This window comes from Aequorivita marina, from assembly GCF_031631895.2.
Classification (GTDB): Bacteria; Bacteroidota; Bacteroidia; order Flavobacteriales; family Flavobacteriaceae; genus Aequorivita; species Aequorivita marina.
Map to the genome: position 1 here is coordinate 1 of NZ_JAVMBW020000008.1, position 88560 is coordinate 88560.

Sequence of the window (88560 nt, forward strand, 5' to 3'; positions counted from 1 at the left end):
GTAGCTGTACCCATTTCTACTCCAATCCAATACGCAGTATCATTACTGGCATCACCTGCAAAGGTAAATGGAGTCAAATCAAGACTAGTATCAAATCTAAATGCGATAGGGTTAACCCATTCGCCTGAACTTAAGATTGTTGGAACTACTGTTTCATTTCCTATTTCTGCACCTGGCAATCCAGCAGCATCTTCATAATAGAAAACATTTGCAGTAATCGGAGCATCTTCTGGAGCAAAGGTCAAGAAAGAAACTTCAATAGTATCTAAGGTAAAGTCCTCACCCGCAGCAACTACAAAGTCTGCAGCACTCGTGAAGTCAGAATCAACTGAAGATCCAGAACCACCATCACCATCTCCGGCAATTTCGTGCTCATAGTCACAATCTGATCCAGTACCACCACCGCCATCAGCGGTAACCTCTATGGTATAATCTTCAGCTTGTCCCCAGCTAGTACCTGTACAAGAATCAACTATATAAGTAGAACCGAATTTTTTCACAACACGCATTCTCGTTGGCCCTTCCATTACTCCAGAAGGAACCGTGATATCTGCAGTGGCCTGCTGCCCATCTATACCGGTAGAGTTTTCGATAGTACCAATGTCATAACGCTCATCTGCGNATCAATAAATACGGTAAAGCTATTGGTAAAACCTCCACCTGTATTACCTTCTAAGGCAATTGAATACGTTTCACCTTCTTCCATGTTACCTACAATAGCGGTAAAATCTTCATGCGCAGGGCTTCCGTCAATAACTTCGCTACTTCTATTGTCAATATCGGCAACCTCTACCAAAGTAATAGGCTCTACCGTAGAAAAATCAATAGCGCAGTAAGGATCTGGGAAGGGGCCTCCGCCGCCACTAATCTCACCATATACTACAAATGGCAAACCTTGTGGGCCAACATCTTCAAGAGCAACCCAATCACTAATACTAGCTTGATATTGAATTGCGTTTCCGGTTGTAGTCTCTCCTAAAATTGCAATAGGTGGCGCCCACGGGCCAGATGTACCAGTACCTTCAAATGTATATTCTATCCAATACGTACCTGCGGTAAGGCTAAGACCAGCAGTATTTGCAGTTACTCTATTTATTTGTCTATCGGTGGAAGTTTGGGCATCTTCAAGGACTCTATTGGCATCGGCATAAACCACATCGTCAAAAATATTATCAGTAAGATTACCCCAAACAACGGTAGCTGTACCGCTACTAGGGTCACCGTCCCAAACCTGTAAATAAACACCAGTAATTGTTGGTGCTGTTTCAAATGATTGATAAGCGAATACGTCTATAGAAGTAATATCAACATCATCAGTAAGCACTAAATCATCTGCAATACTGTTTCCATTAATAAACTGAGCTCCTGAACCATAAGTACCCATACCCAACGTTACAGACTCCAAAACACTTAAATCTGGCGTACCAGCCACATTAAAATAGGGACCATTGTCATAAATCATGGCATCTGGTCTATTATTGTAATACGTTCCTGTAAAAGGTACGCTTACATTGGTGTTTCTTTCACCAATGCTAGCCTCGCCCACATGCTCTCCAACTGTTGTAGCGGGGTTGTTATAATAGGCTGCCGGCAGCTGAACCGTCTCAGCCCTTTGATTTAAAACACCAGATGGTGCTTTAATGTCTTTGTTTTGGTCTATACTTTTATTTTGGCTAAATCCAATAGCACAAAAAGAAAGAAAAACCAACATGGTAATTTTTTTCATAATTTTGATTTGTTTAAAAATTAATAAATTATTTGTTTAAGGTTTTAAAGATATTCAATAAAAGAAACTAAAGCAAATAAGAAATCCTAAAATTAAATTATAATCTAAAACACAATACATTTAGCTCATTGATGATTTAACAAAAAAACAAAAGGTTAATTGATGTTTTGACTATAAAAAACGAGCGGAAATTTAACATTGTGTATTCAGAATAAACATATTGCGAAACCATGATTTATCTATTTCTCAAAATAGCATAATAAAGATTATAAGTAGCCGAGCAACGTTAAAACCAATACTCATTTAATTTGGTGACTTCCTAAAGAAAGCAAAGTGGTTGTTTTTTCCCATGGCACTGTCATTGATTTGCATCTGCCGAGAGGGATGAAAATGATAAGTAATCTGCCGGATCAGAACGGGCAGGGAAAACAAAGAGGAAATTAGACATAAGACATATAGCGTTATCTCGTGGTTTACTTAATAGGCAAATACAAACTACAACGGCTTAATCAATCTCTTTAATAAGTGCAATTTTTACTACGACTTTTAACTCTTTAAGGATGCTGTAAAAAAGAAGCCGCCCCAAGTTTTGGGACGGCTTCGTAAAACAAGATTAAAGAAACTTTAATGCTTCAATATCTTATAAGTACCCATCTGGCCTTCTACAGAAACATGCATAATATATGTTCCAGCATTTAAGCCTGAAAGGTCAACTTCTGAAGTGGTTGCGTCAACATTAACATCTAGTACTTTCTGACCCAATAGGTTGTAGAAAGATACCGCGTCAATAGTATTGGCAGCACTTAAAGTAAGCGAACCTGATGTTGGGTTCGGGTAATAATTAAACCCAGCCAACGTGTTATCAGCTACACTCAATGGAGAACATTCTCCTGAGAAGATATAACCTACCTCTCTAGTTGGTTCTGGTACACTCCAGAAACCATCAACAGCGTTATACTGTGCCATTGGCTCGCCTTCTAGACCTTGACCATCTGTGTACAACCAGAAAACGGTTGCTTGATTGGTAGCTGTACCCATTTCTATTCCAATCCAATACGCAGTATCATTACTAGCATCACCTGAAAAGGTAAATGGAGTCATATCAAGCTGGGTATCAAATCTAAACGCGATAGGGTTAACCCATTCGCCTGAACTTAAGATTGTTGGAACAACGGTTTCATTACCTATTTCTGCACCTGGCAATCCAGCAGCATCTTCATAATAGAAAACATTTGCTGTTGTTGGAGCATCTTCTGGAGCAAATGTCAAGAATGAAACTTCAATAGTATCTAAGGTAAAGTCCTCACCAGCAGCTACAACAATGTCTGCAGCACTCGTGAAGTCAGAATCAACTGAAGATCCAGAACCTCCATCGCCATCGCCAGCGATTTCGTGCTCTTGATCACACTCATCACCACCTGTACCACCGCCATCGTCTAGACAGTACTCAACTCCACCATTCCAAACTCGTGGAGCAAATATAGGATCTGTAAAAGGCGTATTACTTGCCGATCCTAAATCTAGGGTTATATCACCATCGGAATAGTTTTGGTTTGATCCATCACCATTGGTATAATAATGTGAATGATCTGCATCAAAAACCAATGCAACTGCATATGTGGTATTTGCCGACATATCAATTGAACTATCCAATGTTGCTGTTGAAGGAACTCCTTCTCCAGCTCCAGTACCTGATCCTGTAGCAACGGCAGTTCCCCAAGCTGAAGGATCTCCTTCATTACCTACATAGGTACCTTCAAATACATACACATCCACTGTGAAAGCACCAGGGTCAGCTGTATTCAAATCAAAGCTTAACACCTCAATATCAGAACCTTCTACACTAAGGTCAAAATATACAGCTCCTCCTGGGCTACCGTTATTTCCACCATCATAAAGCGTTGATAAGCTAACTGGTGTACAGTCGCCGCCGCCGCCGCCCATTGGCTCACACTCTCCAGAAAAGACATAACCTACCTCTCTGGTTGGCTCCGGCACAGTCCAAACACCATCGGCAGCATTGTATTGCGCCATTGGCTCGCCTTCTACACCTTCACCATCTGTGTACAACCAGAAAACAGTTTCTTGGTTAGTTGCTGTACCCATTTCTATTCCAATCCAATACGAAGTATCACTACTAGCATCACCCGCAAAGGTAAATGGAGTCATATCAAGACTGGTATCAAATCTAAATGCGATAGGGTTAACCCATTCGCCTGAACTTAAGATTGTTGGAACTACTGTTTCATTTCCTATCTCTGCACCTGGTAATCCAGCGTCATCTTCATAATAGTAAACGTTAGCAGTTGTTGGAGCATCTTCTGGAGCAAATGTCAAGAAAGAAACTTCAATAGTATCTAAGGTAAAGTCTTCACCAGCAGCTACAACAATGTCTGCAGCACTCGTAAAGTCAGAATCAGCTGAAGATCCAGAACCGCCATTACCATCTCCGGCAATTTCAAACTCTTGATCACAGTCTGATCCACCGCCACTAATTGCTTCGCACTCTCCAGAAAAGACATAACCTACCTCTCTGGTTGGCTCCGGTACAGTCCAAACACCATCGGCAGCATTGTATTGCGCCATTGGCTCGCCTTCTAGACCTTCACCATCTGTGTACAACCAGAAAACTGTTTCTTGGTTAGTAGCTGTACCCATTTCTATTCCAATCCAATACGAAGTATCACTACTAGCATCACCATTAAAAGTAAATGGAGTCATATCAAGGCTAGTATCAAATCTAAATGCGATAGGGTTAACCCATTCGCCTGAACTTAAGATTGTTGGAACTACTGTTTCATTGCCTATTTCTGCACCTGGCAAGCCAGCCGCATCTTCATAATAGATAACATTAGCAGTTGTTGGCGCATCTTCTGGAGCAAATGTCAAGAAAGAAACTTCAATAGTATCTAAAGTAAAGTCTTCACCAGCAGCTACAACAATGTCTGCAGCACTCGTAAAGTCAGAATCAGCTGAAGATCCAGAACCACCAGTACCATCGCCTGCAATAGCATGCTCATACTCACAGTCTGATCCAGTACCACCGCCTCCGCCAGCGGTAACTTCAACAGTATAATCCTCAGCTTGTCCCCAGCTAGTACCTGTACAAGAATCAACTATATAAGTAGAACCGAATTTTTTCACCACACGCATTCTCGTTGGCCCTTCCATTACTCCAGAAGGAACCGTGATATCTGCAGTAGCCTGCTGCCCATCTATACCGGTAGAGTTTTCGATAGTACCAATGTCATAACGCTCATCTGCGCCATCTAGGCTACCATCTTGATCCCAATCAATAAATACGGTAAAGCTATTGGTAAAACCTCCACCTGTATTACCTTCTAAGGCAATTGAATACGTTTCACCTTCTTCCATGTTACCTACAATAGCGGTAAAATCTTCATGCGCAGGGCTTCCGTCAATAACTTCGCTACTTCTATTGTCAATATCGGCAACCTCTACTAAGGTAATAGGCTCTACCGTAGAAAAATCAATAGCGCAGTAAGGATCTGGGAAGGGGCCTCCGCCGCCACCGCCGACTTCAGTTATTTCAACATCCCACCCTAAGCGATTAACAACTCCAGATGCATGAAAGTAAAAGAAGAAATTTCCAGAAGCCGCAGTAAAGGTTGCAGAACCATTAGAGGCAATCATATCTGCCAATTGTATGTCTCCTTCATTTGGCCCACCGTCGCCATTGTCATAAAGCAAAGTTCCAGAAGCATCTGTCCCATCATAAATCTGCAGGTAGTCAAAAGTTGCAAAAACGATAAATTCCTGAAATTCTATTTCAGAAACTCCTTCTAAAGTTGTTTGCGTATCACAATCACAGTTAGGATAGTTACCTGGGTCACCGTCGTTATTCGTTCCTCCTGGCCCTCCTGGATCAAAAAAGTGATCTCCTAAATCTGGTGTAAAAGTTTCTGTAGCACCTGCTGTTGGTACAATTTCGGCATCCGGATTTCTATTTACCGTAGCTGAAAACGTATTTAAACTGGAAGAACGATTAGCACGATCCATTTGATCTGCCAATATCTCAGCTTCTGGATCGGCATTTGCCGCTCGCTGCTGAGGAGAACTTTGCGAATCAAGACGCTGTAAGTCCTTTGCTTCATCTACTTTTTGTTGGGTGTTGTAGTCACCATTGTTTTGGTTTAAGGTTGTTTGTTGTGCAAAACCAACTGCGCCGAACAACATTAAAGCAAGAAAAGTAATTTTTTTCATAATATATTTTTTTAGTTAATAATACCTCAATATATAAAAAATAATGTTAATTATTGAAAACAATCAACTGTTTAACATAAGTAACCCCCATACAACCTTAAAACAGTGCGCTTCAAAATTGACACGATCTCATGTACATAAATTAAGTCAGTAAAATACGCCCAAACTTTGAAGACTTTATAAAAAAAAAATCCCGACTGTTTTTTAGTCGGGATTCAATAACTATATAATATACGGAGTATTACTTCTCTCCTGATACAAAGGCTTCCATGACGGCATCACTAACCCCCATATTAGAGAAACCTCCATCATTGTATAAATTTTGGAGCGTAACACGTTTTGTAAGGTCACTAAACATGGCAACGGTGTAGTTGGCACAATCTAAAGCTGTGGCATTCCCCAGCGGCGACATTTTATCGGCATAGCTAATAAAGCCATCAAAACCTTTTACGCCCTGGCCTGCCGTGGTAGGTGTTGGAGATTGCGAAATGGTATTCACGCGAACCTTTTTATCCCGTCCGAAAAAATAGCCAAAACTACGCGCAATACTCTCTAAGTATGCTTTGTTATCTGCCATATCGTTATAATCTGGAAATACGCGTTGCGAAGCCATATAGGTAAGGGCAATGATACTCCCCCACTCGCTCATAGCATCTTTTTCGTAAAGTACTTGCATGGTTTTATGAAAAGATCCAGCCGAAATATCCCATCCTTTATGGGTAAATCCGTAATTCTGCTTGGTATAATGATTTCCTTTTCGCACGTTTACAGACATCCCGATTGAGTGTAGCACAAAATCTATCTTTCCTCCTAAAATTTCAGTAGCCTTTGCTACTAAATTCTCCAGATCGTCCATGTTTGTAGCATCTGCCGGAATAACCTCAGAACCAGTTTTCTTGGCAAGCTCGTCTATTTGCCCCATTCGTAAAGCAATAGGCGCATTGGTAAGCACAAATTTTCCACCTTCCTCATGAACCCGCTCGGCGGTTTTCCACGCTATAGAGTTTGCATCAAGCGCTCCAAAAATGATTCCTCGTTTTCCTTTGAGTAAATTATAAGACATATCTTTAGTGTTAATGATTATTTGTTAATGGTTATTTGTTAATGGTTGTGATGTAGGCATCCCTTTGGGCCAGGTTCAAGCATCAAGTTTATCACCCCGTGACTACCGACTACCGACTACTAACCACAAATATACTGTTTAATTCAGTAATTCTTTGGCATTTGCCAAGGCAGCTTCGGAAACATTTTTTCCACCCAGCATTTTAGCAATCTCAACAATACGATCTTCTTTATCCAGTACTGCCAAATGGGTGCCCGTAACATTGTCTTTATCTTCCTTGTAAACTTTTATATGATGATCGCCCTTGGCGGCAATTTGCGGTAAATGGGTTATGCTTAACAATTGCATTTTCTTGCTCATAACATGCATAATCCCGGCCATTTTATTGGCAACTTCGCCAGAAACGCCGGTGTCTATTTCATCAAAAACAATTGTGGGTAGTTTTTTATAATCCGCTAAAACCGATTTAATAGCAAGCATAATTCGGCTCATTTCTCCTCCGGAAGCCACTTTTTTAAGCGCACCAAATGCCAATCCTTTATTGGCGGTAAACAACAATTCTAGGGTGTCAGTTCCGTTAACTTTAAAGTCTTCTGAAGCATGTAGCTCAAACTTAAATTGTGCATTTGGCAAGCCTAATGGTAGCAATCGCTCCTCAAGCTTTTTCTTTAACACAGGTATTGATTTCGCTCTTTTAGCATGCAATTCAGAACCAATTTGTAAAGCCGTCTGGCGCAACTTACGCTGTTGCTTTTCCAAAGCTTCAATGGCATCATCCATTCCCAAAGTGGTGTTGACCTTTTCTTCTAGATTGCTTTCTATTTCCAGTAATTCTGAAACAGTTGAAACCGCGTGTTTTTGTTGAAGTTTATAAAGCGTTTGTAGTTTTTCGTTTACCTCAAAAAGCATTTCGGGATCGGCTTCAATTTTTTCCGAAGAATTTACCACTTCATGCGAAATATCCTCCAATTCAAGGACAATACTGTTTAAACGCTGCCAGAAATCTTCAAATACACTTGAAAACTCCTTTACCCTACCCAAAACCAATCGTGCTTCCTTAGCCGTTTGTAAAGTGCCAATTTGCTCTTCGTCCATTAATCGGGTTACACGCACCAAGGCTTCTTGGATGGCTTCGGAATTGTTTAGCGTTTCGTATTGTTCTTCGAGGTCTTGTTGGTCTAAATTGCTCAGGTTTGCCTCCTGAAGTTCCTTAAAAAGAAAGCTTTGATAGTCAAGCTCTTTTGAAGCATCTTCCTTCTGCTGCTTTAATTCATTAAGCTCTTCAGAAACACTTTTATAGTTTGCCAATTCTTTTTTATAACGCTTTAAAAGCGAATCGTTTTCAGCCAAGGCATCTACAACTTCCATCTGAAAACTTTCAGTAGCCACCGCTAAGGTTTCATGCTGACTGTGCACATCTATCAAATAAGGCGACAATGCCTGAAGCGGCGCCAAAGCAACAGGCGTATCGTTTACAAAGGCACGTGACTTCCCGCTGGGCAGTATTTCACGACGGATAATGGTATCCGGCTCATAATCCAAATTATTTTCAATAAACAGCGCTTCTAAATCATAAGGGCCAAGAGCGAAATGACCTTCCACAATACACTTTTTTTCAGCATCCTTGACACTGCTTAAGTCTGCCCGCTTCCCCAGCAAAAGCGCTAAGGCTCCAAGAAGAATAGATTTTCCCGCACCGGTTTCACCAGTAATAATGGTTAATCCCTCATTAAAGTCCACACGAATATCTTCAATAAGCGCATAGTTTTTTATGAGAAGGCTTGTTAGCATTTTTTAAAAGTGAGATTTGAGATTTGAAACATGAAGCGTCTTATTTGAGAATAAATATATCCAAAAATACGAAGGTTATGTAATATTGAAGCCAATTAGCACGAGGAAGTTTACCTGAAACGATTGGGGCTTCAAACTGACATTTTTAGCCTGCTACCTAACGAAACACCAAAAGATTAAATCTAAAACTTTATATCTGCCCAGTTGCTGCGTTTTGTAGGTGCAACCCGGTTTAGATTTTCAATTAATTGCGTAATATCAACCTGAGGCCCTCCACTAAAAATTGCGGTAATTTCATCGCTTTTGGCGTCAAAAAAGGTACGTACTAAATAGGAGTTTGGGCGGCGGTCGTTAACGCCTTTAAGTACTTCAATCGCTTTAGAGATTTTCTGTTTTGCCTCTTTCGGATTTGTAGACATTATATCTAAACCTTCGCGATGATACATATACATTGCATCATGGAACTCTCTGTAAACCGAAGAAAGCAAAGCATCGTTATAGCGGTAACGGGTTTGATTTCCGTCTGTGGCTTTCCAACCCGAATAATTACTAGAAGCTGCTGTATTTGTTATTTGCTTTGCTATTTGATAATAAGGCTCGCCACCGTTTAGGGTAAAAGTGTCTGCGTCTAACCCTAAGATGGTATAAATATGAAAAGCAACAACCGAGACAAGGTTAGAGTCAAAGCTGTTTATATTGAAAGTTAGCGGCTCAAATTCCTTATAATTAAACTTAACCTGTTTGTCAAAATAATTATAGACCGGGCTGTCATACGTTGAATCAAAAACAGGTCTAGACGACTGTATTTGAAGGGTTGCAGTAAAATTATCGCCATCGTATTCACTAACCACCAAGGTCATGTTACAATCTATACGCTCTTGATTCTTATACACTTTATCAGTCCAATTGGTATTGATTACAAATTCTCGCAATTGGGTTTCCAGGGTACGGAAAATCTGTAAGTTTTGTTGTCCGGTTTGATCGGCATCAATTGAAACGGTACAATTTAACTCCTGGGATGTTACCGAGGACACGGCTACGGCACACAATAAGAAAAATATAAATTTACGCATGGATTTTTTCTATAATATATTCTAAAATATCTTTAGCTACTTCTTTTTTAGGTTTAACAGGGAAAGGAACAACCTTATTGTCCTTAGCTATTAAAGTTACTTTATTGGTGTCAGTTTTAAAACCAGCACCTTTGTCACGAAGCGAATTTAACACAATTAAATCTAAATTCTTTTTTTTGAGTTTCAATTTTGCGTTTTCTTCCTCATTTTGTGTCTCTAAAGCAAAGCCCACTAAAAATTGATTGTCTTTTATCTTGCCCAAGGAAGCCAGAATATCTTTTGTTTTTGTGAGCTGTAAGTTTAAATCGTCTTCCCCATCTTTCTTTTTAATCTTTTCTGAAACCACTTCGGCAGGACGATAATCTGCCACAGCGGCACTTAGAATACCCACATCGCAACTATCAAAATGCGAATGGGCAGCTTGGTACATTTCTTCTGCCGAAGTAACCGATATAACTTCAACTAAAGGATTCTTTAGCTTTAAGTTTACCGGTCCCGAAACAAGAGCGACCTCAGCGCCAAGCGCAGCAGCCACTTCGGCAATTGCATAGCCCATTTTTCCACTGGAATGGTTCCCTATAAAGCGAACAGGGTCAATAGCTTCGTAAGTAGGACCAGCAGTTACCAAGAATTTCTTTCCGCGTAAGGGTAGTTTTTTACGTAGATCCTGCTCCAAAAAATCGACAATATCTTCGGGTTCTGCCATTCTGCCCTGGCCTACCAAGCCACTGGCCAATTCGCCGAAACCTGCAGGAATTTGAATATTTCCGAAGGAGTCCAATTTTTTAAAAACCTGTGCCGTGGTTGGATGTTTATACATATCTAAATCCATGGCGGGTGCATAATAAACAGGACATTTGGCCGATAGATAGCAAGCCAGCAACAAATTATTGCAGCCGCCGCTTGCCATTTTCGACAAGGTGTTTGCAGTGGCCGGAGCTATCAAAAACAAATCAGCCCAAAGGGCCAACTCAACGTGGTTGTTCCATTTGGGCTCTTTAAAGCTTGTAGGGTCATCTTCTTCAGTAAAAGAAGAAAACACTTCGTTTTTTGAAAGCGTTGCAAGAGTCAGGGGCGTAACAAAATCTTTGGCAGCCTCCGTCATTACAACGCTCACTTCGGCTCCTTGTTTTACCAAAAGCCGAACTAAAAAGGCTGTTTTGTATGCGGCAATCCCACCAGTAACACCAAGCAAGATATTTTTACCGTTTAAAACAGACATGTTAATAATTTAAAGTTACAGGTTAATGGGCAAGTAAAGCAATAGGTACCAAAACTTTTTTACGACTAACTTCTACTCGTCTATCGCTTCGTCTTTTGTGTTTCGGTAGTAGATTTTGTCTTCCAACCACTCTTGAACTGCCAAAGCGTGTGGTTTTGGAAGTCTTTCGTAAAACTTTGAAACCTCTATCTGTTCCTTGTTCTCGAAAATCTCTTCTAGGCTATCGTTGTACGTAGCAAACTCATCCAATTTTTCAAGAAGTTCTTTTTTAATATCACCATTAATTTGTGTAGCTCTTTTTGCAATAACAGAAATAGCTTCATAAATATTTTCGGTTGGTGCATCAATCAAATCTTTGTTGTACGTAACCGTATTGATAGGTGCTTCTGAATTTTTAATATCCATAATAAAAATTGATTAAATAGTGGGTTCTTTTTCTACAGGTTCAAGACGGCGCTCTAAATCCTCATTAATATCCTTGGCTTCTGGAGCTAAATCTGAGTCCTGGTAGTATTTTATAAAGTTTCTATAATATCCTTGTGCTGTAACCAAACGCTCTTGTACTAGTCTTGGAATACTGTTTATAGCCAGTTTGTAGGCTGCTTCAAACCTTCCGAAGAAAGCGTCTTTTCTGTAAACTGAGCCGGGATTATCGGTTATAAAATTATCAAAAGCTTCTATAGCCGCTTTATAGTCTTCAACGTGCAAGTATTGTTTCGCCGTATTAAACTCTTTCTTTTCCAGCTTTCCGCGCAATTCCGCTACTAGATCATTGGCTTCCATCCGCTTACTGGAGTTTGGATAGGTGTTGATGTAGCTTTGAAGCTTCTCGAGTGCCTTTTTGGTGTCTTTTTGGTCTAAAGAAAATCGAGGCGATAAGTGATAAAAACTCTTTGCCGATTTAAACGCCGCAACCTCAATACTATCACTTTGTGCATAGGCTTGGGTAAATCGTTCAAATTGATACCCTGCCAAATAATAATCTTCTAAGTTATAATAGGTGTTGGCATAAATATACATCAACTTTTCACCTTGAGGCTTCCCGCGGTATGAAGGAACAATTTGCTCCATAAGCTTTAGGCCTTTTTTGTATTTTCCTGCGGAATAAAGGGAATCGGCAAAGGCGTATTTTTTTCCCATATCGTCCTTGCGTAGCACCTTCTGGTACTCGCTACAGGATGACAAAAGAACAGTAAGACAAAGGCTTATAAAAAGTGGTAATCGCATGGGCTTAAAAAACATCGTGCAAAAATAGGGAATTAAACATGATTGAACAAACTTATTATACTACGAAAATATTGCTCTAAAGACTATTAAACGCGAGCCTTTTGAAAACATTAACGCATTTTAAATTAAAGTATTGCTTTAGAAATCCTGCATAAAAGAGTCAATTTCGTCCTTCAGTGCTGAGCTAACCCCCACCAACGGCAACCGAACTGTATCATCACAAAGACCCAAGTTCTTGAGAACCGATTTAATTCCAGCGGGATTTCCTTCGGCAAAAATATAATCGATAGCCGGAGCAAGTTTATAATGAATTTCATACGCTTCTTCAACCTTCTTAGCTAGCCCAAGGTTTACCATTTTTGAAAACGCTGCTGGAAAACCCTCTCCAATAACCGAGATAACTCCAGCACCACCGGCAAGCACCATAGGCAACGTAATCATGTCGTCTCCAGAAATTACCAGAAAATCTTTAGGACAGCCCGAAATTAGTTTCATAGCTTGTACAATATCGCCTGCGGCTTCTTTTATACCAATGATATTTTCAAAATCATGCGCTAAACGGATCACGGTTTCCGGCAACATATTGGAGGCCGTCCTTCCCGGAACATTATACATTATTACTGGCAAAGGAGTGGCTGCTGCAATTGCTGCAAAATGCTGATAAATGCCTTCTTGCGTTGGCTTGTTATAGTATGGCGAAACCGATAAAACCGCAGTGAAAGCCGATAGATCACTCGTATTTAATTCCTCTATTACCGCCTTGGTATTATTGTTACCAACGCCCAACACTAAAGGCAAACGACCGTTGTTTTCAGAAATTATCGTGTTAACAACAAGCTCTTTCTCTTCTTTTGAAAGGGTTGCATTTTCAGCAGTTGTTCCTAAAACCACCAAATAGTCAATTCCATTGGTAATATTAAAATCAACCACTTTTTTAAGCCCTTCTACATCTACCGAGGCATCACTTTTAAAAGGGGTAATCAAAGCTACTCCAGTTCCTATTAACTCTTTCATTTTTATCTCTTTTTTGTTTTATCGCTTTAATTTAAGTTATAAGTTTTGATCCTCAACTCTCTTCATTAGGAGATCGGACAAAAGCCTTAAATCTTCTTAAAAATCTGCAAATATTTTTTTATTTCTTTTTTAAAACGCTCTGAATTTTTTGGGTCAACGGCAACCAATAGATCGTAAAGCCGTTCATCTGCTCCGTTAAAACCAATTCTAAATTTGGCTTCACTATGGGCTACCATGGCACTTAAATATTCGTGTTTCCCACTGTACAAGCCAATCAATACATCAAAAGGAAAGTCTAGAAATTCCTTAGCATTCTGATTTTTAATTTCTCCACGCCAAGAAAACTCTTTGTTTGTTATTTGGTTTTGCCGAAGGGATGGAATTTTCCTACGGGTTTCCACAAATGTAAAAACCTTGACGTCCTTTTCTTTTAACCCCAGCTCCTTTCCTAGCCCATAAAGCATCTCAAAATCGTTAAAGAAAGCTTCGTCCACCAAGAAGCCCAGAGACTCTAATGGCGCATTTCGCTGCGAAACATCACGCTCCAAAATATTTTTTTCAGTCTGTTTCTTTATTAAGCTATGCTTTACTTTTTTTAGCATAAATGGCATTTCTAAACGTACAAAATTAGGCTTTTTTATTGTTTTTCTCCCCAGCATCGAACTAGCATGACTATACATTTAAAATTGTGCTGATAGTTGCCAAAATCTTAGATGCAGTTCGGTGATTTAAGAGAGAAGCTGTAAAAATTCATCTTCCGAAATAATAGGTATATCTAGATTCTCTGCCTTTGTTTTCTTACTTGGCCCCATGTTATCTCCAGCCACTACATAAGACGTTTTAGACGATATAGAACTCGATACTTTTCCGCCGTTGTCCGCTATCATTTTTTTCAATTCGTTACGGGTAAGTTTTGTAAAGACACCAGAAACCACAAAAGTACTCCCTTTTAAAACATCTGTCTGGTTTGCAAGTTTTTCTGCTGAAATTTCAAGCTGAACCCCATAGTTTTTTAAACGCTCGATACTGGTAATATTTTCTTCGGAAGCGAAAAAAGAAACAACACTTTCGGCAATTCGCGTACCTATTTCATCAACCTTAATTAAATCTTCAGCTGAAGCATTTTTCAAGGCATCAATATTTTTATAGTGGCTTGCCAGCTTCTTGGCCACGGTTTCCCCTACATAGCGAATCCCCAAACCAAAGAGCACCCGTTCAAAAGGAATTTGCTTTGAAGCCTCAATTCCGCTTATCATATTCTCGGCACTTTTCTGCGCCATTCTCTCTAAAGGAACTATTTGCTCCGCTTGCAACAAATACAAATCGGCATAGTTGTTTATCAAGCCATTATTGACCAAAAGTGAAACCGTTTCACTACCCAAACCTTCAATATCCATCGCCTTTCGTGAGATAAAATGCTGGATTCTACCAATAATTTGTGGCGGACAACCTTCGGTATTGGGGCAATAATGTTGAGCCTCGCCTTGGTTTCGTATCAATTCAGTTCCACATTCAGGGCATGCCGTTATATATTCTGTAGGCTGAGAATCTGGATCGCGCTTTGTAAAATCAACCCCGATAATCTTGGGAATAATCTCGCCTCCTTTTTCAACAAAAACCGTATCGCCTTCGCGAATGTCTAGTTTTTCAATTTGATCTGCATTGTGCAAGGACGCACGCTTAACAATGGTCCCTGCCAACTCCACAGCCGCTAAGTTTGCCACAGGGGTTATTGCACCCGTTCTGCCCACCTGATAGGTTATCTGATTTAAAACGGTGGAAACCTGCTCTGCCTTAAACTTATAAGCCATTGCCCATCGGGGTGATTTAGCCGTGTAGCCGAGTTCTTCTTGCTGCTGCAGGTTATTTACTTTTACTACTACCCCATCGGTTTCATACGGAAGGTCATGCCGGTGCACATTCCAATAATTTACAAACTCCAAGACCTCATCTAAGCTTTTAGCTAATTTTGCAGCCTCGGGAACTTTAAAGCTCCAGCTTCTGGCTTTCTCCAGACTTTCAAACTGGGTTTTTATAGGCAATCTTTCGCCAGTTAAACCATACAGCAAACAATCTAACGGACGTTTCGCCACTTCGGCACTATCTTGCAGTTTTAGGCTACCAGAGGCAGTATTTCTTGGGTTTCGATAAGGCTCTTCTCCTAGCTCTACTCTTTCGGCATTCATTTTTGCAAAACCTTCAAACGGCAAGACAATTTCACCTCTAATTTCAAAAAACGGCGGATAATCCCCCTTCAGCTTTAAGGGTACGGAGCGAATGGTTTTTACATTGGCCGTAACATCATCGCCTTGAAAACCATCACCCCTAGTAACGGCTTTTTGCAAGGTTCCATTTTCATAGGTTAAGCTAATTGACGCGCCGTCGTATTTTAATTCACAGGTAAATTCAACATTACCATCCACCATTTTTTCAATGCGCTTTTCCCAATCTTCCAGATCTTCTTTGGAATATGAATTTTCTAGGGAATACATCCTAAAAGTATGCTGGATGGTTTCAAAATTCTTTGTTACCGCTCCCCCAACCCGTTGTGTTGGCGAATTGGCATCATAAAACTCTGGATGCTTTTCTTCCAATTCTTGTAGTTCCTTCAATTTTTGATCAAATTCAAAGTCAGAAATTGTGGGATTATCAAGAACGTAATAGTTGTAGTTATGCTCGCGAAGTTGGTTGCGAAGTGTTGAAATTTGTTGTTCAGTATTCATAGAACAAATATAAAATAAAGAACAACGAAAAAAACTGCTCAAATGAGATTTATGTGCCTTGGAATAAATTCCAAGGCCACAAAATCGATCGTGCCGCTGGCACTCTGGCCGGCCATTTCTTGAGTGCCAGCGGCACGCATCTCTTATAAGCTCGGGATTTCGTCCCGAGGCACTTCCAAGGCCACAAGATTGGGCGTGCCGCTGGCACTCTAGTCGGGCAACAACTTAGTGCCAGAGGCACGTATCTTCTATAACCTCGGGATTCATTCCGAGGCACCGCGTGATACTGGACCAACAAAATGCCGTAGGCATGATCAATATATAAAATTAAATAGGCTCATGAAAAATATAAACCTCCTCATACTCTACTTCAAAACGCTTTAAGAGTTCGCGATATTCGTCCAAAAAGCTTTGTTTCTTATGATGAGTTTCTTGATTTTGGATATACTTAATTACATTGTGAATATGTGATTTGCTATAAGAAAACGCTCCAAAACCCCGCTGCCATTCAAATCTATGGGAAAGTCCTCTACTGTCATTTATCCATTTGGAAGATTTAGCTTTTGCGCTTTGCATAACATCTGAAACACTCAAAGCAGGTTTAAGCGAAAAGAAGCAATGAATATGATCTTCAACTCCATTTACAATTAAGGTTTTACATCCCGTTTCGTTAATCAAGTTTCCTATTACGCCGCATAACATAGCCCTCCAATCTCTGTGAATCATGGCCTTTCTGTACTTCACGGCAAATACAGTCTGTATGTATATTTGATGGTAAGTATTTGACATAAGCTTTAGATTATCAGATGCTCAATACATTATTTCACACTTATATCAAATATAATGCTTTAAAAATGAGTCACTTATAACTATAGTGAGGTTTTTATATAATTTTAGTCAAAAATCAAATTTCATTCATCAATAAATATCTTGCGAACCATCGCGGCAAACAAACCACCAGCAATAGGCGCTACAATAAAGAGCCACAACTGCTGCAATGCCATGCCTCCAGAAAAGAGTGCTGGGCCCAAACTACGCGCCGGATTTACCGATGTACCCGTAATTGGAAATGTTAATAAACTCAAGTTCTATCGGCATTTAACCATTTTGGAACATCGGGGCGCTTAAAATCTTCCATTTTTTGAAGCAAATTGATAGGATTGGTATCCACCTTTAAAAGTTCATAGTTATCCATAGACAGAAACCCCTTGCGCACCATGGTTTCAAGCATTTTTATAAGGTCGTTATAAAATCCGTTAATGTTTAGAAGCCCAATTGGCTTTTGATGAAGCCCGAGCTGCAGCCAAGTTATAATTTCAAAAAGCTCTTCTAGGGTTCCCATACCACCGGGCAGAGCGATAAAACCATCGCTTTCTTCTTGCATTTTCATTTTACGCTCGTGCATATTTTTAGTGGTAATCAATTTGGTAAGTCCTAGATGAACTACCTCTTTCTTTTTAAGAAAACTGGGAATAATGCCCACTACTTTCCCTTTATTAGCCAAAACACTCTTGGCAATGGTTCCCATCACTCCAATTTTTGCTGCCCCGTAAACCAAGGTGATATTTTTGTCAACAAAAATCTCTCCCAGTTTTTTTGCGGCGTCGGTTATTGCCAAATCATTGCCCTCGCTACTTCCGCAGAAAACGCATATTTTTTCGAGTTTGTTCATCGTGTTATTTCTTTGTGCAGCTTTGTTTACTTACTTTTTCGAACCCAATTACAAAAACAGAAACAACCTATTTAAAAGTAGATTTCAATATCCTGAATTTTCCAAAAATGTCCTTTCGTAGTTCTATATCCTGAAACCCCTCTTTTTTCAAAAGTGAAACTGTCTCCTCTGCAAGATACTCATTAATCTCGAAAAATAGTTTCCCGCCAGGCTTTAAATGTGCTTTTGCCAACCGAGAAATAGTGCGATAAAACAGTAACGGATCCGAATCTTGAACGAACAATGCCGCTTCTGGCTCATATTTTAAAACGTTTTGCTGCATCAGTTTTTTCTCCAACTCCCGTACATAAGGCGGATTGGAAACTATTACATCATACATTTTATCAAGCGACTTCGTTATTAAAATATCGGCTTGCACAAAATGAACCCTTACGTCATTCACAAGGGCGTTTTCTTGGGCAAGGCCTAAGGTTTTTTCTGAAATATCTATAGCAGAAACAGTGGCTTCTGGCAGATTTTTTGCCAGCGATATAGCAATACAACCGGAACCGGTACCAATATCCAAAATAGTCTTAGACGCTGCGTTTTGAGAAAAAGCTTCCACCTCAGATAATATAACCTCCACCAACTCCTCGGTTTCAGGGCGCGGAATTAACGTATGTGGATTCACTTTAAACCGAAGGCCATAAAACTCGGTTTCCCCTATTATATATTGAATGGGCTCGTGGTTTTTTAGGCGAATTAAAGCCGAACTGAATTTTTCAGCATCTTTTTCTGAAATTTCTAGGTCCGGATTTAGCGCAGCTTCAACTCGTGAAAGCTTCAGGTATTTTTCAGAAAGAATAGAGAAAAATGATTGTATTTCTTCCGTAGGGTATAACAGAAGAAGGGATTTTTGAAAATTTGCTTTTAGCTCGTTTAGTTTCATAGCAGCGTTTAATAAACACAATTTGATATTTACAACTTTTTAAGCATGTGAACCGGGCAAGAATAATGACCAGTATTTCCTAAAGGAGCTTCAATATGCTTAAAACCCGATTGTTTGTAAAGTTTTTGGGCGTGCGTCATATATTCCATGGTTTCCAAATACATTTTATCAAAACCAAACTCCCGAGCTTTTGCAATACAAAACTCCATCATCTGCGCGCCAACCCCCATACCACGGACTTCAGGAAGAAAATACATTTTTTGAAGCTCACAGACATTTCCATCAAAGTTGGCTAGTTTTGCAACTCCAGCACCACCGAGTATTTTATTATTTAGTACAACTACAAAATAGGCCGAATTGGGTTTTTGATAATTTTCAAACATAGCGTCTGTAGCTTCATCTTCATAAGCCGTACCCACTTTAGGCGCACCTAAAGACTCCAAAACCCCGCGAATTACCTCCGCAACCTGTGGATTGTCTTTCTTTTCAATAAGTCTAATTATCAATGTGTCCATCTAATTAAATCCTTGTATTTTTACGCGATTAATTAACAAATTCAAACACAGAATTGTTTAGCTGCAAAAGTAGCGTTTAAATTTAAAAGAGATGAACGCCCAAGTTGCCCACTTTTACAATTAATTAAATAGTTTTGCCGAAAACCAAAAAGTCCGAACGCGTGAACATACGTGAAAAATACATGTCGCGATGCATCCAACTAGCCAAAAACGGACTGGGCACTACCTATCCAAACCCGTTAGTTGGCAGCGTAGTAGTTCATAGCAAAAGGATGATTGGCGAAGGCTGGCATTACAAAGCCGGCACTCCACATGCCGAGGTTAACGCCATCAACAGTGTAACAGAAACAGACTTACTAAACAAAGCGACAATCTATGTGAGTCTGGAGCCATGCAGCCATCACGGTAAAACTCCACCCTGTGCCGATTTAATCATAAAAAGCGGCATTAAAAAAGTGGTAATTGGCAGTTTAGACCCCAACCCACAAGTTGCGGGTAACGGAGTAAAAAAACTAATGCAAGCCGGCTGCGATGTTGAAGTAGGAGTTTTAGAAGAAGAATGTGCTTACCTCAACAAACGGTTTTTTACATTCCATCAAAAAAAGAGACCTTTTATTATTTTAAAATGGGCACAGACCGCAGACGGATTTATCGCTCCAAAAAATGAAACCAGAAAGGAAGCCAAGCCCGTTTGGATCACGAATGAATATTCGCGTCAATTAGTCCATAAAATGCGAGCTCAGGAAGCAGCAATTCTCGTTGGCACCAATACTGCCCTTCAGGACAATCCGTCGCTTACGGTACGCGGCTGGAGCGGAAACAACCCGGTAAGGCTGGTTATTGACAAAGATTTAAAGATTCCTACCGATTATTCGCTGTACAACGAAGATGCAGAAACCCTAGTTTTCAATAAGAGCGAAACTGCTAAAAAAGGAAAGACAAACATGCTGAAAATTGATTTTTCGGAAGCGCTTATCCCTCAAATTATCAATACAGCGTATAAAAAGGGCTTGCAGTCTATCATCATTGAAGGTGGAGCAAAAACACTACAATCTTTTATCAACTTAAACCTTTGGGATGAAGCTAATGTATTTTCGGGCCCCATTAGGTTTCAGGAAGGGACAAAAGCACCAGATTTTCAAGGAGAACTAACTTCCGAAACAAAAATTAAAGAAGATAGGTTACACATCTTTAAAAACCCACAAGCTTGATTTTTCTCGCACTAAGCATCCTTTCTTCCACGGCAATATTTGTAGTATTTAGGCTCTTTTCAAGGTTTAAGGTCAATACGCTACACGCCATTGTAATGAATTATGTAACCGCGACAACCTGCGGAATTGTATTTCAGAAAAACACCATAAACTTCGCGCAGGTTCCTGAATATTCATGGTTTCCATTCGCACTTATCTTAGGTGGTTTATTTATAGCAGTCTTTAACTTAATGGCCCTCACCACCCAGCGCAGCGGCCTTTCGGTAGTTTCGGTAGCTACAAAAATGAGTGTGGTAATCCCAATTGTTTTTGGGCTAGCCTATTACCAAGAAAGCCTAGGTACATTTAAAATTCTTGGTATTATACTGGCATTGATTGCGCTTTATTTAGCTTCAATAAAAAAGAAAGACGGCATCAAGATAAAGCCGTCTAACCTTATATTCCCCATTTTGGTGTTTTTGGGAAGCGGCACAATAGACACCACCATTAAATATTTGGAAGGTGAGTTTATTGCTGAAAACGATATCCCTATTTTCTCCGCCGTGATTTACACTATGGCGGGGATTATTGGATTTACAATAATAGGGTTTCAAGCGATTAAAGGAAGGTTTAAGTTTCAATTTAAAAATATAATCGGCGGAATTGCTCTCGGAATTCCTAACTATTTTTCCATATACTTTTTGGTTCGTGCTTTCAGAAGTGGTATTTTGGACAGTTCTGGAATTTTTGCCATTAACAATGTTGCTATCGTTATGGCTTCTACCATTCTGGGGATTATTCTGTTTAAGGAAAAACTACTACCTAAAAACTGGATTGGAATCGCACTAGCCGTTTTAAGCATCATTTTAATAGCTCTAGAACGGTTTTAGACCAAAAGAGGCAAACGCACACAAAAAACACACAAATGGAGAAGGACACCTATAAAACGCTTACAAAGCCATCTGAGGAAACACTTTATAAAGAAAAAGGAAGTAAATTTTATGGCTATGCTTTTCCGGTTACTTGTGAAGATGAGATAAAGGAACATATTGAGAGCCTTAAAAAACAACATCATAGCGCCCGGCATTGGTGCTACGCCTGGCAGCTGGGTAAGACTTATGAACATTATCGCGCGAATGACGATGGCGAACCATCAAACAGCGCTGGCATGCCTATTTACGGGCAGCTACAATCTTTTGATGTAACCAACACCCTTGTGGTCGTGGTACGATACTTTGGTGGAACCAAGCTGGGGGTTGGCGGTTTGATACAAGCTTACAAAACCTCGGCACAAATGGCGCTGGAGGCTTCAAAAATAGTTGAAAGAACCATTAACGATACTTTTATCTTGAAGTTTGATTACCCCGAAATGAACATTGTAATGCGAATTATCAATGACGAAGAAATCAAGGTGGTAAACCGTAAAATGGAACTGGCCTGCGAGTTTGAAATTTCTGTTCGTAAAAAAGAAGCCGAACGAATTTTTCAGCTATTCGAAAACACCTATAAAGTGCTTATAAAAAGAAAAGAAGACTAATTATTCTTCATTTAACTTTTCAATCAAATAATCTGGCGCCTTCATTAACTTTTTTGTAGTGGTGTCTATAAAAACCAAAATAGTAGTCGCCGTTGCCAAAAGTTGTTTGGATTCATTATAAATTTCATAGTAAAATTCAATTTTAACAGATGGCATTTTTTTCAATGTTGTCTTAATAGTCAGCAGGTCGTCATAGCTTGCTGGTAGCTTATAATCTATGCTAAAATGGACTACCGGAAGCTGCACATTGTTGGCTTCCATCCACTTATAGCTAAAACCCAGTTCACGAAGCCACTCAGTTCGGCCTTGTTCCAAGTACTGCGCGTAGTTACCGTAATAAACAACACCCATTTGGTCTGTTTCGCCGTAACGCACTCTTAATTGTGTAATTGTATTCTTCAAAATTTTATGGGGTTTAAAGGAAGATTTTTTGTAGTTTTATCGAAAGTGAAGTATGGCGAAAAAAAACTACTTTTTCAACCCCAAAGTGGTTTTTTTTATAACTATTTTGTTCACATATTTGCATTGTTAAGAAATAGCTTCGGAAACACTACATCCATTATTTTTTACGGCAACCTATTAACTAAAATTTAAATAGAATTTTTAACTATGAGCAAAACTGCAGAAACAGTTTGGAACAATTGTTTGGCCTTCATCGAAGACAATATCACTTCGCAAGCGTACAAAACTTGGTTCGAGCCTATTAAGGCAGTAAAGTTGACCGATAATGCTCTTAGTATTCAAGTACCGAGTAAATTTTTTTACGAATGGCTTGAAGAACACTACGTTAAAATTCTAAAAGTTGCCCTCACCAAGGAGCTTGGTACGACCGCAAAATTGGTTTACATCATCAAGATGGAAAACACCTATGGCAACAAGCAACCTTTTACCGAAAAAATTCCGAGTTCCAATCGAAGCAATTTGCGATCGCAAGACGTTGACGTTCCCTTAAAAAACAAAAGTCCGGAGTTAAAAAACCCTTTTGTTATTCCGGGAATTCGCAATGTAAAGATTGAATCGCAGTTAAACCCCAATTACAGTTTTGAGAATTTTCTTGAAGGCGAGTCCAATAGGCTAGCGCGCTCGGCAGGTTTAGCGGTAGCAAATAAGCCTGGGGGAACATCTTTTAACCCACTCCTTGTTTTTGGTGGTGTAGGCTTAGGAAAAACGCATTTGGCGCACGCAATTGGTGTTGATATAAAAGACAAGTATCCCGAAAAAACAGTTCTTTACATTTCTGCGGAAAAATTTACACAACAATACATTGAGTCCGTAAAAAAGAACAATCGAAACGACTTTATACACTTCTATCAAATTATAGACGTACTTATTGTTGACGACATTCAACTGCTATCTGGAAAAGCAGGCACACAAGATGTTTTCTTCCACATATTCAACCACTTGCACCAAAACGGAAAACAGGTTATTTTAACAAGTGACAAAGCTCCGGTTGATATGGTTGATATTGAGCAACGCTTATTATCCCGTTTTAAATGGGGACTTTCTGCCGAATTAAATCACCCAGATTACGATACACGTGTTGCTATAATTAAAAACAAACTCTATCGTGATGGCGTTGAAATGCCAGACGATATTATTGAGTTTTTAGCGAACAACATCAAGACCAATATCCGGGAATTAGAAGGCGCCATAATTTCGTTAATCGCCCATTCCTCTTTCAATAAAAAAGAAATTACCATAGACCTTGCCCGCAACATTGTTGATAACTACGTAAAACACACCAAACGCGAGGTTTCAATAGAGTATATTCAGAAAGTGGTTAGTGATTACTTTCAAATGGATGTGGACACTTTACAGTCTAAAACACGTAAAAGACACATTGTTCAAGCGCGTCAATTGGCAATGTTTTTTGCAAAAAAACTCACAAAAGCCTCGCTTGCATCAATCGGCTCTCAAATTGGGCAGCGTGACCATGCAACAGTACTTCACGCATGTAAAACGGTTGACAACCTCTCTAGTACCGACAAACAATTCCGCAAGTACGTAGAAGATCTTAAAAAGAAATTGACCCTATAAAAGTTTAGGTTTAAAGTTAAAATGCAAGGTTGCAGGTTCTTAATAACCTCATACCTTTGTAATAAATTTATGTATTCATAATTAATCCCGAACGCTTTGCAACAATATAAAATTCTTATGGTCTGCCTTGGCAATATATGCCGCTCCCCTTTGGCAGAAGGCATTTTAAAATCTAAAGTGGATACTTCAAAAATAATGGTTGATTCTGCTGGAACCGGCGATTGGCACGTAGGCGATGAACCCGATTCAAGAAGTATAGCAGTAGGAAAAAAGTACGATATTGACATTACAACCCAACGCGGAAGACAGTTTACGGCGAAAGACTTTAAAAATTTCGATTTGATTTACGTAATGGATAACTCCAACAAAGAAAACGTATTGGCTCTGGCAGAAACAGATGCCGACAAAAAAAAAGTCCGACTAATTTTAGATGAAATATTCCCTGGAGAAAACGTAGATGTACCCGACCCGTATTTTGGGGGAGATTTAGGTTTTGAAAATGTTTACAAAATGCTTGATGAAGCCTGCGACCAAATTGCCAGCAAAATTTAACGCTTTTACTCGGTTCATTTTCTTACTTTTAGTGAAACCCTAAAAGAAACTGCTATGAGAAAATCAATCCTGCTTATCTTGCTCCTGATTATTCCCTGGATTACTTCTGCCCAGGAAGTTGACTTAGAATTGTTTAAAGATGGATTTTCACAACCGCTTAGCTTACAGCACGCCAACGACGATCGGTTATTTATTGTGGAGCAAGGCGGAAAAATAAAAATAATACAAGCCGATGGTTCGGTGAATCCTGTGCCGTTTCTCGATGTTTCAGATCAAATATCTACTGGTGGCGAACGCGGACTTCTCGGGCTAGCTTTCCATCCAGATTATGAAAACAACGGATATTTTTTCGTGAATTACACCAGGCCAAATGGAGACACCCAAATTTCCAGATTTTCCGTTGACCCAGACACCCCAGATGTAGCCCATATAAGTTCAGAGCTGCCAATTCTTGGTTACGAGCAGCCTTTTTCAAACCACAATGGTGGCAACTTGGCTTTTGGACCAGAAGGATTTCTTTATATTTCGTCGGGCGATGGAGGCGGAAATCCGGGCAATCGCGCTCAAGACCTCAACTTACTTCTGGGAAAGATTCTGCGCATAGATGTTGACAACCCCACAGGCGGGAATAACTATGGCATTCCTGCAACAAACCCATTTGTTGACGACCCTAACGCTCGCGATGAAATTTGGGCGTATGGCCTAAGAAACCCATGGCGGTTTTCATTTGATTTTGAGGAAAACAATACTTGGATCGCTGACGTGGGGCAATCTGAAATAGAGGAAATCAACCGCGCTCCTATAAGCGAAGGAGGTTTAAATTACGGCTGGCCTTGCTATGAAGGTTCCCAGCCTTTTAATACACAAAACTGCCCGCCGCAATCTGAACTGACGTTTCCCTATGCTGAATATTCACATACTAACGGAAAATGCTCTATAACCGGCGGTTATGTTTACAGAGGCGATGTGGAACTTGACTTAGAAGGACACTACATTTTTGCTGACTTTTGCTCCGGTGAAATAGGAATCATAGAAGAAGATGGCGCTATTACATTTAACAATAACTTCTCTGGAAGTTGGGTTTCTTTTGGAGAAGACACAAACAAGGAGTTATATATAATTGATTTGGACGGAGCCATTTATAAAATACTAGCATTCGTAATAGGTACCGAAGATTTTTCAATTGAAAACAGCCTTTATATGACGCCCAATCCTACCAGCGGAAATGTACTATTTAGTTTAAAAGATGATAAACTTCAAACAATTTCACTTTTTGACATTAGTGGCAGTTTCATTTCTTCCGAAGAAAATATTTTTAAAAATAATTATAAGGTTTCAACGGAGTCTTTAAGCCCGGGAATTTATTTCGCAAAAATAATCTCAGAAAAAGGAGCTTCCACAGTAAAAAAATTAATAGTTCAATAGTTAATAAATGACAGTTAAAAAAGGCAGTTTATACCTAATCCCTTGCCCTCTAGGCGAGACACAACCCTTAGAAGTTCTTCCGCTTTCGGCAAAAAACGCTATTGAGAAAATAGACCACTATATTGTTGAACATCAGAAAGATGCGCGAAGATTCATAAAGAGTATTGTTCCAGAGAAGGAGCAGTCTTCTTTAAAAATAAGTGAAATAAATAAATTTACGCAGCCCGAAGAAATTCCAGCCATGCTAACCCCTTGTCTTGAAGGTTTTGATGTAGGGGTTATTAGCGATGCCGGATGCCCTGGAATAGCTGACCCTGGAGCTAATGCCGTTCATCACGCCCATGAAAAAGGTATAAAAGTAGTGCCTTTAGTTGGCCCATCTTCTATCTTACTTGCAATGATGGCCAGCGGTTTTAACGGTCAGAATTTCGCATTTAACGGCTATTTACCAATAGATAAGGGGGAACGCAAGCGAGAATTAAAACGTCTGGAAAAACTTTCTAAGGAGCACGATCAATCGCAGTTATTTATTGAAACGCCCTACCGGAACAATCAAATGCTAAAGAGTTTGACTGAAACCCTTGGCGCACATACCAGAATCTGTGTGGCATGCGATATAACATTGCCTTCCGAATACATTAAAACTGCGCCTGTAGCTTTATGGAAAAAAATAAAGGTGGACCTTCATAAAAGACCCACCTTGTTTATTATTCACGGATAATTTTTATATTATCTGTGGTTTTCTATTCGGAATTACATGAGAGGTATCGTAGCCAGAAAACTTTCTGAGGTAATACCGTATTGATGCTCCATTGGCATCTGCGAACCCGCGTGCACCAGCGCTTCTTAGAAATTTCTTTACATTGCCAGCTCCTGCTAAATGCGCAGCGGCCAAAATTCCTGATTCAGTAACATGAACACCACCAATAGTTTTGCCCGAATAGCGTTTAATGTCCTTTCGGAGCACCCACTTATTTCGAGAAACAAAAGCGCGAAATGCAACTTCTTGTTGTTCGGTATCGTATAGAAAGTTATCGGTATTTCTAAACCCCATCATTCTGAGAGTTGCTTTAGAAAACTGATATTTCCCCATATAGCCATAATCGTTTACGATATGGTAATCTCCTCTCGATTCTTTAAAACCGAGTGCTTCTTTAAACCCTAAATAGGTTTTTCCCAAAAACAAATAGTATTTTGGGGTCACAGGCTGTATTAACGTATTAACTTCAGCTTCTGTGGGAACGTTAAAGTTTAACTCCAATCCTTCTGTGCTAAACGCAGAATAATCGGCGCTATCTTTTGAATTAAAACCTGTCCCTACCAGTAAAGTAACAACAAGTAAAACTGCAATTAGATATATACTTTTTCTCATTACGTTTAAAATTCAGGAATATTACTACCCCTTCGTTTCAGCGCGCAAAGATACAGGTTTTTTTAAAAATCTGATTCATAGGTTGTTAAATTTTATTAAAATAAAAAACAAGGCTTGTGAACCTAATTTTTTCAATAATTACAATGCCCCTCTAGCGTTGTTGTCAGCGTGTATTCCTGAAACATCGAAGACTAAAAATCTCGTTAAATAAATAGCATCACACTGAACGTAATTAACAATTCAGAGGTCAATTAACAACTAAAATAATTAGCGTTTTAATCCTTGACTATTAACCCACCGCACGTATTCGGCTTTATTTGCATTGTGTTGCCTTAGGGTTTTGGAGAATTTGTGATACCCAAAATTGGTGACGTCTGCCACAAAATAGTAGTAATCGTGCTTTTCGGGATTTAAAACCGCATCTATTGAAGAAATATCGGGCATGGCAATAGGCCCAGGCGGAACTCCCGCATATTTATAGGTGTTATAAGGCGAATCTAGCTCTAAATCTTTATAAAGTACGCGTTTTATAATTTGGTTGTAATCGCCACTTTCGTGCTTTAAGGCATAAATAACCGTTGGATCTGCCTGAAGCAACATCCCAACTTTTAACCTGTTATGATAAACTCCAGCAACTCTTGGTCGCTCTTCCACTTTGGCGGTTTCCTTTTGAACAATAGCCGCAAGAGACATTACTTCGTCCTTAGTTAGGTTTAATATTTTAGCTTTTTGGGTACGCGACTCATTCCAGAAACGTTCGTATTCCGTTTTCATTCTACTTCGGAAGGTTTCAGCTGAACTATTCCAATAAAACTCATAGGTGTTTGGAATATACATTGCAAGCGCAGTCTTTTCGGTAAACCCAGCTTCTTTGAGGAATTCCGAATCTTGCATTGCTTCTATTAAGGAAAGGCTGTCCGCTTCTATTTGCGAAGAAATATGACCTGCAAGATCTTCTAGACGTTCCTGATTATTGAATTTTATATTTATAGGAACATTTCTACTACGCAAGGTATTTATAATATCATTGTTGGTCATTCCCTTGGTAATTATAAAGTGACCGGGCTTAATATTTCCAGTATATTTTTTTTGGCTGGCAACCCTGTAGAAGGTTTCTGTATCTTTTAGTAGCGGCTCCAACTCTTTACCCACCTCGTTGATTGAGGCACCAGTGGGAATATAAACATGGGCTTTTTTATTGTTAAAGGCAGTGTTCTCTATAAAGGCCGAGCTGTAAACATACCAGGCAAATGCACCCATGGCCACAGCCCCGAGCAAAACAATAATTAGCAATATTTTTTTTATATACATGGTTTTAAGTATGAATTAAAAGTGCAGAATGGTGAATTATGAATTAAGAATGGTATAAATTAAGAGTCTTGAAGAAATTTGTTTCGCATCCTGAATTATCGAATGAGCTGATATAAGTATTCGCTTTTATAGGCTCCATTGGTGAAGACCCAGTCCTTTTTAACGCCGCTTTTTTCGAAGCCCGCATTTTCAAATAGCGAAATGCTACCCTGATTTCCTTCCGTAATGGAAGCAAATATTTGATGTACGTTCAAGTTTTTAAACGCATACTTACAAACAAGAGCCAAAGCCTCGGTGGCAAAGCCTTTGCGTTTGTCGGTTTCAGAAAAAATTACGATTCCTACCCCTACTCTATGATGTTTGGGTTCAAAGTCGAATAAATCAATAAATCCCACTTGGGTTTCATTTTCCGCTTTACAAATTACCAAACGCAGTTGTTTAACTTCGTAAATATCGCGATAGCTATTCTCTAAATATTGCTTTAAAATAAACCTTGAATACGGATGCGTAGTATTGCTAACCTCCCACAGGGTTTCATCGTTTTCCACATTGTAAAGAAAATCGAGGTCTTCCGCTTCTAAAGCACGCAAAAATATTTTGTCTCCTTTAAGTGTCATAATTTCCATTTTCCGTTAAAAACCTGTACTGCTGGACCTTCCAAATATACGGTATTATAACCAGCTTCTTCTTTATTAAAACGCACTTTTAAGTTGCCGCCCGGGGTTTTTAAGTCAATTAAATTTGCTGTGGTTTTACCCATTTCAAACATGGCGATTGCAACGGCAGTAACGCCCGTGCCACAGGAAAGGGTTTCATCTTCCACGCCTCGTTCATAGGTTCGCACCCTAAAAACAGCATCTTCAAGCTGTTCCACAAAATTAATATTGGCGCCTTCTTTTCCGTAGCTATTGTTTCGAATATCCTTGCCGTTTTGAAAAACATCAAACTCCTTCAATCCAGAAACCATTTCAACGTGATGCGGCGATCCGGTGTTTAAAAAAACATGGTTTTCAAAAATATCGACGTTTTTAACCTCATTCATCTTTAAGGAAACCCAATCTGCTTTAACCTTGGCTTTATGCATGCCATCAACGGCTTCAAAGGTAGCGGTTTCAGAAATTACACCAAGGAACTCAGCAAAATGCGAAATACACCTTCCGCCATTGCCACACATGGTACTTATATTTCCATCGGCATTGTAGTAGACCATTGTAAAGTCTGCCGATTTATGATTCTCCAGTAAAATCAAGCCATCTGCCCCAATGCCAAAACGACGGTCGCACATTTTGGCGACCAATTCGGTATTCTGTTTTGGAAAAAACTGGTCTCGGTTGTCAATGATAACAAAATCATTACCGGTACCTTGATATTTGTAAAACTTAAATTCCATAATCGCGCAAAGATATAAAAAAGGCTCCACTAGATGTATGAATATAGCCACGTTAAATACAAGTTAAATGCAAGTTTATGGCATACTTTTTTCGGCTTATGATAGTTAAATTTGTATAGCTGTTTTAAAAATTGATATTCAAACGAAAGATTTATTTTTTCAGAACAAATATCCTTTTTTCAGCTAAAATTTTAAATAACTCGAAATAATATTAATAAAATTCAACTTAAAATGAAACAGACATTCCGTTTATTTATGGTAGCCCTGTTTGCTGGAGCAATTACGCTAGGCGGCTATAAATACTTTGAAGAGAAAGAGCTTGTTACTTTTGAACCGGAGCAAACCTCAAAGTTTGTTCCCGCGAGTTTTTCAGCCAATGCAGCTGAGATGAGCACCGATTTTACCGAAGCAGCCGAAAAAACTGTGCACGCCGTAGTACACGTAAAAAACATAACCGTAAGCCGACAACCCACTAATATATTTGAGTATTTTCAGGGCGGCGGACAACCAAAAGCTCGCGTTGGTAGCGGAAGCGGGGTAATTGTCTCTCCAGACGGCTACATTGTTACCAATAATCACGTTATTGCAAACGCCTCTAATCTAGAGGTAACCCTTAACGACAATAAAACCTATACTGCCGAATTAATCGGTACGGACCCTACAACAGATATTGCATTGATAAAAATTGACGGCGACGACGACTTCCCTTACATTCCTTTTGGCGACTCAAACAATGTGAAAATTGGAGAATGGGTACTTGCCGTAGGAAATCCTTTTAACCTTACCTCAACGGTTACTGCCGGGATTATTAGTGCAAAAGCGAGAGATTTAAACCAATTTGATGGAAATCCGCAGTCTTTTATACAAACAGATGCAGCCGTAAACCGGGGTAACAGTGGAGGCGCCTTGGTAAATACGCGTGGAGAACTTATTGGAATAAACACTGCAATTACGTCGGAAACCGGTAGTTTTATCGGGTATTCTTTTGCGGTACCTTCAAACAATGCGCGAAAGGTAATTGAGGATATTTTAGAGTATGGCAATGTGCAACGTGGTATTTTAGGGATTCAAGTTGGGAATATCAGCCCTCAACTTGCCGAGCAATACGGCATTGATGAAACCCAAGGTGTTTTTGTTGGCGGTTTAGAGAGAGGAAGCGGTGCGGATAAGGCAGGAATTAAGAAAGGAGACATTATTAAAAAGCTAGACGGAATCCGCGTGCGAAAATTCGCAGATCTTTCTGGATATCTCGGTTCTAAAAGACCAAACGATGTGGTCCAGGTAACGGTATTGCGAAATGGCGAAGAAAAATCTATTCCCGTTACCCTAGAAAAACTCGAGACCTTTTCAATAGACAACCTAGGCTTAGAGGTTAAAAACACAACTTCAGCAGAGCTAAAGGAACGGGGTTTAAAAAATGGTGTGGTTGTTACCCGAGCACTAACACCAGAAGTTGCTCGGTATAAATTGGAAGGCATTATTATCACCCATTTAAACGATGAACCGGTAAATGATATAAGTGATGTACGACGAATAATGACACAGCACGATACGCGAACCCCAATAAAAATGACCTTTATGGATGGGGCAGGAAACATTAACTCCTTTATTTTTAGATAAAAACTGAACAAAATTAATGTAGCACCGCTGGGAGTCTAAACTTTCAGCGGTGTTTTTAATTTCATTAATAATTTCCCCAAGCCGATGAAAATAAGTAATTTTGCACAAAATTTAAACCCTTAAAAATCCATCCTTATGAGTTTTGATGACGTTTATGAAAAAGAACTGTCTTTTCAAACTGACCGCAGGAAAGCCTCAGTAGAATTTATTAAAATCATTAGTGACCTTTGGTATGATAAGTCCATTGAATTGGTACTTTTCCGCAACCAACTTATCGATCGCAATGTAAGTGAGATATTAAACCTTCACGAATACGCCGGCGAATTCGTACAAAAGCCCATTTCAATCTTCGACTCTGTTGAAATTGCCCAGGCCATCAAAACTTTAGATCTTCCACCAGCAAAGTTGGATATTGGTAAACTCACCTACGAATTCCATTTAGAAGATGACAAACATTCAAATGCACTTGCTTTTGTTTCGGCTAAATTAAAAGATGCCAAAGCGGCAAAAACTGTTGTTCCAAAAGATGTAGTTCTTTATGGTTTTGGTCGAATTGGTCGTTTATTGGCGCGTGAACTAATGACAAAAACAGGCCAAGGCAACCAACTTCGCCTTCGTGCTATTGTGGTTCGCGGTAATATAGACCAAACGGTTTTAGACAAAAGAGCTTCTTTGCTTGTTAATGATTCTGTGCATGGCGATTTTTTAGGAACGGTATCTACAGACCTTGAAAATAGCGCTTTAATTATAAACGGAACTTCTGTTCATGTAATTTCAGCAAACAATCCGGAAGATATAGATTACTCCCAATACGGGATTGAAAATGCCTTGATTATTGATAACACAGGTGCTTTCCGCGATAAGGAAGCTTTGGGCCGCCATCTAAAAGCAAAAGGTGCCGCAAAGGTGTTGCTTACCGCTCCCGGAAAAGGCGTTCCAAATATTGTTCACGGTGTAAACCAAAACGAACACGATCCAGATAAGGTTGATATTTTTTCGGCTGCTTCTTGTACCACAAATGCCATTACTCCTATCTTAAAGGCGGTAGAAGATTCTTTTGGCGTAGTTCGCGGACATTTGGAAACCATTCACGCATACACCAACGACCAGAATTTGGTTGATAATATGCATAAAAAATATCGCCGTGGCCGTGCAGCAGCGCTAAACATGGTAATTACCGAAACCGGAGCTGGAAAAGCAGTTGCAAAAGCTTTACCTGTTTTAGATGGCAAACTTACCAGTAATGCAATCCGTGTTCCTGTTCCTAATGGCTCTTTGGTAGTTTTAAACCTTGAGGTTGCGAAGCCTACTTCAGTTGAGGAGATCAACGCTACTATGAAAAAGTATGCTTTAGAAGGCGGTTTGGTAGAGCAAATAAAATACTCTATGAGCAATGAACTTGTTTCAAGTGATATTGTTGGTGCTTCAGCTCCAGCTATTTTTGACAGCAAGGCAACCATTGCCACCGAAGACGGTAAAAATGTGGTACTATATATATGGTATGACAACGAATACGGCTATAGCCACCAAGTAATCCGCTTGGCAAAATACATTGCCCAGGTAAGAAGGTTTACTTATTATTAGGAAGAAGATTATTGATAAAAAATCCTATCACGAAAGTGATGGGATTTTTTGTTTATATTTGAAAGTCTATTATTTTAACATTTCTTTAATAATGCGTGTCTTACTTAATAACAGCTTTTCCTTTTTACTTATCTTGTCCATTATGGTCTTCTTTTCTTGTTCCAAAGACAGCGATGAACCAGAGCAAACTGAAAAGAATGTAACTACTCAAGATTTATCAATCACCATGGATGAAAATCCAACTAATGGTCAAGTGATTGGAACTCTTTCAGGAACTACCAACAAAGGCACTGTTTCATTTTCAATTATAGAGCAATCACCTCAAAATTCATTTTCTATTGATGCTGTAAATGGAGAATTGAAAGTTGCTGATGCATCCGTTTTTAATTTTGAGATAAATCCCACAATAACTGGTATGATTAAAGTGGCTAATGGGAACTTATTTGAAATTGCCGCTGTAACTATAAATTTGAATGATCTAGAAGAAGACAGAGTTTACGAGGGAGACGTGATTTTGACAACCCAAATTGAGGTCAATGACTTTGGTGAAATGGGGTTTACCCACATAACTGGAGGGCTATTAATTGGATCATACTTATATGATGATATTGTAGATTTATCCCCGCTATTGAATATTGAGAGAATTGGTCAGACTTTACAAATCTCCGATTGTTCAAGTCTCACTACTACAAAAGGGCTAAAAAATATATCCTATATTGGCGGAAACATTATGATTAACGATAATCCTATGTTAGAAGCAATTCCCGATTTGAGAAAGCTCACCATTTTACAAGCTGGTATTTCTATTGGAGGAAGCATGAATTTGATGGATATCAGTGGGTTGAGTCAAGTAACTAAAATTAAAGGCGACTTTCAATTATATGATACCAGTCTTACTAATTTAAATGCCTTTAAAAATTTAAAAACAATAGAAGGAAGGTTCCTTATCATGGGTAATTTATATTTAGTCAATTTAGACTCTCTTTTAAATCTTAATGATATTGGAAGCAAGATTACCATCTCTTTTAATGAAGCCTTGACCAATTTAGATGGTCTTACAAGTGTGACTGCTACTATTCCCGAAGTGATAATATATCAAAATACAAGATTAGAAAACATAAACGGTTTACAAAATATTAAATTTACAGAGCAAATTGAAATTACTAACAACTTCTCCTTAATAAACTTAAACGGCCTCTCCAGAGCCACCAGCCCTTCAAGAATAGATATAATTAACAACAGGTCACTGATTAGTTTATCTGGTCTTAATAACATAACGGCTATTGGCGAAGGAGGGTTCTATATTGAAAAAAACTATCTACTGAAAAACCTTAACAATCTGGACAGAATTAGCATTATTGAAGGACCATTGTCAATCGAAAGAAATATTCTTTTGAAAGATTTTTGCGCGTTAAATGATCTTATTACCGAAGGGAGTTTTGGAACTTATTTAGTTTTGAGAAACCTATACAACCCAACGATACAAGATATTATTGACGGGAACTGTAATATATAACACCAAAAAACTAGAATATGAAACAGCCAATCATTAAATTACTATGGGTTATTTTTCTTTTGTCTGTCATTAGCTTTCATTCCTGTACAAAGGATGATGAAACACCAATTTACATAAAAACAACAATTACCACTTATGATTTTTCTAAGACTATAGACGAGAATCCACCCGCGGGCTATGAAATTGGAACCCTATTAGCAAGTACTAATCAAGGACAATTAGAGTATTTCATTTCTGAACAAGACCCAGTAGGAGCTTTGTCTATAGACTCAAGTTCTGGGGAAATTAAAGTTGCAAACTCAAATCTATTCAACTATCAAACCAATCCTATTGTAACAGGTACGGTAATGGTCACTAATGAGGACGTAAGTGAAAGTGCAACAATTACAATCTCTCTGAATGAAAAAACCGAGAAAAAGATTTATGACGGACTCATCAATCTAAAAAGTCAAGCAGAGGTTGATGCTTTTGGCGCTAACAATTATACCCATATAAGCGAGACTTTAAATATTGGAAGGTACCTGGAAAATGAAACATCAGATATTCACGATCTTTCACCGCTGTCATCACTAACCTTTATTGGAAAAAATTTAATTGTAGGACTTAATCCAGATTTGCAAAATCTTCAGGGTCTAGATAATGTATCTCAAATTAATGGTCAGGTTGTTATCGCTGAAAACGAAGGGCTTACCTCTATTCAAAGTCTCGGTAATGCTCAAGGAAGCATAAATTTTTCACTATCTATTCTTGAGAACATTAATTTACAAAATTTAGATGGTCTGGAAAACTTCGGAGAATCAATTAATTTGAATATTACTGACAATCCTTCACTACAAAGTATCCAAGCTCTGTCGAGTATGACTAAGGCATATAATGTTTCTATATTAAATAACAATCAATTAACAAGCCTAACTGGACTTCAAAATATTAAAGAGGTTTTAGATATTAGTATTGGAAATAATTCATCTTTAGATAATCTGGATGCGCTTGCTAATCTCACTCATATTAAAAATCGTATAAGCATATTCGAAAACGAATCATTAATAAGTATTAATAGCTTCGATAACTTAATTTTGTTCCCAATAACCATCTACATTATTAATAACAATTCCTTGCAAAGTATTTCGGGATTAAACAGTATTGAAAATGCAGGAGTTATAGATATTACAGAAAACCCAAACTTAAATAGCCTAGAAGGCCTAAATAACTTAAAAAGTGCACATTCAGTGACAATTTCTAATAACGAAAGTATTCAAAATTTAGACCAGTTAAGCAACCTTGAATCAGTTGTCGAGTTAAAAATGGCAGCAAATCCTAATCTGGTCAACATAGAGGGCTTAAATAGTCTAAAATATGTGATTGAAAACCTTAAGATAGCGGGTAATAATGCGATTTCAAGTTTGGACGGCTTGCAAAGTCTTCTTTTCATTGGGAGAGATTTAATAATTCAAAATAATTCCTCCCTGACAGATTTCTGTAGTTTGCAACCAACACTTTTAGAAAATGGTTTGGATGGGGATTACCGGGTGAGAAACAATGCCTACAACCCTTCAATACAAGACATCATAAACGGCAATTGTAGCTTGTAATCTATTTCTTACAATCATTACGCTACTTACTTTGCGGTAATTTTATCTGCAAAATCACACAGGACGCAGTTTTTTTATACTGATACTTAAACCGATTTCAATTACTTTTGCAACTTAGCCTTAATTAAAAAAAAACATTTTACAGGACGATTTATATAATTGCGAATTGAAATGATATTGGAATACTCCGAAGACACCTAGAAAAAAGAAGTGATATAATGCGAATTGATATAATAACCGCCGTTCCCGAATTGCTTCAGAGTCCGTTTGAAGCATCAATCTTAAAGCGCGCCATTGAAAAAGGCCTCGTAGAAGTACATACGCACAACCTTCGCGATTGGTCCAGCAACAACTATAAGCAAATAGACGATTACCAGTTTGGCGGTGGTGCCGGCATGGTAATGATGATTGAGCCTATTGATAAATGTATTTCAGATTTAAAAGCACAGCGCGATTATGACGAAATAATCTATATGACGCCAGATGGCAAAACGTTTAACCAACAAGCGGCAAACACGCTTTCGCTTAAAGAAAATATTATTATTCTCTGCGGTCATTACAAAGGCGTAGATCAGCGGGTTCGCGACCATTTTATAACCATGGAGATATCAGTTGGCGACTTTGTACTGAGCGGAGGCGAATTAGGAGCCGCATTGGTTTGCGATGCAGTCATTCGGTTAATCCCAGGGGTCTTGGGGAATGAAACAAGCGCGCTTACCGATTCGTTTCAAGATAATCTGTTGGCTCCGCCTATCTATACACGACCAGCAGAATATAAAGGTTGGACGGTTCCAGAGATATTAACCAGCGGCAACACTCCAAAAATTGAAGAATGGCGCGAAGACCAAGCCTATAAACGCACCCAAGAAAGACGACCAGATTTATTGGAGTAGCAACTTGTACTACAATCTTTTAGCTTATTGTGTCCTTAAAAACCTAGTTCAAAATAAAAACTAAGGCTTTTCCTTGCTACATTACACAAATTAGTTATTTTTGCACCCACTTAATCCAACCTCTGGCGAAAACCGCGAATGTTGTTTTAATTAAAACTTTATCAAATTAACAAAATGGAAGAGTTAATTAAATTTGTAGAAGACGAATTTGTTACTAAAAATGAATTCCCAGATTTCGGTGCTGGTGATACGATCACTGTGTATTATGAAATTCGTGAAGGTGAAAAAACAAGAACACAGTTTTTTAGAGGTGTTGTAATTCAAGTTAAAGGTACTGGTACTACCAAGACATTTACAATCCGTAAAATGAGTGGTACAGTTGGTGTGGAGCGTATTTTCCCATTAAACATGCCAGCACTACAAAAAATTGAGATCAATAAAAAAGGTAGCGTGCGTAGAGCTCGTATATACTACTTTAGAGGACTTACCGGTAAAAAAGCCCGTATCAAAGAAAAACGTTCATAAGTTATTCTTTGTTGAAAACGCTAAAAAGCCCTGTAAACACAGGGCTTTTTTTATAAACAATTGTTAATAACCAATGTTGGTAACTTGTGGATTACTAATAGGTTACACTTGCTTGGAAATTCGAAAATCAGTGTTATATTAGCAGTACCAAGATGGAGTAAAACCCATAATGATAAGTTAAAGTAAGTTCTTTTACATCATTTTTGCTAAGTTGTTTACGAGAGTAACACGTAAAAACGTTATTCTCTAGATTTAGCCAAAAGTAAAAACCTACTTTAAACACTTTTTTTAATTGTTTGAAATACTCAAGGTCTTTAGATTATTAGTATTGAAATTGAAAAAAGTATTTGAGTCAATTTTTTGCAAGACGGAATGCTTTATTGCAATCTGAAACTAGGAAAATTTTGAACTCATGTAAGTAAATCACATTTACAAGTCTATAATAAACTTGTATTTAGCCCGCTTAGGTAGGCCAATGGTAACGATTTACATACAAGGAGCCATATCAACGTATTCGTACTGTGATATGGCTTTTCTTGTTTTTAAGCCCTTCACCTCACTACAGAGTCATTTTGTTTAAGCGAACCAACCTTCTAAAACAACAAAGGGAACAAGGTTGTAAAAACCTATGTTCCCTTTGCGAATCATATTTCTTCTGCTGGCATTATTCGTTTCGAAGTTGTGTGGGTATATTCTCAGCTGTTTTTAAAATTTAAGCACCCCGATATGATAATCACATAAATACAATATATTTAAAGCGATTAGCGGCATTATTACGAAAAACTTAACAAACAAAGCCTATAACCGCTTTCTTCCAACCAAGTAGTCTGTAGCCCAAAATGCAAGGAGCAGCAATATAAACATGCCGCAAATGTATTTCGCTGGCTCCAGTCCGCCATCACCAATCCCTATAAAACCAATGACGCCAAATACAATGGCCATAATAATATAAGTTGCCTTCCAGTGAAGCATAGGGAGTTTAGGTTAGGGTTGCTTAATTAAAAATGTTAAATATAAGCTTAAATTACCAAAACTTTAACTTTATTTAAAGTTTTTTAATGTTTTTTTAGCTACTCAACTATATAAATATATTTTTTAAGCGAGATATACTTCCCTTCTTCAGTATAGCCTTGTAGGTGTATTCTATATGTTCCAGGTACATCTGAGGTGTAAAAAGAAGTTGAATACATCCCATTAGAAAGATTAAGCTTAGGTTCCCATAACAGTTGTGCCCGATAATCTGGAATGCGTGAAAGTGTATTTCCTGTCTTATACTGTGGACTGTAACTATACTTCTCCCCTACTGCTGGCGGCAACTTAATTGTTTCGACATATTTTTTTGATAAATTCGGTACAAAATCTCCAGACTTGGTTTCAATGGCAATAACACCACTGTATATTTTTGGTCCGTAGCGATAAGGCTGCGTGATTACACGAATGCTATGTACCGCTCTGGAATTAAAATTTACAACCTCATTATTGTCTTGGACCAGCATCCCGTCCATTAGCACCAAGGGCGGTAAGTCATTAAATTTCGCAAGCCGGTTTGGATCGTAAGCATTATTTACCGAAAACCTATAGTTATCTTCAGAACCCCGGATTGCAGCCAGGCTAACTACCTCAATAAATGTTTCTCTAATACTTGGAAAACGGGTGTAATCATCCAGTAAAAACAAGGTACCCAAATGATCATAAAATGGCGGCGTATTATCAAGGTCCAAAACACTATCTTTTTTAACATCAAAATAGGCGTTTTCTATTTGCATTTGAACACTTCGTGTTTCCAACCAATTTTTTAAACTTGGATCCAGCCTTAAGAAAGTCCTGTCGTTCTTTTCCAGATTAAGACGCTTTTTATCTAAATATATCGCATAATCAGTATCGCTGCCCTGAGTTTCATATAATTGGATAATACTCTCATCGGCATGGTAACCCTCCGTAATTGAAAAGAAAAACCTTCCTTGGGCATTGGTCTTTGCCAGTTTAAACACATAGTCCTCACCGGGAATCGTCAGAGACACAGTTTTATTCGCCGCAGGGTTTTTATCGGTTTTAGAGAGTACGCGGCCCGAAATCAACTCGCCCCGAAGTTCAGGAATATAAAATTTATCTGATGAATCAATTCGCTTAGACTTACTGATTTTACCCGAAACATTAATGGGAGTAATTTTTCGCACCGAAAGTGTAAAGTTTCCGTTCAACTGGTTGCTAGGCTCAATATTCAAATTCACTTTTTCACGGAGGCCGTATTCCTTCTTATCTGTATTTATTCTAATTGTTTCAGAATTATCGGTAAGCCCTGAAATTTCGTTCGGATTAACTGAAAGCAAATTAAGCTTTAATGTATCTGTAACTTGGCTTGCTACTTCAGTTTTAACAAAAGTGTTTATTACCTGTATTTTCTTCTCATCAAAGGCATTTTCAGCATTGTTAAGCGAAAAATTTGTGTAGGCTATAAGCGAATAAACCCCTGTATTTAAGCTTGAGGGAATAAAGAAATCGCCGTTAGCATTGCCATTTTCAACCCGTAACTTATGGGTAAAGACAATAGAATCGGCTTCATTTCGCATCGATACATAAACCAGCTTGCTAAGATTGCTCGGTTTGTTTGAATGATCTAACACATAACTTTTATATTGAAGCAGTTCCCCAGCGAGCAGAACATTATCATTAATTGAAAGCGCTACTTTTTCCTGCGGAAATACACTAACATCAACACCAACTTCTGTCGTTGGAATTTGTGCATTGGCGACAACTCCGAAAAATAAAACGAGTATAAAAAGTATTCTATCTGTCATAATTAATCTTCCCAAAAATCGGGTCTTATATTAGATGAAAAGTAAGTGCAAACGCTGCATTCTGGCTGAACGATTCTATAGATTAAGCGCGAATTACCAGAGAGTACCTGATAGGAAGAATATTTTAAATAAGAATACAGTGCTTCTCGTTCATTCTGGTCATTATCTAGAACGGTATTGTCATAATAATCTAGTAGGAGCACTTCGCAGTCCACAAAATATGGAGGTTTAGAAAGCCCGAAATCTTCATAATTAAAATAAATTCTTTTCGAGCTTACTGAAGAAGCTTCAAAAAACCCCAAAACCCTTTCTTCTGGGTCAGCTTCAGCAGATAAATTTCCAACAACATAGCCCGGTTGCCCTTGTGAAAGTAGGCTTTGAATACTTCCTAGGTCTTTAATAATTTTATAAAACGTAAACGCCTCAACACTTTGCACGTATTGTTTTACTAAAAGACTGTAGCGCGTTCTAATTTTAGGGTCATTTTTTGACAAATACCGAACTGGAAAACGAAACACTCTATTTTCATTAAATTCGGTGGTTGAAGCTTGGGTGATTCCTGTAGAAAACTCAGTAGAATAACAAATTTCTTCCGGTTCACGAGGTGTAAGAATTACCTGATACGTTCCTTCCATAGGGTCGTAATTAACAATTTCGCTATAATACTGGGTAGGATTGGGCGCTATTATTTTATAGGTTTCTTCATATTCATATCTAAAATATTTCGAATTTCCCGTAGGATCAGTGGTATTGACCAATACCTGAACTCCGTCCTTCTTTTGGTTGGGGTCTGAGACGCGTTCGGCGTATATTTCGCCCATTTCCACAACGGGAGGGAGATTAACTGCAGAAGAAGTATAATTCTTGCCATCTGCTGTGTTTATCTTTAAGGTGTAAAAAATGCCTGGTTCAGCACTGAATGCTTGGCTCGAAATATAATAACCCAATTCACTGTCAAAATAGAAGTGATAGTTTTGTCCATCACTAGTCATCACATTGACATTTGCATCGCTTTCTATTAACACTTCAGAGTTTTCTAGGGTTGAGGTTCTACTCAGCCTCACCACTTGTTTTTTCATTTCATTGGTAATAGTACTTTCTACAACCAAGACACTTTCATAATCCACCGTTTCAATTTCATAAGGTTCTGTACAGTTCCAAAGAAAAAGAAGGAATAACAATAAAAACGGATATCCTATTTTTGTCTTCATGCTCCTAAAATTTAAAGTTATAGGTTATTGTGGGTACGGGCACAGAAAAAATTGAAGTTTTATAAGCCTTAATTTCTCCGGCGTCATTCACAAAAAATACGGAATACGGGTTATTTCTTCCCAGTACATTGTAAACTGAAATATTGATAAAGCTATGTGCAAACTTTTTCAACTTATGGTTTCCTTCAATATTCACCCCCAGATCTAACCTAAAGTAATCGGGAACGCGAAACTGATTTCGGTCGCTGTACAGCACTTGTTCTTCGCCAGCAAAAACATAGCGGCCAATTGGGTAGGTAATTGGGCGTCCTGTTTGGTACGTAAAGTTACCTGAAAAACTAAACCGCTTGGTGAGTTTATAATTTGCCACTACCGAAAAATCATGCGGCTTGTCGTAATTAGCAGGAAAAAAGGCACCATTATTTACCTGTTCCTGAAGCAATTCACTGGCAAGCTTTACCTTTGAGCGGGAGTAGCTGTAGCCTATATACCCATTAAATCGTCCTGAGTTTTTCTTCACCAGAAATTCTACGCCATAGGCTTTTCCTTCGCCTTGTAGCAGTTCGGTTTCAAGATTATCGTTTAAAATGAGCTCGGCACCTACTTTATAGTCTAGTAGGTCGGTCATGGTTTTATAATAGCCTTCCACGCTTAATTCTATATCTTTTCCGGGGAGGTTTTTAAAGAATCCCAAGCTATATTGGTTGGCACGTTGGGGCGCAATGTTTAAATCGGACAGTTTCCAGATATCTGTTGGCGATTGTGTGGTATTGGTTGAAAGCAGGTGTAAATACTGAATAGTTCTGTTAAAACCGGCTTTTACCGAAAAGTCACTTCCCAATAAATAACGGGCAGAAACACGATATTCTGGGCCGCCGTAGGTTTTTATAAACTCATTGTTGCTGTATTCCTTTACATCTATTAAAGACGACTCAGACTTAGGAACGCCTTCTGCATATACATTTTGGGTTGCGGGGCCCATTGCGGCATAAAAGGAATACCGCAAACCTACATCCAAAAGAAGCTTGTCGTTAATTTCGAACAAGTCGGCCAAATATACGGCAGATTCAAGTCCTTTTTCACGATCAACGGTTTTGGCCAAAACATCAGAGTTTTCTCCAATAGGGGCTATATTTCCAGGATCTATGGCATATAACTTACTGCTAAGGCCATAACTAAGCTTGTGTTTTTTACCGAGTTTATAATGAAAATTTAGTTTTGCCTGATATTCGTTGAGTTCATAACCAAAGTCGAAATCCTGATTGGCATCGGCTTCATAATTTACTCCGTATTTATATTGTGAATTGACCAAAACAAGCTCTGCCCTACTCTTTTCACTAAACGTATGCGCGTAGTTTAAGGAAATCAATCGGTTTTGGTAATCGAAAATAGAATCTGAGGTTATACTAAACCGATCTTTACTGAAATAAACGGTTCCCTGAATAGCATTGTTATTGTCAATATTGTGTTTGTATTTTACAATTCCGTCATAAAACGAAGCTTCGCTATTTTTCAGTTCCTCTTCGTCCAGACTTCTTAAAATCCAATCGGAATAGGTAGCGCGAAAACCAGCAATCAACGAAGCCTTTTCCTTTACCACCGGCACTTCAACGGCAAGGTTTGCTGTAATAGGGCCAATAGAGCCTTCTCCCTTAAACTTTTCCATATCGCCAGATTTGGTTTCAATATCAAAAACCGAGGAAAGCCTTCCGCCATATTCTGCGGGAATACTGGCTTTATAAATCTCTAAACTTCCTGTAGTAAAAGGATTGACCGCTGAAAAGAACCCTAAAAAATGCGACGGATTATAAAGTACTGCATCGTCTAATAAAATAAGGTTTTGATCTGCTCTACCACCACGAACGTTAAACCCACTGGAACCTTCTCCGGCTGTTTTTATACCCGGCATTGTAGTGGCAACTTTTAAAATATCACGTTCACCAAGCACCAGCGGAATTGTTTTCACCCCTTGAATATCTATATTGGTAACCCCTACAACCGCATCGCGAACGTTAGCGTCTTTTTTAGATTTTACCACTACTTCCTCAAGCGATTGGGTGTTTTCGTGCAGCTCCACATTCAATGTGCCATCACCGTACATAATAACGTCTTGCCTAATTTTTTCAAACCCCAATAAATTGGTCTCTAGTTTATTCAATCCATAAGGAAGACGAATACTGTAGCGCCCATCTGAATCGGTTACTGCATATTTATTTCTATCTACAGTAGAAATTGAAAGATTGGGCAGAGGCTCACCCGTTTTTGTGTTTTTAAATACGCCTGAAAGTACATAGGTTTTATTTGCAGAATTTGGGCGCTGCTTGCCTATAGTCTTTAGCTTTCTATGCTGAACGCTGGTTTGGGCAACATATTCCTCTTGAAAAATGGGCGCATTGTTAATTTCTTCGCCTAATTTGTCATCGTGTTTTTCTTGATTAAAATACCCTAGAGGCAAATTGCTATAGACGTAGGTATTATTCAGAAGAATTACTTGTCCATCTTTAAAGACGAAATTAATATTCGTGTTTTGAAACATTGTTTTTAATACTTCGTATAAGGACACGCTTTGAAAAGCCTCCGTAACAAAATATCCTTTTAACCAGTTTTCATCAAAATAAAACTTTTTTTCAGAAAGGACTTCCACTTGTAAAACCGCCTCTTTTAATGGCGTATGTTCAAAACTGACCGAAATATTGTCGTTATTTTGTGCAAAAACTCCAAGACTGAAAAATAAAAATGCAATTATTAAAATGCTGTTTCTCATAAAAGGAATTGACTTCTAGGTTAGTTGTGTTTTAAGATTGTTTGGGGGCATCCAAGTATTTAATAAGGTTGATCATAAATAGTTCTCGGTTGGTTTTATATAAGGCCCGGTAGGTTTTATAAAATTCACGTATCTGCCCTTCTTTTTCAGGAATCAATTTACGCAGGTCTCTTTTTGAGTTTACAAGCGTATATTTTCCCCCTATTTTCACGATGTATGAATTGTTGTTCTTAAACCGATACTCTACGCCCCCTTCTTTTGCCCTATCCTTCATTTTCTTAGCGTGTTTTATATAGAGTTTCAGGTTCGTACCGAGATAAGCTTCCTCAAAAAAACCATTGCCCGAAAGCCCCAGATTGGTATTGGTAAGTAGAATGAAATCGCGGTTATGAATTGAAAACGATGCAACGAAATTTGGAATAAGTTTTATATTGAAAATGCTTAGGTTATCTTCAGAACGGGCGATAAGCGCATCTTCCAACAGGTCATATTTTAACGAGACGTTTACGTAGTACTGTCCGTTATAGGTAACGGTCCCTTTTGAATAGTCAAACCCCTGTAAATACCTATAGGTTCCATCGGTATTTAGATATAGGTCTGTGAATTCCGTTCCATTGAAAAGACCGGTATTGTCGGTGCCAACCAAGGCATCATAGGTTTTGAATATTTGGTTGTTTAAGTTGGGTTGCGCATGTAGGAAGCTTACCGTAGCAAGCAGAAGAATAAAAGCAAAGTTTAGGTTTTTCAATGTAATTCCGATATCAAAATTTCGATTAAAATTAATCAAAATACAGACAAATTCTTTACCTAGAGATATTTTTTTTCAGTTAAAGGCATTCCATTGTTCTTCTAAGCAACACACAGCATTGATTTTCAGCGTTTAAAAAGGAAACTACCATCTATCGGTGTATCTAACCGTATTCATGTTTTGGCTATTCCCCTTACTAGACGCCTTGTTTATGAATGTAATAAGGTTTTCGCCAGCGTACGTTTCTTTAGTTACTAAGGTAATAAGATTTATCTTTTTATGTTTTTAATCACTGAAGTAAATAGGTTTTAACCGCACCACCCTTAGCCGTATTAGCTTAGTAAAAACAATATAATTATAACCCTATCAACCTTATTACCTCAGTAAAATCAGTACAACCGCGCGCATGTGAACCTTATTAGCTTATTTCACCACTTTTATGAGCAAGGGATAAAAAATCACTTCTTTTTTGTAACCTGCCAAGGTCATTGGCATCAAACCTATATAAAACAATAGGTTAAACCATAAAAACAAAATATTATGAAAACTAGTAAATTTTTCAAAAACCTCACTGTACAAGTTATTGCTTTATTTATAGGTGCAATTGGGTTCGCACAAGAAACCCCATCATTAAACGATGCCGAAATTGCCAGTGTGGCCGTTGTTGCCAATCAAATAGACATAGATTACGCCAATCTTGCAATAAAAAGCTCTAAGAATCCAGCGGTGCGTGAATTTGCGAACACCATGATTGCCGATCATAGTGCAATTATAGACCAAGCCGTAGCACTGGTTACCAAACTTGGGGTTACCCCCGAAGATAATGCCGTAAGTCAATCTTTAAACCAACAAGCCGAGGCAACTACCAAAAAGCTAAAAGCAGCCGAAGGAAAAGCTTTTGATGAGACATATATAAACAATGAAGTGGCATACCATAAGGCAGTAATTGGCGCAGTAAAATCTGTGTTGATTCCCCAAGCGCAAAATGCCGAGTTAAAAGCATTGCTGGAAACGGCACTCCCTATTTTGGAAACGCATTTAGGACATGCAGAGATGGCCCAAAGTAAAATTTTAAAATAATGAAAACGGCCCAAAAATCGGCTCTAATCTTAGCGATTATAAGCATGGGATTGGCCTCTATATTTTTTCTTTCAGCTGGATTTAAAAATACAGATACCAATTCGCAAAAACCCACTACCCATATTGTTACCATCCATCAAATGAAGTTTGATCCAGAAACAATTTCGGTAAAAAAAGGAGATATCGTAAAGTGGGTAAACAAAGATTTTGTACCGCACGATGTTACTGAAAAAGATAAAAAATGGACCTCAGGGCCACTCAAACAAGGTGACACTTTTTCAAAGGTAATTAAGCAGAATTTCGACTATTTCTGTAGTATTCACGTAGTAATGAAAGGTTCGGTTGTCGTTTCCAATAAGTAAAACTCCACTTTTTTTATTTAGTATGGAAAATTCCACTGTTGTTTTGGTTTGGTTGACCTTTATGACAGTGGGTTTTCTGTATAAAATAGAAAAGCATCGTAGTTCACATAAGTTTTTAATTTGAAAAAAGCACTGTACCTTTACTGCAAATTGAAGTATGAAAGCAGCCAGTTTAAAGGAAATTAAAACAGAGTTGAACCACCGATCTACACAGGAATTGTTAGAGATATGTCTTCGGTTATCAAAATTTAAAAAGGAAAACAAAGAACTGCTGACTTATTTATTATTTGAATCTGCCAATGAAGCAGCTTTTATAGCGAGCATCAAAGATAAAATTGATGCAGACTTTGAAACCATCAATACCAAAACCTTTTACTTTATTAAAAAAAGCGTTCGGAAAATTCTGAGAGAAGTAAAGAAGTTTATCCGTTATTCCCAAAATAAAGAAACAGAGGTAGAACTCCTACTCTATTTTTGCCATAAACTTTATGATTTTGAGCCAGATATAGCAAATAATACTGCGCTCACAAACCTATATAACCGGCAAATTGGGTATATACAGAAAAAAGTAGCAAGTTTGCACGAAGACCTACAATACGATTACAATATGGAACTCGAGGAACTGCCAGAAATATAACAGCTGACAGTTTGATGAGCGATTGAAATTAATAGACAAACTAAATTCACGTATTACAAATAATAAATCAAAGCATACAAATGACAACTTTATACCACAACCCACGTTGCAGTAAATCGCGCCAAGCACTTAAACTCTTAGAAGACGAAGGGGAAACTGTTGAAATAGTAAAATACCTTGAGAATCCACCTACCGAGCAAGAGCTAAAACAAGTACTCGAGTTACTACAAATGAAACCCATTGAATTGGTACGCACGCAGGAAAAAGTTTGGAAAGAACAATACAAAGGCAAAGACCTTTCAGACGCAGCCATTATAACCGCTATGCTCGAAAACCCCAAATTAATAGAGCGTCCCATCGCTATAAAAGGAACCCACGCAGTTGTAGGACGGCCACCAGAGAATGTGCTTGAGCTCTAAAAACTATTTTGCCTTAAAGATTAACAAATGACTTTAGGTCGAGCCCTTTAATTTAACAGGAAATTAGCAGTTCTCAATTAAACCAAGACTACATTCGCTGGTCAAATTGACTAAAAGTTAAATGAAGTTTACATTCTCCCTCCTATTGTTATTTGCAACGGCAAGCTTGTTTGCACAAAGTTCTGAACAAAAACAAGTTACCATAAAAGGAACTATCCTTGAAGAAGGCACGGACTATCCGCTAGAGTATGCCACGGTATCTTTTATAGACCAGCAAGGAAAAACCGTCACAGGTGGAATATCCGACCTAGAAGGAAAGTATAAAATTAATGTACCCGCAGGGCTTTACACGGTTAAATATGAGTTTATTTCGTATAAATCTAAAGAAGTTCCCAATCAGAACCTCAGAAAAAACACGACGCTACCTACCATAAAATTAGCTTTAGATGCAGCAGGTTTAGACGAAGTAGTGGTGCGTGCCGAAACTACCGAGGTACAAGTGCGGCTAGATAAAAAAATATACAACATAGGGAAAGACCTTACCGCTGGTGGCGCAACCGTAAGCGATGCCTTGAGTAATGTACCTTCGGTAACAGTAGATGTTGATGGGGCCATTGCCCTACGCGGAAATGACAACGTAAAAATATTAATTAATGGGAAACCTTCAGCAATTGCCGGTTTTGGTTCTACTGAAGCGCTAAGACAAATCCCTGCAGAAGCTATTGAGCGTGTAGAGGTTATTACTTCGCCTTCCGCCCGTTATGATGCCGAAGGAACCGCAGGAATCCTGAACATCATTCTTAAAAAAGAAAAAACACTAGGCCTAAATGGCTCCATAAGCACCAACTTGGGAATACCAACAAGCAGTAGTGTTTCAGGAAATATAAACCTTCGTACCGACAAATTCAATATATTTAATACTACGGGAATAAGCTACCGCAAAGTGCCGGGGAATGCTTTTTTTAACAATAACTATTTTGAACGTAATTATATAGATGAAGATGGCAACCCTGCTACCTACACACCCGAATTTGATCGTGTAACCGAAGATAGAAGCTATGACAGGCTTAGAAAAAACTTCAACACCAACTTGGGCATTGAATATTACCTTACTGAAAGTTCATCAATTACCGCAAGTGGTTTTTTAAGATTGGGCGATGATGAAGACGTTACTACTAACATAACAGACAATTTTAAGGACAACAATTTAATTGAAAACACAAAACGGGTAGAAACGGAGTTTGAAGAAGACACCAATTATCAATTCGCCTTAAACTACGAAAACAAGTTTAACGATAGCGGCCATAAATTAACTGCAGACCTGCAATACGACCGAAGCAAGGAAACGGAACATGGTATAATTGAAGACAGAAAGACCTTCCCAGAGTTAGAGGTTTTACCGTCTGAAGATATTGTTACCATAGAAAACGAAAAAGAATACCTGATCCAGGCTGATTATGTTTTACCCATCGGAGAAAATGCCCAGTTTGAAGCGGGATATAGAGGAAATTTTGACGAGAACATAACCGATTACACCCTGAAAAATGAAATGGGGACCTCTGGAAACTTTGAGCACAATGATAGCCTTTCAAACATTTTTACCTACAACAAAAATGTTAACGCCATCTATACCCAGTACGGAAATAAGCTTGGAAAATTCTCGTTTCTGCTAGGTTTACGCTTAGAGCATACCCAACTTAAAGGAAAATTGGATGCAGAAAATGTTTCTGAAAATATTCCATTCAACTTAAATTTCAATAAAAATTACACAGGTCTTTTTCCTACTGTCAATCTTACGTATGAATTGGGAGATCGTGAAAATATAACTTTAGGCTACAACCGCCGTATCAATAGACCAAGAAGTTGGTACGTAAATCCATTTCCTTCGCGTTCTAGTGAAGCAAATGTATTTCAGGGAAATCCCGATTTAAATCCGGCGTATGCCAATGCATTTGATCTAGGATATTTAAAACGTTGGAAAAAACTTACCTTAACCACTTCCATCTACTACCAGCACGAAACCGATGCTTTTGAACGCGTACGGGAAGAAACCGGAGAGCAGACCAGAAACGGAATTCCTGTTATTAGGTCTATACCCATCAACCTTTCAACCAATGATCGTTATGGGTTTGAGCTAGGCTTACTTTACAATCCTTACAAATGGCTTATGCTAAATGGAAGTTTTAACTATTTCCAATTTAAGACAGAAGGCTTTTACAACAATGTAGATTATGGCACAAAAAGCACGAGTTATTTCGCAAGGTTTAGCGGAAAGGTAAAGCTCCCTGCCAAGATTCAATGGCAAACCAATGGATTTTATTATGGGCCACGCAGTACTTCTCAATCTGAAACAGACCCAATGTTTTCAGTTAGTATGGCGCTGAGCAAGGATATAATAAACGATAACGGTACGCTGGGGCTTAATGTTAGCGACCTGTTTAATACGCGTAAAAGAAACAGCATTACCCAAACCGATACTTTTAGTACCGAAAGTGAATTTCAATGGCGAGGTCGTCAAGTAAGTGTATCATTCACCTACAGATTTAACCAGAAAAAACAACAGCGTCAACGTTCAGGAAATAATGGCGGCGGTGAAGAACAAGGCTTTGAGGGATAGAAAAACCTAAGTCTATAAAATTAAAAAGGGAGCTAAATTAGCTCCCTTTTTTAATATGATATAATTAAGATTGAAGTTAGGACTTCAACTCTTTCTTTTTCTTTTCTTCACGTTTTAGTTTGTAGTTTTCATAAAGCGATCCACCGATCCAATAAGGAAGGATACCCATTAAAAATATCATTAACCAAAAGCCAATGGTTACAACTCCCATTACTGCGATAAACCCTAAATATTGCTCAAAACTAAACATGTGTGTATTTATTAATGTTAAAAGGTCAAAGATAAGTGTTATTTTTCAAAAACCGCAAGAAATTGATTCTATTTATTCACAAGAAATAAACAAGGCCGCGGGTTGACCAACTTTCGTGATTTCGCTATCTTTGCATGGTGCACCAAAACTTCGGTAAAGGTGTATCATTTTTAACTCCGCATTATTCGTGTAGTTACACAGAAAGACATTTAATTAACTCATTATAAATCCTTTTCACAATGCAGTATAGAATAGAGAAAGACACCATGGGCGAGGTAAAAGTACCAGCCGATAAACTTTGGGGCGCACAAACAGAGCGTTCTTTTGAGAATTTTAAAATAGGCCCCAAGGCTTCTATGCCTTTGGAAATAATCTATGGTTTTGCTTATTTAAAAAAGGCAGCTGCCTATACCAATTGTGAATTAGGGGTTCTTCCAGAAGAAAAAAGAGATTTGATTGCGAAAGTATGCGACGAGATTTTAGAAGGAAAACACGACGATCAGTTTCCGCTGGTAATCTGGCAAACAGGAAGCGGTACTCAAAGCAATATGAATGTAAATGAAGTGGTCGCCAATCGTGCACACCAATTAGCAGGAAAAACCATAGGCGAAGGCGAAAAAACACTCCAGCCCAATGACGATGTAAATAAATCGCAGTCGTCAAACGATACGTTTCCAACGGGAATGCACATTGCTGCCTACAAAAAGATTATTGAAACTACTATTCCCGGTGTTGAGCAACTTCAAAAAACTCTCGCTAAAAAAGCAAATGATTTTAAAGACGTTGTAAAAATTGGCCGTACACACTTTATGGACGCCACGCCCCTAACCCTTGGTCAGGAATTTGGTGGTTACGCCGCACAACTAGAACACGGCCTTAAAGCCTTAAAAAATACGCTTCCACATTTAGCAGAACTCGCTTTAGGCGGTACAGCAGTAGGTACTGGACTAAACACCCCAAAAGGTTACGACGTAAAAGTTGCAGGGTACATTGCAGAATTTACCGGTTTGCCTTTTATAACCGCAAAAAATAAGTTTGAGGCCCTTGCCGCTCACGATGCTATTGTAGAGAGTCACGGAGCTTTAAAGCAAATAGCCGTAGCCCTCAACAAAATTGCAAACGATGTACGAATGCTAGCCAGTGGCCCCAGAAGTGGTATTGGCGAAATAAACATCCCTGCCAATGAACCAGGTTCTTCTATTATGCCAGGAAAAGTGAACCCTACACAATGTGAAGCACTAACAATGGTAAGCTCGCAAGTAATAGGAAATGATATGGCAATTGCCGTTGGTGGCATGCAAGGCCAGTTTGAACTCAATGTGTTTAAACCTGTAATGGCAGCTAACTTCCTTGAATCTGCAGAATTACTTGGTGATGCTTGTGTTTCTTTTGATGTAAATTGCGCGCAGGGAATTGAACCCAACCACGATGTTATTAAGAAGCAACTAAACAACAGCTTAATGCTAGTAACTGCTTTAAATACAAAGATAGGATATTATAAAGCTGCCGAAATAGCTAATACAGCGCATAAAAATGGAACCACTCTAAGAGAAGAAGCTGTAAACTTAGGCTATACCACTGCTGAAGAGTTTGATGCATGGGTTAAACCAGAAGATATGGTGTAGGTAATTTACGATTGTAGATTGCCAAGTCAGAGTTTTAAAGCCACGGATTCACGAATATTAGTTGTTTACTATTCGTCAATTCGTGGCTATTTTTTATGACTTTAGTTTTTTGCTTTTTCCAGTTTTGGGACTAAGAAGCTATACTGATTACATTTTATGATTGAACCCGCTTGGGGTTCTTACACGATAATGGCATTCATACACTACACTGTGTTTGTGTAGGCTTATTAAAATTGAACTCCTTCGGAGTATTCCATAGCAATTTAATACCATAGGAATCGAACAGCCCATAAGGGATTTAATAGTAATAAGCTCAAATACAGCTGAAATGAAACAGAGGCATAATTCAAGAAAAAGCTTAGCTGCCTATACTTAAAAATCGAATGAAGTTCAACTTTTTAAAATTCAACTAATCAAAAAATCAAAGACCACGAATTCACGAATGTTTATGTTATTCGTCAATTCGTGGCTATTTTTTTATGACTTTAGTTTTTTAGGTTTCTTCTTTTTCTTGCCGTAATACTTCTTGTATCTAAAGTAAGCCACAGTACTTAAAATTACACCAATCAGCGTAATCCACCATACAAAAGTTGGTGTAGCAGGCGCATCTCCGCTGGCATATGAATGAAGGCCACTTAAGTAAAAGTTTACCCCAAAATAAGTCATCATAATTGAAGCATAAGCAAAAAGTGCGAAAACATTAAACGTCCATCGTCCGCGTAAGCCAGGTACTAGTCTTGCATGTATCACAAAGGCATACACCATAATGCTAATAAGTGCCCAAGTTTCCTTCGGGTCCCAGCCCCAATAACGCCCCCAGCTCTCGTTGGCCCATTGGCCGCCCAAAAAGTTTCCTATGGTCAATAGTACCAAACCTACGGTAAGCGCCATTTCGGTAACTACAGTTAGCTCACTAATGCTGATTTCCATAGTTTTAAAATTCTTCTTTGTGGTAAAAATCATAAGGAATAAAGACGTTGCTGCCAAGATTGCTCCCAGCGTAAACGGCCCATAGCTCATAACAATTACGGCAACGTGAATCATAAGCCAATAACTGTCCAACACAGGTTGTAGGTTCGCAATAGACGGATCTAACCAGTTTTCATGCGCCACCCACAAAATTATAGCCCCAGCAAAGGCTGTAGAAGCAATGGTTAAATCACTCTTTCTACCAAATGACAGTCCGAAGAAAATCGTTGCCCAGCCCACATAAATAACCGACTCATAAGCATCACTCCACGGGGCGTGACCACTAACATACCATCTAAGTGCCAACCCAAGGGTCATTACCGCAAATAAAGTCCACATGATTATTTTTGAAGCTGTAATTAATCCCCGCAGTATTTTCCGATCTTTAAAAAGCTGTGCAATAATAAAGACCATCATTAAGATTCCGAAAACTGCAAAATACTTATAAAGTCTATTAAAAATATCGGCCTTGTTATAGATAGTTTCTGCCCTTAGCTTATTTTCAGAAGGCATTACCTCCTTTCCATATTTCTTTTGAAAATTGGTAATACTCTCCAAAAGCTCATTAGCTGGCGCATAATCACCGGTTTCACGTGCTTTTTTCAAGCTGTCAAAATAAAGCGGTAGAATATTTTTAGCATAAAGGGAATCCATTCCCTTTAGGTTTGCTTCGCCTAGTTCAGGGTAAGACACCCACTTGTTACCTTCATCGCCCGGGATTGGAAATATCTTCAGAATAGACCCGCTTAATGCTGAATTTAACAACGAAAAGTTTTCGTGGGCTCTAATAAAGTCTTTTTGAAACTGGTTGGGAGTGTTGGTTCGTGTAGCCGCTGCCAAATAAGGCTCTAACTTGTAGCTTCCTTTTGAATCAAAAAGATCTAACAGCGCAATATCCTTTTGTCCTTCAGGCACATCGGCAACGTGTCTAATACTATCGTTCCCGCGTTTTAGGGCAATTATTGGAACTTCAACCCAAAGCCTTGGAAACTCCGTCATTGAAATAAACACCTGATTGGCATCCAAACCTTCGTAATGGTCGCTTCTGCTAATTTTTCGTAAGAGCTCACTCGCAAAAGTGTTTATGGGCTTCATTCGCCCATTGTCCTGAATAATTAAGTGCCCAAATTTGTCGGCGTGCTCCTTACTAACCGCATTTGCTTGTATAAGGGAATCTATTTGCTGTTTTGGCGCACTTGAATGGGCAGGTTCTTGAGCTACCTGAGCCATACCGGAAAAAGACAATAATAATACTAGGATACTCAGCATGTTTCGCTTCTTCTTTTTAATACGGCTCAACATAACTTCCAACTTACCAAAACGGCTGTGTTTACTCACTAAAATTGCCATCATTCCTAAATAGAGGAAGAAATAACCAATGTAGGTAATCCATGTTCCCCACCAGTCGTGGTTTACCGAGAGAATGGTTCCACCTTCATCTGGATCAAAACCAGATTGGAAAAAACGATAACCTTCATGGTCTAAAACATTATTCATAAATATATCAGCATCAAAATGGGTTTTGTCTTCATTAATAACGGTCACTTTACTTTTAAATGAGGAATATCCTGTTTCGGTTCCCGGATATTTATCGGCAATAAATTTGTTTAAAGTAATACTAAATGGTAGGTCAATACTTTCAGAGCCGTAAGACATATAAACTTTTAGTCCTCCAATCTGGGTTTCCTTCGGGCTTGGTGCCGAGCCTTTTCCACCTAGCAGCGCAACAGTTTTTGTTTCATCTTTAGAAGAAACCTCAACAATTAGGGCGTCTTGATTGGCGGGTTCGCCAGCTTCAGCTTTTACCACGCCAAACTCACCAGTTGTAATGGGTTCGGGAACAACAAAAGCGGTTCCGGCCATTGTATATAGTGAGCGCAATTGGAAAGGTTGAATGCTATCAGCTACCACTTCGCCTTCCGCTTGGTCTGCCATACGCATATAGCTTCCTTCAAAAGGGCTAGAAATGGTATATTCTCCATCTTCGGTGTGGGTAATATTAATTGCGCCTTCGGTAGGTTTATTTATGGCGAAAAGTATATTGTGAATATTGGAGACCTCCCCTACTTTCACCCAATGATCATGGCGTTCACCATCACCAGACTCAACAATTTTTAGGTATTCGTCGCCATTTTCTGTTTTTGTAAGTCCTTCCTTGGCACCTTTAATAAAGTTTTTGTATTTGATGGTAACGGGCTGGCCGTTATAGTCTGTATTAATGGTGAAATTATTGTTCAATCTTTCAGAAAGGCGAAGTTTTTTCGGCTTAACCCTTCGGCGTTGTGCCACGCCATCAATCATATAATCACCGTCAATAAACACATCTAAATAGGTGTCTTCAGAAAGAATGGAGTTTTCGGTCTGCCCTTCACGAATATGCATGACTCCCTCAAAGCCAATATAACGCGTTACAAAAGCGCCAAAAATCACTAAAATAAAGGCAAGGTGCAGCATTAAAGAGGCCCACATTTTACGTTTGTGGAGGTTATACCGGAAAATATTCCCTAAGAAGTTGATCATAAATAATAACATGATCAATTCAAACCACCATGCATTGTAAATCAACTCACGTGTGTAAGGGGTTGGCGGTGTTTCTGAAGAAGCATCAAGAAATGTTCCTGCAGCCATTGCGACGGCAAAAACAAGGAACAAAACAGCGGTTAAACGGGTAGAGAAAAGAATGGAAGCAATCTTTTTTTGCATTACAAGGAATTTTGCCGCAAAAATACATAATTGCAGCCATTTAATCTATTAAAAAAACGAAGGACTTAGCAATCTAAAGCAAAGCGTTATTGTTTCGTTTTAGTTTCAATCCCGTCCTAAATATTTAACCAGTTTATTTTTTTACTTGGCATTTTCAGTTCTAGCGTTGAAAATATTAAGGTGGATAAAAGTTCCCATATTTCTGGAGCGATTCTTGGCTATTTGCGCTACTTCGCCATCAAAAAGTTCATCGACCGTTTCCAGCCATAGGTTAATCCATGTGCCAAAGTGAAGTTCATTAATGGTATTGTCAACTTTATTATCTACCTCAATGTGTGCGTGCATTGGGTTTCCGAAGTATTTACGCTTGTAAAGCAGGTTGGTCTCCCAAAAATCGGTCAAAAGCTCCAAATGAGTAGGCCAATCGGTGATAATTCCATTAAAAATAGGCCCAAGAAGTTCGTCCTTGCGCACTTTTCCGTAGAAGGTATGGACCAGCAAAGAAACATCTTCGCGGGTCTCAATTTGTTTGCTCATAATTTTTTACAACAAAGTTATTAAAATTAAGAGTAAGTTGGCTATCAGGCTCACAATCAATAGCCAAAACGCAAGCTTTCTGTTCGAGCCAGCCAATAATGCAGCGTTATACCCCATACAAAGCGAGACACAAATGGTCAGTTCAATACCTGAAAGTAATGAGGTACCTTGTGCCAAGACCGTCATAGCGGCAACAGAGCCAATGCAACTGTTTAAAATAATGGTTAGCGGCACGTACATATAGTAATCGTGTTCAAACTCTTGTTGTAATGATTTTAAGGATAGTGATTTCATTTTATATATTTTTTAGCGCAATAAACGCAAGCCTCAATGCGCAGCTTTAAAAGCATTTCTAACAACAGTGGACTTTTGCTTATTAACATGTTGATTTAATAGTGTAAATTTACAAACAACAACAGGCCTTATTTTATGAGGCAAATCATAAACAGATGATTCCAGAAAAATTGTTATTAAACTTTGGTGCCAGCATTGAAAAGATGGATGCTGCAGAGTTTATTATTACGGAAGGGCAACGGGCAGATTTTTATTTTCAGATTAAAACGGGCGGCGTTAAAATGTACAATCTCAACAACCAAGGAAAGGAATTTGTGCAAGGTCTTTTTTATGATGGCGAAAGTTTTGGCGAGCCACCAATACTTGGGGACTTTAAATATCCAGCTTCGGCAGCAACCGTAAAACCTACAGAACTTTATAAGTTATCAAAAACAAATCTTTATAAATTACTAACCCAAAACCCAGAGGTTAATTTAAAGTTCACCAAGGCTCTTGCCAAAAGACTCTATTATAAAGCCACTATTTTAAAGGAAATTTCAGTACATCCGCCCGAGCACCGAATTTTGGCCTTAATTGACTTTCTAAAGAAAAAATACGGATCCGCAGATCTTTTTCAAGTAGAATTGACCCGACAGCAAATAGCCGATTTAACTGGGCAGCGTGTTGAAACCGTGATTAGAGCAATAAAACAATTGGAACAGGATGGGGAGTTAAAAATAATTAATAGGAAGGTGTTTCGGTAAGACTCCAGACGCCACAAAATTTCTTTATTCCTTTTTTGATTCTTTTTTCATTATTCTAGCTACTTTTGATAATTATCACGCTTACTTCTAACTTTGTACCATGATATCAGTTGTTCTATTAGGTTTCGGAAATGTAAACAGTCATTTATTTAAAGCATTTTCAGGTAGTAATAACATGAAAATAAAACAGGTGTATAACCGAAGTGCTATCAATATAAGCTCGCCTGATGCAACCATTCCCTTTACTACTGAAATTTCTGAAGTTGTAAAAGCAGATGTTTATATTATCGGTATTCCAGATGATGCCATTTCAAATTTTTCAGAGCGCTTAGCTTTTAACGATCGCTTGGTTGTTCACACCTCTGGTGGGGTTTCTATAGACGCACTTTCAAACAAAAACCGACGTGGAGTTTTTTATCCGTTACAAAGTTTTTCAAAACAACGGGAGGTAGATTTTACAGCTATCCCCATTTGTCTTGAAGCCGAAAACAAAGCCGATTTAAACCTATTGCAGAAATTGGCTACGCAGATTTCAAAACATGTTACCGAAATTTCTTCCGAAGAAAGGGCGAAATTGCACCTTGCTGCCGTTTTTGTAAATAATTTTACCAATTACCTATACCGTATGGGTAGCGAAATTCTAAAAGAAGACGATTTATCTTTTAATTTGCTAAAGCCTTTAATTGCGGAAACCGCTTTAAAAATAGAAACGCTTTCGCCAAAAGAAGCCCAAACAGGCCCAGCAAAACGAAAAGATATTAAAACTATTGAAAAACATTTAGGCTTGTTGAACAACCCGAAACACGTAAAATTCTACACAATGTTTACCGAAGCATTAAAAGAAGAATAAAAACCACACTTCAAGAACTCGAATAATTTAAAAGTAAATTAAGTAAGCTAAAACCATAGCTTATTTCTAAAACAAAAAACCAATGCAAACTAAAAACAATTCCTCTGAGGAAAAAAGCTATAAAGAATATCTTAAACACATTTCCACATTTATTTTTGACGTGGACGGCGTACTTACTGACGGTAACATCCAGGTTAACACCAATGGTGAAATGTTCCGAACCATGAACGTAAAAGACGGCTATGGCCTTAAAACTGCTATTGACCAAGGGTTTAACATCTGTATTATTTCGGGTGGATCTAACAACGGCGTTCGTTTGCGACTTCAAAACTTGGGCATTAAAGACGTATTTTTAGGTGCCGATAATAAAACTAAGATCTTGGAAGACTACCTGTCAAAAAACAACATAAAACCCGAGAACACCTTATATATGGGCGATGATCTGCCAGATTATAAAATTATGCAAGAAGTTGGCCTACCCACATGTCCGCAAGATGCCGTTCCGGAAATCAAGGCTATTTCAAAATATGTATCGCATAAAAAAGGGGGCAAAGGCTGCGTTCGTGAAGTAATTGAACAAGTACTGAAAGTACAGGAAAAGTGGATGACGACCGAAAAAGTTAGTGCAAAATATGATTAGTGCTTCTAATTCCTGAAGTAAGAGCCGCTGAAAAAAGCCTTATTTTACTCTAAATAGCTTTTAATTTATGTAGTTTCTTCAAAATTTTAACTCCAAACCTTGAACCCTAAAACTTGAATTTTTTAAACCTCATCCGCTACCAAAACCTGCTGTTTATTGCCTTGGTTCAGGTTTTAATTAAATACGCACTATTTCCGGCATTCAATGTGGATACTAGCTTAAACGCATTAGATTTTGCATTGCTCATTCTAGCCAGTTTATGTATTGCCGCGGCAGGAAATGTTATCAATGATGTTTATGATGTGGCAATTGACAAGGTCAACAAGCCCAAAAAAGTGCTGATTGGGAATAAAATTTCAGAAACCTTTGCCAATCGATTGTACATTATTTTGAACGTGATTGGCGTCGGGGTTGGGTTTTATCTATCAAATAGTATCCAAAAACCAGGCTTTGCAGCTTTATTTATTATAATTTCTGCTTTGCTTTATTTGTATGCTTCCTACCTAAAAAGTGTTTTTCTGGTCGGGAATCTGGTTGTTTCCATTTTAGTGGCAATGAGCTTGCTTATTGTTCCTATTTTTGAACTTTTGCCCGCAATTACTCCAGAGAACCAAGCTTCCCAGACCGTAGGTTTTAAGATTGTTTTAAACTATGCACTCTTCGCGTTTTACATAAACCTGATTCGCGAAATAGTCAAGGATTTAGAAGATATTAATGGCGATAAAAAAGGCGAAATGAACACTTTACCCATTGTTTTAGGTAGAAAAAGAACGGTGAACCTTGTGTTTATCTTAGCGATTCTTGCCGTTTTGGGACTTGTACTTTATATGTATGAAAACCTGTATAACGTCCAATTATTAATGCTGTATTTTCTACTTGCTCTGGTTGCTCCCCTACTCTATTTCTGTATAAAAGCCTGGGATGCCAAACGCCCCAAAGACTACGCCTTTCTTTCTCGGCTTTTAAAAATTATAATGTTTTTCGGAATTTGCGCCCTTGCGTTATATCAATTTGTAATTTTGAAGTAAATCGTTATTACTGCTTAATAGCTTTGAAGTTTCTATTGGTGTAATTCCCAACAAAACTACAACAAAAATTGAGGGTTTTTTATAAAGAATAACATCATCAAAAAATGTTTTCCCAATGAAAATCAAGAAATTAAACCTTTATACATCACAAATTGACGCCCAAAAGAAATTTTATGGCGATACCCTAGGTTTAGAAATAAACCGCTCAACAGAAGCGGAAATTTCTTTTAATGCCGGAAACACAATCCTTAGATTTATAAAGAAATCCAACTTTAAACCCTATCATTTTGCCTTTAATATTTCACCAAACAAAGTAAGTGAAGCTTTGGCGTGGTTGCAGGAACGCGTAAAAATACAAAAGGACGGCGATTATAATGTTGTAGATTTTCCCGCTTGGAATGCGGAATCTATTTATTTTTACGACGCCGATAATAACATTGTGGAGTTTATTGCTCGAAAAAACCTAGCCACGAGAAATTCAAAGCCGTTTACTGCCAATGATATATTGGAAGTCTCCGAAATAGGACTGGCTACTAAAGATTTTAAAGAAAAATATGATTTTCTTACTTCAAAAGTGGGCGTTGCTAAATTTGGTGGCGGAAAAAAAGTGTTTTCGGCGTTGGGCTCTGAAACTGGGCTTTTTATTTTGATTGATATTAATGAGAAGAATTGGTTTCCAACCAACGACACTGCCTTTGCAGCAGACTTTACCGCTGAAATTGAATTGGATGGAGTTCATAAGACCGTGGAGTTTAAAAGTGAATCGGTTTCTTTGGAGGATGGAAACGGTGTGTAAGGGTTAACCACAGAGGCACAGAGTACACAGAGGAATTTTTGACTGGATGTAGCTGGATGGGTTAACCACAGGGGCACAGAGTGCACAGAGGAATTTTTGACTGGATGTAGCTGGATGGGGAAACCACAAAGGCACAGAGTGCACAGAGAAATTTTTGACTGGATGTAGCTGGATGGGGAAACCACAAAGTCACAGAGTACACAGAGGAATTTTTGACTGGATGTAGCTGGATGGGTTAACCACAGAGGCACAGAGTGCACAGAGGAATTTTTGACTGGATGTAACTGGATGGGGAAACCACAGGGGCACAGAGTGCACAGAGGAATTTTTGACTGGATGTAGCTGGATGGGGAAACCACAAAGGCACAGAGTACACCGAGGAATTTTTGACTGGATGTAACTGGATGGGGAAACCACAAAGGCACAGAGTACACCGAGGAATTTTTGACTGGATGTAGCTGGATGGGGAAACCACAGGGGCACAGAGTGCACAGAGGAATTTTTGACTGGAGTGCAGCTGAGTGGGTTAACCACAGAGGCACAGAGTGCACAGAGGAATTTTTGACTGGATGTAGCTGGATGGGGAAACCACAGGGGCACAGCGTGCACAGAGGTATTTTTGACTGGATGTAGCTGGATGGGGAAACCACAAAGGCACAGCGTGCGCAGAGGAATTTCTGACTGGATGTAGCTGGATGGGGGAACCACAAAGGCACAGAATGTACAGAGGGCTTATTGACTAGTATTTGAGAATATTTACCGCAAAGATTGAAGGGCAACAACTATGTTCATGAAAAAATAGTTTTGCCCATAACAGTTAAAAAATAAAGACGCTACCAACACAGCGAGACATATACAAAACCTAAAAAAAAACATGCTAAACGAAAAACTAAAAGACTACAATATAATCCTCGCTTCCGGATCGCCAAGAAGGCAGGATTTTTTTAATAAACTAAATCTAGACTTTAACATTCAGGTAAAATCTGTTGAAGAGATTTATGACCCGAGTTTAAAAGCTGCCGAAATAACAGACTACCTTTCAAAGTTAAAAGCCGCCGCATTTAAAAACCTAAAGGAAAACGACCTACTCATTACTAGCGACACCATAGTTTGGAACGATGGAAAAGCAATGGAAAAGGCAGCAGACTTTAAAGAGGCTAAACAGATGCTTGAAAATTTAAGTGGGAAGATGCATGAGGTAATTACTTCGGTTTGTTTTACATCTAAATATTTTCAAAAAACCGTTCATGACCGTACCAAAGTTTGGTTTAAGGCTCTTTCTGAAGAAGAAATAACGCATTACATAAATACCTACAAGCCTTTTGATAAGGCGGGAAGCTACGGTATTCAAGAGTGGATTGGTTATATTGGCGTAGAAAAAATAGAGGGCTGTTATTTTAACGTAATGGGCCTGCCAACCCGTCTTGTTTACAAAACATTATCTGAGATTGCTGCTGATTAATTTTTTGGTATTTTTACATTAGTGTCCGATTAAAAGAGTGAGAAAATTAGTTGGGTCAAAGATAATAGGTCATTAGAATATTTTTATTTAATGACAGCATGCTATTATACTTAAGATCAAAATTTATCGATTAAAAAGTATGTTTAATCAATTTCATCTAGTTTTCAATCTATTAAAAAGCAAGTCTTACGTCTTATATCTTTAAGCGCAGCGGTCTTAGGTCTTAGTCGGACACGACTAGTATTTTTACGTAAAATGTCTTTGCACAATGGCTTCCTATAAACTTCTTTTCTATCTTAGTTTAATCACGCTTCTTTCAGCTTGTAATTCTTCTGAGGAAAAAAATAGGCAACAACCACTTCAGAAGAAAAAAGAAATAAAGAACGCAGACCCTAGAAATATTTCTACTGTGTTTAAAGACTATTGGTATTCTGGTAAAGCCGAAATAACTTCCTATAACTTACAACAAGAACGTTATGGTGAACTGCGAACGGGAACCGCTGTCACTATTTTTGTTACCGAGAATTTCCTTCCGGAGAAACAAGTTAAAACCAACTCCAATTCAGAAAAAAACATTTCAGTATTAAAATTAAACCAAACAAAAAACTTCAACACTGGCATTTACCCCTACTCTATAATGAATAGTGTGTTTAGCCCTATTACCCATACAAACCATGCGCTAAAACTGAGTACCAGCGTTCAGGAATGGTGTGGGCAAACCTATATGCAACTGAATAATCGGGGTGGTTTTCAGGTTAAATCGCATTCTTATTTTGAAGGGGAAGCCGATCAACAAGTTTCCTTAAAAAAATCTTGGCTTGAAAGTGAACTTTGGAATTTAATAAGAATTAACCCCGATGAATTGCCCACCGGCGACCTGAAAATTATTCCTTCTCTTGAATATTTAAGATTGCAGCATAAGGAAATAAAGCAGTACAATGCTATTGCCAGCTTAAAACGGGACGACTCTATTTCCGTTTACACTTTGCATTACGAAGACATACCGCGTAAGCTAAATTTGTATTTTAACACTTCGTTTCCACACGAAATTGAAAAATGGGAATCCATTCAGGCAACAGCCCAGAATGACACGGTACAATTGCAGACCATTGCCACAAAATTAAAAAGAATACGAACCGACTATTGGAACCAAAACCGAAATGAGTTTACGCATCTTCGCGATTCGTTGGGTCTGAAATAAGTACAAAAAACGAGATGGTAGATTTTATAACAGAAGGTAAACACAACGCCATTGCTTAATAGAATTAAAATAACCACCATCTTCCTCACGATTATTTTTTTACAATTAAGTATCTTTGAAAGTTTCAGAATAAATAAGCTCTAAAAATCTTTATGAAAAATATATTTTCAAGCCTTCTATTTTTACTTTTCACAATAGTTGCGACCGCACAAACTCCATTAAAACCAACTGCTTCTGAAATTTACCACTCCCTACAAAAACTAAATTTTGTTGGGTCGGCATTGTATATTGCGGCTCATCCAGACGATGAAAACACGCGGCTTATTTCGTATTTAGTGAATGACGTACACGCAAATACGGCCTATCTGTCCCTAACCAGAGGCGATGGCGGACAAAACTTGATTGGCCCCCAATTACGTGAACTTTTAGGAGTTATTAGAACCCAAGAATTGCTGCAAGCGAGAAAAACCGACGGTGGTCAACAATTTTTTACTCGAGCCAATGATTTTGGGTACAGTAAAAACCCAACTGAAACCTTTGACTTTTGGACAAAAGATGAAGTAATGAGCGACGTGGTAAAAACGATTCGAAAATTTAAACCCGATATAATCGTAAACCGCTTTGATCATAGAAGTCCGGGGAGTACACATGGGCACCATACGGCCTCAGCCATGTTGAGCGTAGCGGCTTTTAACTTGGTTGGCGATGCGTCAAAATTTCCAAAATCTGCTACGGAATACGGCACTTGGAATCCGCAGCGCTTATTTTTTAACACCTCTTGGTGGTTTTATGGCAGTAAAGAGAAATTTGATAGCGCAGACAAAAGCAAGCTCGTTTCGGTTGAAACCGGGCGTTATTTTCCCGCACTTGGGCTTTCCAATGGCGAAATAGCTTCATTGAGTAGAAGCATGCACAAATCGCAAGGTTTTGGAAGCACGGGCTCACGAGGAAGTGAAAAAGAATATCTTGAAATTTTAAAGGGCTCTAAACCCCAAAACAACAATCTTTTTGAAGGAATAAACACTTCTTGGTCTAGGCTTGAAGGTGGAGCCAAAATTGGTGCTATCCTCAATAAATTGGAAAGCGATTTCAACTTTAAAAATCCTTCAGAAATGCTTCCGCAGTTGCTAAAAGCATATTCTTTGGTTTCAAATTTAAAAGACCTTCATTGGCGTGAGATTAAACTAAAGCAATTAAAACAGCTTATTTTGGACTGTGGTGGAATTTTTATTGAAGCTGCTTCCGAAGAAAACACAATCAACCCCAAAGAAAACTTTAAAGTAAACATTGAAGCCATTAACCGTGGAAATGGAGCGGTTGTTTTAAATTCCATAAAAACCACCACGGGTAAGACTTTATGGAACCAGTCTGAAACGCTTTCTTTTAACGATGCCAAAACCATTGAAATCACTGTGAATTCTGGAAACCACACCCCCATGTACTCTGCACCGTATTGGTTAAATAAAAAGGGCAGTGTAGGTATGTATGCAGCGCCAGAGCAACTTATTGGTTTACCAGAAACCCCAAGTTTGGAGCAATTGCAGTTTGAGCTTCAAATTGGAACCCAAACAATTTCCATTACAAAAGATATTATTTATAAGTTTAACGACCCCGTAAAAGGTGAGGTGTACAGACCGTTAGAAGTACTTCCTGAAGTTACGGCCGCCATACCTGAAAAGGTTTTAATATTTGCAAACGATGCTGCCAAGAATGTTTCGGTAGTGGTTAAGGCGGGGAAAGCGGATATTTCGGGAAGTGTGAGCCTGCAACACCCAGAAGGCTGGAAAGTGGAGCCCACAAAACAGTTATTTGATCTTGACCGAAAAGGACAGACGCAAACGTACACCTTTACCGTAACCCCACCGAAAAACCAAAGTGAGGGCTATTTAAAAACACGTATAAATGCCGAAGGAAAGATTTTTGACAAGGAGTTAGTTAGCATAGATTATGCTCATATTCCCTATAAAAGTGTGCTCTTACCTTCGGAAGCCAAAATTGTAAAGATTGATATTGAGAAAAAAGGCGAAAACATAGGCTATATAAACGGGGCGGGAGATGCCATTCCTGAGAGTTTAAAGCAAATTGGTTACTCGGTAACATGGATTGATCCTGAAGCTATTTCAGAACAAAACTTGAAGAAATACGATGCTATCGTTGTGGGTATTCGCGCGTACAATACCGTACCACAACTGGAATTTGTGCAACCCATACTCAATAAATACGTTGAAAACGGTGGTACTTTAATCGCTCAATACAATACCAGCCATGCATTGGTAACAAAGAATATTGCACCGTATTCCCTTAAACTATCTCGTGATAGGGTAACCGATGAGTTTTCAAAAGTTAAGCTACTGGCACCAAAAAATCCCTTGTTAAACACGCCCAACAAAATTACCCAAAAAGACTTTAAAGGCTGGGTGCAAGAGCGCGGGCTGTATTTTCCTGATGATTGGGCTAAGGATTTTACCCCAATTTTAGGAATGCATGACAAGGGTGAATCGCAAACCAAAGGCTCCCTTCTTATTGCCCAATACGGAAAAGGATATTATATTTATACCGGCTTGAGTTTTTTCCGGGAGCTACCAGCTGGAGTTCCGGGTGCCTATAGACTCTTTGCTAATATGATTTCGGTGGGGAAATAATTTTGCACATTACTGAATTACTTCCCGTAACTTTGTAAAAGTGCAATTACACCGCCTTTAACTATTTTGAACCGGTAACCTTATACGGAGCGTTACAAATACTGTGGAATAAACAAAATATATAATGAACCAAGAATCACAAAAATTTGTCTGGAAACGAAGTTTTACCTTAGTCCTGCTCGTTAATGCGGTATATATCTATCTGTTTTATTTAATAATGCAAAACTTCGCCTAAATGCAACAGATTGACTGGATTGTTTTAATAGGAACCCTTGTTTTTATTGTTGTTTACGGCACTTGGAAATCGCGACAACAAAAAGATGTAGGCGATTATTTAAAAGGGGGAAGCTCGGCACATTGGTGGACCATTGGCCTAAGTGTTATGGCTACTCAGGCCAGTGCAATTACGTTTCTTTCAACCCCTGGACAAGCTTTTCACGACGGGATGGGCTTTGTACAATTTTATTTTGGGCTGCCTATTGCCATGGTTATTATTTGTTTGGTTTTTATTCCTATCTATCACAAATTAAAGGTTTATACGGCATACGAATATCTTGAAACACGTTTTGATAAAAAAACCCGAACCTTAACTGCCATTCTCTTTTTAATTCAACGCGGGCTAGCATGCGGAATTACCATTTTTGCACCTTCTATTATTCTCTCTGCTGTTTTAGGGTGGAATCTATTTTATTTAAATATAATCATTGGGGTACTTGTAATTATCTATACCGTTAGCGGTGGCACTAGGGCTGTAAGCGTTACACAAAAACAGCAAATGGCGGTTATTTTCTTTGGAATGTTTGTGGCGTTTCTGTTAATAATTAACTACTTACCACTTGATATTACGTTTCTGAAGGCTATAGAAATAGCTGGTGCCAATGGGAAAATGGATATTCTTGATTTTTCTTTTGATTTTGATAACCGATACACTTTCTGGAGTGGAATAATTGGTGGTACTTTTTTGGCGCTTTCTTACTTTGGGACAGATCAAAGTCAGGTGCAGCGCTATTTATCTGGTAGATCTGTAAAGCAAAGCCAAATGGGCTTGATTATGAACGGTATTTTAAAAGTGCCCATGCAGTTCTTTATTTTATTGGTAGGTATTATGGTTTTTGTATTTTATCAATTTAACGCTGCTCCCCTACACTTTAACCCTGCAGCGGTCAATGATGTAAAAAACTCGGAATATGCTTCGGAATACGAAGCGTTGGAAGCACAAAAAAAGGTTTTAGACCATAAGCTTTCCGAATCGCAAATAGCCTTTTCTAAAGCTACTTCACAAATTGAAAAACAAGACTATGCCGCAACAATAAAAAGCTTAAACAAAGGGCAGGATCAATTGCGTGCGCAGTCGGTTAAGGTCATTAAAAAAGCAAATCCAGATGCTGAGACCAATGATAAGGATTATGTTTTTATACATTTTATATTAACCAATCTGCCTCGCGGCCTTATTGGGCTACTCTTAGCGGTAATCTTGAGTGCGGCGATGTCTTCTACAGCCTCGGAGCTCAACGCACTTGGCAGCACTACCACCATTGACCTTTACAAACGCAATGTTCCCGGCAAGCGCGAAAAACATTATGTTGCCGCTTCTCGTGGATTTACCCTTTTATGGGGCCTAATAGCTATTGGCGTAGCTTGTACCGCTAATTTATTTGACAATCTAATTCAGTTGGTCAATATTATTGGGTCTATTTTCTACGGTAATGTACTCGGTATTTTTTTACTCGCCTTTTTTATCAAATACGTACGAAGCAAAGCCGTGTTTATTGCCGCTATAATTACCCAAATTATTATTATTTATTTCTGGTACATTGACCTTATGCCCTACCTATGGTTAAACTTAGTGGGCTGTGCTTTGGTAATGGCTATTGCAATGCTGCTTCAGGTTATATTGCCCAAGAATGGCAAAGGAGAAGCAATGGCTCTAAAAGAAGTATAAAACCAAGTCTCTAATTTCGAAAATAAATCTATTTTATTAGTGCTCCTAGATAATTATTCAATCTAAGGTTTGAATATATTTATCTGCATAGTTGTCTTGGATTACCCAAACTTAAGATTTCATTAATTTCATAGAAGGAAATACCATAAACGGTATGTTGGTATGGTACACAATTTTCTTTATTACTGGTTTAAATAAAAGGTTTTCAAAAAACGATGGTTTGTTTTTGATCATAACCAAGAAGTTGATTTTTTGTTGAATTTGAAACTGCTCAATAGTCTCTACCAGATTCGCATATTCTGCGTTATGCAATACATAACTGTTGTCATTTAAGAAGGCCTCAAATTGCTGCTTTACTTCTTCTTGCTTCTTGTTTAACGCCTTTTTGAACGAAATGTTTAAGATGTTGAGCTCTGCTTCATGATTGGCACAAATAGACTTCACCAATTCTAAATTTTTATTTTTCAAGGAAAATTTAAACTCAGTTGGAAATACCACTTTTTTAGGCTTTTCATAGGTGAAGCCTTCAGGAACTCCAATTACTGGGCAGTTAACCTTTTTAATGGTAAACATTGTATTGGTTCCCAGAAATACTTCACGCGCACCGGTAGCACCTTTTGTCCCCATTACTACTAAATCTATATTGCGTTCCTTTATTACCGCCTCAATTTCTTGGGTTAATAAGTTAAAGGAAGCCGATCTTAAAAAAGTATGTTTTGGGTTGTTAAACTTTGCTATCAAACCTTCTTCAATCTTTGCCAACCTATTTTCTGAAGTTCTACGGGTGAGCTCTTCTAACATTAAACTTGAATGACCATCAGCAAACGTTGACATACTGTATGAAACAGGTGTAAAAGTATTTAATAAATGAAAGGTGCAATCTTCATTCTCAAAAAGCTGTACAGCATATTCTATCGCGTTATACGCATTTTTGGAAAAATCTGTAGGAAGTAAAATATTTTTCATTTCTATGAAAATTAAGTTAGTACTCTTAATAGGTCTGTAAGATAAGGTTTAGAGATAAATTCAGCTACATTATAAAAGGCTAATTTAAGTGATAAACTAAATTCATACAATGATATTTAGCATAACTTCTAAATTTAAAAAAATCTGTTTACAGCCGTTCAGAAAAAGTTAGAAAATTTCTCTTGTTATTCCCCTTTTCAAAAGAATTGAGAAAGTAATTGCCGAAAACTCAGTTCTCGCAATAATTTCACATCAGCACATACCGTCAAGAGAATTAGTTGTTTACATTAAGTAGCAAAAAACAATCAAGATTATAATTGTATTGCCTAAAGGTTTCTCTAATTTTGTAGTTAAAATAACTAAAATGGCACAAATAGGTTTAGTTCTCTCTGGTGGAGGAGCTCGAGGAGCCGCCCATATTGGGGCTTTAAAAGCATTTGAGGAATATAATATAGAACCTACATATGTTTCTGGCACTAGTGTTGGAGCCATTGTTGGCGCACTCTATGCCGGTGGCGTGCATTGGAGCGAAATATTGAATTTCTTTAAAGACACCTCCATTTTCCATACCAAACGATATGCCTTCAACAAACCTGGATTTTTAGATACTGAAAAATTCTATGACGATTTAAAGGTGTTTTTTCCAAGGGATAATTTTGATGTACTGGAAAAAAACTTGTCTATTACTGCCACCAACGTAATTGACGGCAAGTTAAAAATATTTAACGAAGGGCAACTAATTAAGCCCGTAATCGCTTCTGCTTCATTCCCAGGGGTTTTCACACCTACCGAAATCAATGGTTCGTATTATATAGATGGTGGGATATTAAATAATTTCCCAATAGAACCGCTACAAAAACCTTGTGATAAAATAATAGGTGTCTTTATAAATGGCCTAAAGAAAATAAGCGTTAAAGACTTAAAACACTCCTTTTCCGTTGCAGATAGGGCTTTAAAAATAAGAGCAGCTTCCGAATCTATTTCGAAGTTTTCGGCCTGCGATTTATTAATCTCTCCGAAAGGATTAGGCGAATACGCCACTTTTGGCATGGGCAATATAGATGCTATTTTTGAATTGGGGTACGTTACCGCAATAAAAGCAATTCAAGAAAAAACAGATTTCCTTAAATAAGTGAAACTAACGCAAACTCTCCTTAAGCTTCAATATCAAGCTGAATTGGGCAATGATCAGAGCCGTAATAGTCTGAAAGTATTTCAACACCATTAACGTTTTGCATCAACTCATTTCCAACTAAAAAATAGTCTATTCGCCAGCCTGTATTCCGTTCTCTAGACTTAAACCTATAGCTCCAAAAAGTATAAGCAACTTTCTCTGGATAAAAATAGCGGTAGGAATCTACAAAACCTGAATCGAGCAAATTATCCATTCCATCAATTTCTACTTGGGTATAACCAGCCGTTTTATTGTAGTTAGATTTATCGTTTTTAAGGTCGATAGCCTGGTGGGCAACGTTTAGATCGCCACAAAGAATAACAGGCTTTTTCTTTTTTAGATTAGTTAGATAATTGCGAAAATCTACGTCCCATTTTTTTCTGTAATCAAGGCGCACCAGTTCTCTTCCCGAATTGGGAACGTAAGCATTGACCAAGTAAAAATTATCGTATTCCAAACACAGTATTCGCCCCTCGGTGTCGTGCTCTTCAACGCCCATATCGCGAGTGACCGATATAGGTTTAATCTTACTTAAAATGGCTACTCCCGAATATCCTTTTCGCTCTGCCGAATTGTAATATTGATGGTACTCATCTAATTTGGCTAAGGCTTTTTCAACTTCGTCATCTTGTGCCTTGGTCTCTTGAAGGCAAAGTATGTACGGATCTAGTTCTGAAATATCCTTAAAAAAGTCTTTTTTGGTTATCGCTCGTATGCCGTTTATATTCCAAGAGATTAGTTTCATGATGCATCTGGTTTTTGTCTATTATAGTTAGCCTCCATAGGTTTTTTCATCACCTCAAAGCAGTACTTACAACGGAATATTTCCGTGTTTTCTGTCTGGGCGTGTAATATCTTTGGTTTCCAACATTGCAAAGGCTTTTAATAATTTTCGGCGTGTTTCGCGGGGTTGAATCACTTCATCAATAAACCCACGTTGTGCAGCTTTAAACGGGTTGGCAAACTTTTCGGCATATTCAGCTTCTTTTTCTGACAGCTTTAGCTCTGGATTATCAGCCGCGGCAATTTCTTTTCTAAATATAATTTCACTTGCACCCTTTGCTCCCATCACGGCAATTTCGGCAGTGGGCCACGCAAAATTCATATCGGCACCAATGTGCTTGCTGTTCATTACATCATACGCGCCACCATAAGCTTTTCGCGTAATGACCGTAACTCGCGGCACACTTGCTTCACTTAAAGCATACAACAGTTTAGCCCCGTTGAGAATAATGCCATTCCATTCTTGGTCTGTCCCCGGTAAAAAGCCCGGTACATCTACCAAAACCAAAAGTGGAATATTAAAGCAATCGCAGAAACGCGTAAATCGCGCTCCTTTTTTAGAGCTATCTACATCTAAAACACCCGCCAAACTCATGGGTTGATTGGCTACAATCCCAATACTTCTGCCCCCTATGCGCGCAAAACCAACAATTATATTATCTGCATAATCTTTATGTACTTCAAAAAAGGAATCTTCGTCTATAATTCCTTTTATAACATCGTGCATGTCATAAGGCTTATTGGCTGAATCTGGGACAATGGTTTCCAATTCATCCCGAAACTCTTCCGCAGCTTCAAAAGGGAGATTCTCGGCAGTGGTTTTATTATTTTGGGGAAGATAGCTGAGCAGGGTTTTAATTTGCTCCAAACACACAATATCATTAGATGCCGTAAAATGCGTTACCCCACTTTTAGAGGCGTGAGTTTTGGCACCTCCCAATTCTTCTGAAGTAACGTTTTCATTGGTTACTGTTTTTACTACGTTAGGACCAGTAACGAACATATAGCTACTGTCTTCCACCATCATTGTAAAATCTGTCATTGCTGGCGAATACACAGCTCCACCGGCACATGGCCCCATAATGGCAGAGATCTGCGGAATTACTCCTGAAGCCTGAACGTTTCGGTAGAAAATATCGGCATATCCACCCAAGGAACGAACGCCTTCCTGAATTCGAGCTCCGCCAGAATCGTTTAGACCAATTAAAGGCGCACCAACACGTACGGCATGATCCATGATTTTACATATTTTTTCAGCATGAGTTTCGGATAACGCCCCTCCAAAAACCGTAAAATCCTGAGCAAAAACATATACCAAACGCCCGTCTATCGTTCCGTAGCCCGTAACAACCCCATCACCATAATACACTTGTTTTTGCATATCAAAATCGGTGGTTCTATGGGTAACGAGAATACCCATTTCTTCAAAGGAGCCTTCATCTAAAAGGTATTCTACACGTTCGCGAGCGGTAAGTTTTTTCTTTTCGTGTTGTTTCGCAATTCGTTTTTCTCCGCCGCCCTTTTTTGCTTCGGAAATTATTTCTTGCAGTTTTTTATTATTGTCGGTCATAAATGTGTTTGTTTCTCTGCTTTCGCTGCAATAAAAACTTTCATCGCAGGAACGCAAAGTATTTACTTCGGTAGTCGAAGTTTTTCTGAATCTTTTATATAGTGTTGCAATGCAAAAAGGGCCGCTATTTTAGCCTCCTCTTTATTAATTTCCAATAGCTTATCTTCGGAATAGTATTTCTTTACAAAATTAGTATCGAAATCTCCACTTCGGAAAGCTTCGTGTTCAAAGACAAATTTTCCAAAGGAAAGGGTTGTACTTACTCCCTCAATATCATAACCCTGGATAGCATCCAACATAATCTGCATGGCCTCGTTTCTGGTTTTTCCGTAGGTAATCAGTTTCGAGAGCATCGGGTCGTATTGAATAGGCACTTGCATTCCTTCTGTAAATCCATCATCTACACGAATATTATCACCGCTTGGCGGACGGTAAACCTCTAGATTACCAACGCTTGGCATAAAGTTGTTTAAAGGGTCTTCGGCATAAACGCGAAGTTCAAAAGCGTGGCCGTTAATGTTTAAGTCTTCTTGAGCAAAGGCTAACTTTTCATTATTGGCAATTTTTATTTGCTCCGCCACCAAGTCTAATCCTACAATAAATTCGGTAACTGGGTGTTCCACTTGAAGGCGTGTGTTCATTTCAAGGAAGTAGAAATTGTGGTTTTCATCTAAGAGAAACTCTACTGTGCCGGCGCCCACATAATCGCAAGCTTTTGCCACTTTTATAGCGGCTTCTCCCATCTTTTTTCGCAATTGGGGAGTCAAGACTGCCGATGGTGCCTCTTCCACAACTTTTTGATGGCGGCGTTGAATACTACATTCTCGTTCAAAAAGATGAACCGTATTTCCAAAATTATCTGCTAATACTTGAATTTCGATGTGTCGTGGCGAAGTGACAAACTTTTCAATAAAAACCGCCCCATCACCAAAAGCATTTTCAGCTTCACTAATTGCGCGTTTCATTTGTTCTTCAAATTCATCGGAGTTTTCAACAATTCGCATTCCTTTTCCACCGCCGCCAGCTGATGCTTTTATAAGAATTGGAAAACCTATTTTCTTGGCAATTTCTTTTGCAGCAGGCACATCTGTAATAGCTTCATCGGTACCGGGAACCATCGGGATATCGTATGCTTTTACCGCCTCCTTGGCAGCAAGCTTGCTTCCCATTACACGAATGGCATGCGATCTTGGACCAATGAAAATCATTCCACTTTTCGCTACACTTTCTCCAAAGTCGGCATTTTCGCTTAAAAATCCATATCCAGGATGAATGGCATCAACACCAAGGTCTTTAGCAACCTTTATTATTTTATCACCTAATAAATACGATTGATTTGAAGGTGGTGGACCAATGCAAACCGCTTGATCTGCAAATTTTACATGGGGCGCGTCCCGATCTGCTTCCGAATAAACAGCAACCGTTTTAACACCCATATTTCGGGCGGTTTTCATTATCCGTAGCGCGATTTCGCCACGATTGGCGATCAGTATTTTTTTAATCATTTTTTTCTAATTCAATTAGCAGCTTTCCTTTCTCAACCGTTTCACCCTTAGTAATATTTACAGATTTCACAATTCCGTCTCGAGGTGCAGTCAAGGTGTTTTCCATTTTCATTGCTTCTAAAACACAAAGAAAATCGCCTTGTTTTATGGTATCGCCTTCTGAAACATTTACTTCCAAAATTAATCCCGGCATTGGGGCGTTAATCTCGTCTTCAACGGAAGCATTGCCAAGCGAAAGCCCCATTTCAGCAATAAGGGCATCAAGTTGGTTTTCTATACGCACTTGATATCGATTGCCATTTATTGATACGGTGTAACTCCTTTTTTCAAAATTTGACACAAGAGTTTCAACCTCAACCGACTTGTTATTATAGACGATATTGGATTTGTTCTTCTCGGAAATAACATCGAGTTTCTCCAAGTCTTTCGCGTTCAATGAAAATTCAAAGTTCTCATTGACAATCGCATTATATTTTTCTTCCATAAACAGAAATTTTGATAAAGGTAATATTTGTGGAAAGATTATGCCAATAGTCGCGGCTTATATCTATAAAAGAGATGTGAAAAAAATTATTTTTAATACTTTAATTCATTAACACCCCACAAAGATGAACGACCACTTCGGTAAATGACTTAAGACTTGCCTAACGTGCATTTGCAGGCAGACGAACGACAACAACCTGATAATTAAGACACTCCAGTTTCATATACTTTAAAAACGCTTATTTTTTAGATTTCGGCTTTGATTTTGGTTTCGGCTTAGACTTTTTACTCTGAAGTTTTGCAATCCATTTTGGCCTCAACTTATCTCTAACCTTACTTAAGGCAAGCCGAAGTGCACCAATTCGAGTTTCCAAATCTGTATTCGGGTTGTAGGTTGAAACGTCTATGTCGGCAACACTGCTAAGGGCTTGGGTTAAAAAATCGAGATGCTCTAACTCTGCAGCTTTTTTTGCCGCTGAGCCCGCTTTTTGCCATATTTTCTTAAAGTTTTGGGTAACTTCATCCCATTTTGATTCCATTACCTCGTCTTCAACCACCAAAAGCAAGCATAGGTCAATATTTAATGCCGCTATCAAATCCCAATAGTCTAAATCTTCATTTTTAGACTTTTCCTCCAGCTTTTCTTGAAGCTTATTCAAGGTTTGTTTGGCTTCGGAAAAGGTTCTTAACTCATACTTTTTCTTATCAACCGTAAAGTGACCTCCATCGGTTATAACCTCATTAAAAACCAACAAACTAGCAAGTTCTATGGCGTTGACAAGGGAATAGGTTTTATTCAAATTAAAATCATTGACAAAAGCTTGTTCGTAATGCGAAATTGCAACTTTATAGGCTTTGACACGTTTTTTGGCGTCTGGAGCCAACATAGACAGACGCTTATAAACACCTCCTAAAAGGTTATGCCGCTCTGCTGTTTCACCAGAATAAAGTAAAACTTCAAGATCATCAATTACCCGCTCGGTATTTTTATAGGCTTCTTTTTTAGAAACAACAGCTGTCTTTTCAGTATCAAAAACTTCTCTAATGTATTGTTTTGCTCGTGTGGCGCAATATTTCTCCATACAGGAAAAGGAAAAGTCTGCATTTTCCATTTCTAATAGTTCTTCATATTTAGCGATAGCTTTGACATATATGGCAAGTTCCTGATAAATTTTTGCTACGCGCTCTATTATTTGTGGGGTTCTTTCAACATCTCTATCTACCGCAGTCATTATAGTATTTAGTTCGGCTAAATGATCTTTTTCACCGCTGGTTGCCATTTGTAATTGGTTGAGTAGGTTATCCAGGTCAATTTCGGCCTCTTGTGGTACAATATAGCTTGGCATCCAGGTTGATTTTTCCGCAGTGATACCTTTTAGCTTAAAGAAAGGGTCTCCATAGCACTGATAGGCGCCCCATGTGTTATTACCCTGGTGTTTTTCGTAAATATAATTTCGCGCGTTTGTAACCGCATCTCCAAAATTGTCTCCAGAGAACATGCTGTTATAAAAAACCTGAGCAAAATCTAATGCCGCAGTGTCATTTACTGCCCATCCGGCTGCAATTACGGCTTTTACTCCTATACGGATTAATTGTGTACCAATATTTGCTGCCAATTTATAACGGTCTTGATAAAATTTTTCATCTTCAGAATTGGTATAGCCCAAATGACAGCAATTCACAAAAACAAGTTCGGGTACTACTGGCATTTGTTCTATTTCAAATACGGTAAGAAAAATATCCTTCCCGATAACCATCCCTGATTTTCTTGGGGAATCTGGATTAAATACTCCGTGACCGGCTAGGTGAATGATTGTATAATCGTTGCAGAAAAAGTTTTTAACGATATTTTCAGGCTGTGTTCCTATTAAATGAACTGTTGGGTACCCAATGTTTTCCAAGGTGTCTTTAACCATCATTCCCTCTTCCCTTGCTCCTGGTAATTGAGAAATATACCCGTCTAGAATAGGATCTGCAACAACCAAGGCTCCTTTTTCTGCCACGCGTTTAATGTTTATTCTGTAGTCCTTAGTAGATAGTTGCCGTATCATTCCGGCATTTATGCAAAGCGGTTTGGCATTGGTTGTATTGTCCTGAAGCAACTCCCATGGGTAGGAAGCCGTATTAGCATCGAGTATCCACGAGATATTCCCTTTGCGTTTAAGTTTGTCTTTTAGGTTATTCGGAATCAATAACTCGAAAAGTGTTTTTGCTGTACATGCAGACCATTGATTACTACTGGACACTTCTTGAATAAAGAGATCTATCAAAGGCGTACTGCTATACAGCTCATTTTCCTCTTCTCTAGAATCGCCCGTTGACGAACCAAACACCATGCTTGAAGGCATTCCAGTTTGAGTATTGGCAGGTTTGTGCCTTACCGTTATTCTATTCCACCAATCTTCTGAGTTATCAAGTGGCGTTCGTTTTTTTATACCCAGTAAGTTTTTGATTCGCTTATTGCCAACAATAATATTATAGGTTGCATTTTCTTTATTAGCAATTTTGTTGAGTACATACATACAATTTAAGGCTCTACTTGCGTAAAGCTCTACAATTTCAATGTTCTGAACGCTACTATAACCGCCGTCTCCCAGCAGTTTTATTTTTTCATTGGCACGATTTACACCATTAATTATTGCCTTAAGGGAGCCTTCTACCGAAAGGCCACCATACCCCGATGCCACGATTAAAGAAGAAACCCCTATACCTTTTTTTGGTACTTCCTTCCCACGCATAATTATCAGGTAATTTAGCACGCCTTGCTCAACCGATTTTGAAAGTTGAAACGATGTAAGTTGGTCTGGTTCGCCCAAGCCTACAATAATGGCGCCTTCAAAATCGCTTTCCTTCATATTTCCGAAAAAAGAATTAGTACCGATCTCACCGGGATATAGCCCCAATCTATGTTTAGCAGTTAGACTGCCGTTTAGGTAATTGTCTATGGACTTTTCGGCATAAAGCACGCCGTCGTTTAAAAAATGCCCCGCGATTATGGGGTATTCCGAATAGCGCAGATCGCCATTGCTCACAGTTACGCTAACGGGCATTTGGCTACCTACTGGTTCGCCTTTATCTGGGAGTCCAAAAATGGTTTTTTCCAATCCGTTTTGAGAAAGGTCAAAATCAATATCAGGTTCTGCTCTAAATATTTTTGTTTCGCCCCGCAATAAAGGTTTTGTGTTTCTGAGTAACTTGGTTTTTCCTGTTGTGAGAATTTCCCCTATGGCATTGAACAAATCGGGCTCATTGGCCAAAGCGCCATGGGTTACCTGTGAATAGTAAACAGCATTTGCCTTTTTAAGCTGTTTGGGAATGCCAGAGGCCCAAGTTACACTTTGATCTCCTTCACTGGTGTATAGAAAATACAGGTGTTTTTTAGGTTTTATATCATCTAAATAATATCCGCAGGGCGTCATTTTATCTTTTCCCGCTATATAAACCATGTTTTCGTAATCAATCTGGTCTCTTTTTTCCAAAATATTATCGCGGTAGGCCTTAAAATTGTCTAAAGCTGACTGATGCGGTAAGGGCCAATCTGGCTTACCGAAATAATCTCTCATATTCTCCCAAGTTTCCATTTTAGCAAAATCGTTTTTCGGATCGGTGGTTAATGGCAGCAATGATAAGATGCCTGGAAATTTAGAAAACATTTTAAGCAGCGTTTCTTTGGTGTGAAAAAGATCCAACTTGCTCAGTTTTTGAATTATGGCATCTTCTCCAAATAAAACGGAGGGAATTCTAAACGAACCACCAAGTGGCGACCCAAGAAAGAGCAATCTAAACCCATTTGAAGCCTTTAATTCTGCCCAAGTTTCGTCATGGCCCAGAATAAAATCGCGAACCAAAAGCCCGCCCATGGAATGCCCGATAATCTTTATGGGCTGTCCTACTTCTAATAGACTTTTCATTTTTAAATTGAAATCATTGGCACATTCGGGCAATGGTTTACGCCAGTCAAACGGATATACAACCACATCGTAGTTGCCTGACAACCATTTGTACAGTTTGTAATAAGAAGTTTTCACTACGGAATCGGCAACAATTTTGTTGGCATTGGAGTAGCCTAATTTAATTAATCCTCCGGTTAAGATGCGGCCATAATGAAGCCAAATTTCCTTGTCTTTTTGCGTAAGATTTGAACCCATAATCCCTGGCAATAGCACCACAATAGGCTTGGTGCCTGAAGGTGGCGATGTGGAAGGATACAGCTCGCCATACTCAATAAGCGCCCTGTCACTGCCAGGTATTTCATATTGCGGAATTGATTTAAAGCCCGGAATTGCCTTGCCTTCTGCGGTTTTAAGTGCAAGATCTATCGCTTCTCTAGTTTTTATGTTTTCAAAATAGGAAACATGGTTTACCCCCGCACCCTGAGCAAAGAAATACTGAATATTATTCCTTCGTCTTGCGCCCAGATACATAGAATCTGTATTTACAACCAAATCATTACGCTGCCAGTAAAACAGTTTTCCCAAGATTACGAAAAGCCCTTGTCCCGAAAAACTCACTTTTCCATTTCCTGAAATTACCGCCAACGGATCGCCGTTAATAGCGGTTTTAGGGGAAGGGTCGTTTAAAATTTTAATAAATGCCGATTCGGGTCTTTGTGCCTCCAATCCGGGAAGTACATTTACATCTTCCTTCCCTTTTACCGCTGCCGAAAGCAATTCTTTTAAAATATCACCAAATGGCCCACCTGCAATAAAAATTAAATTCAGAAATACATTTAGTATATGATCCAATCTTTTTGAAGCCAGTTTGGTCCCGGCGGCAGGACAACCAACCCGTATAAACTTAGCAACTGTTATCCTTTTTTCTTTAAAAATTTTATTGAGCGCCTCAATATTTTCAACATCTTCATCTCTGCCTTCTTTTTCAAGCAATGCAATATGGTCGCTGTTAAAACCTAGCGAAGTTTCATCATTAGTTTTACTATATTTATTGAGGATATCGCCTACAATTCCACCCCTAGAATGGGTTAACAGATGCACTACGGAATTATCTGGAAGCATTTTGGCAAGTTTCACGGCATTTTCCAATGGACTTTCAGAAAGGGTTTTATGCTGAAAGGCAAGAATGTTTTTCGCATAGATTTGATGTAGGCTGTTCCATGCCGGTGCTGCTTTTAAATCTTGAAACGCGCCGAAGGTATCTGAGTTTGTACCGTGAATAAATAGGAAAAATGGATGTTTGGAAGGCTTGCCGTCAAAAGTTCCAAAGTTAAAATCTCTATCTACCGTAAACAATGCAGCACCAGGGTCTAAGTATTTTTTTGGTATTAAATCGAAATCAACTTTGTGCTTTAAATGTTTCTCGTCCAGTTTTTTTGCTAAGGCGGCTACTCCAGATCCAACAGCCTTTTTCGCAAATACTCTTAAGAGTTTGAGGGCTATTTTACCAATAACTCCTCTTTCTGTAGCTGGGGCGTCGAGCGAATCGGGGAGCACAAATTCATTTGGCTGTGCTGCACGTGTTCCGGGAGGTTTGATTGCTGGGTCTAGTTCAGGAAAAAGTTCGTGCATGGTAGATGCATCACACATCCAAGAGGTGCCATCATCGAGAACAAACTCTAATAACGAGTCATTTTTGGCTAACTGAATTTCGTGTTGATTGGAAACATCTCTATTGCTGGATTGTAAATTATAGACAACAGCGCCCTCTTCATCCGTTTGCTTTTCACCATAAACTACAAGTTTTTTAATAGGTTCCATAGTATCGAGTATTGGGTTATTTTATAAAATAAATACGTTTTTCTTGCCAGGAATTTTAGGATTCGAGTATATTAAACTCAAATACAAGAGTCTAAATAAACTCTAAAAGTGAAGTAAAACTAATCAATCTGACCTTAGAACGCTAATTATGAGCTAATTAAACAAAAGGGAGCATTTTTGTGAGGAGATTAAAAAGTTACGATAATTTTTCAAATTTCAACAGAATTTTCTTCTTTGAATTTTTAAGTGTAGAAATGATTCTTTTTTTACATTATAAATTTTAATAGGAAAGAATCTTATAACCTATTGGGTGTAACTCTATCTTAATGTTTATTCAAAATCACTTTCTCACCCTGAGACTCAAGAAAATATTTTTTTTCAAACGGCGGTAATGACATAGAACTGAGATTTAATGGGATTCTATTTAAATTAATAAATTTATGATAGTGAAGTAATTATAAAAGATGTCAATGGTAACACAGTCGGAGTGCGAGACCTCTTTTATATTTCTAATAGCAGCTTCTTAAATCAAAAAATTTAGATAAAAGCTTTCCACGCGGATGGTTTTTTTCATAGAAAAACAGATAGTTGAAGAAAGATTATTGATACATTTGGAATTAAGGGTAATGCTTTATTCTCCCTAGCTTAATTTTATATCCGATGACGATTAGCTTGTTGGGTTTGTTTTAAAAAATCAGTGAAATTAACGCAACGAGGCAACCGGATTCTTGGTAGCACGGCAGAACAACGAAAAAATATGTTATTTTTAATTCCTTTAAAAGAATGTATCATGAGCAAAACCAAGTTGAATGTTAATGAACTATTACACGTTTTTAAAAACTTAACCTATGGTAAGAAATAAAAAAATCAATGTTAAGGGCACTGAAATCACCATTTTTGCTCAGAATGAAACGGATTTTATTAGCCTTACCGATATGACAGAAGGCTTTAAGGAAGGTAGTGGCTTGATCGGGAAATGGATTACCAATAAAAATACGTTAGAATATTTAGGGATTTGGGAAAAAATAAACAATCCTAATTTCAATTACCCCGAATTCGGGGTAATTGAACAAGATGCAGGAGTCAATAGGTTTGTTATGTCTGTAGGTCAATGGGTTGAAAGAACTCAAGGAAAAGGAATGATAGTAAAAGCTGGGAGATATGGAGGCACTTATGCACACAAAGACATTGCATTGCATTCCATTTCGCTATGTGGCTCAGTCCCGAATTTCAAATTTATTTAGTCAATGAGTTCCAGCGTTTAAAAGAAGACGAAAATAGCCGTCTCAAACTCGAATGGAATTTTCAACGAACATTAACGAAAGTAAACTATCACATTCATACAGATGCAATCAAAGATAATTTGATTCCTAATACACTTAGTAAAGCCCAGATTTCACTCGTTTACGCCGTTGAAGCTGATGTTTTGAATATGTCTCTTTTTGGCAAAACTGCTAAACAAGGGCGTGATGAAAATCCTGACAAAAAAGGAAATGTCCGTGACGATGCTACCATAGAACAGTTGGTAGTTTTGTCTAATATGGAAAGCACGAATGCTTTATTAATTCACCAAGGAATGGAACAAAGCGAACGACTCATTCAGCTCAATCAAATGGCAATTACCCAAATGAAATCATTGTTAACTCATAACACTTCTATAAAAAAATTGAAATGAAGAAAAGCAATAAGCCGTCAAGAATGTTTTATCTGGTGGTAAAAACACCCAATGTAAACTTAACCCGACGCAGATTTTAACCATTAGATACGTTTGGTAGAATCATAAAATTTTAAGAGAAACAGGGGAGTTGAAGAAAGATTTTTGATACCCCCGCTCTCGCGCGATTGTATCGCGTTATTTTCTGCACCTTAAAGCAGTAACCACTTTTATGGTTAACCATACTTTGTTTAGTTTAGTGTTCGTTCATATATACCTCGAAACTCAGTAAACATTACAGACCATTCAATATTTTTAATTCTGAAACTCTGAAAAACTACTATCTTTGGAATATGAGTCGTTATTATAAGCCAGCCTGCCGGCAAACAGGTTTCATAATCCAGTAGAGGTAGATTTGGTTTATAGATTTCAAGATTATGTTTATAGCAGTGCTTCAGATTATGCAGATGAAAAAGCTTTACTGAACCATATTGTAGTCTTCCGCTATTATGGTTAATTCGGAAATGAACGCGATGCAATTGCGCACCAGCGGGGAATGATGTTTCAACTATAAATAAGAGACTACGGAAAAAAAAAGAATCATTATGAAAATTTATTTTGCATTAATTACAGCCTTTATTGTCTGTACATCTTGCGCCCAACAAAAGAAGAAAAACGATGTTGCGCTTAAAACCGAAGCCCAATCTTACAAAATTGAAAAAGTTGTAACAGACCTGTCAATTCCTTGGGGAATGACTTGGCTTCCCGATGGAAGTATGCTCATAACTGAAAAAGAAGGTCGTTTAGTCCATTTTCAAAATGGTAAGAAAACTGAAATCGCAAACGTTCCCAAGGTTTATAACAACGGGCAAGGCGGCTTGCTAGATATTGAGTTACATCCGGATTATACCGAAAATGGTTGGATCTATATTACTTACGCTTCAGAAGAAGGCTCAGAAAAAGGAGGTCACACCGCTTTAACACGCTGTAAACTAGACGGCGATTCACTATCAAACATTGAAACCCTTTATAAAGCTGAACCGAATACCACAGCTGGTCAGCATTTTGGTTCGCGTATTGAATTTGACAACGACGGGTTTTTATATTTCTCCATTGGTGAACGTGGTGATCGGGAGGTTAATCCACAGGATATAATGCGCGACGGCGGTAAAATTTATAGATTGAACGATGATGGAAGCATCCCAAAAGACAATCCATTCTATAATGAACCGAACGCAAAAAAAGCAATTTTCACCTACGGAAACCGGAATCCGCAAGGCATTGCAAAGCATCCGCAAACCGGAAAAATATGGATGCACGAACACGGGCCAAAAGGTGGCGACGAAATAAATATTGTTAAAAAAGGTGCTAACTACGGCTGGATGACGGTTACTTATGGGGTTAATTATAGCGGCACAACCATTACCGACGAAACTACGCGTCCAGGGATTGAACCTCCTATTTACTATTGGGTTCCATCAATTGCTCCCTGCGGAATGGATTTTGTTACGGGAAATAAATATCCTGACTGGGAAGGAAAATTATTGGTAGGCTCGTTAAAGTTTGGCTATGTTGAGTTACTTACTTTAGAAGGAGAAAAAGTTACACACCGCGAAAAAATTGCTCAAGATATCGGGCGTGTTCGAAATGTAAAAATGGGTCCAGATGGGTTCATTTATATCGCCGTAGAAGGACAGGGAATATTCCGATTGATACCTTAATAAAATATCAACTTTCAACGTTTACTTACACCTACAAGAAGCCCCGCAAAAATTTACGATTGGGTTTCCAGCATTTTCATTGCCTTAATACAAAACTTCAAAATCATTCAGTTTATAATCTGTAATTCCGTTATTCCTGAAAGTTTCTTGATACGCAATCCATAACTCCAATTTATCGCTATCATTCATGTCTTTCCATTGCTGTAAATGACAGTTTACTTTAAATAGATCTAGATCGGTATATTTTTTCTAATATCCGCATTTTAAATATTTGCTTGGAAGCGTCAATAATATCATCTTTGCACCCGAAAAACTAAACATGCTAATTAAAAAAAGAACATGCCAATTAAAAAAAGAAGGTAGAATAAAATGACATTTCACCTTCAAATTCAGGGGCTATTTTATTGAAAACACAGCTAATACAAATGATAATCGAAAACAAGCAAAAAGTTCTCAAACACACTTTTACTAAGAATAACACAACAAAAATACGATAATACTCCTTTTACCGTAACACCTTAAAGATAATATTAGTATTTTTGTAGTCCCAAATCAAAATTAGCACTGTTGAAAAGCCGTATACTATTTTATGCCATTTCACTGTTTTGTGTTTTTTCGATGGCTTCCCAACAAGGGAGAAATTTTAAATTCAGTAAAAACTTTATATCTGCTGTAAAGTTATTGAATTTAGATGAAAAAAAGTCACTCAAATTCACAGACTCATTACTCCTAGAAGCTTCTACACCTTATGAAGTCGTGGAATCAAAAATGATTTCGGCTTATATCTGGAGTAATTGTGGGATATATAAAAAATCTATAAAAGTGGCTTCCAATTGCCTCGAAATGGTTTCTGATAATCAAGATTATTATTCAAAAGCCCTTATTGAGCTGTTTCTAGCAAAACAATATCGTGAAGTAGATCTTTCACTTTTAGAAAAGAAATATATCGATGACGCCGAAAAAACCATTTCATCATTACCACTAAACAAATATACTTATTGTTTGAAGGGCGAATTGCTTATTGAAAAAAGCAGGCTATTGCAAGGACAGTTAAAAAACAAAGAAGCTATTGCTTTATTAAAACGTTCTAAATCACTATTTAAAAGCTCCGCGAGTAACGAGGAGGTTAAAAATAAATATCTATTCGTAGTAAATGATTTACTCGGAGGCTCTTACCATAATATTGGGGATAATTCCCAATCACTATTTCATTATAAAGAAGCATTGAAAAACGCCCAGCTTGGCAATATAATTGACAAGTATAGATATGCTAGAATTTACAATGGAATGACCAGCGCTTATCTTGATATGAAAGATTTATCTAAAAGTGAAGTGTATTTACAAAAAAGCTTAAAATTATCTGAAAACTCAAATAACTATTCAAACAAGCTTTCCATTTATTCCAATGCTATGAAGTTTTATGAGCTCAAAAACAATTTGGATAGTTTATCAGATTATTCAAAAAAATACATCTCTGAGTTAACCACCTTGAATGCAAATCATAAAAATGCACTAAAGTTTAAAATTTCACAAAGTAGGGATGAAAAATTAGATGTTAAAACCACTATCTACCCATATTTAGCCGCAGGCTTACTTATTATAATCATCGTAATTTTTATAACTAATAATGGTTTAAAATAGACCTTCTCGTTAAATGGGAGCCTTAAAGCTATTAACGACGTACAATTAGAGGAAAATGAAGATGCCGAGGACAACAAGAACGAGCATAGTAATAAAACTGTTCTACCAATCAATACTGAGCAAGAGTTATTAGCTAAGTTAGATAAATTTGAAAAGAAAAAAAAATACCTAAACTCCAAGATGACTATTGCCTTAATGGCTTCAAAACTACAAACAAATAGCAATTACATAAGATATATTCTGAAAAAGAAAAAGAACAAAAGCTATAACAACTATATAAACGAATTACGAATAGAATATATTATCGATAAATTGAAATCTGACCCCACTTATTTACAATTTAAGATTAGCCACTTGGCACAAGAATCTGGGTTTTCTTCACATAGTACATTTACCAAAACTTTTAAAAGTGTAGTAGGAATGTCTCCCTCCACATTTATAAAAGAAGTCTCTTCAAAATCACTGTAAATTTCGTCTAAATATTGTCTTATATAATATAATTATAGGTCAATTTTTATGAATATATCTTCAATAACAGTATTTACCTCCCTTTATGAAGGGCTACAGCAAGAGTATTTAATATTTTTTATAACAATTTGATAATCAGGCATTTATAGGGTTCAAAAATTTGTCGTATTGTAACAAACGACAAGTGTAGGAGCAAGAGATTGGTTATTTATTCAATAGGTTTGCAATAAAATGATATCAATCATATAACTGTCTTATGAAAAAAATTTTACTCTTTCTTTTATTGTGTACAAGCAGCATTTATGCCCAAGTAGGTATTGGAACGGATGCTCCAAACCCTTCAACACAACTAGAAATAAAATCTGCAAATCGGGGTGTTTTAATTCCTCAAGTTCCACTTACAGGTAAAACAGACCAAACAACAATTAACGCAGGTAACCTTGAAAGTTTGTTAGTTTATAACACCAATACTAACGAAACGCTTACTCCAGGTTATTATTATTGGTTTGAAGGAAGTTGGAATAAATTATTAATAGACACCGATCTTCCAGACCATATTGTTTTTTGGGATATTGAAAACAACCAGTTTTATTATATAGATGAAAATGGAGATACGGTAACAATTAATATTGCTGACCTTGAAACTCTAACTTTACTAGGCCTTAATGATGATGGGCACACCTTAGAATATACAGATGAAGATGGAGTGGTAACAAGTATTGATCTTGAAACCATCATCGATAACTTTGAAACTCTTACAACTATTGCCGATAATGGCGATGGTACTTTTTCTTATACCGATGAAAACGGGAATACTACTACTATAGATGTTTCAAACCTTGAAACCTTAACTTCCTTAGCCTTAAATCCAGATGGTAAAACGCTAGAGTATATCGATGAAAATGGCGATTTAACTAGCATCGACCTTGAAACTATTATCGCTAACTACGAAACGGTAACAACCCTCATCGATAATGGCGATGGCACCTACATTTTCACCAATGAAGCAGGTGAAACTACGCTTGTAGATGTTGTGGGCGAGGTAATAACAAACATCCAAAACCAAGGCGATATTTACAATGAAATAGTATCTATTGTCATTGCCAACTCAGATATTTTCGTTGACAATGGCGACGGAACTTTTACGCATACCACTGTTGATGGCGACGTAGTAACTTTTGATGCCAACACAACCACTATGGTAAACAATGGCGATGGAACTTACGTGTTTACAAATGCTAATGGCGATTCAGTTACTGTTGATGTAATTGGTGATGTAGTAACAAACATCCAAAACCAAGGCGATATTTATAATGAAATAGTATCTATTGTCATTGCCAACTCAGATATTTTCGTTGATAACGGTGACGGAACTTTTACACATACCACTGTTGATGGCGACGTAGTAACTTTTGATGCCAACACAACCACTATGGCAAACAATGGCGATGGAACTTACGTGTTTACAAATGCTAATGGCGATTCAGTTACTGTTGATGTAATTGGTGATGTGGTAACAAACATCCAAAACCAAGGCGATATTTATAATGAAATAGTATCTATTGTCATTGCCAACTCAGATATTTTCGTTGATAACGGTGACGGAACTTTTACACATACCACTGTTGATGGCGACGTAGTAACTTTTGATGCCAACACAACCACTATGGTAAACAATGGCGATGGAACTTACGTGTTTACAAATGCTAATGGCGATTCAGTTACTGTTGATGTAATTGGCGATGTGGTAACAAACATCCAAAACCAAGGCGATATTTATAATGAAATAATAACAATGCTTGAGGGGCAATATGGTAACGTTGTTTACAACCCTACTACAAACACATTTTATTATATAGATGAAAATGGTGATCAACAAGAAATTGACTGGTCAGACTTAAATACAGTAAACACAAGCTTTACATTAGAAGGTGACCAATTAATAATCACTGACTCCAACGGGGATACCGTGGAATTAGCAGTTGAAGAAATTGCAAACAACAGCACATTCATTACTACCATTACGTCTAATCAAGAGTTTATAGACGAAATCATTAACCTGATCGATTTAAATGAAACTGTAACTAATATAGTTGATAACGGAGATGGCACAATAACATATACAAATGAGGACAATGTTAGTGTAACTATTGACTTAACTGAAGGGCCACAAGGACCAGCAGGAGAAGACGGAAAATCTGCTTACGAAATTGCAGTTGAAAATGGGTTTGTAGGTACCGTAGCTGAATGGCTAGAATCTTTAATTGGAGCTGACGGCCAAGACGGTGCTGACGGTGCTGATGGCTCTGTTATAACAATCGAAAACGGAAACTGGTATATTGATGGCGTTGACACAGGCGTACAAGCAGGAGGACAAAACGGTGAAGACGGAGCAACTCCTGAAATTGGAACCAATGGAAACTGGTGGATTGATGGTGTTGACACTGGCGTAAAAGCGCAAGGTGAAGACGGAAAATCTGCATTCGATATTGCTGTAGATAATGGATTTGTAGGAACAGAAACAGAATGGCTAGCCTCTTTACAAGGTGCTGATGGTGCTGCCGGACAAGATGGTGCTGATGGTACTGATGGAAAATCTGCTTACCAGGAATGGTTAGATGCTGGAAACACAGGATCAGAACAAGACTTCCTAGATTCATTAATCGGTGCTGATGGTGCTGATGGCTCTGTTATAACAATCGAAAACGGAAACTGGTATATTGATGGCATTGACACAGGCGTACAAGCAGGAGGACAAAACGGTGAAGACGGAGCAACCCCTGAAATTGGAACCAACGGAAACTGGTGGATAGATGGTGTTGACACTGGCGTAAAAGCGCAAGG

At 38.3% G+C, this 88560-nt stretch carries 71 protein-coding genes; 35 read left to right on the forward strand and 36 right to left on the reverse strand.

Annotation, left to right across the window (positions count from 1 at the left end):
• The 16 genes from QPK98_RS10145 to QPK98_RS10220 form a co-directional block, all read right to left on the reverse strand.
• Positions 1 to 602, reverse strand: a 602-nt coding sequence (locus QPK98_RS10145) for a GEVED domain-containing protein (protein ID WP_310993271.1), incomplete at its 3' end; no start/stop codon positions are given.
• 1748 nt (positions 603 to 2350) lie between these two features.
• The gene (locus QPK98_RS10150) at positions 2351 to 5950 is read right to left on the reverse strand and encodes a GEVED domain-containing protein (protein ID WP_310993188.1); all 3600 of its coding nucleotides are present in this window, start codon (positions 5948 to 5950) and stop codon (positions 2351 to 2353) included.
• Between the two features lie 241 nt (positions 5951 to 6191).
• A complete protein-coding gene (locus QPK98_RS10155; protein ID WP_310993189.1) occupies positions 6192 to 7013 on the reverse strand; it encodes an enoyl-ACP reductase FabI in 822 nt (273 codons plus the stop codon).
• Between the two features lie 138 nt (positions 7014 to 7151).
• Positions 7152 to 8804: a DNA repair protein RecN gene (gene recN, locus QPK98_RS10160; protein ID WP_310993191.1), complete on the reverse strand. Its 1653-nt coding sequence runs from the start codon at positions 8802 to 8804 to the stop codon at positions 7152 to 7154.
• Between the two features lie 182 nt (positions 8805 to 8986).
• Positions 8987 to 9877: a type IX secretion system protein PorD gene (gene porD / locus QPK98_RS10165; RefSeq protein ID WP_310993192.1), complete on the reverse strand. Its 891-nt coding sequence runs from the start codon at positions 9875 to 9877 to the stop codon at positions 8987 to 8989.
• Positions 9870 to 11099 carry a bifunctional phosphopantothenoylcysteine decarboxylase/phosphopantothenate--cysteine ligase CoaBC gene (gene coaBC, locus QPK98_RS10170; protein WP_310993193.1) on the reverse strand — a complete coding sequence of 410 codons (1230 nt, stop codon included), beginning with the start codon at positions 11097 to 11099 and terminating at the stop codon, positions 9870 to 9872. Before coaBC ends, porD begins: the two co-directional genes overlap by 8 nt.
• A 72-nt stretch (positions 11100 to 11171) precedes the next feature.
• Positions 11172 to 11504: a DNA-directed RNA polymerase subunit omega gene (locus QPK98_RS10175; protein ID WP_310993195.1), complete on the reverse strand. Its 333-nt coding sequence runs from the start codon at positions 11502 to 11504 to the stop codon at positions 11172 to 11174.
• A gap of 12 nt (positions 11505 to 11516) precedes the next feature.
• The gene (locus tag QPK98_RS10180) at positions 11517 to 12326 is read right to left on the reverse strand and encodes an outer membrane protein assembly factor BamD (protein WP_310993197.1); all 810 of its coding nucleotides are present in this window, start codon (positions 12324 to 12326) and stop codon (positions 11517 to 11519) included.
• A 138-nt stretch (positions 12327 to 12464) separates the two neighbouring features.
• Entirely contained in the window at positions 12465 to 13340 is an 876-nt protein-coding gene (gene dapA, locus QPK98_RS10185) for a 4-hydroxy-tetrahydrodipicolinate synthase (RefSeq protein ID WP_310993199.1), read from the reverse strand.
• Between the two features lie 86 nt (positions 13341 to 13426).
• A complete protein-coding gene (locus tag QPK98_RS10190; RefSeq protein ID WP_310993200.1) occupies positions 13427 to 13942 on the reverse strand; it encodes a DUF6913 domain-containing protein in 516 nt (171 codons plus the stop codon).
• A 126-nt stretch (positions 13943 to 14068) separates the two neighbouring features.
• Positions 14069 to 16063, reverse strand: a complete 1995-nt coding sequence (gene ligA / locus QPK98_RS10195; protein ID WP_310993201.1) for an NAD-dependent DNA ligase LigA — start codon at positions 16061 to 16063, stop codon at positions 14069 to 14071.
• A gap of 327 nt (positions 16064 to 16390) precedes the next feature.
• Positions 16391 to 16852 (reverse strand): IS200/IS605 family transposase, encoded by a 462-nt coding sequence (gene tnpA, locus QPK98_RS10200; RefSeq protein ID WP_310993202.1) that lies wholly within the window; start codon positions 16850 to 16852, stop codon positions 16391 to 16393.
• 122 nt (positions 16853 to 16974) lie between these two features.
• Positions 16975 to 17148, reverse strand: a complete 174-nt coding sequence (locus QPK98_RS10205; RefSeq protein WP_310993204.1) for an aquaporin — start codon at positions 17146 to 17148, stop codon at positions 16975 to 16977.
• The gene (locus QPK98_RS10210; RefSeq protein ID WP_310993205.1) at positions 17145 to 17735 is read right to left on the reverse strand and encodes an LOG family protein; all 591 of its coding nucleotides are present in this window, start codon (positions 17733 to 17735) and stop codon (positions 17145 to 17147) included. Before QPK98_RS10210 ends, QPK98_RS10205 begins: the two co-directional genes overlap by 4 nt.
• A 67-nt stretch (positions 17736 to 17802) precedes the next feature.
• Entirely contained in the window at positions 17803 to 18663 is an 861-nt protein-coding gene (gene prmC / locus QPK98_RS10215; RefSeq protein WP_310993206.1) for a peptide chain release factor N(5)-glutamine methyltransferase, read from the reverse strand.
• Positions 18664 to 18692: 29 nt separating this feature from the next.
• Positions 18693 to 19178, reverse strand: a complete 486-nt coding sequence (locus tag QPK98_RS10220; RefSeq protein ID WP_310993208.1) for a GNAT family N-acetyltransferase — start codon at positions 19176 to 19178, stop codon at positions 18693 to 18695.
• A gap of 161 nt (positions 19179 to 19339) precedes the next feature.
• Between QPK98_RS10220 and ribD the strand changes: the two genes are divergently transcribed.
• The 3 genes from ribD to QPK98_RS10235 are packed head-to-tail and all read left to right on the forward strand — an operon-like array spanning position 19340 to position 21905.
• Positions 19340 to 20389 (forward strand): bifunctional diaminohydroxyphosphoribosylaminopyrimidine deaminase/5-amino-6-(5-phosphoribosylamino)uracil reductase RibD, encoded by a 1050-nt coding sequence (gene ribD, locus QPK98_RS10225; RefSeq protein WP_310993272.1) that lies wholly within the window; start codon positions 19340 to 19342, stop codon positions 20387 to 20389.
• Positions 20386 to 21258 (forward strand): EamA family transporter, encoded by an 873-nt coding sequence (locus tag QPK98_RS10230; RefSeq protein WP_310993210.1) that lies wholly within the window; start codon positions 20386 to 20388, stop codon positions 21256 to 21258. Before ribD ends, QPK98_RS10230 begins: the two co-directional genes overlap by 4 nt.
• 35 nt (positions 21259 to 21293) lie before the next feature.
• Positions 21294 to 21905, forward strand: a complete 612-nt coding sequence (locus QPK98_RS10235; RefSeq protein ID WP_310993211.1) for an IMPACT family protein — start codon at positions 21294 to 21296, stop codon at positions 21903 to 21905.
• Here the strand turns inward: QPK98_RS10235 and QPK98_RS10240 are convergent, their stop codons facing one another.
• On the reverse strand, positions 21906 to 22307 hold the full coding sequence (locus tag QPK98_RS10240; protein WP_310993212.1) for an acyl-CoA thioesterase: 402 nt from the start codon (positions 22305 to 22307) through the stop codon (positions 21906 to 21908).
• Between the two features lie 207 nt (positions 22308 to 22514).
• Between QPK98_RS10240 and dnaA the strand changes: the two genes are divergently transcribed.
• The 4 genes from dnaA to QPK98_RS10260 all read left to right on the forward strand — a co-directional run bounded on the left by dnaA (position 22515) and on the right by QPK98_RS10260 (position 26640).
• A complete protein-coding gene (dnaA, locus tag QPK98_RS10245) occupies positions 22515 to 23942 on the forward strand; it encodes a chromosomal replication initiator protein DnaA (protein ID WP_310993213.1) in 1428 nt (475 codons plus the stop codon).
• A 117-nt stretch (positions 23943 to 24059) separates the two neighbouring features.
• Complete coding sequence (locus QPK98_RS10250; protein WP_310993273.1) at positions 24060 to 24494, forward strand: low molecular weight protein-tyrosine-phosphatase; 435 nt, start codon at positions 24060 to 24062, stop codon at positions 24492 to 24494.
• A 54-nt stretch (positions 24495 to 24548) separates the two neighbouring features.
• Positions 24549 to 25919, forward strand: a complete 1371-nt coding sequence (locus QPK98_RS10255) for a PQQ-dependent sugar dehydrogenase (protein ID WP_310993214.1) — start codon at positions 24549 to 24551, stop codon at positions 25917 to 25919.
• Between the two features lie 7 nt (positions 25920 to 25926).
• Complete coding sequence (locus QPK98_RS10260; RefSeq protein ID WP_310993215.1) at positions 25927 to 26640, forward strand: SAM-dependent methyltransferase; 714 nt, start codon at positions 25927 to 25929, stop codon at positions 26638 to 26640.
• Positions 26641 to 26643: 3 nt separating this feature from the next.
• On the opposite strand, the gene QPK98_RS10265 is transcribed toward QPK98_RS10260, so the two are convergent.
• From QPK98_RS10265 to dapF, 4 genes are all read right to left on the reverse strand, one after another.
• On the reverse strand, positions 26644 to 27291 hold the full coding sequence (locus tag QPK98_RS10265) for a peptidoglycan-binding protein LysM (protein ID WP_310993216.1): 648 nt from the start codon (positions 27289 to 27291) through the stop codon (positions 26644 to 26646).
• Between the two features lie 267 nt (positions 27292 to 27558).
• Positions 27559 to 28602 carry an endolytic transglycosylase MltG gene (mltG, locus tag QPK98_RS10270; protein ID WP_310993217.1) on the reverse strand — a complete coding sequence of 348 codons (1044 nt, stop codon included), beginning with the start codon at positions 28600 to 28602 and terminating at the stop codon, positions 27559 to 27561.
• A gap of 95 nt (positions 28603 to 28697) precedes the next feature.
• The gene (locus QPK98_RS10275) at positions 28698 to 29219 is read right to left on the reverse strand and encodes a GNAT family N-acetyltransferase (protein WP_310993218.1); all 522 of its coding nucleotides are present in this window, start codon (positions 29217 to 29219) and stop codon (positions 28698 to 28700) included.
• Positions 29216 to 29992, reverse strand: a complete 777-nt coding sequence (gene dapF / locus QPK98_RS10280; protein WP_310993220.1) for a diaminopimelate epimerase — start codon at positions 29990 to 29992, stop codon at positions 29216 to 29218. Before dapF ends, QPK98_RS10275 begins: the two co-directional genes overlap by 4 nt.
• A gap of 231 nt (positions 29993 to 30223) precedes the next feature.
• On the opposite strand from dapF, the gene QPK98_RS10285 reads away from it, so the two are divergent.
• From QPK98_RS10285 to rplS, 6 genes are all read left to right on the forward strand, one after another.
• Positions 30224 to 31612: a trypsin-like peptidase domain-containing protein gene (locus QPK98_RS10285; RefSeq protein WP_310993221.1), complete on the forward strand. Its 1389-nt coding sequence runs from the start codon at positions 30224 to 30226 to the stop codon at positions 31610 to 31612.
• 135 nt (positions 31613 to 31747) lie between these two features.
• On the forward strand, positions 31748 to 33196 hold the full coding sequence (locus tag QPK98_RS10290; RefSeq protein WP_310993222.1) for a glyceraldehyde-3-phosphate dehydrogenase: 1449 nt from the start codon (positions 31748 to 31750) through the stop codon (positions 33194 to 33196).
• A 91-nt stretch (positions 33197 to 33287) separates the two neighbouring features.
• Positions 33288 to 34712 (forward strand): hypothetical protein, encoded by a 1425-nt coding sequence (locus QPK98_RS10295; protein ID WP_310993223.1) that lies wholly within the window; start codon positions 33288 to 33290, stop codon positions 34710 to 34712.
• Positions 34713 to 34729: 17 nt separating this feature from the next.
• On the forward strand, positions 34730 to 36301 hold the full coding sequence (locus QPK98_RS10300; RefSeq protein ID WP_310993224.1) for a cadherin repeat domain-containing protein: 1572 nt from the start codon (positions 34730 to 34732) through the stop codon (positions 36299 to 36301).
• Positions 36302 to 36519: 218 nt separating this feature from the next.
• Entirely contained in the window at positions 36520 to 37194 is a 675-nt protein-coding gene (gene trmD / locus QPK98_RS10305) for a tRNA (guanosine(37)-N1)-methyltransferase TrmD (RefSeq protein WP_310993225.1), read from the forward strand.
• A 174-nt stretch (positions 37195 to 37368) separates the two neighbouring features.
• A complete protein-coding gene (rplS, locus tag QPK98_RS10310) occupies positions 37369 to 37719 on the forward strand; it encodes a 50S ribosomal protein L19 (protein WP_310993227.1) in 351 nt (116 codons plus the stop codon).
• A 798-nt stretch (positions 37720 to 38517) separates the two neighbouring features.
• Here the strand turns inward: rplS and QPK98_RS10315 are convergent.
• The 5 genes from QPK98_RS10315 to QPK98_RS10335 form a co-directional block, all read right to left on the reverse strand.
• Positions 38518 to 38691, reverse strand: a complete 174-nt coding sequence (locus QPK98_RS10315) for a DUF1328 domain-containing protein (protein WP_310993228.1) — start codon at positions 38689 to 38691, stop codon at positions 38518 to 38520.
• Positions 38692 to 38789: 98 nt separating this feature from the next.
• Positions 38790 to 40517, reverse strand: a complete 1728-nt coding sequence (locus QPK98_RS10320) for a hypothetical protein (RefSeq protein WP_310993229.1) — start codon at positions 40515 to 40517, stop codon at positions 38790 to 38792.
• A 2-nt stretch (positions 40518 to 40519) separates the two neighbouring features.
• Entirely contained in the window at positions 40520 to 41728 is a 1209-nt protein-coding gene (locus tag QPK98_RS10325; RefSeq protein WP_310993231.1) for a DUF4249 domain-containing protein, read from the reverse strand.
• 4 nt (positions 41729 to 41732) lie between these two features.
• Positions 41733 to 44492, reverse strand: coding sequence for a TonB-dependent receptor (locus QPK98_RS10330; protein ID WP_310993233.1), 2760 nt, complete (start codon positions 44490 to 44492; stop codon positions 41733 to 41735).
• A gap of 31 nt (positions 44493 to 44523) precedes the next feature.
• Positions 44524 to 45279 carry a hypothetical protein gene (locus QPK98_RS10335; RefSeq protein ID WP_310993234.1) on the reverse strand — a complete coding sequence of 252 codons (756 nt, stop codon included), beginning with the start codon at positions 45277 to 45279 and terminating at the stop codon, positions 44524 to 44526.
• A 501-nt stretch (positions 45280 to 45780) separates the two neighbouring features.
• On the opposite strand from QPK98_RS10335, the gene QPK98_RS10340 reads away from it, so the two are divergent.
• From QPK98_RS10340 to QPK98_RS10360, 5 genes are all read left to right on the forward strand, one after another.
• Complete coding sequence (locus tag QPK98_RS10340; protein WP_310993235.1) at positions 45781 to 46320, forward strand: DUF4142 domain-containing protein; 540 nt, start codon at positions 45781 to 45783, stop codon at positions 46318 to 46320.
• Positions 46320 to 46682, forward strand: a complete 363-nt coding sequence (locus QPK98_RS10345; protein ID WP_310993236.1) for a plastocyanin/azurin family copper-binding protein — start codon at positions 46320 to 46322, stop codon at positions 46680 to 46682. The genes QPK98_RS10340 and QPK98_RS10345 overlap by 1 nt, the downstream gene beginning before the upstream one ends.
• A gap of 157 nt (positions 46683 to 46839) precedes the next feature.
• Positions 46840 to 47319, forward strand: coding sequence for a hypothetical protein (locus QPK98_RS10350; RefSeq protein ID WP_310993237.1), 480 nt, complete (start codon positions 46840 to 46842; stop codon positions 47317 to 47319).
• Positions 47320 to 47399: 80 nt separating this feature from the next.
• On the forward strand, positions 47400 to 47738 hold the full coding sequence (gene arsC, locus QPK98_RS10355) for an arsenate reductase (glutaredoxin) (RefSeq protein WP_310993238.1): 339 nt from the start codon (positions 47400 to 47402) through the stop codon (positions 47736 to 47738).
• 121 nt (positions 47739 to 47859) lie between these two features.
• Positions 47860 to 50355 carry a TonB-dependent receptor gene (locus QPK98_RS10360; protein WP_310993239.1) on the forward strand — a complete coding sequence of 832 codons (2496 nt, stop codon included), beginning with the start codon at positions 47860 to 47862 and terminating at the stop codon, positions 50353 to 50355.
• A 76-nt stretch (positions 50356 to 50431) separates the two neighbouring features.
• On the opposite strand, the gene QPK98_RS10365 is transcribed toward QPK98_RS10360, so the two are convergent.
• Complete coding sequence (locus QPK98_RS10365) at positions 50432 to 50605, reverse strand: hypothetical protein (protein ID WP_310993240.1); 174 nt, start codon at positions 50603 to 50605, stop codon at positions 50432 to 50434.
• 239 nt (positions 50606 to 50844) lie between these two features.
• On the opposite strand from QPK98_RS10365, the gene fumC reads away from it, so the two are divergent.
• Complete coding sequence (fumC, locus tag QPK98_RS10370; RefSeq protein WP_310993241.1) at positions 50845 to 52230, forward strand: class II fumarate hydratase; 1386 nt, start codon at positions 50845 to 50847, stop codon at positions 52228 to 52230.
• A gap of 477 nt (positions 52231 to 52707) precedes the next feature.
• Here fumC and QPK98_RS10375 read toward each other — a convergent pair whose 3' ends face one another.
• The 3 genes from QPK98_RS10375 to QPK98_RS10385 all read right to left on the reverse strand — a co-directional run bounded on the left by QPK98_RS10375 (position 52708) and on the right by QPK98_RS10385 (position 56733).
• Positions 52708 to 55902, reverse strand: coding sequence for a cytochrome c biogenesis protein CcsA (locus QPK98_RS10375; RefSeq protein WP_310993242.1), 3195 nt, complete (start codon positions 55900 to 55902; stop codon positions 52708 to 52710).
• Positions 55903 to 56043: 141 nt separating this feature from the next.
• The gene (locus QPK98_RS10380) at positions 56044 to 56439 is read right to left on the reverse strand and encodes a group III truncated hemoglobin (protein WP_310993243.1); all 396 of its coding nucleotides are present in this window, start codon (positions 56437 to 56439) and stop codon (positions 56044 to 56046) included.
• A gap of 6 nt (positions 56440 to 56445) precedes the next feature.
• Positions 56446 to 56733, reverse strand: coding sequence for a hypothetical protein (locus QPK98_RS10385; protein ID WP_310993244.1), 288 nt, complete (start codon positions 56731 to 56733; stop codon positions 56446 to 56448).
• Positions 56734 to 56888: 155 nt separating this feature from the next.
• On the opposite strand from QPK98_RS10385, the gene QPK98_RS10390 reads away from it, so the two are divergent.
• The 9 genes from QPK98_RS10390 (at position 56889) to QPK98_RS10430 (ending at position 68037) form a co-directional block, all read left to right on the forward strand.
• Entirely contained in the window at positions 56889 to 57476 is a 588-nt protein-coding gene (locus QPK98_RS10390) for a Crp/Fnr family transcriptional regulator (protein ID WP_310993245.1), read from the forward strand.
• A gap of 100 nt (positions 57477 to 57576) precedes the next feature.
• Positions 57577 to 58326 (forward strand): Rossmann-like and DUF2520 domain-containing protein, encoded by a 750-nt coding sequence (locus tag QPK98_RS10395; protein ID WP_310993246.1) that lies wholly within the window; start codon positions 57577 to 57579, stop codon positions 58324 to 58326.
• Positions 58327 to 58408: 82 nt separating this feature from the next.
• A complete protein-coding gene (locus tag QPK98_RS10400; protein ID WP_310993248.1) occupies positions 58409 to 58966 on the forward strand; it encodes a KdsC family phosphatase in 558 nt (185 codons plus the stop codon).
• A 113-nt stretch (positions 58967 to 59079) separates the two neighbouring features.
• The gene (locus tag QPK98_RS10405) at positions 59080 to 59994 is read left to right on the forward strand and encodes a geranylgeranylglycerol-phosphate geranylgeranyltransferase (RefSeq protein ID WP_310993249.1); all 915 of its coding nucleotides are present in this window, start codon (positions 59080 to 59082) and stop codon (positions 59992 to 59994) included.
• Positions 59995 to 60109: 115 nt separating this feature from the next.
• Entirely contained in the window at positions 60110 to 60790 is a 681-nt protein-coding gene (locus QPK98_RS10410) for a VOC family protein (RefSeq protein ID WP_310993250.1), read from the forward strand.
• Positions 60791 to 61664: 874 nt separating this feature from the next.
• On the forward strand, positions 61665 to 62252 hold the full coding sequence (locus QPK98_RS10415) for a Maf family nucleotide pyrophosphatase (protein WP_310993251.1): 588 nt from the start codon (positions 61665 to 61667) through the stop codon (positions 62250 to 62252).
• Positions 62253 to 62520: 268 nt separating this feature from the next.
• Complete coding sequence (locus QPK98_RS10420) at positions 62521 to 63453, forward strand: septum formation inhibitor Maf (RefSeq protein ID WP_310993253.1); 933 nt, start codon at positions 62521 to 62523, stop codon at positions 63451 to 63453.
• 152 nt (positions 63454 to 63605) lie between these two features.
• Positions 63606 to 66095 (forward strand): PIG-L family deacetylase, encoded by a 2490-nt coding sequence (locus tag QPK98_RS10425; RefSeq protein ID WP_310993254.1) that lies wholly within the window; start codon positions 63606 to 63608, stop codon positions 66093 to 66095.
• Positions 66096 to 66330: 235 nt separating this feature from the next.
• Entirely contained in the window at positions 66331 to 68037 is a 1707-nt protein-coding gene (locus tag QPK98_RS10430) for a sodium:solute symporter family protein (RefSeq protein ID WP_310993255.1), read from the forward strand.
• Between the two features lie 111 nt (positions 68038 to 68148).
• On the opposite strand, the gene QPK98_RS10435 is transcribed toward QPK98_RS10430, so the two are convergent.
• The gene (locus tag QPK98_RS10435; protein ID WP_310993257.1) at positions 68149 to 69003 is read right to left on the reverse strand and encodes a universal stress protein; all 855 of its coding nucleotides are present in this window, start codon (positions 69001 to 69003) and stop codon (positions 68149 to 68151) included.
• Between the two features lie 364 nt (positions 69004 to 69367).
• Between QPK98_RS10435 and QPK98_RS10440 the strand changes: the two genes are divergently transcribed.
• Positions 69368 to 70135 carry a patatin-like phospholipase family protein gene (locus tag QPK98_RS10440; RefSeq protein WP_310993258.1) on the forward strand — a complete coding sequence of 256 codons (768 nt, stop codon included), beginning with the start codon at positions 69368 to 69370 and terminating at the stop codon, positions 70133 to 70135.
• Positions 70136 to 70157: 22 nt separating this feature from the next.
• Here QPK98_RS10440 and QPK98_RS10445 read toward each other — a convergent pair whose 3' ends face one another.
• The 5 genes from QPK98_RS10445 to QPK98_RS10465 form a co-directional block, all read right to left on the reverse strand.
• The gene (locus tag QPK98_RS10445) at positions 70158 to 70922 is read right to left on the reverse strand and encodes an exodeoxyribonuclease III (protein ID WP_310993260.1); all 765 of its coding nucleotides are present in this window, start codon (positions 70920 to 70922) and stop codon (positions 70158 to 70160) included.
• A gap of 66 nt (positions 70923 to 70988) precedes the next feature.
• The gene (locus QPK98_RS10450) at positions 70989 to 72530 is read right to left on the reverse strand and encodes an acyl-CoA carboxylase subunit beta (RefSeq protein ID WP_310993261.1); all 1542 of its coding nucleotides are present in this window, start codon (positions 72528 to 72530) and stop codon (positions 70989 to 70991) included.
• 62 nt (positions 72531 to 72592) lie between these two features.
• Positions 72593 to 74032: an acetyl-CoA carboxylase biotin carboxylase subunit gene (gene accC / locus QPK98_RS10455; RefSeq protein WP_310993274.1), complete on the reverse strand. Its 1440-nt coding sequence runs from the start codon at positions 74030 to 74032 to the stop codon at positions 72593 to 72595.
• Positions 74028 to 74519 (reverse strand): acyl-CoA carboxylase biotin carboxyl carrier protein subunit, encoded by a 492-nt coding sequence (locus QPK98_RS10460; protein WP_310993263.1) that lies wholly within the window; start codon positions 74517 to 74519, stop codon positions 74028 to 74030. Before QPK98_RS10460 ends, accC begins: the two co-directional genes overlap by 5 nt.
• 238 nt (positions 74520 to 74757) lie before the next feature.
• Positions 74758 to 80232: a CHAT domain-containing protein gene (locus QPK98_RS10465; RefSeq protein WP_310993265.1), complete on the reverse strand. Its 5475-nt coding sequence runs from the start codon at positions 80230 to 80232 to the stop codon at positions 74758 to 74760.
• Positions 80233 to 81080: 848 nt separating this feature from the next.
• Here QPK98_RS10465 and QPK98_RS15735 point away from each other — a divergent pair.
• The 6 genes from QPK98_RS15735 to QPK98_RS10490 form a co-directional block, all read left to right on the forward strand.
• Positions 81081 to 81476, forward strand: a complete 396-nt coding sequence (locus QPK98_RS15735; RefSeq protein ID WP_435373098.1) for a KilA-N domain-containing protein — start codon at positions 81081 to 81083, stop codon at positions 81474 to 81476.
• Positions 81443 to 81907 (forward strand): hypothetical protein, encoded by a 465-nt coding sequence (locus QPK98_RS15740; protein ID WP_435373099.1) that lies wholly within the window; start codon positions 81443 to 81445, stop codon positions 81905 to 81907. The genes QPK98_RS15735 and QPK98_RS15740 overlap by 34 nt, the downstream gene beginning before the upstream one ends.
• 584 nt (positions 81908 to 82491) lie before the next feature.
• Complete coding sequence (locus QPK98_RS10475) at positions 82492 to 83607, forward strand: PQQ-dependent sugar dehydrogenase (RefSeq protein WP_310993266.1); 1116 nt, start codon at positions 82492 to 82494, stop codon at positions 83605 to 83607.
• A gap of 681 nt (positions 83608 to 84288) precedes the next feature.
• Positions 84289 to 85248 (forward strand): tetratricopeptide repeat protein, encoded by a 960-nt coding sequence (locus QPK98_RS10480; RefSeq protein WP_310993267.1) that lies wholly within the window; start codon positions 84289 to 84291, stop codon positions 85246 to 85248.
• A gap of 180 nt (positions 85249 to 85428) precedes the next feature.
• Positions 85429 to 85716 carry a helix-turn-helix domain-containing protein gene (locus QPK98_RS10485; protein ID WP_310993268.1) on the forward strand — a complete coding sequence of 96 codons (288 nt, stop codon included), beginning with the start codon at positions 85429 to 85431 and terminating at the stop codon, positions 85714 to 85716.
• 256 nt (positions 85717 to 85972) lie between these two features.
• Positions 85973 to 88560, forward strand: a 2588-nt coding sequence (locus QPK98_RS10490) for a phage tail-like protein (protein ID WP_310993270.1), incomplete at its 3' end; no start/stop codon positions are given.

Excerpts from the sequence above, each read along its gene's own strand:
- QPK98_RS10150 (WP_310993188.1), bottom strand. The coding sequence starts at position 5,950 with ATGAAAAAAATTACTTTTCTTGCTTTAATGTTGTTCGGCGCAGTTGGT.
- QPK98_RS10155 (WP_310993189.1), bottom strand. The coding sequence starts at position 7,013 with ATGTCTTATAATTTACTCAAAGGAAAACGAGGAATCATTTTTGGAGCG.
- recN (WP_310993191.1), bottom strand. The coding sequence starts at position 8,804 with ATGCTAACAAGCCTTCTCATAAAAAACTATGCGCTTATTGAAGATATT.
- porD (WP_310993192.1), bottom strand. The coding sequence starts at position 9,877 with ATGCGTAAATTTATATTTTTCTTATTGTGTGCCGTAGCCGTGTCCTCG.
- coaBC (WP_310993193.1), bottom strand. The coding sequence starts at position 11,099 with ATGTCTGTTTTAAACGGTAAAAATATCTTGCTTGGTGTTACTGGTGGG.
- QPK98_RS10175 (WP_310993195.1), bottom strand. The coding sequence starts at position 11,504 with ATGGATATTAAAAATTCAGAAGCACCTATCAATACGGTTACGTACAAC.
- QPK98_RS10180 (WP_310993197.1), bottom strand. The coding sequence starts at position 12,326 with ATGCGATTACCACTTTTTATAAGCCTTTGTCTTACTGTTCTTTTGTCA.
- dapA (WP_310993199.1), bottom strand. The coding sequence starts at position 13,340 with ATGAAAGAGTTAATAGGAACTGGAGTAGCTTTGATTACCCCTTTTAAA.
- QPK98_RS10190 (WP_310993200.1), bottom strand. The coding sequence starts at position 13,942 with ATGCTAAAAAAAGTAAAGCATAGCTTAATAAAGAAACAGACTGAAAAA.
- ligA (WP_310993201.1), bottom strand. The coding sequence starts at position 16,063 with ATGAATACTGAACAACAAATTTCAACACTTCGCAACCAACTTCGCGAG.
- tnpA (WP_310993202.1), bottom strand. The coding sequence starts at position 16,852 with ATGTCAAATACTTACCATCAAATATACATACAGACTGTATTTGCCGTG.
- QPK98_RS10210 (WP_310993205.1), bottom strand. The coding sequence starts at position 17,735 with ATGAACAAACTCGAAAAAATATGCGTTTTCTGCGGAAGTAGCGAGGGC.
- prmC (WP_310993206.1), bottom strand. The coding sequence starts at position 18,663 with ATGAAACTAAACGAGCTAAAAGCAAATTTTCAAAAATCCCTTCTTCTG.
- QPK98_RS10220 (WP_310993208.1), bottom strand. The coding sequence starts at position 19,178 with ATGGACACATTGATAATTAGACTTATTGAAAAGAAAGACAATCCACAG.
- QPK98_RS10235 (WP_310993211.1), top strand. The coding sequence starts at position 21,294 with ATGGAGAAGGACACCTATAAAACGCTTACAAAGCCATCTGAGGAAACA.
- dnaA (WP_310993213.1), top strand. The coding sequence starts at position 22,515 with ATGAGCAAAACTGCAGAAACAGTTTGGAACAATTGTTTGGCCTTCATC.
- QPK98_RS10250 (WP_310993273.1), top strand. The coding sequence starts at position 24,060 with ATGGTCTGCCTTGGCAATATATGCCGCTCCCCTTTGGCAGAAGGCATT.
- QPK98_RS10255 (WP_310993214.1), top strand. The coding sequence starts at position 24,549 with ATGAGAAAATCAATCCTGCTTATCTTGCTCCTGATTATTCCCTGGATT.
- QPK98_RS10260 (WP_310993215.1), top strand. The coding sequence starts at position 25,927 with ATGACAGTTAAAAAAGGCAGTTTATACCTAATCCCTTGCCCTCTAGGC.
- QPK98_RS10265 (WP_310993216.1), bottom strand. The coding sequence starts at position 27,291 with ATGAGAAAAAGTATATATCTAATTGCAGTTTTACTTGTTGTTACTTTA.
- mltG (WP_310993217.1), bottom strand. The coding sequence starts at position 28,602 with ATGTATATAAAAAAAATATTGCTAATTATTGTTTTGCTCGGGGCTGTG.
- QPK98_RS10275 (WP_310993218.1), bottom strand. The coding sequence starts at position 29,219 with ATGACACTTAAAGGAGACAAAATATTTTTGCGTGCTTTAGAAGCGGAA.
- dapF (WP_310993220.1), bottom strand. The coding sequence starts at position 29,992 with ATGGAATTTAAGTTTTACAAATATCAAGGTACCGGTAATGATTTTGTT.
- QPK98_RS10285 (WP_310993221.1), top strand. The coding sequence starts at position 30,224 with ATGAAACAGACATTCCGTTTATTTATGGTAGCCCTGTTTGCTGGAGCA.
- QPK98_RS10290 (WP_310993222.1), top strand. The coding sequence starts at position 31,748 with ATGAGTTTTGATGACGTTTATGAAAAAGAACTGTCTTTTCAAACTGAC.
- QPK98_RS10295 (WP_310993223.1), top strand. The coding sequence starts at position 33,288 with ATGCGTGTCTTACTTAATAACAGCTTTTCCTTTTTACTTATCTTGTCC.
- QPK98_RS10300 (WP_310993224.1), top strand. The coding sequence starts at position 34,730 with ATGAAACAGCCAATCATTAAATTACTATGGGTTATTTTTCTTTTGTCT.
- trmD (WP_310993225.1), top strand. The coding sequence starts at position 36,520 with ATGCGAATTGATATAATAACCGCCGTTCCCGAATTGCTTCAGAGTCCG.
- rplS (WP_310993227.1), top strand. The coding sequence starts at position 37,369 with ATGGAAGAGTTAATTAAATTTGTAGAAGACGAATTTGTTACTAAAAAT.
- QPK98_RS10315 (WP_310993228.1), bottom strand. The coding sequence starts at position 38,691 with ATGCTTCACTGGAAGGCAACTTATATTATTATGGCCATTGTATTTGGC.
- QPK98_RS10320 (WP_310993229.1), bottom strand. The coding sequence starts at position 40,517 with ATGACAGATAGAATACTTTTTATACTCGTTTTATTTTTCGGAGTTGTC.
- QPK98_RS10325 (WP_310993231.1), bottom strand. The coding sequence starts at position 41,728 with ATGAAGACAAAAATAGGATATCCGTTTTTATTGTTATTCCTTCTTTTT.
- QPK98_RS10330 (WP_310993233.1), bottom strand. The coding sequence starts at position 44,492 with ATGAGAAACAGCATTTTAATAATTGCATTTTTATTTTTCAGTCTTGGA.
- QPK98_RS10340 (WP_310993235.1), top strand. The coding sequence starts at position 45,781 with ATGAAAACTAGTAAATTTTTCAAAAACCTCACTGTACAAGTTATTGCT.
- QPK98_RS10345 (WP_310993236.1), top strand. The coding sequence starts at position 46,320 with ATGAAAACGGCCCAAAAATCGGCTCTAATCTTAGCGATTATAAGCATG.
- QPK98_RS10350 (WP_310993237.1), top strand. The coding sequence starts at position 46,840 with ATGAAAGCAGCCAGTTTAAAGGAAATTAAAACAGAGTTGAACCACCGA.
- arsC (WP_310993238.1), top strand. The coding sequence starts at position 47,400 with ATGACAACTTTATACCACAACCCACGTTGCAGTAAATCGCGCCAAGCA.
- QPK98_RS10360 (WP_310993239.1), top strand. The coding sequence starts at position 47,860 with ATGAAGTTTACATTCTCCCTCCTATTGTTATTTGCAACGGCAAGCTTG.
- QPK98_RS10365 (WP_310993240.1), bottom strand. The coding sequence starts at position 50,605 with ATGTTTAGTTTTGAGCAATATTTAGGGTTTATCGCAGTAATGGGAGTT.
- fumC (WP_310993241.1), top strand. The coding sequence starts at position 50,845 with ATGCAGTATAGAATAGAGAAAGACACCATGGGCGAGGTAAAAGTACCA.
- QPK98_RS10375 (WP_310993242.1), bottom strand. The coding sequence starts at position 55,902 with ATGCAAAAAAAGATTGCTTCCATTCTTTTCTCTACCCGTTTAACCGCT.
- QPK98_RS10380 (WP_310993243.1), bottom strand. The coding sequence starts at position 56,439 with ATGAGCAAACAAATTGAGACCCGCGAAGATGTTTCTTTGCTGGTCCAT.
- QPK98_RS10385 (WP_310993244.1), bottom strand. The coding sequence starts at position 56,733 with ATGAAATCACTATCCTTAAAATCATTACAACAAGAGTTTGAACACGAT.
- QPK98_RS10390 (WP_310993245.1), top strand. The coding sequence starts at position 56,889 with ATGATTCCAGAAAAATTGTTATTAAACTTTGGTGCCAGCATTGAAAAG.
- QPK98_RS10395 (WP_310993246.1), top strand. The coding sequence starts at position 57,577 with ATGATATCAGTTGTTCTATTAGGTTTCGGAAATGTAAACAGTCATTTA.
- QPK98_RS10400 (WP_310993248.1), top strand. The coding sequence starts at position 58,409 with ATGCAAACTAAAAACAATTCCTCTGAGGAAAAAAGCTATAAAGAATAT.
- QPK98_RS10410 (WP_310993250.1), top strand. The coding sequence starts at position 60,110 with ATGAAAATCAAGAAATTAAACCTTTATACATCACAAATTGACGCCCAA.
- QPK98_RS10415 (WP_310993251.1), top strand. The coding sequence starts at position 61,665 with ATGCTAAACGAAAAACTAAAAGACTACAATATAATCCTCGCTTCCGGA.
- QPK98_RS10420 (WP_310993253.1), top strand. The coding sequence starts at position 62,521 with ATGGCTTCCTATAAACTTCTTTTCTATCTTAGTTTAATCACGCTTCTT.
- QPK98_RS10425 (WP_310993254.1), top strand. The coding sequence starts at position 63,606 with ATGAAAAATATATTTTCAAGCCTTCTATTTTTACTTTTCACAATAGTT.
- QPK98_RS10430 (WP_310993255.1), top strand. The coding sequence starts at position 66,331 with ATGCAACAGATTGACTGGATTGTTTTAATAGGAACCCTTGTTTTTATT.
- QPK98_RS10435 (WP_310993257.1), bottom strand. The coding sequence starts at position 69,003 with ATGAAAAATATTTTACTTCCTACAGATTTTTCCAAAAATGCGTATAAC.
- QPK98_RS10440 (WP_310993258.1), top strand. The coding sequence starts at position 69,368 with ATGGCACAAATAGGTTTAGTTCTCTCTGGTGGAGGAGCTCGAGGAGCC.
- QPK98_RS10445 (WP_310993260.1), bottom strand. The coding sequence starts at position 70,922 with ATGAAACTAATCTCTTGGAATATAAACGGCATACGAGCGATAACCAAA.
- QPK98_RS10450 (WP_310993261.1), bottom strand. The coding sequence starts at position 72,530 with ATGACCGACAATAATAAAAAACTGCAAGAAATAATTTCCGAAGCAAAA.
- QPK98_RS10460 (WP_310993263.1), bottom strand. The coding sequence starts at position 74,519 with ATGGAAGAAAAATATAATGCGATTGTCAATGAGAACTTTGAATTTTCA.
- QPK98_RS10465 (WP_310993265.1), bottom strand. The coding sequence starts at position 80,232 with ATGGAACCTATTAAAAAACTTGTAGTTTATGGTGAAAAGCAAACGGAT.
- QPK98_RS15735 (WP_435373098.1), top strand. The coding sequence starts at position 81,081 with ATGGTAAGAAATAAAAAAATCAATGTTAAGGGCACTGAAATCACCATT.
- QPK98_RS15740 (WP_435373099.1), top strand. The coding sequence starts at position 81,443 with ATGTGGCTCAGTCCCGAATTTCAAATTTATTTAGTCAATGAGTTCCAG.
- QPK98_RS10475 (WP_310993266.1), top strand. The coding sequence starts at position 82,492 with ATGAAAATTTATTTTGCATTAATTACAGCCTTTATTGTCTGTACATCT.
- QPK98_RS10485 (WP_310993268.1), top strand. The coding sequence starts at position 85,429 with ATGACTATTGCCTTAATGGCTTCAAAACTACAAACAAATAGCAATTAC.